The organism is Streptomyces sp. NPDC052396 (assembly GCF_044593195.1).
Lineage (GTDB): Bacteria > Actinomycetota > Actinomycetes > Streptomycetales > Streptomycetaceae > Streptomyces.
Genome location: NZ_JBIUAW010000009.1, coordinates 173,015 through 273,105, shown reverse-complemented (window position 1 = coordinate 273,105; position 100,091 = coordinate 173,015). Strand labels below are relative to the sequence as shown.

The window sequence follows — 100,091 nt, the reverse complement described above, 5'->3', positions numbered from 1 at the left end:
CCGCCCGGCCCGGGCTCCGGGCGGGGGGGGGGGCCGGCCCCCGCCGGGCGGGGGGGGCCCCCCCCGGGGGGGGGGCCCCCCCGGGGGGGGGGGGGGGGGGGCCCCCCCCCCCCGGGGGGCCCCCCCCCCCCGCCGCGCCACCGGGGACGTTAGTCATTCGCGCGAGCACATGGCAACTTGCCGCACAGGGGTTGCGGAAGCATTGGAGGGGGCAACCGAGGGCGCTGAAAGCCGAGTTGGCGGCCGTCAGGTCACCTCGGCGATCAGGACCGCCACATCGTCCTCGGCATTGCCCTCCCGTAGCGAGGACAGCAGCAGATCGCAGGTGTCCTCCAGCGGCAGCCGCCCGGTGTCCAGCACTTCGGTGAGGGCCTGCAGCCGTTCGTCGATACCGGCGTCCCTGGTCTCCACCAGGCCGTCGGTGTAGAGGACCAGCCGGTCACCGGGCGCCAGCTCCAGCGCCACGCTCTCGAAGGGGACGCCGCCCACGCCCAGCGGCGCTCCGCTGGGCAGTTCCAGCAGGCGGGCGCGCCGGCCGGGGCGGAGCAGCACGGGGGGCAGATGGCCGGCGTTGGCGGCGCGGCAGCTGCAGTCGCGGGGGTCGTAGACGGCATAGAAGCAGGTGGCGATCATCTGGCCCAGGCCGATGGCGGCGCGGTCCAGGTGGCGCAGCACCTGCTCCGGGTCGAGGTCCAGGCCGGAGAGAGTGCGGCCGGCGGTGCGCAGCTGGCCCATGGCCGCGGCGGCGGTGATGCCGCTGCCCATGACATCGCCGACGACCAGGGCGCTGCGTGCCTCGTCCAGCGGGATGACATCGAACCAGTCGCCGCCGACCTGGCCGGCCGCTCCGGCGGGCTGGTAGCGGTAGGCGACCTCCAGCCCCGCCCGTTTGTCGGGGCGTTCGGGCAGCAGGCTGCGCTGGAGGGTCAGCGCGGTGGCCCGTTCGCGCTGGTACCAGCGGGCGTTGTCGATGCAGACGGCGGCCCGGGCGGCGAGTTCCCCGGCCAGCACCACATCGTCCTCGGTGAAAGGGCGGTGGTGGTCGGTGCGCTTGAGGTCGAGCACGCCCAGCACCTCGCCCCGGGCGATCAGCGGCACGGCGGCGTAGGAGTGCAGCCCGGCCTTGGCCAGCATGGCGGCGGAGAGTTCATCGCGGGCGATGCACAGCAGATCGCGGGTGCCGACGCGGGGCAGCAGCACGGGGCGGGCGGTGCTGACGCACTGGGTGACCAGGCGGTCGGCGTCGTATTTGGCGATCTGTCCGGGCGGGTCGGCGGCCCGGGCGGCCTCGCGGGCGCCGATGTCATCGGCGGAGGCCACCGCCAGGGCGCGGAAGACGGCCGGGTGCCCGGCGGGCGGGGAGGGTGAGCGGGCGCCGTCCAGCACGGTGTCCAGGATGTCGACGGCGGCGACGTCGGCGAGTTCGGGCACCACCACCTCGGCCAGTTCCCGGGCGGTCTGGTCCAGGTCGAGGGTGGTGCCCACGGCCACCGAGGCGTCGGCGATCAGTTTGAGCCTGCGGCGGGCTTCGGCGGCGGCCAGCCCGGCCCGGTGCCGGTCGGTGACGTCCACCACGGAGGCGGCCAGGCCCAGGATGTGCCCGGCCGCGTCCTCCAGCCGGTAGTACGAGACCAGCCGGGCCCGCTCGTCCTCCTCGCCGGCCAGGCGGCCGACCACGAACTGGTCCAGCAGCGGAGTGCCGGTCTCCAGTACGCCGCGCATGGCGGCCTCCACCGCGTCGGCGTCCACCAGGGGCAGCACCTCGCGCACCTTCCGGCCGAGGTGCTGCTGGGCGGGCAGCCCATGGATGCGCTCCAGGGCCGGGTTGACCATCACATAGCGCAGGTCGAGGTCGAACACCGCGACGCCGATCGGGGCCTGGGCCACCAGCCGCAGGGAGAGCGCCAGGTCCCGTTCGATGTCGCGCAGCACCTCGCGGTCGGTGGCGATGCCCAGCGCGAAGTACCTGCCCTCGCGGTCCTGCAGCCGGACGTTGCGCAGTTCCACCGGGCGGGGGTGGCCGTCCTTGTGCTGGACGGGGAAGACACCGGCCCAGCTCTCGCCTTCGCCCATCACGGTGGCGAACAGGTCGAGGACCAGCTCCAGGTCGCTCTCGGCCACCAGCAGCCGGGCGGCGTACTGGCCCAGGGCCTCCTCCGCGGTCCAGCCGAAGAGGGTCTCCGCCTGGGGGCTCCAGAGCACGATGCGGCCGTCCTGGTCGAGCAGCACGGCGGCCACGCTGAGGACGTCCAGCAGCCCGCCGGGGGCGTAGGACCCGCCCTCGGCCGGGTCCGGGCCCGGCCGGGCGGCGTCGGTGGTACCCATGCCAGGTCCTCCTCGCACCGGCTCATCGCGCCACGGCGGCCTGGGTCCCCTTTCCGCGCTTCAGGCCGCGGCGCCTTCCATCGTCTCTCCGAATCCGGGCGGCGCGCAGCCCCGGGCCGGTCAGCGGGGGCGGCCGGAGGGCAGCGGGAGGGTGAACCAGACCGTCTTCCCGGCGGGTGAGAGGTGGTGTCCCCACTCCTCGGCGATCTGCTCGACCAGCCACATGCCCCGGCCGTTCTCGCTGTCCATGCCGGCCTGGCCGCAGCGCGGCAGGCTGCCGCCGGCGTCGGTGACCTGGGCGATCAGCCGGGCGGGGGTGCGGGAGAAGGCCAGCTCGACGTCCCCGGCGCCCTCCGGGACATGCACGATGGCGTTGGTGACCAGTTCGGAGAGCAGCAGCAGGGCGTCCCCGGCCAGATCGTCCAGCCCCCATTCGGCCAGCAGGCGGTCGCAGAACCGGCGGGCGGCGGCCACCGAGCGCGGGGAGGCGGGCAGCGAGATGGCCCTGGACGGTCCGCGGGCGGGGCGGTTCGCGGCGCTCCACCGGGTGGGCGGGCTGTGCATGCACACCGGTGCCCCCTGGTTCCACTGGCTGAGCAGCCGCCGGGGTGCCGCCGGCCGGCCGGCGACCGGATCCCCGGCGCCGTGGAAGTCCCCGGCGCCGTGCAAGGCGTCGGCCGTATGCGAAGGACTCAGGGTGGTGCGACTGAATGCAGGCATCGGGCTCTGTGCGTTCCGGGACGCGGAGCACATCGGACGAGGAATCGTCACCGGGCTCCGCTGTGGTTTTCCCAACAGTCGCTCGATTTCCGCCAAAGGTCTATACCCTCTGCGTCACTGGCTGGCCGCGAAGAGTGAAAGGCCCAGGTGAAAGGCGGTGGAACGAAGAGTTGAACGGACAATAAAGACTGGGTCAACAGTGACCGGGTGCCCTGGCGGGCGGCCGTCCCGCCAGGACGGGTGGCGCTGTCGGCCCTACTTGGACGGGCATTCCTTCCAGGCGAAGTGGTAGGTGGTCTTGATGCTGCCGTCCGTGGAGTCCATGGTCATAAAGCTGGTGGTCTTCGTCGGGTCGGAGGTACCCGCATCCACCCGCAGCTCGGTGTTGATGTTGAAGTTGCGCAGCTCACCACAGGGCGCCCAGACCAGCGCGCCCACCGGCACCGAGTCGGTCTGCTGCCAGTTGTCGTCCATCTGGCCGCGGAAGGAGTGGCTGCTGGGCACCGTCTGGGGTTCGCCCTGGAAGTAGTACGAGGCCTTCTCCAGGCCCTTGGCGCCGGGCTCCAGGTGGGCGTAGCCGCGATAGTCGGCCGAGGCGATCGCGTAGGTGAAGCCCTGCGGGACGTGCACGATCAGGTTGAGCTGGCAGTTCTTGCGGAAGTCCGTCGGGGACGCGCCGACGCCGACCTGGGCGAGGTAGGCGCTGTAGGTGACGGTGAAGGCGGTGTTGTCGGGGGAGACGGCGACCGCGGCGGTGCCGGCCGGACATCCCGAGCCATTGACGGTGGCGACGTCGATCACGATTTTGTCGGGCGGCGGGTCGGTGACGACCGGCGATCCGCCGTTCGCGGAGAAGGCCGAGGCGAGTAACGCCGTGATCGCGCCAGCAGTGACAAGGCCACCGGGCATGATTCTCCAATCGGTTGTCTTCGGGCGGGCAGCGCCGCCCGAAGGGACAAGGAAGCTCCCCTGGCACTCGTGTGGGCCGGTCCGGTCTGCACGGGTTTCTGCACGGGTCCCCCTTGAGCGGAAGGGGTGGGACGGTGGCCTGCCGCCCATCGGGCACGGGCGGGCAGCACGAGCGAACAGCGCCTGCGAACAGCAGGCATGCTGCATGACCATGACAATGCGTGGCCCCATGGGGACGGGGAGCGTTCGGAATGATAGGGAGCGCCCAGGGGGTTGGCTAGAGCTCCGAACCGCGACCTTCGGCAATCCAAATCTGGCCGAAAACCGTCGCCGGACAGGCTTTTAGTTAAGCCTAAAGGTGGCATGCTGCTTGCAGACACACAGCTTCCGAGGAACAAGGGGGATCGGTCATGGCATGGTGCCGCGCCACCGATGCGGAGCAGGAGGCCGGAGCCCGGCTGGCCCGGCAGGCCACCGCCTCCCTCGCCGGACTGCTGGCCGAACAGGAGCTGTCCCGCAAGGAGTTGGCCGAACGCCTGGGCGTCTCTCCCGGCCGGGTGAGCCAGATCCTGTCCGGGGACGAGAATCTGACGCTGCGCACCCTGGCCTCGGTGGCCGAATCCCTGGGTGCCCGGGTGCAGATCACCTTCCATGACGTCCTGGCACCCGAGGCGGAGCGTCCCGCGCCCACCCCGGCCGAAGCCACCACCGCCTACGCGCCGCTGGCGCACTGAGCCCCGCCCGGCTCCCCCTCGGCCTGCACCAGACAGCGCCCCCTCAGCTCCAGCACCCGGCCGTGGTCACTGCGCTTGCCATGCGCGTGCTCCAGCTCCAGCAGATACCGCAGATACTGCTCGGCCTCCCCGAACGCCCGCCGGACCAGGCGCTGCTCCTCCCGGGTGGGGTAACGCCCCTGCTGCTGGCACAGCTTGTCGATCCGGGTCTCCACGGTGATCCAGCGCTGCGCCGCGGCCCGGACGTCCGAGTGCCGGTCGGCGATCTCCCGCCGCAGCTGGGTACGGGCGCGGCTGGTGCGCCCATGCACCTCCACCCGGTGCAGCAGGTGGTTCTTCAGCGCACCCGCGAAGGCGTCCAGGTCCCAGCAGTCCCGGAAGCCCTCCGCCATCCGGTCGCACCACTCGGCCCGGTCCAGCCGCAGCCTCAGCGCGAGCTGCTGGAGCAGCAGCGAGTCGCCCAGGGTCAGCACCGCCAACACGGCCCGGGCACCGGTCTGTTCGCCGCGGCCGCGCGGTATCACCCCGGATCCGGCCACCACCCCCACCGCCACCGGTGGCACGCTGGAGGCATGGGGCAGCACCAGCCCGCCGGCCACGGCGGCCATCGCCGAGGTCCACAGCACCACGGCCACCGTCAAGCCGAAGGACCGTGCCGAGCCCAGCAGCCGCCCCTCCTCCCGGAACCGGAAGACCAGGCCGACCCAGGTGACCGGCGCACAGACCACGGCGGGAAGCGCCCATTCCGCGATGAAGGACGCCTGCTCCACTGCCACTCGGGGCCCCCGTCCGGTCCGCCGCGGCACCCCACCGCGATCACCAGAGGATGCTGCCACCGGACCCGTTACCCCGTGCAATGTTCCGGCCAAGCGCATCGTCCGCCTTCGGCATTCCGGCCAACCGGCGGTCAGAACCGGACCGTTGACCCCGCGCCGCGGTCAGCCCGTGGCAGCGGCCCCCGGCACCGCCAGCCCGCCGCACAGCGCGGTGACCCGGGCGCCGGCCGTCCGGTAGCCGGTGCCGGCCGGGTGCCGGGTGAGGACGGCCACCACACATCGGTCGTCCTCCCCCACCGTCCCGGTGGTGTGCAGCACCGGCTCCCGGGGCCCGCCGAAGCCCGACCAGCCCTGCTTGACCGCCCAGGGCCGGCGGAACGCGGAGGGGATGCCGAAGCGCTGGTCGAAGCCGTCCGTGCCCAGCGGGGTGGCGGCCCGCAGCTCCCCCAGGACCAGCTCCCGCACCCACCCTGGGGCGTCCTCCAGCAGATGGCGGTAGATCCGCACCGTGTCGGCGGCGGTGAGCCCGGTGTACCCCCAGTGCCCGGGGAACTCCGGCGGCGGCGGCCGCAGGCCGCGCAGGCCCAGCCGCCCGGCCGTCCGGGTCAGTACGGCCGGGCCGCCCTCCGACTCCCAGTAGCGGCTGGCCACGCCATCGTCGCTGCTGCGCAGCATCAGGCCCAGCCGCTGCCGTTCGTCCCGCGAAATCCCCTCCGGGGTGCGGAAGTCGGCCAGCCGGTCCAGGGCGATCAGCAGCTTGACCACCGAGGCGGACCGGAACCGCAGGTCCGTGTTGAGCCGGTGGCTGAAGGTGCCCGACCGCCGGTCGAAAACGGCGATACCGGCAGTCACCCCCGTTGGCACCTCAACTCCGTTCGGACACGCGGCTCCGGCCGCGGCACCCCGCGAGGTCCCCCGTCTCCCGCGGCGGCCCGCCTTTCCTCTCCAGCCTGAACCGCCGTGAGCCGCCTGGCCAGTTGCTTAGATCCTGGTCTAAACCGTGAGGCCGGGGGCCCGCCCGCCGAGCAGGTCCACCCCCAGCGGGGTGAGGGTGTGGTGCGCCGCGCCGCCCACCCGCCGGGTGACCAGCAGCCCGGCGTCCCGGAGCACCGAGACATGGTGGCTGGCGGTGGCGGCCGTGACATCGGCGCACCGGGCCAGCTCCGTGGTGGTACCGCCCTCGGCCACCGCCTCCAGCAGCACCGCCCGGGTGCGCCCCAGCAGCGCGTGCAGCCCGTGCCCGGCCCGGCCCTGGTCCGGGGCCAGTTGCCGGGGGGTGTGCTCGATCGGATAGACCAGCACCGGCAGCAGGTCCTCGCTCTGCAGGATGGTGGGTTTGCGCCAGCAGAAGAAGGAGGGCAGCAACAGCAGCCCCCGGCCACCCAGCTGGAGATCGCCCTGCACATGCGGCCCGTGCATGATCAGCACCGGGTCCTGCCATTCCAGGGTCGGGTGCAGCGTGCGCATCAGCCGGCCGAAGGGATCACCGCCCGCGCCGCTGACGATCCGGGCCCGCAGCGCCAGGTCGGCGTCCACCTCGGCCCGGATGCGCGGCCAGTGCGGGGCCAGCGCCCGCCGGTGGTAGGCACGGACCGCGTCCCCCAGTTCCCGCAGGGCGGTGGCGTCGCCGTCGGCGAGGTCCCGGGCCGCCGGTGACAGCGGCCGGCCGGAGGACCGCGCCAGATGGGCCAGGTCCTGGTGCAGCCGGACGCGGGGCGTGCACTGCAGGGCGTTGATCCCCAGCTCCAGGCCGCCGGCCCCGGCGGCCGGGGTGAGGAAGTCGGGCGAGTAGCCGCGGGGCGGGGCGAGCGCCAGCAGCCGGCGGGTGTCGATGTCCAGCCCCGCCCGGAGCCGGTGGCGCCACTGGCCGAAGACCAGCGGTCCATCACCGGTCTGCAGCATATGCAGGCTGAGCAGCACCTCCCACAGCGGGTCGGGCGCCTGGGCCAGCCTGGTCTGGGCGAAGTCATCGCTGCTGAAGTGAATGCGCAGTGCCACGGACCCCATGGTCCCGGGTGTGCGGGGCGCCCTTCAATCACCCGGGGGGTGCCTTCCGGTCGTTCGGCCTTGCCGTGCCCGGTCCCAACAGGCCGCGCAGATCGATGACTTGGTAGCCTCGGGCGTGGATCAGTTCGAGGATCGAGGGCAGCGCCCGGGCGTCCAGCACCTCGCCGGAGCCGTCCGCCGACCCCACATGCATCTGCACAATGGCGCCGGGCGCCAGCACCTCGGCCACCCGCCGCACCGCCTCCGCCACCGTCATCCCGCCCGCCGTGCCCAGATAGCCCTTGGTGTCCGTGGTCCACTCGATGTCCGCGAAGCCCAGCGAGTTGGCCTGGGCGATGCCCTCGGCGGTGGTGTCCCCGTAGGGGAAGCGGAAGAACGGCGTGGGCTCGGTGTGCGCGGCCCGGCGCAGCGCCCGGTCGGTGGTCATCATCTCGCGTACCGCCCGGTCCGCCGGGAGCCCGATGAACGAGGGGTGGCTGTAGGAGTGGTTGCCGATGCCATGCCGCCGGGCGATGGTCCGGACCGCGCCGGGGTGCCGGTCGGCGAAGTCGCCGGTGAAGAAGAAGGTGGCCGGGGTGCGGCGGCGGGCGAGCTCGCGCAGCACCTCGGCGATGCCCGCCTCGTCCCAGGCGGCGTTGAAGGTGAGCGCCACCTCGCGCCGGCCGGTGGGGAAACGCCGCACCTCGGTCCCGTACGGCCAGGGCTCCGCCGCAACGGCCGGGCCCGGCAGTGCGCTTGGGGCCAGCAGCACGGTAAGGGCGGCGGCCAGCGTCGCGATCCGTACCAGCCTCATGGCGCCATCCTGGCTCCCGGCGGCCGTCCGGGCGCGCGCCCGGGGCCGTTCGGCCCATGGCGCACCGCCCCGCCGAAAGGGCCGTCATGGTGAATACGGTGGTCGGAGAGGGTGAACGTCCAGGACCGGGCTTGGGCCGGCCCGCGCGCTCCCGGTAGCAAGGCTGCGGGATTCACCAACCGTGAGGGTCAGGACCACAGTGAAGAGAACCAGTCGCGTGAAGATGGCGGCCGCAGGTCTGTTCGGCCTGCTTCTGGTCGGAGGCGGGGCCTCGCCCGCCATGGCCTGGGGCGAGGGGCCGTTCGAGGCCAGTGGCGACACGTTCGTCCGTTTCCATGCCGGATTCAGATGCGAGGGCGAGGCCCGGACCTGTGTCAACGGCGCCGTGAACAGCGGTAACACCAATAACTCGCAGAATGTCCGGCTGACCGGAGCTACCAGCGGCGGCAGCCCCACCAACACCAGCGGGTCCGTCAACTCCGGCTCCACCGGTACCGGCGCCTCATCGGGCAGCTCCAACCAGCAGCGCATCGGCGGAAACGGTCACCTGCGCCTGTGAGCCGACGGCAGAGCGCCGGCGAACGCCTCAGGCCCCGGTGAACCGGGGCCTGAGGCGTTTCCTTCAGTGGCCGCTGTCCACGCCCCAGCCCCGTTCCAGCAGCGCGAAGATCTCGTCCGCGGCGCGCTGCGGGTCGGGGTGGCGGTGGGCGACGAGGGGGGCGTCCAGGGCGAACCGGGCCAGGGCGGCGCAGGCGGCGTCGTCCTCGGGAGCGCCCGTCTCCTCGGCGATGGCGCGGGCCAGGGCCGTTTCGTGGCGCATCCACATCCGGTGGGCGTACTCGCGCAGGGCCGGGGTCTCCTCCACCATGCGGGCGAACTCCGCCAGTTGCGGCCCTGCGGCATGCCCGCCCGGCGGCTGGGGGATCAGGCTGTGCGGGCCCGCGGTCGTCACCAGGTGCTCGCGCAGGGCCTGCGGGACGGAGACGCCGGGTGCACGCTCGCGCACGGCGGCGACGAGGGCCGCCTCGATGTCCTGGTCGAGATCGAAGACCAGGGCCTCCTTGCAGGGGAAGTGCTTGAACAGCGTGGTCACCGACACGTCGGCGGCGTCCGCCACCTCCTTCACGCCGACCTGGTCGTAGCCGCGGTCGAGGAAGAGCTCCAGTGCGGCGTCGGCCAATGCCTTGCGGGTCTGGGCCTTCTTGCGCTCGCGGCGTCCGGTCGGTGCGTTCACCGGCCCACCATACCCCCGCGGACGGCGCCGCGGTTGAGTGGGGCAAAACGTTTAGTCGTTGCACTTTCATAGTGGGTGTGCTTTTGTGGGAGTGCCGCATCCGGCGCGCATTCCCCCCACACCACCCCACTGTCGAAGGAGCCTTTGGTGAACGCCCATTCCGCCCGCATCGCCGTCGTCGGGGCCGGCCCCGGCGGGCTGATATGCGCCCGCATCCTCCAGGTGCACGGCTGGTCCGTCACCGTCTTCGAGCGCGAGGCATCCGCTTCCGCGCGGACACAGGGCGGCACGCTCGACATCCACTCCACCACCGGCCAACAGGCGCTGCGCGAAGCCGGGGTGCTGGAGAAATTCCATGAGCTGGCCCGGCCCGAGGGAGAGGTGTGGCGCCGGCTCGACCCCTTCACGGCCGAGGTCCTGGTGGTCGACAAGCCCGCCGACGGTCAGGCCGCCAGGCCGGAGATCGACCGCGGGCAGCTGCGCGGGCTGCTGCTCGACTCCCTCGCCCCCGGAACCGTCCGCTGGGGGTGTCCGGTCAGCCGCGTCGTCCCGCTCGGCGACGGTACCCACCGGCTGCTGTTCGAGGACGGCACGTCGCAGGACTTCGACCTGGTCGTCGGCGCCGACGGTGCCTGGTCGCGCGTCCGGCCGGCGCTGTCCGACGCCGTGCCCCGCTACACCGGCGTCACCTTCGTCGGAACCGGGTTCGACGAGTCCGACACCCGCCATCCGGCGTTCGCCCGACTCGTCGGCGACGGCACCATGTCGGCCCGCTCCGGCAGCAAGGCGCTGACGGCCCAGCGCAACAGTGGTGGCTACCTCGACGCCGTCGCCATGTTCCGTGCTCCGGAGGATTGGTACGTCGCCGCCGGCCTCGACTTCGCCGACACCGCCGCCGTACGCGCCCACCTGCTGGCCACGTTCGACGGCTGGCACGACAGCCTGCTGTACCTGCTGCGGGCCGGCGACAGGGAATTCGTCAACCGCCCCCTGTACGCCCTGCCCGTACCCCCTGCCTGGGACCACGTCCCCGGACTGACGCTGGTGGGCGACGCCGCCCACCTGATGCCGCCGCTCGGCGTCGGCGCCAACCTCGCCCTCCTGGACGGCGCCGAACTCGCCCTGGCGCTCGTCGCCCACCCGCGCCTCGACGCGGCGGTCCGGGCGTACGAGGAAGTCATGCTGCCGCGCGCGGCGGATCTGGCCGCACGCACCGCGCAGGGCCTCGACCACTTTCTGCCGCCGGAGGGCGCACCCGAGCCCGTCCCGGGGGCGAGGGGCTTCGAGGGCCGGCAGGCGGGCGGGTCCTAGGGGACGATCCAACGGGACACGGAGGTGTCGTTGCTGCTGTTGGACCTCGCGCCATTGACCTCGTTGAGGCTGTTGGTGGAGCCGGCGGCGGTCTTGATGTTGCCGCTGTCCACCGGGTTTCCATGGTTGAGGAAGTTATTGCTGTTTACGCTGTTTCCGCTGTCGACCGGACCGTTGATGCAAGGATGTGGCGACTCGGACACCGGCGACTTGTAGTGGAAGTCCGCCAGGCGGTTGTTGCAGATCACGCCGGACACCATTCCGGTGACGGTCCCGAGATCGGCGCCCGCCACCGAGGACAGCAGGGATCCGCCGCCCGGATTGGTCTGAGCCTGCGCGCTTCCGGTGCCGATCAGCACCAGACCGCATACCCCGGCGAATGTCCCCGCCTGCATGAGTCTTCTCACGACGCTCCTCGCCTGGTCCGCCTGTTGATCCCAACGATCCCAGACGTATCGTGCTGTGGTTGCCCGCCCTGGTCCCGACAACCCACAGGAGGCCAAACGCTCGCGGGCCATATTCACCCGGGCGGCCCAACCGCAGGGTCAACGGGCCGTGTTTGCCGGGTCACCCCTCCCACCGCCACTGGGTCACCTCCGGCAGGTCGACGCCGTGTTCCCGGATCCAGGTGTGGTGGCGGGTGCGGATGTCGGCCATCTCCTGCCGTACTCCGGCGGCCCGTACGCCCAGGCCGGGGACGCGGTCGATGACGTCCATGACCAGCCGGTAGCGGTCCAGGTCGTTGCGCAGGACCATGTCGAAGGGTGTGGTGGTGGTGCCGATCTCCTTGTAGCCGCGGACATGGAGGTGGCGGTGGCCGGCGCGGCGGTAGGTGAGGCGGTGGATGAGCCAGGGGTAGCCGTGGTAGGCGAAGATCACTGGTTTGGTGCGGGTGAACAGTGCGTCGTATTCGCTGTCGGGCATGGAGTGCGGGTGTTCGCCGGCGGGCAGCAGCCGGGCGATGTCCACCACATTGACCACGCGCACGGCCAGGTGTGGCAGGTGGCCGCGCAGCAGTGCGGCGGCGGCCAGGACTTCCTGGGTGGGGACGTCTCCGGCGCAGGCGAGGACCACGTCCGGTTCCCGGTGGTCGTCCTCGGTGCCGGCCCATGGCCAGATGCCGGCGCCGCGGGCGCAGTGGACCCGGGCCTGGGCCAGGTCCAGCCAGTCGTAGCAGGGCTGTTTCCCGGCGACGATCACATTGACGTAGTCGCGGCTGTGCAGCACATGTTCGGCGGTGACCAGCAGGGTGTTGGCGTCCGGTGGCAGGTAGACGCGCACGACTTCGGGGCCTTTGTTCAGGACATGGTCGACAAAGCCCGGGTCCTGGTGGGAGAAGCCGTTGTGGTCCTGGCGCCAGACATGCGAGGTGAGCAGGTAGTTGAGGGAGGCGATGGGGCGGCGCCAGGGCAGGGTGCGGGAGGTGCGCAGCCATTTGATGTGCTGGTTGACCATGGAGTCCACGATGTGGACGAACGCCTCGTAGCAGGAGAACAGGCCGTGCCGGCCGGTGAGCAGATAGCCTTCCAGCCAGCCCTGGCAGGTGTGTTCGGAGAGGATCTCCATCACCCGGCCGTGCCGGCCCAGGTGTTCGTCGACCGGTTCGGTCAGCGCCTGCCATGCCTTGTCGGTGGCCCCGTACACCGCCTGCAGCCGGTTGGAGGCCGTCTCATCCGGACCCACCAGCCGGAAATCCCGGCGCTCTTCGGTCTCCCGCATCACCTCGGCCAGCAACTCGCCCAGCACGGCGGTGGGTTGGTGCAGTACGGTGCCGGGCTTGTCCACCGGTACCGCGTGCCGCTCCAGCGGGGGCACCGGCAGACTCCGCACCAGCAGGCCCCCGTTGGCGTGCGGGGAGGCACCCAGCCGGCGTTCGCCCTCCGGCACCCAGGCCAGCACGGAGGGGACGGGCCGGCCCTGGGCGTCGAACAGCACCTCGGGCCGGTAGGAGCGCAGCCACTCCTCCAACTGCCGCAGGTGCTGGGGGTTCTCGCGGATTCCGGAGAGCGGGACCTGGTGGGCGCGCCAGGTGCCGGCCACCGGCACACCGTCCACCCGGTCCGGCCCGGTCCAGCCCTTGGGGGTGCGCAGCACGATCACCGGCCAGCGGGGCCGTTCGGCCGCTCCCCCGGTGCGGGCGGCATGCTGGAGGGCGGCGATCCGGTCCAGAGCGTTGTCCATGGCCCGGGCCATTTCCAGGTGCGCCTGGAGCGGCTCGTCGCCGGTGACATGGAACGGCTCGTGGCCGTATCCGCGCAGTAGTTCGTCGAGTTCGGCCTGCGGGATGCGGGCCAGCACCGCCGGGTTGGCGATCTTGTAGCCATTGAGATGCAGAATCGGCAGCACGGCCCCGTCATGGACCGGATCGAGGAATTTGTTGGAATGCCAGGACGCGGCCAACGGCCCGGTCTCCGCCTCGCCGTCACCGATCACACAGGCCACCAGCAGGCCCGGATTGTCGAACGCCGCGCCATAGGCATGCGCGAGGCTGTAGCCGAGTTCGCCGCCCTCATGAATGGAACCGGGCGTCTCCGGCGCCACATGACTGGGCACCCCACCGGGGAAGGAGAACTGCCGGAACAACCGGGCCATCCCGGCCGCGTCCCGGGAGACATCCGGATACACCTCGGAATAGCTGCCCTCCAGCCAGGAGTTGGCCAGAACCGCCGGACCGCCATGACCCGGGCCCCAGAGACAGATCGCCTCCAGATCACGGGACTTGATCACCCGGTTGAGATGGGTATGCACCAGATTGAGCCCGGGTGAGGTGCCCCAGTGGCCCAGCAGCCGCGGTTTGATGTGCTCCGGGCGCAGCGGCTCGCGCAGCAGGGGATTGTCCAGCAGATAGATCTGCCCGACCGCCAGATAGTTCGCGGCACGCCAGTGCGCGTCCAGGGCGGCGAGTTCGGTGTCGGTCAGGTGCGGCATGCTTCCGCTCCTCCGGTCGGCGTCTCGTCCGGTCGGCGTCCCTCACCACTGTGACACCGGATGCGCCGCGCCGCGACGGCCGTTCCGGCCCCGGCGGCACTCCGGCCCGCGGTGGGCCTTGCGGGCCGCGCCCGTGTTCTCCGTGCGGCGGGGGCACCTGCCTGCGCGGTGTTGCGTTTTGGGTGCGGGGTGTCTGTGGCCGGTCGCGCCGTTCCCCGCGCCCCTGGCGGGCGCCTCCGGGAAGTGCGAGGCGAGGTCGTGGCCCAGAGGGGTTAAACGGTTGTTTCCGGGATTTCTCGCCGGTTTCGGTCGGCGGAGTTGAAGCCCCGGACCAGCCGCTGGGCGACCGACCAAGTGGGCAGAGCCCGGCCGATTTTCTCTCGATGCGGAATGGGGTGGGGCAGGCCGAGTCACGACCGCGCACCGCCCGCGGGGAAATGCCCGAACCGTCTCATCGGACGGGAAGACGGAATCCTTGATTCCGAATTCCGGCGGGTCCTCAGACGGGCGGCCCGCCCCGTGGCCCATAGACATCCAGGAGCCGGGTGCGGGCGGCGCGCAGCCGCTGGCCGATGGTGGAGACCACATAGGTGAGCAGTGCGTGGTCGAGCACCGGATCCTCCGTGCACAGCCGCAGCACCGGCTCCGCGTCGAACTCCCAGGCCCGCACCGGGCTCGTCGTCTCGGCGCCCAGGTGCCACTCACGCGGTGGACAGATCCAGGACCAGCCCAGCAGTTCACCGGGGCCCACGGTCTCGATCACCACCGGCCGGCGGCCGGGTACATGGAGGTCCAGGGCGACCGTGCCGGTGTGGACGATCCAGAAGCGGTCCGCCGCGTCACCCTCGGCGAAGATCCTGGCCCCGTCCGGGAAGGCCACCTCACGGGCGAGCGACATCAGCCGCTCACGCCGGTCCTTCGGCAGTGCGCCGAACACCCCCGCACGTGCCATGGGACGCCCCCTTTCGCGCGGCGGCTCTGCTCCCTCCAGCCTGCCCACACCGGCGCGGGTACGCATGTCGGGCGGCGGCGAACGGGGGCGGCCGTCACACCGGCCCCAACCACACCTGTCCCGGCCGCCCTGGGAGATTTTCCGGGATATGCGAAAACCCCGGGGTCATTGACACCCGGGGTTTTTCACCACGTATATTGGGAGGTTCCGTGTCGTGCACACAAATCGTCGCACGGAGAAACTCAACGAAGTCAGGTTACCGTGGCTGGAGCCGAATTGTCAAATGAGTCGTCAAACGAGTCCAACGCGGAATTGCGGTGCGAGCAGGAATTCATCGACCTGCTCCACACCCGCCTGGCCGAGCTGCGCGACGCCGCCGAGGCCGCCGTGCGGGCCGCCCTGCCGGCGGACGGCGGCGGAACCTTCCAGGCCCGGCTGGAGCGCGATGTGCTGGTGGCCCGGCAGTCGGGCCTGCTGGCCGCCTTCAACGCCGGGGAGAACGGGCTGTGTTTCGGGCGGCTGGCCTTCCGGAACGGCGCCGACCATCACATCGGGCGCATCGGCATCCGGCGGGATGACGCCGCCCGCACCCCGCTGGTGATCGACTGGCGGGCCGAGGTGGCCCGTCCCTTCTACCTCGCCACCGGGCACACCCCGATGGGGCTGCGCCGCAGGCGGCATATCTCCACCGAGGGCCGCCGGGTCACCGCCCTGCACGACGAGATCCTGGACCTCGCCGACACCGTGCGCACCGGCCATGAGGGGCCGGACGCCGATGCCGTGCTGCTGGCCGCCCTGGACACGGCGCGCACCGGCCGGATGCATGACATCGTGCAGACCATCCAGGCGGAGCAGGACCGCATCATCCGCGCCCCACACCAGGGCGTGCTGGTGGTCGAGGGCGGTCCGGGCACCGGCAAGACGGTGGTGGCGCTGCACCGCGCCGCCTATCTGCTCTACGCCCACCGGGAACAGCTGGCCCGCCGCGCGGTGCTGATCGTCGGCCCCAACCCGGCCTTTCTGGGCTATATCGGCGAGGTGCTGCCCGCCCTCGGCGAGACCGGTGTGCTGCTGGCCACGCCCGCCGAGCTGTTCCCGGGCGTACGGGCCACCGGCACCGACACTCCCGAGGCGGCGGCGGTCAAGGGCGGCGCGGTGATGGCCGAGGCGCTGGCCCGCTTTGTCCATGACCATCAGGCGCTGCCCGAGCCCGCCCTGGTGATCGGGCACGAGGACGGTGAACTGGTGCTGGACGCCCGGATCGCGGAGGCGGCCCGGCGCCGGGCCCGGGAGACGGGGCTGCCGCACAACCTGGCCCGCCCCTACTTCGCCTTCGCCGTGATCGACGCGCTCACCGCCCAACTGGCCGACCGGCTGGGCGCGGACCCCTATGGCGGTCCCAACTTCCTCGGCCCGGATGACATCGCCCAGCTGGGCAAGGCCGTCGCGGCCAGCGCCGAAGTGCACGCGGCCATCGAGGAGTTGTGGCCCGTACTGACCCCGGAGCAGCTGGTCGCCGACTTCCTGGCCGACCCGGTCCATCTGCCGGCAGCCGACGCGCGTGCCATCCGCCGCCCGGCGGGCGCCTGGACGCCCGCCGACATCCCCCTGCTCGACGAGGCCGCCGAACTCCTGGGCGAGGACGACTCGGCCGAGCGCGCCCGGGCGGAGGCCCAGCGGCAGGAGCGGATCGCCTACGCCCAGGGCGTGCTCGACCTGTCCTATGGCTCCCGCACCCAGGAGTTCGAGGACCGCGAGGACGAGGACTCCGAAGTGCTGGCCGCGCATGACCTGGTGGACGCCGAGCGGCTGGCGGACCGGCACGAGGAGGCCGATCACCGCAGCGCGGCCGAGCGGGCCGCCGCCGACCGCACCTGGGCCTTCGGCCACCTCATCGTGGACGAGGCACAGGAGTTGTCGGCGATGGCCTGGCGGCTGCTGATGCGGCGCTGCCCCACCCGGTCCATGACCCTGGTCGGTGACCCCGCGCAGACCGCCGAACCCGGTGGCTGCGGCTCCTGGCGGACCATCCTGGAACCGTATGTGGGCGACCGCTTCGAGCACATCCGGCTGGGCGTCAACTACCGCACCCCGGCGGAGATCATGGAGGTGGCGGCGGAGGTGGTGCGCCGCGTGGACGCCTCCTTCGTCCCGCCGCGTTCGGTGCGTTCCACGGGCGTACGGCCCTGGGCGCGGCGCACCGGGGACCTGCCCGGCGCCGTGGCCCGGGCGGTCGCCGAGGAGCTCCGGCCGCAGGGCCGGCTGGCGGTGATCGCCCCGCGCGAGCTGCTGCCGGCGCTGTCCGGGGCACTTCCGGAGGCGTCCGCCGGCCCGGCCCCGGACCTCACCCGCCCCGTGGTGCTGCTCGATCCCCGGCAGGCCAAGGGACTTGAGTTCGACTCGGTGATCGTGGCCGAGCCCGCCGCGCTGGCGCCCAGCGACCTCTATGTGGCACTCACCCGGGCCACCCAGCGACTGGGGGTGCTCCATGGCGGCGAGTTGCCCGGCGGTCTGGAGGGCCTCAGCGGCCCGAATGCGGGGACAGCGCGGTGAACCAGAGCAGACCCACGGTGGCGACGCCCATGATGGGGGTGAGTATCTCGGTCTCCAGCTTGTTGCCGCTGCTCTTGATCAGCACGATCTCGTAGCGGGTCTTCAGCGGCCACAGCCAGGGGGCGCCCCGCTTGGTGATGGAGTCGCCCAACAGATGGGCCAGACAGCCCAGTCCGGTGGCATAGGGCAGCCAGCCGGGCGCGGAGGGGATGAATTTGGCGATCATGGCGGTGCCGATGCCGGCCATCGCCACAATGGTGCCCCAGGCGTGGAAACCGTGGCCGGGCGGGCAGATATTCAGTGCCCGCACGGCCAGCGCCAGCAGGAAGAAGGTCATGCCCAGGGTGAACGGCCGTCCCAGATAGGTCACTCCGGCCCAGCTGCCCAGGCTCATCAGGGCCACAAAGAGCAGCGAGTGGGTGGCGTGCCGGTGCCCGCCGGAGGCCCAGGCGACAAAGCGGCACAGGCTCTTGGAGACCGGGCCGAGGAAGTTGGCTATGGTGCCGTCGTGGTGGTCCAGGTCCGGCAGCAGGGCCGCGCCCGCGCACAGCACCGTCCCCATCAGGATCTCCGGCGGCGCGAGTTGAGCGCCCATCACCTGTTGCGGCAGCCAGGTGGCGGTGCCCGCGAAGAGCAGGGCGCCGCTGACGGCGTGCGAGTGGCCCATCATTGTGTGTTCGTTCTCCCCTGTAGGCGTCACCGAGGGTGACACACCCTCAGGCGGCCGACGCTATCAGGCACAACCCTTAGGTAACTCACCGTAGTTGGCCGAATACGCCCTCTCCCCACCCGGCGCATGCCCCCACTACCGTCCCTCCGCACGGGGGTCGCCCGGTACAAGGGAGCTCACTGACTTGTTCTACTTCATGATCAAGACCGTGGTACTGGTGCCATTGCTGCGGTGGCTGTTCCGGCCTCGGGTGGAGGGACTGGCACACATTCCGCCGACGGGTGCGGGCATCATCGCGGGCAACCATCTGTCCTTCTGTGACAGCTTTCTGATGCCGGTGATGCTCCGGCGGCGCGTCACCTTCCTGTGCAAACAGGAGTACTTCACCGGGCGGGGCCTCAAGGGGCGGCTGACCGCCGCCTTCTTCCGGGGCATCGGGCAGATACCGGTGGACCGTTCCGGCCGGGAGGCCGGGCAGGCGGCGGTGGACGAGGGGCTGCGGGTGCTGGGCCGCGGCGAGCTGCTGGGCATCTACCCCGAGGGCACCCGCTCCCATGACGGCCGGCTCTACAAGGGCAAGGTCGGAGTGGCGGCCATGGCGATCCGCTCCGGGGCCCCGGTGATCCCCTGCGCGATGATCGGCACCTTCGAGGCCCAGCCGGTCGGCCGCCGGCTGCCCCGTCTGGTGCCCATCACCATCCGCTTCGGGGAGCCGCTGGACTTCTCCAAGTACGCGGGGATGGCCGACCAGCGCGAGGTGCTGCGGGCCGCCACCGACGAGATCATGTACGCCATCCTCAAGCTGTCCGAGCAGGAGTACGTCGACCGGTACGCGGCCGAGGCCAAGGCGGAGGGTCGCCCGCAGCAGCACCTGGTGGCGGGCCGGGCGGCCTGACGGCACCGGCCTGGCGGGGCGGGCGGACTCCGGGAGCGGGGCGATACGGGCGGGGCGATACGGGCGGGGTGACGCGGGCGGGGCGGTCAGCGGCCGGAAAATCGGGTACCCGGCGGTTGGCCCCGGGGCCGCACCTCGCGGCCGCCCGTACCGGCAAGGAGTCGCCATGAACGGCACCGAGGACACCTCCGGCACCCCGCTGGCGGGCTGTGCCGCCCTGGTCACCGGGGCGTCCAGCGGCATCGGCGCCGCCACCGCCCGGGGACTGGCCCGGCTGGGCGCCGCCGTCGCCCTGGTCGCCCGGCGCGCGGAGCGGCTGGAGGAGCTGGCCGCCGGGATCCGCGGCCAGGGCGGCAGTTGTCTGACGCTCACCGCCGACCTGGGTGACCCCCGCCAGGGACAGCGGGCGGTCGAGGAGGCCGCCGCCCGGTTCGGCCGGCTGGACATCCTGGTGAACAGCGCCGGCTACTCGGTCTCCGGCCCGGTGGAGGAGGCCGACCCGGAGGACTGGCGGCGGATGCTCGACCTCAATGTGGCGGCCGTGCTGCACCTGTCCCGGGCGGCCCTGCCGCATCTGCTGCGCGCGGCCGCAGACGGCGGGCGCCGGGTGGCCGACCTGGTGAACATCAGCTCGGTGGCGGGCCGGGTGGCCCGCCGTGACAACGCCGTCTACTCGGCCACCAAGCACGCGGTGGGCGCCTTCAGCGAGGCGCTGCGCCAGGAGGTGACCGGCCGGGGCGTCCGGGTCGCCCTGGTGGAGCCGGGTCTGACCAGCACCGAGATGACCGCCGGCCAGACGGGTGTGGCGGTGGCGCATGGCATGCCGCCGGAGAGCTGGCTGCGCGCGGAGGACATCGCCCGGGCCGTCGTCTTCACGGTCACCCAGCCCGCGCATGCGGCGGTCAACGAGATCACGGTCCGGCCCACGGCCCAGGAACGCTGATCCGCCGGCCGGCCTGTGGTGCGGGGGCCGGCGGCGGGCCATCCCTGACCAAAGGCCCGGGCGATGCCCGCTCAGCATCCGGAACCCGCCCAGGACTTCACCGCCGGTCGCCCAGGACGCCGACCGCCGACGGGAGTTGACGGCCGCCGGCTCCGGGCCGGCTCTCTGACGCTGCCCCAAGGGCCCGCCTACGGTGCGCGGACGCCCACAGCGCCCGGCCACCGCCGGAAAGCCCGCCGGCCCGGTGCCGGGCAAGAGGCGATGCGCGGATGGGGTCAAACCGCGCCGCAAGCGCGCAAATTCACCCGGCGGCCGTCAGCCGGAACGACACCGCACCGCACCCCACACCCCAAAACCGAATCCGGAATTCACCTTCCGGACACCGTAAAGCCTTCCCCTGCCGTCTCTCATGCCGCACGCTGTCCGCGTCCCACCTCGTCCCCATCTCCCCGAGGCCCACACCCATGTCAGAACTCAACAGACGCCGCTTCCTGCAGATCGCCGGTGCCACCGCTGGTTTCACCGCGCTGTCCGGCAGCATCGAGCGGGCCGCCGCCATCCCGGCCAGCCGCCGCACCGGCACTCTCAAGGACGTCGAGCACATTGTGGTGCTGATGCAGGAGAACCGGTCCTTCGACCACTACTTCGGCACCCTTCGCGGCGTCCGCGGCTTCGGCGACCCCCGCCCGGTGACCCTGCCCAGCGGCAAGCCGGTCTGGCACCAGTCGGACGGCACCAAGGACGTCCTGCCGTACCACCCGGACGCCAAGGACCTCGGCATGCAGTTCATCGAGGGCCTGGACCACGACTGGGCCGGCGGCCACCAGGCGTGGAACCACGGCAAGTACGACCAGTGGATACCCGCCAAGGGCCCCGGCACCATGGCCCATCTCACGCGCCAGGACATCCCGTTCCACTATGCGCTGGCCGACTCCTTCACCATCTGCGACTCCTACCACTGCTCCTTCATGGGCGCCACCGACCCCAACCGCTATTACCTGTGGACGGGGCACGTGGGCAATGACGGCAAGGGCGGCGGCCCGGTCCTGGGCAACCAGGAGGCGGGCTACGACTGGACCACCTACCCCGAGCGCCTGGAGAAGGCCGGCATCTCCTGGAAGATCTACCAGGACATCGGCGACGGGCTGGACGCCAAGAACTCCTGGGGCTGGATCAACGACGCCTACCGGGGCAACTACGGCGACAACTCCCTCCTCTACTTCGACAACTACCGCAACGCCCAGCCGGGCAGCCCGCTGTACGAGAAGGCCCGCACCGGCACCAACGCCAAGAACGGCGAGGGCTTCTTCGACATCCTCAAGGCGGATGTGAAGGCCGGGAAGCTGCCGCAGATCTCCTGGATCGCCGCACCCGAGGCATTCTCCGAGCACCCCAACTGGCCGGCCAACTACGGTGCCTGGTACGTCTCCCAGGTGCTGGACGCGCTCACCGCCAACCCGGCGGTGTGGAGCAAGACCGCGCTGTTCATCACCTATGACGAGAACGACGGCTACTTCGACCACATACTGCCGCCGTTCCCGCCGGCCGACGCGAGCCGCGGTGCCTCCACCGTGGACACCTCGCTGGATTACTTCCGGGGCAACGGCCACTACGCCGAGGGCCCCTACGGCCTGGGACAGCGGGTGCCCATGCTGGTGGTCTCGCCCTGGAGCACCGGCGGGTTCGTCTGTTCCGAGGTCTTCGACCACACCTCCGTCATCCGCTTCATGGAGCGCCGCTTCGGCGTCCACGAGCCCAATATCTCGCCCTGGCGCCGCGCCATCTGCGGCGATCTGACCTCGGCCTTCGACTTCCGGCTGCGGCGCACCGGGCACCCGAGGCTGCCCGACACCGCCGGGTATGTCCCCAAGGACCATGACCGGCACGCCAGTTATGTCCCCAAGCCGCCGGCCACGCCCGCGCTGCCCAAGCAGGAGCGCGGCTTCCGGCCCACCCGTCCGCTGCCCTACGCCCCGCTGGTGGACGCGGCCGTGGCCGCCGGCACCGGCCGCGTCACCCTGACCTTCGCCGGTGGCGAGGACGCCGGAGTGTGCTTCACCGTCACCTCCGCCAACCGCACCGACGGCCCCTGGAGCTACACCGCCTCGGCCGGCAAGAAGCTCTCCGACACCTGGAACACCGCCTATTCCAAGGGCGATTACGACCTCACGGTGCACGGCCCCAATGGATTCCTGCGCTCCTTCAAGGGCTCCGGCCAGGCCCACGGCCCCGAGGTGACGGCCCGGCACACCCGGCACGGCATCGAGCTGACCCTGACCAACCCCGGCACCACCGCCTGCCGGCTGACCGTGGTCAACGGCTACGGCGGCAAGCGGGAAACCCTCAAGCTGCGCCCCGGCGCGCACCTGGTGCACACCGTCGACCTGCGGCACACCAAGCGCTGGTACGACCTCTCGGTCACCTCCGACCATGACAGCGGCTTCCTGCGCCGCTTCGCCGGCCATGTGGAGAACGGCGAGCCCGGGGTCAGCGACCCGGCGCTCATCACCCACTGAATCACCCGGTGACCCGGGCACGGGGCGGCGCCGCGATCCCCAGGCGCCGCCCCGTGTCGTCGTCGAACTCCGCCAGGAAGGGCAGCAGTACATCCCGCAGGTGCTCCAGGGACCGCGCGGCGAACAGCACGGGCTGGTAGCCCGTCACCGGGTAGCGGGTGACGGCCATGGCTCGCAGGTCCAACTCCCTGGTCGGGCACCGGTCGAGCGCATCCAGCTCACCGTAGGAGGACAGCAGGCCCGCCCCGTACGCCTTGGTCCGGCCCGCCTCCGCCAGCACCCCGAACTCCAGGGTGAACCAGTAGACGCGGTTGAGGAGGTCCAGTGCCTCCTCGGTGCGCACCCGCCCGGCCGCCCGGCCGATGGCCCGGTAGAGCTCGGCGAAGCCATCGCAGCCAAGATGCAGTCCATGCCCGAACAGGTCGTGGATCACATCGGGTTCCGGGGTGTAGAGCGGAACGGCGGGATGCCGGACGAACTGGACGGCATGGAAGAAGCCGCCCGCCAGGGAACCCAGGAAGCTGCGGCTGGGCACCACTCCCCCGGCCAGGGTCAGCCGGAAGCCGGTGCGCCCGGCGAGGCGGGCGGAGACTTCCTGGTGCTGGGGTATGCGGTCGGCCGGAATGTCCGTCTCCGCCCCGGCCCGCAGCACCGCGCGGCAGGCGTGCTCCCGGTGGGCGGCGGCCAGTGCGGTGTGCACGGTGCGCCAGGTGGCCTGTTCCACCTCGGTATAGACCACTGACGGTGCGGGTTCGCCCATCCGGTGCCCTTCGGCCGCCGCCACAATGGCGGCGCGGCGCCGCAGATAACGCGGGTCGCTGCGGCCCGGGTGGCGGTCGGCCGGACCCAGCCGGCCGTCCGGGGTGACCGGCGTACGCTGCTCGCTCCTGGTTCTGCCCATGGCACCCAACCTGCCCAGCCGACGGCTGGGTCTCACCGCTCGCCCGCTCCGGTGTGCATCAGGTTCCGCAGGCCCTGATGGGCGACCGGCATCCGCTGGACCGCGATGATGGCGGCGTCGTCGCCCAGCCGGCCGCCCGCGTGGGCCAGCAGGTCCCGGTGCAGATGGTGCAGGAGCGACTCCGGGCTCTGGCCGGCCCAGGGGACGACCCGTTCGGTCAGCGGATAGAACTCGCCCTTGCGGTTGCGCGCCTCGGTCACACCGTCGGTGTAGAGCAGCAGGACATCTCCGGTGTCGAACCGGAAGGAGTCGACGGACTCCTCGCCCGGCCCCATGCCATGGATGCCCAACGGCGGCGCGGGATGCGGGCTCTCCAGCACGGTGGCGGTGCCGTCCCTGAGCAGCAGGGGCGGCGGATGGCCGCAGTTGGTCATCCGGACCATCGGCTCGTCGTCGGGGAGGTCCAGCAGCAGGGCGGTGGTGAAGTGCTCCTCCGGGTCGGTCGCCACATCCACGAAGTCGGTCAGGTACTGGCAGACGCTGTGGTCCAGGGCCGTGGCCAGCGAGGGCAGGGTGCGATGCTGGCCGGCGGCCTGCCGGAAGGCGCCCAGCAGCAGCGCGGACTCGCCGATGGCGGCCAGCCCCTTGCCCCGGACATCGCCGATTATCACCCGGGTGCCGGCGGACACCCGGGTGGCGGTGTAGAGGTCCCCGCCGATATGCGCCTCGTCCTCGGCGGCCAGGTAGAGCGAGGCGATCCGCAGTGGTCCTATCCGGTGCGGCAGCGGCCGCAGCAGCGCCTGCTGGGCGGCCTCGGCCACGGACTGCACCTGCGCCAGCTGCTGCCGGCGGCGCTCGCGTACCGCGCAGTAGAAGACGATCATCGCGGAGAGCACGGCCAGGGCCACCATCTGGGCGATGTGATTGGTGGTGGTCAGCCCGCCGTGCCAGACCGCTATGAGCACCTGGGCGGCCTCGGCCAGCGCTCCTATCGCGGCGACCATCCAGGGCCCGCCGAAGGAGGCGGTCAGCGCCGGGGCGATCACCAGCAGCGGGCCCAGGTGGACCTCGGTACCCGCGTGCAGGTCCACCATGGTGATCACCACGATCAGGGCAACCGGCATCGCCACCAGCGCACGGCTCGACTGCCACGGCTGTCCACGGTCCGCCAGGCGCTGCCTAAGGTCCACATCATCCACTCTGCCTCAGCAAGGCGCCGCGCACGACCGGCGAGCCGTCCATGCGGCGGTCCGCATACCCTTCCTCCGGACGCCCGGGCAGGGCAGCGCCTCCGCCACTTGGCCACCTCCGGGTTGCCGGTGCCGCACCACGGATCTTGACTTGTCAACGATCCGTCCGCCTGGCATACGAAGGAGCGGGCACACCATGGCCAGTCCCCTGACCTCGATGGCTCCAAGGTCCATGTGATCCCGCAGAAGCTGCGGGAGATCCCGCCGCTGCGCGAGGTCGCGGACGGGGAGTTGCGCGGAGTTCGCCCGCCTGCTGGCGCACGGTGGCCGCTATGTATGTGTCACCGGGTGCTACAACGACGTCACCGGCGGCCGCTGCAAGACCGTCAGCCGTATCGACGAGCACTACACCTGCAACATCCACCCGCGCAGTGCGTACTTCCGGGCCCTGGCGGACCACGGCCTGGTCCCCATCGAGGTCATCGATCTCACCGAACAGACCATTCCCTACTGGGAGTTGCGCTCCCGCCCCCCATCGCCACCGGTATCGAGCCGGCCTTTCTGACGGCCTACCGGGAGGGTGGCTTCCACTACCTGCTGATCGTCGCCGACCGGATGTGAGCCGGTAGCGTCATCGCCATGACGACCTCCGAACCCCTGAGCGCGGTGAGCCGCACCGCCATCAGCGTCGCCCGGGTCCGCGCACTGGAGAGCGAGCGGCCCGACGGTCTGTTCCACGATCCCTACGCCGCGGCCTTCGTCGCCGCCTCGGGCTACCCGACCGGCGGACAGCCCGGACCCTTCGCCCTGAAACTCGCCCACCACACCGTGCTGCGCACCCGCTTCTACGACGACAGCCTGCTGGCCGCCGTGGCCGCCGGCTGCCGCCAGGTGGTGCTGCCGGCCGCCGGTCTGGACACCCGCGCCTACCGGCTGGACTGGCCGTCCGGAGTACGTCTCTACGAACTCGACCTGCCGCCGGTGCTGGACTTCAAGAGCCGTGTACTGGACGGGCTGGACGCCCGGCCCCGCTGTATACGCACCGCCCTGCCGGTGGATCTGCTGGACGCCGACTGGCCGGACCGGCTGATCGAGGCCGGCTTCGACCCGGGCGAGCGCACCGCCTGGCTGGTGGAGGGGCTGCTGATGTACCTCTCCGCCGAGCAGGCCGCCACCCTGCTGCGAACGGTCGGCCAACTCTCCATGTCCGGCAGCTGGTTGACACTGGAGCGCGGACGCAACCCCTCCGTCGCGGCCGGTGACCCCAGCGTCGACCACATCACCTCACTCTGGCGGGGCGGCCTGGGACCGGCCCTGGGCGACTGGCTCGGCCGGCACGGCTGGCAGGTGGAAACCCACCTGATCCCCGCCCTGTCCGCCCGCTACAACCGCCCGGGCGCGGGGCCGACACAGGGCGGCTTCCACACCGCCACATACGCCGGCGCCCCATAAGGGGCGCGGGGCGGCTGCCGCATCAATGCGGCTCCGCCGCGTGGGCGCGACCAGTCACAGACGGCGCGCACCCAAAAACACCCTCAGACGGGCGGCACCAGCTCGAAGAACCGCTCGACCAGGGCCCGTTCACCCTCCACCTCCGCCAGCGCAGCGCCCGGAACCCGCTGCCAGAGGAACAGCGCCAAGTCCGATGCCCTACCGGCCAGTTCCACATCGCAGGGGCCCTGGCCGTCCTCAACCCGCTGCTCGTCGCCGTCGAAGCGGACCGCCCACACACCCGGCCCGTCAGTCCGCCGGAACCGGTAGCGCTCGCCGGATCCGGGGCGGGCCGGGGTCCGGGCGCGCCGGGCCGGAACCATCACCTCCAGGGCATGCCCCACGGCATAGGCCGCCAGCTCGCCGTCCAGCGGACCAGGCGCCCCGAGCGCCCGTTCGGCGTCCCAGCGATGGACAGCCGCCTCAATGGTCTGTATCCGCAGCCAGAACCCCACGGTCTGCTCCCGGGACCAGGACCACACCCGCTCCCCGGGATCCCGCTCGCGGAACAGGGCCTCCAGCCGGGCGGCCCCCTCGGAGAACCAGTCGGCCAGGCCCGCCGGCAGCGGCCCGGTGTGCGGCCCGTCCTCCAGCGAGGCGGGCCAGCCCGGGCGGTGCTCGGGCAGTGCCAGGTACGAGCGGTCCGCCGGGTCGGGCGGCGTGGTGAGCCGTTCCTCGATCAGGTGGGCCACCAGGCGGTGCACCGCGCCCAGGTGTGCCACCAGGTCGGTGACCGACCAGCCGGGGCAGGACGGGACCGGCGGCGCCCCGCCCGCCCCACCCGCCCGGCGGACGGCCGCCGCAAAGGCCCGGGCCTCGGCATGGAAGTGACCGGCGAAGTCCATGACCGCACTCTGCCGGGGTTTGCCCAGCCACGCCAGACCGGGCCACGCCGGAACCGGCCATGCCGGAACCGGCCACACCGGACCGGCACAGCCGCGCCGGGCGCCCGGCTCAGGACTGGATGTCGAGTTGGACCTGGCCCAGGGCCTTGCGCAGGCCCTCGGAGCTGAGGCAGTCGGTGGGCAGCTGGCCTGGCGCCAGCTCGATGGTCCGGGTCACCATGGCTCCCTTGCCGCGCCCTTCGACGACCGTGCCATACAGCCGTACGGCGTTGGCGCCCAGGACCCGGGCCGCCTGCCCCGCGTCATAGACGATCTTTGACGTCCGGTGGTCGGCGTAGCGCACCTCCTCCCGTCCGGTGGGCGAGTTCACCGACAGACAGGAGGAGGCGGGTGAGAAGCCCTCGATCCGGGCGGTCGCCGGAAGGGTGCGGCCCGGGGCCACCGTGCACTCATAGCCGGTGTCGGCATGGATGCCCACCGCCGTGGGGGTGAGCGTCAGACCGGGCGTGTAGGTGGTGCGCTCCAGCCCATGACAGAAGACCGACTCCCGCTGATGCGCCGCCGCGGCCGGGCCCCAGCCCGGGGACCCGCCGATCAGCGCCAGCGAGCACAACACCACTCCGGCCATGCGCCGCTTGCCGAACACCATGCAACTCCCTTGCGCTGAGCCTCGATTGATCACTGCCTACCCAGCGGTCCGGGTCATCCACCCCAGCCGCCCGGCCCTCCGGCAGCACTTCGGCCCCACCCGAGCCAGCGCGCGCACGCCCCGGCGTGCTCATGGTTCACGAGCGCTCTTCGGCCACCCTCGTGTTCCTCAAGACCATCACAGATGTCCGCTATTACCGTTTTCCATCACACAGTGATCAGAACACCGCATCGAACTCAATAAACGACCCGTCAAAGAGCCGGGCCCGGACGCCAAGAGCCCGTTAAGGGGTCTCGCCATGGCTCGCGCCCGGCGCTTCGCTACCCGTGGCTCAAATGAGCCGCCGGCGCCGTCCCTTCACCGCTCCTCATCAACCAACGGGGTGTTATCGCCTATGGCGGACCTGGCATTCACCGGCCTCACCATCCTGGCCTTCGTCCTGCTCAACCTGGTGGTCAAGGGGGTTGAGCGACTGTGAGCGCGGAGAACATCATCGGGCTGGTCACCGCCGCGGGCCTGCTGCTCTACCTGGTCTTCTGCCTGCTCTTCCCGGAGAGGTTCTGATGAACGACACCCTCGCGGGCTGGCTGCAGATCCTCGCCCTGGCCGGTGCCCTCGCCCTGACCCACCGTCCGCTGGGCGACTACCTCGCCCGCAGTCTGACCACCTCCCGGCATCTGCGCCCGGAGCGGCTGGTCTACCGGGCCGGCGGCGTCAACGCCGAGACCGACCAGACCTGGGCCGCCTATCTGCGCGCCATGCTGGCGTTCTCCCTGGTGTCGGTGGTGTTCCTGTACGCCTTCCTGCGGCTGCAGAACCACCTGTTGCTGTCCCTGGGGATGAAACCGCTCGCCCCCGACCTGGCGTTCAACACGGCGGCCTCCTTCGTCACCAACACCAACTGGCAGGCGTACTCGGGCGAATCGGCCCTGGGCCATCTGGTGCAGATGGCCGGTCTGGCGGTGCAGAACTTTGTCTCGGCCGCCGTGGGCATCGCCATCGCCGCCGCCCTGATCCGGGGCTTCACCCGGCAACGGACCGACCGGGTGGGCAACTTCTGGGTGGACCTCACCCGGATCACCCTGCGGGTGCTGCTGCCCCTCGCCTTTGTCTTCGCCCTTGTGCTGGTGGCGGCCGGGGTGATCCAGAACTTCCATGGCGCGCAGTCGGTGACCACCATCGCCGGGCAGCACCAGAGCATCACCGGCGGCCCGGTGGCCTCCCAGGAGGCCATCAAGGAACTGGGCACCAATGGCGGCGGGTTCTACAACGCCAACTCCGCCCACCCCTTGGAGAACCCCAGCGGCTTCACCAACCTGGTGGAGATCTATCTGCTGCTGGCGATCCCCTTCTCGCTGCCGCGCACCTTCGGCACCATGGCCGGCGACCGGCGCCAGGGCCATGCCGTGCTCGCCGTGATGGGCCTGATCTGGGCCGCCTCGGTGGCCGTGGTCACCGTCAATGAGCTGCACAGCGTGAGCAGTCCGGCCGGGCATGCGGCGGGCGGGATGATGGAGGGCAAGGAACAGCGGTTCGGGATCTGGGGTTCGGTGCTGTTCGCCGTCTCCACCACGCTCACCTCCACCGGCGCGGTCGACTCCGCGCATGATTCCTTCTCCCCGGGCGGCGGCGGCCTGCTGATCTTCAACATGATGCTGGGCGAGATCGCCCCCGGCGGCACCGGCTCCGGGCTCTACGGCATCCTCATCCTGGCCGTGGTGGCGGTGTTCGTGGCCGGGCTGATGGTCGGCCGCACCCCCGAGTACCTGGGCAAGAAGCTGGGCAGCCGGGAGATGAAGTTCGCCTCGCTCTACATCCTCACCACCCCGGCGCTGGTCCTGATCGGCTCCGGCATCGCCATGGCGCTGCCCGGCCAGCGGGCGGCCATGGCCAACCCGGGTCCGCATGGCTTCTCCGAGGTGCTCTACGCCTTCACCTCCGCGGCCAACAACAATGGCTCGGCCTTCGCCGGGCTGACGGCCAACACCGTCTGGTACAACACCGCGCTCGGCCTGGTGATGATCTTCGGCCGTTTTCTGCCCATGGTCTTCGTCCTGGCCCTGGCCGGGTCGCTGGCCCGGCAGCGCCCGGTGCCGGTGACGGCCGGCACGCTGCCCACCCACCGGCCGCAGTTCGTCGGCCTGCTGACCGGCGTGATCCTGATCGTGGTCGGCCTGACCTACTTCCCGGCCCTGGCACTGGGCCCGCTCGCGGAAGGACTGCACTGATGCCCTCCACCACCCACCGGGTCTCGGGCGGCCTGCTGGACCCCCGGCAACTGGTGACCTCCTTCCCCGACGCCCTGCGCAAGCTCGACCCCCGGCTGATGGTGCACAACCCGGTGATGTTCGTGGTCGAGGTGGGCGCGGTCCTCACCACGCTCTCGGCGATAAAGGACCCCGGGGTCTTCCCCTGGGTGATCACCGTCTGGCTCTGGCTGACCAGTGTGTTCGCCAACCTCTCCGAGGCGGTGGCCGAGGGGCGGGGCAAGGCCCAGGCGGAGACGCTGCGCCGGACCCGTACCCACACCACCGCCCGGCGGCTGACCGGCTGGCGGCCCGGCGGCGGACCCTGCGACGAGGAGGAGGTCGCGGCGGCCCAGCTGCGGCTGGGCGACCATGTGGTCGTCGAGGCGGGGCAGATCATCCCCGGCGACGGTGATGTGGTGGAGGGCCTGGCCAGCGTGGACGAGTCGGCCATCACCGGCGAGTCGGCCCCGGTGATCAGGGAGTCGGGCGGTGACCGGTCGGCGGTCACCGGCGGGACCACGGTGCTGTCCGACCGCATCGTCGTCGAGATCACCTCCAGGCCGGGCGAGACCTTTATCGACCGGATGATCGCCCTGGTGGAGGGGGCGGCCCGGCAGAAGACGCCCAATGAGATCGCGCTCAATATCCTGCTGGCCTCACTGACCATCGTCTTCCTGATCGCGGTGGTCACCCTCCAGCCCTTCGCCGTCTTCGCCGGCGCCGAGCAGAGCATCGTGATCCTGGTGGCGCTGGTGGTGGCGCTGATCCCCACCACCATCGGCGCCCTGCTCTCCGCCATCGGCATCGCGGGCATGGACCGCCTGGTGCAGCGCAATGTGCTGGCCATGTCCGGACGGGCCGTGGAGGCCGCCGGCGATGTCAACACCCTGCTGCTGGACAAGACCGGCACCATCACCCTGGGCAACCGGCAGGCCGCGGAGTTCCTTCCGGTGGACGGGGTCGGCGCGGACGAACTGGCCGACGCGGCCCAGCTCTCCTCGCTCGCCGACGAGACCCCCGAGGGCCGCTCGGTGGTGGTACTGGCCAAACAGCGCCATGCGCTGCGGGCGCGCGGCGAAGGGGAGCTGGAGCATGTGACGTTCGTGCCGTTCACCGCGCAGACCCGGATGAGCGGGGTGGACATCGACGGCCGCCGGATCCGCAAGGGCGCCGCCGGCGCCGTCATCGCCTGGGTGACCGAGGCGGGCGGGCGGCCCGGCGAGGAGGTCGGGAAGATCACCGAACGGATCTCGGCCGGCGGCGGCACTCCGCTGGTGGTGGCGGTCCAGGACCGGCGAGGGGCCCGGGTGCTGGGCGTGATCCATCTCAAGGACGTCATCAAGGAAGGCATCCGGGACCGCTTCGAGGAGCTGCGCCGGATGGGCATCCGGACCGTGATGATCACGGGTGACAACCCATTGACGGCCAGGGCCATCGCCGAGGAGGCGGGGGTGGACGACTTCCTCGCGGAGGCCACTCCCGAGGACAAGATGGCGCTGATCAAGCGGGAGCAGGCCGGCGGCAAGCTGGTCGCCATGACCGGTGACGGCACCAATGACGCCCCGGCGCTGGCCCAGGCCGATGTCGGCGTGGCCATGAACACCGGTACCTCGGCCGCCAAGGAGGCCGGGAACATGGTGGACCTGGACTCCAACCCCACCAAGCTGATCGAGATCGTCGAGATCGGCAAGCAACTCCTCATCACCCGCGGGGCGTTGACCACCTTCTCCATCGCCAACGATGTGGCCAAGTACTTCGCCATCATCCCGGCGATGTTCGCGGTGGCCTACCCGGGCCTGGACAAGCTCAACATCATGAGCCTGCACAGCCCCACCTCGGCGGTCTCCTCGGCGATCATCTTCAACGCACTGATCATCGTGGCGCTGATCCCGCTGGCCCTGCGCGGCGTCCGCTACCGGCCCTCCTCCGCGGCCGCCCTGCTCAGCCGGAACATCTGGCTGTACGGGCTGGGCGGGCTGGTGCTGCCCTTCCTCGGCATCAAACTCATCGACCTGGTGGTCCAGTTCGTCCCCGGCCTCCGCTGACGGCAGAAAGCAGGCACACCTATGCTCATCCACCTACCGCATGTGGTGCGGCGCCATCTGTCCTCGCTGCGGATGCTGTTGGTCTTCACCGTCATCACCGGCCTCGCCTATCCGCTGGCCGTCACCGGCATCGCCCAGCTGGCCTTCGCACACCGGGCCAATGGCTCGCTGATCGAGGAGCACGGCAGGCCGGTGGCCTCCGCGCTGCTGGGCCAGAACTTCGCCCTGCCCAAGCGGAATCCGGCCGACGCGGGTGAGCAACTCCGGCCGGATCCACGGTGGTTCCAGCCCCGGCCGTCGGCCGCCGACGCGGGCAAGGGCGCCGGCCCCTACGATCCGCTGGCCTCCGGCGCCTCCAACCTGGGACCCACCAACCAGGTCCTGGTCAAGGAGGTGGCCGCCCGGCGGGCCGCGGTGGCCGCCTTCGACGGGGTGACTCCGGAGTCCGTGCCCGCCGACGCCCTGACCGCCAGTGGTTCGGGGCTCGACCCGGACATCTCCCCCGCGTATGCCGAGGAGCAGGCCAACCGGGTGGCCCGGGCCCGTGGTCTGTCCCCGCGGCGGGTGCGGCGGCTGGTCGCCGCCCATGAACAGGGCCGCTCCCTGGGATTCCTGGGATCACCGCATGTCAATGTGACCGAGCTCAACCACGCGCTGGCCGCCCTTCACTGACGAGCGGTGGGCAGGGTCAGCGTCACCGAGAGGACGGCCTCGCCGCTGAGCTCCAAGGTGCCCCCCATGGCCTCCACCAGGTCACGGGAGAGCCGCAGTGGCAGGCTGTCTCCTCGCTCCCGCCCGAAGAACCCCGCCAGCCTCACGGCCAGCCGGTCCGGCAGCACCTCGGCGGTCAGGACGGGTGACCGGCCGGGCGGGCTGTGCCGCAGGGCGTCCGCGGTGAGCGTGGTGAACACCCGGGTGAGCTGGGCGGCGTCGGCGATCACCTCGGGCAGGCCGGCCGGCAGCGCCAGCTCGATGGTGCGGCCGCCCGGGCCGAGGTCGTCCAGGGCCGCCGTCAGCACCTCGCCCAGATCCACCGGCCGCAGGTAGAGGTCCAGCGCACCCGCGTGCAGCCGCCCCAAGTCGCCCAGGTCATCGACCAGTTGGCCGGCCCGTAGCACCGCTGCTCGGGCGGTCTCCGGCGCCGTCCCGCCCGCTCCGGCCAGGGCCTGCTCGGCCGTCCGGAGCGCCCCGCGCAGATCGCGGACCGCCAGGGCCAGTACGGCGGCCCGCCGGCGCTCGGCCGCGACCAGGACGTCCGTCTCGGCGACCTGCCGGATGAGCCTGCCCTGGGCGTGGGCGATGCCCAGCTGTGCGGCGCAGGCGGCCAGGATCCGCCGGTCGTCGGCCGTCAGCCCCGGGCCACGGGCGGCCAGGGTGAGTTCATCATCGACCGGGCTCTCCGCATCGGCCTCATAGGGACGTTCGGGAGGCCGGTCACCGGCGCTGGCGACCACGAACCAGCGAGGCAGGGCGCCACCGCGCGGATCACGCTGGAGCAGGCTCACCGCACGCAGCCCGAAGTTCTCCCGGATCTGCTCGATCAGTGCGGGCAGGTCCTCGCCGTGCATCATGGCGGTCGCCAGCCGGCTCAGCGCCTGGGCCTCGGAGGTGACCCGGACCGCCTGGTACATTCGCCGCGCCGCCCGGCCCGCCGCCGAACCCACCAGCACCGCCACCGCCACAAAGACCAGCAGCGCCACGATGTCGTCACCGTGCGCGATGTCCAGCGAATGGGTGGGCACGGTGAGGTAGTAGTCGGCCAGCAGCGCCGCCACCACCGCCCCCAGCAAGGCCGGCCACACCCCGCCCACCAGCGCCAGCACCACCACGACCAGCAGATAGAGCACCAGGCCGGTGCCCAGGCCCAGCCGGTCGCGCAGTGCGGTCAGCGCCAGGGTGAGCAGGGGCGGCAGGACCACCGCGCCGGCCATCGCCGCCCAGAACCGCCGGGGCCCGGTCGCCTCGCCGGGCCTGGGCAGCCGGAACAGCAGGGCCGGCCCGGCGGCCGCCTCATGGGTGACGATATGGACGTCGATGGGCCCGGACCCGTCGATGGTCCGCCGGCCCACATCCGGCCGCAGCAGGGTGGCCGGCCTGCTGTGCCGGCTGGCGCCCAGCACGATCTGGGTGACGTTCTCCTCCCGGGCGAACTCCAGCAGCGTCTGCGCCACATCGTCACCGGTGATCTGGTGGTAGCTGCCGCCCAGCGACTCCACCAGGGCCCGCTGCTCGGCCAGTGCCGCCGGGTTGCCCACGGCCAGCGCGTCCCCGGGGGCCACATACAGGGCCAGCAGCTCGCTGCCGGGGGTACGGTCGGTGATCCGCGCGGCCCGGCGGATCAGGGTCTCGCCCTCCCGGCCGCCGGTCAGGCCGACCAGGATGCGTTCCCGGGTCTCCCAGGGCGCGGCGATGCCGTGTTCCTCGCGGTAGCGCCGCAGCCCCTCCTCCACCCGGTCGGCCAGCCAGAGCAGGGCCAGCTCGCGCAGCGCGGTGAGATTGCCGACCCGGAAGTAGTGGGTCAGGGCCGCCTCGATACGGCCGGGCGGATAGATGTCGCCATGGGTCATCCGGCGGCGCAGCAACTCCGGTGTGAGGTCGACCAGTTCGATCTGGTCGGCGCGCCGGGCCACCTCGTCGGGCAGCCGTTCGCGCTGCCGGACTCCGGTGATCTGCCGCACCACGTCGTTGAGGGATTCCAGGTGCTGGATGTTGAGGGTGGTGATCACATCGATGCCGGCGTCCAGCAGTTCCTCGACGTCCTGCCAGCGCTTGGCGTTGCGGCTGCCGGGGACGTTGCTGTGCGCCAGCTCGTCCACCAGGGCGGTCTGCGGGCGGCGGGCCAGCACCGCGTCCACGTCCATCTCCTCGAACCGGGCATCGCGGTGGGTCAGGACGCGGCGGGGCACCGTCTCCAGGCCCTCGGCCATGGCGGCGGTGAGCCGGCGGCCGTGCGGCTCGGCGAGGCCGATGACCACATCGGCGCCCTCGTCCCGCAGCCTGCGGCCTTCGTGCAGCATGGCGTAGGTCTTCCCGACTCCTGGGGCGGCCCCCAGGTAGATCCGGAGTCTGCCGCGCGCTGCCATTCCTCCATGGTTGTCCGCCGGGTGGCCCGGGGCACCCGGAAAGGCCACCGCCCCGGCCCGGCGAAGGCCGGACCGGGGCGGTGACTGTGGGTGGCAGCGATCAGCCGAGGTGCGTCAGCGCCTGGTTGAAGGTCTGCGAGGGCCGCATCACGGCGGCGGCCTTGGCCGGGTCGGGCTGGTAGTAGCCGCCGATCTCGGCCGGCGTGCCCTGGACGGCGTTCAGCTCGTCGACGATCTTCTGCTCATTGGCGGAGAGCGTCTCGGCCAGCGGGGCGAAGGCCTTGGCCAGCTCGGCGTCGTCGGTCTGCTTGGCCAGCTCCTGGGCCCAGTACAGGGACAGGAAGAAGTGGCTGCCGCGGTTGTCGATGCCGCCGATGCGGCGGGTCGGGGACTTGTCCTCGTTGAGGAAGGTCGCCGTGGCGCGGTCCAGGGTGTCGGCCAGGATCTGGGCCCGGGCGTTGCCGGTGGTCTTGGCGTACTGCTCCAGGGAGGGCACCAGGGCGAAGAACTCGCCGAGGGAGTCCCAGCGCAGGTAGTTCTCCTTGACCAGCTGCTGGACGTGCTTGGGCGCGGAGCCGCCGGCGCCGGTCTCGAACAGGCCGCCGCCCGCCATCAGCGGGACGACCGACAGCATCTTGGCGCTGGTGCCCAGCTCCAGGATCGGGAACAGGTCGGTCAGGTAGTCACGCAGGACATTGCCGGTGACGGAGATGGTGTTCTCGCCGCGGCGGATGCGCTCCACGGAGAGCTTGGTGGCCTCGACCGGGGCCAGGATGCGGATGTCCAGGCCCTCGGTGTCGTGCTCCGGCAGGTACTGCTCGACCTTGGCGATCAGGTTGGCGTCGTGGGCGCGGGTGGCGTCCAGCCAGAAGACCGCCGGGTCGCCGGTGGCGCGGGCGCGGGTGACGGCCAGCTTGACCCAGTCGCGGATCGGGGCGTCCTTGGTCTGGCAGGCGCGGAAGATGTCGCCGGCCGAGACGGTCTGCTCCAGGACGGCGTTGCCGGCCTGGTCCACCAGGCGGACGGTGCCGGTGACCGGGATCTCGAAGGTCTTGTCGTGGCTGCCGTACTCCTCGGCCTTCTGCGCCATCAGGCCCACATTGGGGACGGAGCCCATGGTGGCCGGGTTGTAGGCGCCGTGGGCGCGGCAGTCGTCGATGACGGCCTGGTAGACGCCGGAGTAGCTGCTGTCGGGCAGCACCGCGAGGGTGTCGGCCTCCTGGCCGTCCGGGCCCCACATGTGGCCGGAGGTGCGGATCATGGCCGGCATGGAGGCGTCGACGATGACGTCGGACGGGACGTGCAGGTTGGTGATGCCCTTGTCCGAGTCGACCATGGCCAGGGCCGGGCCCTCGGCCAGCTCGGCGTCGAAGGACGCCTTGATCTCGGCACCGTTGGGCAGGGCCTCCAGGCCCTTGAAGATGCCGCCGAGGCCGTCGTTGGGGGTCAGGCCGGCCGCGGCCAGGTCGGCGCCGAAGGCAGCGAAGGTCTTGGGGAAGAAGGCGCGCACCACATGGCCGAAGACGATGGGGTCGGAGACCTTCATCATGGTGGCCTTCAGGTGCACCGAGAACAGCACGCCCTCGGCCTTGGCCCGGGCGATCTGGGCGCTGAGGAACTCGCGCAGGGCCGCCACCCGCATCACGGAGGCGTCCACGACCTCACCGGCGAGCACCGGCACCGACTCGCGCAGCACGGTGGTGGTGCCGTCGTCGCCCACCAGCTCAATGCGCAGGGCGCCGTCCTCAGCGATCACCGCGGACTTCTCGGTGGAACGGAAGTCGTCCGCGCCCATGGTGGCGACATTGGTCCTGGACTCGGCGGACCAGGCGCCCATGCGGTGCGGGTGGGTCTTGGCGTAGTTCTTGACCGAGGCGGGGGCGCGGCGGTCGGAGTTGCCCTCGCGCAGGACCGGGTTGACGGCGCTGCCCTTGATCTTGTCGTAGCGGGCGCGGATCTCGCGCTCCTCGTCGGTCTTGGGGTCGTCCGGGTAGTCCGGCAGCGCGTAGCCCTGCTGCTGCAGCTCGGCGACGGCGGCCTTGAGCTGCGGGATCGAGGCCGAGATGTTCGGCAGCTTGATGATGTTGGCGCCGGGGGTCTTGGCCAGCTCGCCCAGCTCGGCGAGGGCGTCATCGATGCGCTGGCCCTCTTCCAGGTGCTCGGGGAAGCTCGCGATGATGCGGCCCGCCAGGGAGATGTCGCGGGTCTCCACGGTGACCCCGGCCGTGCCGGCGTACGCCTGGACCACCGGCAGGAACGAGTACGTCGCCAGTGCGGGGGCCTCGTCAGTGTGCGTATAGATGATCGTCGAGTCAGTCACCGGGTGCTCCGCCTCACGTCTTCACGTCTGTAACATTGCTCGACATCAAGATATCTCGTGTCCGGGCCGTCCTCGACAGGGGTGCGCCTCCGGGCGGGCGGCCCCGGCCGGGGGCCGGGCGGCGCGGGCCGCGCGGGAATGTGACGTCCTGGTAAACGCCGCGCTACGGCGGCGGCCGGCCCGGCGAAGGGCCGCGCGGGCGAGTTGGCGGGATCGTTACCCGGATGCTGGCTCGCCATTACCGGATACCGGCCAAATCTTTATCCGGTGACCATACATCGTTGCCTGTTTTGCGCCACCGGCGGCGGGCAGGGGCGCTCGTTTTCCGTCCACTTCACTCCGCATCCCGCACACATTCGCTCCCTTCCATCGGCTATGCCCGTTTTCCAGGCATTGACCGGCCGCCGCCCCTTTGCGGAGCGGGCGGGAGCAGGGAGGCGGACACCGGGAGAAGTAAGGGGCGTTACGCAAAACAACAGGCGGCGGGCGGCATGGAGCGGCGGGCTCCGCCATGGCGGCCGGCATTCGTGGATCGGCCAACGGGGCCCGGACGCCGGATACTTATGCGTCATTTCCCTATGGCTTATTTATCCGCTGGCTCGCCCTCCGGCTCAACCCTACGTTCTTCAACGTTCTCGTCGGCTCCGCGGGGAGGGGGTGCGGGATGCGGGAACCTGTATACAGGTTCCGTCTCATGCCGGGGCTCAGCCGTAACGCCTGTTTCCGCATGGTTCCTTTGGAATTACCGGCCATCGGCCGGACGAAAGGCCATTGTTCCGCGTGCGGCCCATGGGGGTGCTGTGAGAGCGCCGTTCACGCCCTGCGGTGAAACGTTTCCTCAACTGCCATACGACACAGGACAGTTGACATGTTCCCCGGACGCACCACCCGCCCACGAGAACACATTTCAGACCAGCAGTCCCAACGGCACCATCTCAATCACTCCAAAGGAGCCGATGTGGTGGGAGAACCCGCCGAAATCCCGGCCGAAGGCCCTCCGCGACCCATGGCCGCGAGCGACCTCCAGCGGTTGTTCGCCGAGGTCCTGGCCGATCTCGTGAGCGCCGAACAGGTGCCTCCCGACAGCCACTTCTTCGACGATCTCGGCGCCGACTCCATGGTGATGGCCCGTTTCTGTGCCCGGGTGAGAAAACGGCCGGACCTGCCCTCGGTGTCGATGAAGGACATCTACCGGCATTCCACGGTGCAAAGCCTGGCCACGGCTCTCGCCGAGGCCCCGGCCGAAGCGCCCCGGCCGGCACCGCCGGCCGATCCGGTACCGCCCGGAAGCACCCTGCGCTACACCGTCTGCGGCACCCTGCAACTGCTGGCCTTCCTGGCTTATTCCTATCTCACCGTGCTGGCCGCCACGGGTGGCTACCAATGGGTCTCGGACAGCCCGGACGGCTTCGCCGTCTACTGGCGGTCGGTCGTCTTCGGCGGTGCCGACTTCCTTGGTCTGTGCATATTCCCGGTGCTGGCCAAATGGATTCTGGTGGGCCGCTGGCGGGCCGCCGAATTCCCCGTCTGGAGCCTGACCTACCTGCGCTTCTGGACCGTGAAGGTACTGATCCACGCCAATCCCGCGATCTTCTTCGTGGGCACTCCGCTGTATGCGGTCTATCTGCGGGCGCTGGGCGCGAGGATCGGCGGGCAGGTCACCATCCTCTCCAGGTTTGTACCGGTCTGCTCCGATCTGCTGACCATCGGTGCCGGCACCGTGATCCGCAAGGACTCCTACTTCCTCTGCTACCGGGCCGAGGCCGGACGGATCCAGACCGGCCCGGTCACCATCGGCCGCGATGTGTTCATCGGCGAGCAGACCGTGCTGGACATCCACACCGCGATGGGCGACGGGGCGCAACTGGGCCACGCCTCCGCCCTGCAGCGCGGCGAGGCGGTGCCCGGCGGCCGGCACTGGCATGGATCGCCCGCGCAGCCAACGGAGTTGGACTATCTGCGGGTGGCCCCGGCCGCCTGCGGCCCGCTGCGGCGGGCCGGATTCTCGCTGTTCATCCTGGCGCGGAGCTTCCTGCTGACCATGCCGCTGTGGATCGCCGGCACCTATCTGCTGTTCAACGAGGTGCCCAGGCTCATCGGGCGGACGGACGCGGGACTGGAACCGGTCAGCTCACCGGCGTTCTGGACCGACGCCCTGCTGGTGTCCTCGGTGCTGTTCGCCGTCCTGGTCCTGGGGGGCCTGCTCTTCCTGGCCACCGTCCCCCGGCTGATGCACCTGCCCATCAGGCCGGGCCGGGTCTATCCGCTGTACGGCTTCCGCTACGCCCTGCACCGCTCGGTCTCCCGGCTGACCAACTCCCGGTTCTTCACCTGGCTGTTCGGCGACAGCTCCTACATCGTGCCCTATCTGAGCCTGCTGGGATACGACCTGTCCCAGGCCGAGCAGACCGGCTCGAACTTCGGCATCGGCGTCAAGCACGAGAGCCCCTTTCTGAGCACCGTGGGCCGCGGCACCATGGTCGCCGACGGGCTGTCGATCATGAACGCCGACTACTCCGGCAGCTCCTTCACGGTGTCCCGGACCTCGATCGGCGCCCATAACTTCCTGGGCAACCACATCGCCTATCCGGCCCAGGGCCGCACCGGCGAGAACTGCCTGATCGCCACCAAGGCGATGGTCCCGCTGGACGGCGAACTCCGCGAGGGCGTGGGCCTGCTGGGCTCCCCCAGCTTTGAGATCCCGCGCACCGTGGAACGCGACACCCGCTTCGACCACCTGCGCTCCGGCGGCGAGCTGCGCCGCCGGCTGGCCGCCAAGAACCGCTACAACCTGCGCACCCTGGCCCTGGTCCTGCTCATCCGGTGGGTGCACTTCTCCGTGGTCACCGCGCTGGTCCTGGCGACCGCCGAACGCGGCGGGGTGGCCGGCGAGTTGCTGGACGCCGCGTTCCTGCCCGCCTTCCTGGTCTTCACCGCCGTCTACTACGCCCTGGTGGAGCGCTGCCTGACCCGGTTCCGTCCGCTGGAGCCCACCGTGTGCTCCATCTACGAGCGCTACTTCTGGCACCACGAGCGCCTGTGGAAGGTGCCCCAGGGCCACTTCAACGCGTTCAACGGCACCCCGTTCAAGAACGTGCTCTGGCGGATGCTGGGCGTGCGGATCGGCCGGCGGGTCTTCGACGACGGCTGCGATCTGTCGGAACGGACCCTGGCCACCATCGGGGACGACTGCACCCTCGCCTTCTCCAGCAAGATCCAGTGCCATTCGCAGGAGGACGGCACCTTCAAGTCCGACCGCACCGTCCTCGGAGCGGGCTGCACCATCGGCGTCAACGCCCTGGTCCACTACGGCGTGACCATGGGCGAGGGCGCGGTGCTCGCCCCCGACTCCTTCCTGATGAAGGGCGAGGAGGTCCCCGCACACGCGCGGTGGGGCGGCAATCCGGCCACCGCCGCGGTCGCCGCGGCACCCCCGGTGCCGGCCCGGCGGCGCCCGGAGCAGGAGCAGGCGCAGGAGCAGCAGCAGTCCACCGTGCCGACCATGGGAGGAACCGGCCGATGAACAGCGAGGAGTTCTGGCGGAGGGTCCTGCTGGAGGGCGGCTTCACCACCGTCCCGCGCTGGACCCGCACCCCGGTGCCGGGCACGGCCGAGCACCGCAGCCCCCTGCCCCCCGGTCCGACGCCCGGCGGCACCCAACTGCTGGCCGCACACGCCAAGGTGCTCGCCGCGCTCACCGGCGAGTCCGAGGTCACCATCGGCTACCCGGTCACCGCAGACGGCCCGGTGCTGCCCTGCCGGCTGACCGTGCCGCCCGGCCCCTGGCAGACCCTGGTGGAGACCGCCCGGCGCGCCGAGGCCGAGCTGCTGACCCACCGGGACTTCCCGGTCGGCGAACTCGGCGCCCAACTGGGCCTGGACCACCCGCCGTTCGAAACCCTCCTGGACCCCTACGGCGGCGAGCTCCCCGAGGGCGCGGTCCTCTCCGTCGGCGTCCAGGACGCCACCCTGCTCCTCCGCTACCGCACCGATGTCCTGGACGCCCGGGCCGCCGCCCGGATCGCCGGCTACCACCTCACCGCGCTCACCCTGCTCAACGCCGGTCCGCAGCACGAGCACCAGCACCAGAGTCTGCTCTCCGAGGAGGAGCGCCACTTCCAGCTGGAGGGACTCGCCGGGCCCCGGCGGCAGCTCCCCGACCGCCGGTTCCATGAGCTGTTCGAGGAGCGGGTGCGCCGCCACCCGGAGGCCGTCGCCATGGTGCGGGGCGACCGGGAGTGGACGTACCGCGAACTCAACCGCCGCGCCAACCGGCTGGCCCACGCCCTGCTGGCGAGCGGCCTGGAGCGCGAGGACGTGGTGGCGGTGGTGACCGAGCGCACCCTGGGCTGGGCGGCCGCGGTGCTGGCCGTCTTCAAGGCCGGCGGGGTCTATCTGCCCGTGGAGCCGCATTTCCCGGCCGGCCGCATCGCCACCATGCTCTCCCGGGCGCGATGCTCCCTGGTGCTCGCCGAGCCCGGCAGCACCGCCACCCTGGACGAGGCCCTGGGCTCGCTGCCCGGAGTGCGGACCCTGCTGCTGGACGCGGCCTGGCTGGAGGAGCACGCCGAGGACGACCCGGGCGTCCCCGTCGCCTCGGACCAACTCGCCTATATCTACTTCACCTCCGGCTCCACCGGTGAGCCCAAGGGCGCCATGTGCGAGCACGCCGGCTTTCTCAACCACCTCTACGCCAAGATCGGCGATCTGGGTGTGGCGGAGGGGCTGACGGTCGCCCAGACCGCTCCGCAGTGCTTTGACATCTCGCTGTGGCAGCTGGTCTCGGCACTGCTGACCGGCGGGCGGACGCTGCTGGTCGAGCAGGAGGTGATCCTGGACGTCCCCCGGTTCGTGGACCGGATCGCCGACGGCCGGGTCGCCGTCCTCCAGGTGGTGCCCTCCTATCTGGAGGCCGTGCTCTCCCAGCTGGAGCGCAGCCCCCGTCAACTGCCGGACCTGCGCTGTGTGTCGGTCACCGGGGAGGCACTCAAGAAGGAGCTGGCCCAGCGCTGGTTCGCCGCCCGGCCCGGCATCCCGCTGGTCAACGCCTATGGCCTGACCGAGACTTCGGACGACACCAACCACGAGGTCATGGACCGGGCCCCGGAGGGGGACCGGGTGCCGCTGGGCCCCTGTGTGCCCAATGTGCACGTCTATATCGTCGATGAGCACCTGTCACCGGTGCCGCTGGGCGCCCCGGGCGAGATCGTGTTCTCCGGGGTCTGTGTCGGCCGGGGCTATGTCAACGACCCCGAACGCACCCGGCGGGCCTTCCTGCCGGATCCGCACCGCCCCGGCAACCGGCTCTACCGCGGTGGCGACTTCGGGCGCTGGCTGCCCGAGGGCAAGCTGGAGTTCCTCGGCCGCCGGGACAGCCAGGTCAAGCTGCGCGGCTTCCGGATAGAGATCGGCGACATCGAGAACGCCCTGCTGCGGGCGGAGGGGGTCCGCGACGGCGCCGTGGTGATCGCCACCGGGGCCGGCGGCGGCAGGCAACTGGTGGCCTTCTACTCCGGCCCCCGGGCCCTGGACGCCGCCGGCCTGCGCGACCGGCTGGCCCGCGCCCTGCCCGCCTATATGGTGCCGGCCGCCTTCCACTGGCGCGAGGCCCTGCCCCTGACCCCCAACAGCAAGATCGACCGCACGGCCCTCACCGCGCTGGCCGGCCAACTCGACACCGCCGAGGCCGAGTACGACGCCCCGCGCACCGCCACCGAACACCGGCTGGCCACCGCCTGGGCCAAGGTGCTGGGCGTCCCCGAGGACCGCGTGGGGCGGCTGGACCACTTCTTCGACCGGGGCGGCGACTCCCTCTCCGCGGTGAAACTGGCGATCGCCCTGGACCGGGCGGTCTCTCTCAAGGACGTCACCCGCCACCCGGTCCTCGCCGATCTGGCCCGGCTGATCGACGGCGGGCCCGGGCGCCGCCCCGGGCCGCGCCAACTCGACCACGGGGCCACCTACTTCCCGCGCACCACGCCCCACCGGGCGGCGCGCGCCGAGCTGCCGGACGCGTCCGACCCGTCCTGAGCGAGCGCATCGGCTGCGTTGCGCCTGTTGCCCCCGTCGTCCCCGTCGCCCCGATGCCGAACCGGCACACCGAACCCGTTCCATGTCCGACGACGCGCCCAAAGGGCCCGTCCCCAGCCGTGAAAGGACCCACACCCCATGCCATCCCGGCCCCAACCCCACTCACTCGAACCGGAGTTGGCCCCCGGTCGCCCGCCACTCCTGCATATACCGACCCCCGGCGACCCGCGCGACTGGGCGGCCGGACACCGGGACGCCCTGCGCGCCACCGTGGCCGAGCACGGCTCCTTACTGGTCCGTGGCCTGGGCCTGACGGACCCGGCCGGCACCGGTGCCGTCTTCCGGGAGCTGGCCGACGGCCTGCTGACCGAGCTGGAGACCTTCGCCCCGCGGCAGACCCTCGCCGACGGCGTCCTCTCCGCCACCAAATGGCCGCAGAACCAGCAGATGTGCCCGCACCATGAGATGAGCTACGCCCTGCGGTTTCCGGGCCTGATGCTGTTCGCCTGCCTGACCGCCCCCGCCGAGGGCGGGGCGACCGTGGTGGCCGACTCCCCCGCCGTCCTGGACGCGCTCCCCGCCGACCTGGTCAAGCGCTTCGAGACCGAGGGCTGGCTGCTCACCCGCAACTACAACGAGGAGATCGGGGCGTCGGTCGCCGAGGCATTCGGCACCGATGACCGCGCCGTGGTCGAGGACTACTGCCGGGCCAACGCCATCGAGTTCGCCTGGCAGCCCGACGGCGGGCTGCGCACCCGCCAGCGGCGCAGCGCGGTGGTACGCCATCCGGTCAGCGGCCGGCGCTGCTGGTTCAACCAGGTCGCCTTCCTCAATGAGTGGACCATCGCCGAGGAGGTGCGCGAGTACCTGCTGGACATCTATGGCGCGGACGGGCTGCCGTTCAACACCTGCTTCGGCGATGGCGAGCCCATCGGCGAGGACGTGGTGCGGCTGCTCAATGAGGTGTACGAGGCCCATGCGCTGCGCGAGCCCTGGCAGCCGGGCGATCTGCTGCTGGTCGACAACATCCGTACCGCACATGGCAGAGAGCCCTTCGAGGGGCCCCGTGAAGTGCTGGTCGCGCTGGCCGACCAGGTCCGCCTGTCCGACTGCTCCCCCACCATCGAGGTGACCGCTCCATGACCACCGTTTCCCCCACCGAAGCCCAGTCCGCCGGCCCCCTCGCCGTGCCACCGTTCGCGGTGATCTCCGGCGCCCAGGTCCAACAGGCCCTGCGGGGACGGGAACAGCAGCTGACGGACCTGGTGGAGGCCACCTATCGGCTGCACGGCGAAGGCGCCTCGGTCAACCCCCCGTCGTACTTCCTGCGCTTCCCCGACCGCCCCTCGGCGCGGATCATCGCGCTGCCCGCCTCCATCGGCGGCGAGGCAGCGGTGGACGGCCTGAAGTGGATCTCCAGCTTCCCCGCCAATGTCGCGGCCGGCGTCCCTCGTGCCTCCGCGGTGCTGATCCTCAACGACCATGACACCGGCTACCCCTTCGCCTGCCTGGAGAGCTCCATCATCAGCGCCAGCCGGACCGCCGCCTCCGCGGCCCTGGCCGCCGACCGTCTCAGCCGCGGCCGGGAACGCCCCACCCGTATCGGCTTCTTCGGCACCGGTCTGATCGCCCGCTATATCCACACCTTCCTGGCCGGCACCGGCTGGTCCTTCGAGCAGATCGGGGTGCACGACCTGTCCGCCGAGAGCGCGGCGGGCTTCCGCACCTACCTGGAACAGTCAGAACAGTCCCAGGCCAAGGCCGGCATCACCGTGCACGACAGTCCCGAACAGCTCATTCGTTGCAGCGATCTGGTGGTCTTCGCCACCATCGCGGGCAAGCCGCATATCACCGAGGCGTCCTGGTTCGACCACCACCCGCTGGTGCTGCATATCTCGCTGCGCGATCTCGCCCCCGAGATCCTGCTCGCCTCGGCCAACTTCGTTGATGACATCGAGCACTGCCTCAAGGCCGAGACCTCGCCGCACCTGGCCGAACGGCTCACCGGCGGGCGGCGGTTCCTCAACGGCACCCTGGACGACGTGATCGCCGGACGGGTCGCCGTGCCCCCGGACCGGACGGTCGTGTTCTCCCCCTTCGGCCTCGGGGTGCTCGACCTGGCCGTCGGCAAATACGTCTACGACGAAGTGGCCCGCTCCGGCCGGCTGCACATCATCGAGGACTTCTTCCATGAACTGCGCAGGTACGGGTGAACGGCCGGAGCACCACAGCCGAGGAGGGGCGCGCCATGCGAGTCATTTCCATCCCCATGGACTTCAACGAGGACGAGCTCTACGTCGACCTTCGGGCGACCGTCGGGTTCCCGCTCTTCCTGAAATGTGAAGGCTTCAACTTCGCCGGTTCGATCAAGCTCAAAGCCGCGGCGGCGATGGTGGAGGCCGCGGAGCGCAGCGGCACCCTGACCCCGGACGCGACGCTGGTGGAGTCCTCCTCCGGCAATCTGGGGGTGGCGCTGAGCATCATCGCGGCCAGCCGGGGTTACCGCTTTCTGTGCGTCACCGACGCCCGCTGCAATCTGTCCACCCGGCGGCTGATGGAGGCCCTGGGCAGCCAGGTGCACATCATCACCGAACCGGACCCGCACGGCGGGCTGCTGGGCGCGCGGATCGCCTATATCCACAAGCTGATCGACTCCGACGACCAGTACGTCTGGCTCAACCAGTACCGCAACCCGGCCAACTGGAAGGCGCACTACCGCACCACCGCGCCGTCCATCGCCCGCCAGTTCCCGCAGCTGGATGTGCTGTTCGTGGGGGCCGGCACCACCGGGACGCTGATGGGCTGCGCCCGCTACTTCCGGGAGTCGCACCGTCCGGTACGGGTGGTGGCCGTGGACAGCGTGGGCTCGGTCACCTTCGGCGGCCCGCCGGCCCGCCGGATGATCCCCGGCCTGGGCACCAGTGTCCGTCCGGCGCTGCTGGACGAGTCCTATGTCGATGAGGTGATCCTGGTCGAGGAGGCCGACACCATCCGCACCTGCCACCGACTGGCCCGGCGCGGCTTCCTGTTCGGCGGCTCCACCGGCACCGTGGTCAGCGGCGCGGCGCAGTGGCTGGCCCGGCATGACGCACAGGACCTCACGGCGGTGGCCATCTCACCGGACCTCGGCGAGCGCTATCTGGACACCGTCTACCAGACCAACTGGGTGCAGGACCTGTACGGCGAGGGCGTGCTCGGCACCGACGGCCAACTGGCCGCGGACGCCCGGCGGATGTGAGCCCGCCGCCTGCCGCACCCCGCGACCTGGAAGGCGTCCCGGGCGCCTTCCAGCCCCGCACCGTCCTGTGAATTTTCACGCCCATTGACAGCCCCAGCACCCCTGAACTCCGCTCCTTCTCCCGGCGAGCCCTGGCCCGTTCACACCCGGCCCCGGGGCGAGTTGACCCCCGCCGGCCGCTGTCCGATCCTCTCCCCAGCGTCCGGACGCGCTCTCCTCGTTCACCCCCCACCACGGGAGAAGCGCGATGACCCATGTCCCGCTGCTCGCGGCCCTCTCGGCCGCGGCCCTGCTCACCGTCCCCACCGCCGCCCCGCAGGACCCGCCCAGTTCGGCGGAGGTCCAGCTCAACATCACCATGCAGGCCCAGCAGAAGAACAACTGGTGCTGGGCCGCCTCGGGCAACACCATCGCCCACTACTTCGGCCGCACCTACTCCCAGAACCAGTTCTGCAACGCGGCCTTCGGCCGCTCCCAGGGCTCCGACTGCCCCAACTGGCAGGCGGACCTGGGCAATGTGCAGAACGCCCTCTCCTGGGCGGGCATCGGCCCCGGCTCCTATGTGGGCCACCCGCTCCAGCACTCCACCATCAGAACCGAGATCAACAACTCCCGTCCCATCGAGACCCGCATCGGCTGGCGGTCCGGCGGCGGCCATATGCATGTCCTCTACGGCTATGACGCCACCCAGCGGACCTGGGTGTACTGGGGCGACCCCTGGCCGTCCAACTACCGCTACAACTGGGGCCGCTACAACTGGTACACCAGCAACAACAGCTTCGACTGGACCCACTCGCTCTACCGGATCGGCACCGGCTGACCGGCTTCGCACCCGCGATCGAGCGTTCCCCGCCGTATTCGCGATGGCCGCATCCGGCCCTTTGCAGCCGCCGGGAGCGCGACCAGGGTGGGGCGTGCGCTGAGGGCACCCCGCCGTCAGCGGAAGCGGACCGCGAGAGAGGGGACGTCACGCATGCCTCCCATCCCGGTAAGGCCCGGCATATACAAGATCCACGCGCACATCATCGGCCCGGCCTCCCTGGTGACGGCCACCGAGTACGCCGTCAAAAACGGCGCACCCGTGATCACCGACCGCCTGAATCCGCTCCCGATCGAGCAGGAGTGGCTCATCGAGCCCATTGAACCCGTCCCGGGTTCGCCATATGTCATCCGCCTCGCCCAGCACGAATCCGCGGGCCTGGTGATCCCCGAGGACAAGCTCTGGGTCAACAGCGTCCCGCGCGACGACTGGGCGAGGTTCACCTTCGAGCGGGTCATCGGCGGAGTCAAGATCCTCAACGACAAGGGCCTCGCCCTGCGCGCCGGGCACCGTGGCGCGCAGATCGAACTCGCCGCGCCCTCCATGGACTTCCAGGAGACCTGGACCCTGGAGTTCATGACCCCGGCCGAAGAGGGCTGACCCACAAACCATGGGGCGGACGGGCCGAAGCGGGCCCGTCCGCCCCATGAGTGATGGCGCTGCTGTTCGTCGGGATCGATCCGGAGACGAAGGGGGAACGGGCAGACCGCACGCGGTCGAGCGCAGCTCAAGTGCGGCGCGAGCGAGGTCCGAAGGCCGGTGGCCACGCTGTGGTCCCGGCCGACTGGCGGCCCCCGCCCCCTGTCCCCCCTCTCCCCGCTGATCCCCCGGAGCTCCGCCGTGCGCATCCTGTTCACCGCCAAGCGGGCACGTAGCATCTGGGGCTCCTCATCCCCCTGGCCCGGCCCCGGCCTCGCCGTGTGCGAGCGGCACGCACGGGAGCTGCCGCGTCGACCTGCCGCACCCGCGGCTCTGGCCACCCCACCAGGCGGACGGCGGCGGCCCGCCGCGGCAGGCGGTCACAAACGTGGACGAAGCGCTGGGCGCCCAGGAGCCAGGCGGTGCGCGGCTCGCACGCACCGTCGTGCTGACCGGCGGCGGCGCACTGGGGCCCATGCCCAGCTTCCTGATGCGGGAACCCCGACCCCCGTGCTCGAACTCGACGGCCGCACAGTCGAGTTGGGGCGGATTGGGGAGCTCACCATGTGCACCGGGCTGGAGTTCGACGTCCGGATCACCCCGGACGAGGCCCTGGCCACCGCGGCCGTGCGCACCGACCGGCTGCCCGCCGCGTTCGCCGACACCGTTGTGACCGCGTTCGCCGAGGCGGTGCGCCGCAGCCCGGAGCACCGGCCGGAGACCGCCGACTCCCCTTCCGACGAGCCCGACGAGGACCCCCCATGCGCGTACTGATCCTGAGCAGCCCCGAGCCCACCCACTTCTCCTGCATGGCGCCGCTGGCCTGGGCACTGCGCGGCGCCGGGCACGAGGTGTTAGTCGCCGGGCAGCCCGACATCGTTCCGATGGCCCGCGCCACGGGCCTGTCCACGGTCACCGTGGGCCGTCCGTTCTTCGGGAAGGACCTGCTGTCCCCGGCGCTGCCACCGGACAAGCGGCCCATCGAAGTGGTGGGCCCGCACACTCCGAAGATGACCCTCATCGGCTCCCGGATCTGGGTACTGCACTCCCGCTATCAGGCCCCGCGCTACCTGGAGGTGGCCCGCCAGTACCGGCCCGACCTGGTCATCTCGGAGATGCTCGACTGGGCGGCGCTGCTCGTCGGCGGCGCCCTGAAGATCCCGGTGGTGTCGCACCGCTGGGGCGTCGACCCGATGAGCCCTCTGATGCGCGGCACCGCCGAGGACCTGCTCGCGGGCGCCTGCGAAAGGCTCGGCATCGAGGGCGGACTGCCGCGGCCGGACGTGGTGCTCGACCCCGCGCCGCCCCAGCTGCTGTGCCCCGGAACCCCGGCGGCCACCCCGGTCCGGCACATCCCGTTCAACGGGACCGGCGAGGTGCCCGGCTGGCTGCGGCAGCGCGGCGAGCGGCCCCGGGTCTGCGTGTCGATGGGGCGGCAGACCATCGCGCTCGGCGGCATCCCGATGTTCCGCGGCATCATCGAGGCCTTCGGGGACATCCCGGAGGCCGAGGCGGTGATGACGGTGCAGGAGGAGTTCCTCGACCGGCTCGGCACCGTCCCGTCCAATGTGCGCCTTATCCCGCCGACGCCCCTCAACGGCTTCGTCGACCGGATGGACGCGGTCGTCACGCACGGCGGCGCCAACACCCTGCTCACTGTGGCCGGTCGCGGAGTGCCGCAGCTGATCCTGCCGCAGCTGGCGGACCAGTTCCAGTGCGGTGAGCTGCTCGCCGCCGCGGACGCCGGGCTCAGCCTCGCCACCGCCGACGAGCAGAACGACCCGGCGGCCGTCGCGGCGGCCGTGCGCACCCTGCTCACCGAGGAGCGCTTCGCCAAGGGCGCAGCGGAGCTCGCCGACACCATGGCCGCCATGCCGAGCCCCGCCGCCGTCGTCCGTGACCTGGAGAACCTGTGATGCGCGTCCTGTTCATCAGCTCCCCCGTCGCCACCCACTTCCTGCCCATGCTGCCGCTCGTCCGGGCGCTTCAGGCGGCCGGCCACGAGGTCCTCGTCACCGGCCAGCCCGATGTGACGGGGCCCGCCGAGGCCGCGGGCCTGGCGACCGTGACCTACGGGGACGCCTTCCACTACGAGGATCTGTGCGGTGGCAAGGGGCCGCGGGGCCCGCGCCCCATCGAGGCCGTGGGCCGCCCGCCCGCGCAGGAGATCGACGGCGCCGCCCAGATGTGGCGCAACCACACCCCGTACCACCTGCCCGACTACCTGGAGCTCGCCCGTGACTGGCAAGCCGAGCTGGTGGTCTCCGACCACATGGACTTCGCGGCGCCGATCGTCGGCGAGGTACTCGGCATCCCGAGCGTCGAGCACCGCTGGGGCGTGAACCCGACCAGCACGTCCATGCTCAGGATGACCCTGATGTGGCTCGGCCCCCTCTGCGGGCGCCTCGGCCTGGACTCGGTGCCGGGGCCCAGTCTGATCCTCGACCCCGCGCCGCCCGCGCTGCGCAGCACCGACGCCCCGGAGGGCCGCCCGATCCGCCCCGTCCCGCACACGGGCGGCCGCACCCCCTGGGCCTACGCCGCATCCCCGGGCCGCCGGGTCGCGGTGGCGCTCGGCGGGCACACCCTCGAACTGGGCGGCGCCCCGCTGCTGCGCCGCGTCGTCGGCGTACTGGAGCGCGCCGGCGGCGTCGAGGCGGTCGTGTCGGCCCCGCCCCGGTTCCGCGAGGCGATCGGGGCACTGCCGGAGACGATGTCGTACACCGACGAGACGGCACCCGGCGTCCTGTTCCCCGGCGCCGACCTGGTGGTCCACCACGGCGGCGCGGGCAGCACGCTCGGCGCGGCCGCGCTCGGTATACCGCAGCTGATCCTTCCGCAGGTGGGCGACCAGTTCATCGCGGGCGACAAGGTCGCCGACGCGGATGCCGGGATCAGCCTCGACTCGGCCGGGCTCCAGAACAACGACACCCATCTCACCGACGCCGTCCGCGCGTTGCTCACCGACCCGGGTTACCGGCAGGGCGCGGCATCGCTGCGGCAGCAGATCGGGGAGATGCCCGGGGCGGCCGAAGCGGTCGGCGTCCTGGAGGACCTGGTCTCCCATCGGACGGTGCGGGCGTGAGTACGACAGAGATGACAGAGCAGGCGCATGGGCGTGGTCACCACCACCTCCCGGTTCGCCCTCCTGATGAACGACGTGAACGTCGACGAGACCCAGCCCCAGACACCCCCCGAGGAGACAGAGGACCATGCGCGTACTGATGCTGAGCACCCCGTTCCCCACCCACTTCACCCCCATGGTGCCGCTGGCCTGGGCGTTGAAGGGGGCCGGACACGAGGTGACGGTCGCCGCGCAGCCTGACGTCACGGACGCGGCCCGCGGGGCGGGGATATCCGCCGTCGACATCGGAGACCGCTTCCACGGCCTGGACCTGCTGCAGCGCACCCTCCGGCCCGGGGTAAGGCCCTTGGAGCTGCTGGGGCCGACCCCGCCGGAGAAGATGGCGGGCGCCACCAAGCTGTGGGAGATCCACGCCCGCTATCTGCTCGACGCCTACCTGGAGTTCGCCCGCGACTGGCGCCCCGACCTGATCGTGTCCGAGCAGATGGAGCTCACCGGCTCGATCATCGGCAAGGTGCTCGGAGTGCCGTCGGTGCAGCACCGCTGGGGCGTCGACCCGCTCAGCGGCCCGTCCCGCGCCTCGGCCCGCGACTTCCTGTACACAGCGGCACACCGGCTCGGCCTCGACGGGCTGCCCGACCCCGATCTGCTGCTCGACCCGTGCCCACCGGCGCTGCGCCACCCGAGCGCCTCGCCGGGCGCGCCGATCCGCTACGTGCCCTTCAACGGCGTCGGCGCCGTGCCCGAGTGGCTGCGGGTACCGGCTCCGGAGGGGCTGCGCCGGGTGGCGGTCTGTCTGGGCCACCAGACACTGGTGCTCAACGGCACCGGCCTGTTCCGGACGATCATCGAGTCCTTCGCGGGACTTGAGGGCGTCGAGGCCGTGGTGACCGCGGCCCCGGAGTTCCACGAGGGCTTCGGTGAACTGCCCGACAACGTAAGGGTGGTGGAGCCGGTGCCGCTCAACATGTTCCTGCGCGACTGTGACGCGGTGGTGCACCACGGCGGTGCCAACACCACGATGACAGCCTGCGCGTTCGGGCTTCCGCAGGTCGTCCTGCCGCAGCTGTCGGACCAGTTTGCGTCGGCCGAGCTCCTTGCCGCGGCTTGGGCGGCCCGGGTGCTCCCGGAGGCGGCTCCGCAGAACGACCCGGCGCAGGTCCGTGCGGCGATCGCCGACGTCCTCGGGGACGACCGGTATCCGAAGGGTGCGCGGGAGCTGTACGACGACATGGCGGTGATGCCGAGTCCGGCCCGGGTGGTGGCGGACCTGGAGCTGCTCGCCGCCTGAGGAACCAAGTGAGGGGCCCCGAACGGATTTCGGATGCTGTCGGTCGATCCGGGGCTCGCGTGACGTCGGCCTTCAAGTCCCGATTGTGGCCTTGGAGGCCGACGTTGTCGTTTGGCGCGGGTACCGGATCACGGCGCCGACGATGGCGCGCTCTCGGCCGAAATCCCTTTTACCTGGCTTCAGGTAACAGGGTTCCAGGCGGCGGGTTCCGGGTATCCGGCCCCCCGTGACCGCCTGGATCACCACCCCCATCGAGCGCAACCTCCTGCGTGGCGCCCTGGATCTGGAACGCAGCGCACGCGGCCTGCTTCCGCACCGGCTGCCCGCCTGGGCCCGGCAGCAGTTCCCCGATCAGTTCCTGGCCCGGGCCGAGGCCGCCCCCTCGGGCGTCCGGCTGGCCTTCCGCACCCGCGCCACCGCCGTCGAGCTGGATGTGCACCCCATCAGAACCGTCTACCGCGACCTTCCGACCCCCGCCGACGGCGTCTACGACCTCCATATCGACGGCCACCTCGCCGCACAGACCAGCGTGCCCGAAGGCGACATCCGCACCGTCGACATGACCACCCTGTCCGAGACCCTCCGCCCCGGCCCGCCCGGCACCGTCCGCTTCACCGGGCTGTCCGCCGGTCCCAAGGACATCGAGATCTGGCTCCCCCAGAACGAGATCGTCCACCTGCTCGCGCTGCGCACCGACGCACCGGTGGACGCCGTACCGGACCGGGGGCGCAAAGTGTGGCTGCACCATGGCAGTTCGATCAGCCATGGCACCAGCGCGGACAGCCCGAGCACCACCTGGCCCGCACTGGCCGCCACGCTGGGCGGAGTTGAGCTGATCAACCTGGGGCTGAGCGGCAACGCCCTGCTCGACCCCTTCCTCGCCCGAGTCATCCGGGACACTCCCGCGGACCTGATTAGCGTCAAGATCGGCATCAACCTGGTCAACACCGATCTGATGCGGTTGCGGGCGTTCGCCCCGGCGGTACATGGCTTGCTCGACACCATCCGGGAGGGCCACCCGGAGACGCCGCTACTCCTGCTCTCCCCCCTCCTCTGCCCCATCCAGGAGGACACCCCGGGCCCCATCATCGTGGACCTCGACTGCCGCCCCCAGGCATGCTTCCGAGCTCTGGGCGACCCCACGGACCCCACCCGCCTGACCCTCAGGGTCATCCGGGACGAACTGTCCCGCATCGCGGAGCAACGCGCCCCCGAAGACCCCAACCTGCACTACCTCGACGGCCGTTCCCTGTACGGGGAACGGGACTTCGCGGAGCTGCCGCTGCCGGACGCCGTCCATCCGGATGGGGCCGCCCATCGCCGAATCGCCGAGCATTTCGCCGAGTTGGCCTTCGGGAACGGTGGGCCCTTCGCAGTCTGAGTGGTGGCCGGTCTGCCGGTCCGCTGCCTCAGCTGCTGGTGAACACCACCCGGTCCGCCACCACCAGGGTGGTGCCGCTGTCCCACTGCGACGGCGGCCCGCCATTGTGGTCCAGCTTCTTGATCATATGGGCGTTGTCACAGACCGAGTTCTTGTAGAGGGTGGCGAAGGAGTCGGTGCGATTGGTCGCGTTAACGGCACCGCCGGGAATGGGGCGGCATGAATCGCTGGGCGGATCGTCCAGGGTGTCCTAGACATTGTTGTCGGCCCGCAGGTACTGAAGCTGGCCGCTCGCGGCCGAGCTGCTGGCCGGAATGGTGATCAGCAGCACCATCGCACCGCCAACGGCGAGTGCTGCGCGGAAGGTTGTGAGACGGGAGGACGTAAAGGGCTCCTCTCCTGAAGGGGGGAAGGCATCGCTCCCCTTCAGTCGAGGCTGCACCGCGGTGGTGTCCTGGCGGAAGGGACGGGGGCCGTTCTCACTCCAATGGAGTAGCGGCATCCGCGCGTAAACGCTTGCCGGCCCTCTGTTCAGGGCGATGAGCCTCCGTCGGCGACGGCATTACGCGGCAGCGCAACTCGGGCCGGGAAACCGTCGTTTCAGCCGCCCTCGGGGGAGGGATTCCGGCCCGCTGCTTCCATGCCGGCCGGCATATCCAGTGCGTTGAAGGTGATCGGCCCACCCACTACGTATACCCGTGTAGGCGATTACCGGTAATTCGCTGAACCCAGCGGTAGTTGAGGTGTACGCCAAGGGCCGTCAGGCGCGGCCCAGCGGTGGCCGACGCTACCGTGTACGCACCAGTGGTGTCCGTGATACCGGGAGGTCGCGTTGACTGCTGTGCTGCGCATGTCCGAGCTGGTGGTCGGAGTCGAGCGAGGGCAGTTCGCCCTGTGTGACGCGGAGGCGCCGTTCGGCGAGCAGCCATGGCGGCTCCCGGCGCTCGAAGGGCGGCAGGTCGCGGTCAACGGCAGCGGGCTGATGGTCGCCAGCACCGTCGCCATGCATGACGCCGCGGTGCGGCTGGAGTTGTGGGACGGGCCGCCGCCGGAGCGGCCGGCCGGGTCGCCGGTGGGTGAGTGTGTGCTCGAGGTGCCGTCCGGGGCGGTGACGGCCTGGGCGGTGCCGCATGGGCCGGTGGGCGAGCCGTTGGAACTGGGCGGGCCCGGACCATACGCCGTGCGCCTGTACCGGCATGGCGGAGGGCCGCAGGCGCGGGCACGGCAAGAGGCCGCGGACCCGCCGCTGTTCAACGGTCTGGAGGGCTATGTCATCCAGCTATGGCACCGGGTCAGTGGATGCTGACGTAGAAGGCGTCCTTGTGCAGGATGCGGTCGGCGACATACCAGTTGTTCAAGTCGGTTCCGGCGTTGCCGTTCTGGGTGCCGTCGACATACTTCACCGAGAAGTTGCCGTCCCCCTTGCCCGCGCCCTCCCAGGACGAGGCGAAGGGGTACTCGTCGCACTCCTCGCCCGCCTTGTGCGGCAGAGGGGCACAGGTGCTCGCGACCTTGCTGCGGTTCTTCTTGTACGCGGCGTCGGCCGTCGCGTCCCAGTTGGACACCAGCCGGTGCAGCGGCTTGCCGGAAGCGATGCTGCCGGGAATGGACTTGGTGTGTCCGGCGGGCGCGGGCGGATAGGTGGCCGCGGGGTTGGTCTGCGCGAGCTTGATGTGGCGGGCGACCGCCCCGTTGCGCGTACTGGTGACGCTGTACTGGCCCATCACCGGCATGACCCGGTCGAATATCCCCGCGCCATTGGAGCCCAGATAGGTGGCGGAGTCGAACCGAACGCCGTTGTCCAGCACCGTGCCGGTGCCACCGGTGTTGGTCACGGTCGAACGGATGGCGCAGCGGGCCACATGGTCGCGGCCGTAGCCGTCGTTCTTCGCCGAGGAGAGGGTGTGGATGTCGGTCCCGCCGGCCTGCCATTCGCTCAGCAGCTTGGGCCCGGAGCCAATGGCATCGCATGCCTTGTTGCTGCCGTCAGGGCCGCGGTAGCCGCTGGTGGACCAGCCGATGGAGAGGAGTCCGTCGGTGGTCACCCCCACTCGCCGGAACTGGTCCATGCCGGTCGTCATGCGAACGATCCGGGCGCCCTTGGTGCCGTCCCCGGCCGTGGTGTTGCGCCAGGAGACGGTGCCGATCACCTTGCCGCCGCTCACCACGGAGTATCCGAACGGGGTGACGCGGCAGTATTCGTAGTGGTTGAGGATCCGTTCGCCGGAGGTCGGCAGCAGGCGCCGGCAGGCGGCCAGGTCCACGCCGGCCGCGAGCGCCGAGGTGTCCCGGGCCGTGGAGGTGTAGGTGGTGCCCAGCCGTTGTGCTGTCACCTCGCCGTGCTCGTGCAGAGTGGCCGGGAGTCGCGGTATGGATTCCCGCCACTGGGCGGACTGGTGCTGCGCCTTGGCATCCCATCTGCTGCCCACGGCGGGCAGCGGATGCGCGGCGTCGACGACCTGGATGGGCGTGGTGATGACATCGGTCTTCGCGGCTGTGCCCGGTTGGGCCACCGCGGAGGTGGCGGGGAGAACCGCGCAGGCGGCGCCGACCAGGGCGGCGGTCAGCGCGCGGCGTGTTGGCCAGTACATGGGCGCTCCTAGAGTCGCTCCTCGTGACCTTTTGGCCATGATTGAGCGACGGTAGGCACGCCGTACTCATGAACCAAGGGTTCCGGCCGAACCGCCGCTGGGCACAGGGCGGTTTTCGGCCAGCGAGCGAGGGGCGGCTGCCAGTGCTTGGAACGTTTCCTTTGGCTCCCCTGGGCGAAGCTGAGTCGGCGGATGGCCGGAACTCGCCCGCCGTGCTGTCCACACTGGGCGCGGTGCTCACCCGGCTGGCGCCGGCGCCCACCGGGCCGGCCGAGGCCGCCGAGTGACCAGGCCGTTGGAGCGGCAGCGACGGCGATGGCCCGGCTCGATAGGATTTCGGGGTTCTGACGCAACCCACGTATCAGCTCTACCGCAGGAGACGTTTTATGTCTGAGGTCAACTTCAAGGGAAACCCGGTCACCATCGGCGGCACCTTCCCGCAGACCGGCAGCAAGGCACCGGCGTTCACCCTCGTCGCCAAGGACCTGGCGGATGTCTCGCTGGGTGACTTCGCCGGCAAGCGCAAGGTCCTGAATATCTTCCCGAGCGTCGACACCGGCGTCTGCGCCGCTTCCGTGCGCCAGTTCAACCAGGTCGCCAACGACCTGGAGAACACCGTGGTCCTGTGCGTCTCCGCCGACCTGCCCTTCGCGCAGTCGCGCTTCTGCGGTGCCGAGGGACTGTCCAATGTGGTCACCCTGTCCGCGATGCGCGGCCGTGAGTTCCTCACCGACTACGGTGTGGCGATGGAGTCCGGCCCGCTGAGCGGCCTGGCCGCCCGCGCCGTGGTCGTGCTCGACGCCGAGGACAAGGTCATCCACGCGCAGCTGGTGCAGGAGATCACCGAGGAGCCCGACTACAACGCGGCCGTGGCTGTTCTGCGCTGACCACCGCGAACCGCAGAGCGCTGCCCGGGCCTCCCGCCCGGGCAGCGCCCGCTGCGACACTGCCGCTTCAGCCGCTCAATCCGCCTAGTTGCGGCGGATGTCAATGGTGATGTGGGCGTCTCCGCCGCCGGGGTCACCCCAGAACAGCTGATAGCGGGGCGGCGCCTGGGCGTTGAAGCTGTTGCCGCCCTCGGCCGGGTTGTCCCAGAACATATGGAAGTTGCCGTCACCGTTGTCGGCGTTGTAGTCGCAGTTGCCCTCGACGCCGGTGTTGAGTCCATCGGATTCGCTCTTGAAGAACGCGGTGCCGGGCCGGGCATCGCCGGTCACGGGGTCGAGGAAGACCCTGGGAATGTGTTCCGGAGGAACCTGGTCCCCCGACCACTCCCCGTGATCCAGGCTGAATGTGTGCCGGGTCCAGGGCACACCCGTCCAGTTCTGCACCGTGATACTGAAAGACCGGAAGGCCATTCCGGGCACCCCCTCGGGGATTGCCGGCTTGGGCTCTTGCGTGGGTAGCCCCTCGATTCGCCGGCGGTATTCCCTGGATACTCCTCCGGGAGATCCATCGAAAGAAATCCGAACGCCATTCACCCATATGGCGGCGGACCCGGCACCCCGGAACGGCGCCCTCGCGGCCTACCCCCCGCCCCTCCCCCGCTCCTACCATGAACCCATAGCGGGGGAGGGTCGGTTGTGACGGTCTCAGACAGAACCGCGTTGGCCGGGCGCCGGATCGAGAGTGCTGTCGCCTGGACCATCAGGAATCTGGACGCGGTCATCGCGATGGGCGCGGCCCTGGTCATCGGGCTGCTGGAGATTTTCGACAACCACCTTCCGGCGGGCTTCGGTTCGGGTGCCACCCTGCTGGTGCTCGGTGCGCTGGTCTACGGGAACCTGTCCGAACGGCGGCGCCGGATGGCCGATATGCGCGAGGCGACGGACGGCGCCCGGCGGGCGATCGAGGATCTGGTCATGGTGCGGTCGCTGTCCGGGGACGATCTCGAACGGGAGCTGGACCGGGCCCGGCAGACCACCCAGCGCTGGGTGTTCAAGGGTGGCACCGGGACCTATCTGCGGGCCGTGACACTGCCGGTGTGTGTGCGGCTGGCGAGGATCCACCGGCGGCCCCTCGATATGAAGATCGATATCGTCAACCCGGCCGACGAGCGGGCCTGCGCGGCCTACGCCCGGTTCCGGCAGACCTTCGCCCACCAGTTGGGCCTGCTGCCGCCGGATCCATGGAGCGTTGAACGGGCACGCAAGGAAGCCTTCGCCACCGTGCTGGCCGTGTGCTGGCACCGGCAGCGGCTGGACACCCTGGAGGCCGATGTGTATTTGTCCTCGGGCGTGCCCACCCTGCGGTTCGATCTGTCGGACACCTGCCTGATCATCACCCAGGACGACGCACGGCGGGTGAATCTGCTGGTGGAGCGGGACCGGCCGCTGTACGACTACTACGTCACCGAGCTCCACCAGAGCCGGGAGCAGGCCACGCCCGTCGATCTGCGCCATGCCGAGACGCTGAGCGAGGAACCGACCGTGGACGAGGCGCGCCGGCTTTTCGAGAGCGTCAATCTGCCCCTGCCAACGGCCTTTTCGGATCAGGATGTCGGCGAGATCGTGGACAAGGCACTGCATGCGGAGGACCCCTACCGGAGGTGAACCGGCGGCGGCATGGGGAGGGGTTTCGTGGACGAGCGGGGAGTGGGCGAACGGGGAGTGGACGGGCGGGGAGTGGGCTGTCCACGGGTGGATTACGGGTTGTTCGAGCAGGCGGCCGGCGGGCGGTGCGGAACCGAGGCGCTGGTACGGGCCGGTACGGCCGCGCTGGAGGAAATCGCCGCGGGCAGGCGGGAGTTGTGTGCCGTCCGGCATCCGCTGGGGTTCCTGTGCCTTCCGGTGGAGCGGGACGAGGACCAGGGAGTGTGCGTCCATGTCTTCGGGGGACCGCAGTCCGGCGAGGCGGCGGCTCCGCTGACCACCTCGCCGGTGCATGCGCACAGTTGGGATCTGGTCAGCTGTGTACTGTACGGGCGGGTGGTCAACGTCCAGATGAGCGTGGCGGACCGGCGGGACGCGCCTACGCACCGCGTCTTCGAGGTGGTCAGCCATCCCTCGGGGGTGGACGAACTGCGGCCGACGCGACGCCTGGTGACCTGCCGGCCGGGTGCCGCGCGCACCAGTGGGGCCGGTGAGATCTACACCCACCCCGCGGGCGAGTTCCACACCACCGTGCTGCCCGATGACGGTGCCGCGACCCTGCTGCTGGGCCGCACCCGGCCGGGCGGCCGGGACCTCTCGCTCGGACCGCTGGATGGGACGGGGCACCGGGTGGTACGACAGCACTGCGACTTCGCGCAGTCCGCCCGTACCGCGGGCGCCGTTCTCAGGAGGCTCCATGCTCCTCAGCGTCGATGACCCGGACGGCGCCCCGCCGCCCACGGAGCGGTTCTCCGCCGAGTACCGGCTCGCGGTGAGCGCCGCGCGCGAGGCGGGTGCGCTGCTGCGGGCCCGTCTTCAGGGCGAGTACGCGGTGCGGCAGAAGGGGGGCCTGGGAGATGTGGTCACCGAACTGGACACCCTCGCCGAGGGCCTTATCGTGCGGCGGATCGGTGAGAGCTTCCCGCAGGACCGGATCCTGGCGGAGGAGGCGGGCGAGTCCGGGGGCGGTGGCACGCCCAACGGCCGTACCTGGCTGGTGGATCCGCTGGACGGCAGCAACAATGTGGCGATCGGGCTGACCGCCTGTGTGGTGGGCATCGCCCTGTGCGCCGGGGAGGTGCCGGTGGTCGGTGTGGTGCATGACCCGGTCACCGACCGGACCTGGAGCGCGCTGAGCGGTTGCGGGGCCCGGGGCCCGCAGGGGAGGTTGCGGGTCACCGCCCGCCCGCCGTCCCCGGCCGGTCCCCTGATCGGCTGGACCCAGGGGTACCGGGTGACCAGGGACGATCCCCGGGCGCGGGCCCTGCGGGCGGGGCTGGAGCGCCACTCCCGGCGACTGCTCCAGCTGTGGGCGCCGCTGCTGACCTGGTCCATGCTCGCCCGTGGGGACATCGACGGCTTTGTCGGCTACCGTCCGGAGACCATCGATCTGCCGGCCGGGGCGCTGCTTGCCCTGGAGGCGGGGGCGGAGATCCGTGCTCTGGACGGCGGGCCCTTCTCCGGCGGGGGCGCCGGCGCGGAGGCCGACCGCAGCTTTGTCGCCGGACGGCCGGAGCATCTTCCGCGCCTGCTGGAGGTGGTCAACGGCGGGGCCCGCTGAGCGGCGTGGGCCGGCCGCGGTCCTGCGGCTTGGCCGTGCGGGCGCGGCCGGCCGCCGGCGGCCCGTCCCCGGAAGGCGCCCGTCCCCGGAAGGTCAGCCGACCAGGACCAGGGCAAGGCAGGCCCCCAGCACCGCGGTCACCGCGAGCAGCACGCCGGTACCCATGAACCGTCCCAGCGGCACCCGTACCCCCTGCGCCCGGCAGCGCTCGAACCACAGCAGGGTGGCCAGCGAGGCCCACGGGGTTATCACCGGGCCCGCGTTGGTGCCCACCAGCAGGGCCAGCAGCTGGTCGTGGTTGGCCACCGGTACCGCGGACTCACCGGCCAGATAGACCGGGAGGTTGTTGAGCGCGTTGGACATGCTCCCGCCGACCGCCCCGGCGCGGAGCACCCCCAGCGCCCCGCCGTCGGAACCCACCGCCGAGGACAGCAGGTGGTGCAGGCCATGCGCATCGACCGTCTCCACCACCAGGAACAGTCCCGGCACCAGCACCAGCAGCCGCCAGGGCACCAGGGAGGCGCGCAGGGTGGCCGGTTCCCGCACCGCGTACACCGCCACCACGACCACCGCGGCCGCCGCGGACGCGGCCCACAGCGGGATGGCGTCGGCCAGCAGCACCAGGACAAAGCCGGCACAGGCCAGGCCGCACACCCAGAACAGCACCGGATCCGCGGGCCGGTACAGCCCGGGCGGCTCATAGCGCTGGGCGCCGCGCCGGCCGGAGCGCCAGTAGAACAGCCACAGGCACCCCATGGTCACCAGAATCGCGGCGAGTTGGGGGGCCCACATCCGCGCGGCCAGCCCCGCGGGCGAGAGCGCCACCCGGTCGGCGGCCAGCAGATTGGTCAGGTTGGACACCGGCAGCAGCAGGCTGGCCGTGTTGGCCAGCCACACCGTGGTCATGGCCAGCGGAACCGCGGCGATCCCCACCCGGGCGGCCAGCGCCAGCATCACCGGGGTCAGCAGCACCGCCGTGGTGTCCAGGTTGAGGGTCATGGTGGTGAGCGAGGCGAAGGCCACACACAGCACGAACAGGGCGGCGTAGCTGCCCCGGCCCGCGCGGGCCACCGCCGAGGCCACCACATCGAACACCCCGGCCCGGGTGGCCAGTTCGGCCAGCACGATGACCGTGCCCAGAAAGGCCAGCAGGGGCGCGATCCTGGTCATCGCGGACCGTGCGTGATCCGCCGGCAGCGCCCCGGTGGCCAGGCACAGCAGGCCGCAGATCAGGATTCCCCCCGCCAGCCAGTCCAGCGGGTGCAGCCGTTTCACAAAAGACATGGCCAGAGGATCGCATGACCCCCGGAGGATGCGGTGACCCGTGCGATGCCGATCCGTACCATGGAGTCATGGCCGATCGCGGTGAACTCCCCGATGATCAAGGGGCGTTGGACTTCTTCGTCAGCTACTCGCCGGCCGACGAACCCTGGGCGGCGTGGATAGCCTGGACCCTGGAGGAGGCCGGGTACCGCACCGTCATCCAGGCCTGGGACTTCGTCCCCGGCACCAACTTCGTCGACTTCATGGACCGCGGCGTCAGCCGGTCCGCGGCCGTCATCGCCGTCCTCTCCCACCACTACGAGCGCTCCCGCTACGGCCGCATGGAATGGCAGGCGGCCCTGCGCGCCGACCCCGACACCCCGGACCGCAAGCTGATCACCGTCCGGGTCGAGGACATCCCGGTGGAGGGCCTGCTGGCCACCCTCACCTATGTGGACCTGGTGGGTGTCCAGGAGAGCACGGCCGCCCGCGATCTGCTGCTGACCCGGGTGGGCCAGGCGCTCGCCGGACGGGCCCGTCCCGACCGGCATCCCGGCTTCCCGGGCGGCTCCCCCGCCGTCCCGCCGCCGCCCGCCACCTCGCACACGCCGTCCGGTCCGGCGCCCGGCGGCCTGGGCTGGTCCGGGCGGCGCCGGCCCGCCGCACCGCCCGACTACCCGTCGGCGGCCGAGGGCGTGCACGCCCGCCAGGCCGTGTCCGTCCTGCATCTGGCCGGGCCCGGCTTCGGCCGGGGCGCCGATCCCGCCGGACTCCAGGCGGCGCTGTGGGGCCATCTCGTGGAACTCACCGACGCCGGGGCGCCCGCCCCCGACCTGCTGGTGGTCACCGGGGACCTGACCGCATCCGGCGGCCCCCGCGAGTGCGACCAGGCGCTGACCTTCCTGACCGGGCTGCGCGCCCGCCTCAACCTGGGCGCCGACCGCCTGGTGGTGGTGCCCGGCGGCCAGGATGTCAACCTGGCCGCCTGCCGGGCCCACTTCAGCACCTGCGAGGCCGACGAACTCCAGCCCAGACCGCCCTACTGGCCCAAGTGGCGCCACTACACCCGGCTGTTCCAGGAGCTCTACCAGGGGCTCGGCGCCGTCTTCGACGCCGACCAGCCCTGGACCCTGTTCCCGGTGCCGGCCCTGCGCACCGTGGTCGCCGGGCTCAACTCCTCGATGGCCTACAGCCACCGGCCGGACGACCGGTACGGCTGGCTGGGCCCCGAACAGGCGGCCTGGTTCGCGCAGGCCCTGCGCCCTTATGAACAGCGGGGCTGGCTGCGCCTGGGGGCGGTGCGCCACCCGCCGGAGACCGGCCGGCGGCTCGACGGCGGCCGGGCGGCCGAGTCCGCGCGTCGGCCGGACGCCGCCGTGCTGCGCGACGCGGACGCCCTCACCCGTCTGATCGGACCCCGGCTGCACCTGCTGCTCCACGGTCCGCTCGGCGCCTCCCGGCCCGCCCCGGACGCGCCCACCGCCGCCGGACTCCCGCTGGCGGCCGGGGAGTTGCCGGTGCTCGGCACCACCGCCCCGGGCCGCTACCAGCTGCTGCGCATCACCGTCGAGGGCCTCACCCGCTGGCCCGGCCGGCCGCCCTGGCAGTGGGAGAACTCCTGGCGCGGGGCCGGACATGTCTTCGGGCCGCCGCGCCCGTCGCCCGGATCCGCCGCCGGGGAGCCGGACCCGTCCGCCGGTCCGGGACAGGACCTGCCGGGGGCGGAGCGGATGGACGGGACGGACGGGGCGCTGGAGCCGGAGGCCGAGCCCCGCGCGGCGGCCGGCCCGCTGGACGGCCTGATCGCACGCGTCGCCGAGGTCTGCCGGGTCCGCTACGAGGGCGTCCAGCTGCGCCGGGTGTCCGGGGAACTGCCCGGACTGCTGGCCACCTGGACCGAGTCGGGCTTCGTCCGCCAGCAGCGGATCGTGGTGCACACCGGCACCCTGGGCACCGAGGAGGCCCGCGAACTCCTCGACCGGCTCCGGGCGTCCAGCATCGACACCGACGCGGTGCTGGTCCACGAGGGCCCGCCGCCACCGTCCGAGGCACGGGAGGCGGCGCGCCGCCGGGGCGTCCTCATCCGCAGCTTCACCGAGTTCCAGGGGCTGCTGGACCTCCGGGTCCATGTCGCGGCACAGACCGAGCGGCTCGGCAATGACCCCCAGTACCCGCCGGGCCTCTATCTGCCGCAGCGCTACCGGGAGATCGAGCGGCCGGGGGCGGTGGAGCGGGACGCGGTGGTGGACGACCTGGTGCGGCTGCTGGACGCCGAGCACGGACGGTTCATCCTGCTGCTCGGCGAGTTCGGCCATGGCAAGACCTTCGCGCTGCGGGAGCTGGCCCGTCGGCTGCCCGCCGAACTGCCGCATCTGTCACCGCTGTTGATCGAGCTCAACACCCTGGACAAGGCGCACACCCTGGACGGGCTGGTCGCCGCCCACCTGGCCACCCATGGCGTGGACAGCATCGATCTGCGGGCCTTTCGCTACATGCTCCGGCAGGGCCGGATCGTGCTGCTCTTCGACGGCTTCGACGAGCTGGTCCGTCATGTCAGCTATGACCGGGCCGCCGACCACCTCCAGGTGCTGCTGGACGCCGCGGTGGACAACGCCAAGATCGTGGTGACCAGCCGCACCCAGCACTTCAGGTCCCAGGCACAGGTGCTCACCGCGCTCGGCGAGCGCGTCGGACTGCTGCCGCAGCGCCGGCTGCTGGCACTCCAGGAGTTCAGCCCGCGGCAGATCCGCGCCTATCTGGTGGCCCGCTATGGCGACCAGGAGGCCGCCGACCGGCGGCTGCGGCTGCTGGAGGCCGTTCCTGACCTGCTCACCCTGTGCCGCAATCCCCGGCTGCTGAGCTTTGTCGCCGGCCTGGACCATGAGCGGCTGCGGACGGTGACCGGGGCCGGGCGCGCGCTGAGCCCGGCCGGGCTCTATGAGGAAGTCTTCACCGCCTGGCTGGAGTTCGAGGTGCGGCGCGGGCAGGGCGGCCGCGGCGGGCTGCCCGGGCTCAGCCTGCACCAGCTGTGGCGTGCGGTGACCACACTGGCCCTGCGGCTGTGGGAGAGCGGCGAAAGCGCCCTGCGGCTGGATGAGCTGACCGATGTCGCCGAGGCCCTCACCGAACTCGCCGACAGCCGGCTCTCGGTGCCCCAGGCGGCGCATGCGGTCGGCTCCGGCAGCCTGCTGGTGCGCACCGATGACGGCCTGTTCCGCTTTATCCATGGCTCGGTGGTGGAGTGGCTGGTGGCGCGCGAGATGGCCGCCGCGCTGGGCCAGGCCGACGAGGACGCCCTGGCGCTGCTGGCCCGGCGGGCGCTGAGCCAGCTGGCGGTGGAGTTCCTCTGCGATATCGCCGACCACCGCCTCTGCCGGGAGTGGGCCGAACGAACTCTGGCCGAGGGGTCGGGAGATGGCGCCGACCGGCCGGAGGACGGTGCCGAAACGGAGGCCGCCGCCAGGGCGAACGCCCTCAAGGTCCTCAGCCGGCTCAGGGTCCCGGCCCACGCCGATCTGCGCGGCGCCCTGCTGGCCGGGGAGGACCTCTCCTACCGCGACTTCTCCGGTGTGGACCTCACCGGTGCCGATCTGACCGGTGCCAGCCTGGCCGGGGCCGGCCTGGCCGGGGCGGTGCTCCGGGGTGCCCGGCTGGCCGGCGCCCGCCTCGCCGACGCCGATCTGACGGGGGCGGACCTGCGGGACGCCGATCTGCGCGGCGCCCGGCTGATCCGCACCACACTGCACCGGGCGCGGGTGGCCGACAGCCGCTGGTACCAGGCGGCGCTGATCAACGCCTCGGCCGAACCCGCCCTGCTGGACACCCCGGAGCTGCGGTTCGCCTCCATCGCGCCCGGGCTGCCCGCGGAACCGGGCCTGCGCCCCTCGGCGGTCGGGGTGCCGTACGGCTATGGCATGCGCACCGGCCGGCTGCCCGAGCCGGTCGCCTTCAGCCCCGGCGGCGAACTCCTCGCCCTGGGCAGCGATGACGGCGGGGTCCTGGTGTGCGACGCGGCCACCGGCACGGCCCTGCGCACCCTCCAGGGCCACACCGGCCGGGTCTATGCCGTGAAGTTCCGCGGCCAGGTGCTCGCCACCGGCGGGGCGGACGGCGTGGTGCGGCTGTGGGACCCGGTCGCCGGGACCTGCCGCCATGAACTGGAGGTCCACCGCGACGGGGTGTGGCCGGTCTCCCTGGACGCCTCCGGCACCCGCCTGGCCACCGGGGACCCCGAGGGCACGGTCACCCTCTGGGACACCGCCACCGGAACCGTCGCCCACCGGCTGCCGGGCCACCGGCCTCCCGTCTATACCGCCGTCTTCAGCCCCGACGGCAGCGTGCTGGTCACCGGTGACGCCGAGGCGGCCGTACGCCTGTGGGACACCGCCACCGGCAGTCTGCTTGGTGAGCTCCCGGGCCACCAAGGGGCCGTCTACCGTGCCTCGTTCAGCCCGGACGGCTCGCTGCTGGCCACCGGTGACCGGGGCGCGGACGGACCCGGCACCGTCCGCGTCTGGCAGGTCGCCGAACGGCGGCTGCTCCACCGTCTGACCGGCCACACCGGCCGGGTGTACACCCTCGCCTTCCATCCCGGCGGCCGGCTGCTCGCCAGCGGTGACACCGAGGGGCAGATCAGGCTGTGGGACCCGGTCGCCGGCACCCCCGCCATGGCACCGGTGCGCACCCGGGGCGGCGCGGTGTACCAGGTGGTGTTCGACGCCGGCGGGACCCTGCTGGCCGCGGGCGACAGCGACGGCGAGGTCCGGCTCTGGCAGCTCGGCCGGGAGTCCGGGGACTGGTCCGCCGCCCCGCTGCGCCGGCAGCCCGACGACCACCAGGGGTCGGTCTGGGCCTGCCAGTTCCGCCCCGGCGGCGGCTCGGACGGGGGCCCGCTGCTGGTGTCCGTGGGCAACGAGGGAGTGGTCCGGCTGTGGGACGCCTCCACCGGGCAGGGCCGGCGCATTCTGCGCGGGCACGGACGCAAGGTGACGGGGCTGGCGTTCAGCGCGGACGGCGGCCACCTGGCCGCCTGCGGCAACGACGGCGTGGTACGGCTGTGGGACCCGGCCACCGGCTCCCGGGTACGTGAACTCACCGGTCGTGGGGGCCACTTGGTGTCGGCCGTGTTCCATCCCCGCACCACGGTGCTCGCCACCGTCAGCAGCGACGGCGACGTCTACCTCTGGAACACCGTCACCGGTGAGTACGAGCGCGAACTCGACGCCGAGACCGACCATGTGTGGGCCGAGGCCTTCAGCGCCGACGGCGAACTCCTGGCCACCGCCAATGACGACGACACGGTCCGGCTGTGGTACCGCAGCACCGGCACCCAGGTGACCACCCTGGCCCAGCACCGGGGCCGGGTCCGCTCGATCGCCTTCCGGGCCGACGGCTCCGCGCTGGCCACCGGCTGCGATGACCGCTATGTACGGCTGTGGGACCACGACGGCAGCCGGCTGCTGGCCGAACTCGGCGGCCATACCGACCGGGTGTACGCGGTGGTCTACGGCCCCGGTGACGCCTGGCTGGCCAGCGCCTCCTGGGACGGCCAGGCCATCGTCTGGCGGGACGGCGCCCTCGTCCACCGCCTGCGCGGCCACACCGGCCGGCTGTGGGCCGCCGCCGCCCACCCGTCCCGCCCCCTGCTGGCCACCGGCGGCGACGACCGGACCGTCCGGCTCTGGAACCCCGAGACCGGCACCGACACCTGCCAACTTCCCGGCCACACCGGCCGGATCCTCGCCCTGGCCTTCAGCCCCGACGGCTCCCTCCTGGCCAGCGGCGGTGCGGACGGCACGGTCCGCCTGTGGACCGTCCCGGAGGACGGGGCACCCCCCGCACTCCGGGCCACCCTGGTCGGCGTACCGGGCGGCTGGGCGGCCCTCACCCCGTCCGGCGGCTACAAGTACGACGGTGACATGGCGGGCGAGTTCTGGCATGTGGTGGGGATGTGCCGGTTCGAACCGGGGGAGCTGGATGAGCATGTGCCGGGGGTGCGGAGGCTGGCCTCGGATGAGGGGATCGCCTAGCGGCGGGCTTCGGTTGCCGCCCGTCCAACCGGACGCCATCCGGCGGGGGTTCGCGTGACGTGCTTCCCGTGCCGGGCCGCTGTGTCGCGTGGTGAGTGCGGGCCGTTTGTGGCTGGTCGCGCCCACGCGGCGGAGCCGCATGGCACCGCCGCCCCGCGCCCCTTACGGGGCGCCCCTCAGTCCTTCCCGAGCACGGCGCGAATCACATGACGCGCATTGGACGCCATCCCCGAATTCGTCTCGCGATAGTACGGCAGCGCGATCAGCGCCTGGGACAGGGCGCGTGCCCGCCCTCGAACCCAGGTCGCGTCGTCCACGTCCAACGCCTCGCGGAAGACCGCCCGTGCGTCGGCCGGCAGCAGATTCCACGCCGGGAACAGATCGCAGGCCGGATCGCCGGCCCCCATGCACCCGAAGTCGATGACCGAGGCCAGTCTGCCGCCCTCGTCCACCAGCAGATTGCCCGGCATCAGATCGGCGTGCAGCCACACCGGCGGCCCGTCCCAGACAGGGGCCCGCAGCGCGTCCTCCCATACGGCGGCCACGGCATCGCAGTCGACGCCCTCCTCCGGGATCCGGCGCAGTTCCCCGATCGCCGTCCGGGTCGCCGCGTCCAGTGCGGCCAGCGGCCCGCCACGGTGCGCCCGCGGCGCTCCCGGCAGGGTGATGCTCCGCATCGCCACCACGAACTCGGCCAGATCCCCGGCCAGTTGCGAGGGCCGGGCCAGTTTCCCCGCCTCGGGGTTCGCCCCCGTCAGCCACCGGTACACCGACCATGGCCAGGGATATCCCTCGGCCGGCTCCCCGGCCCCGAGCACCTCCGGGATGCTCATGGGTATCCGGGACGCCAGACGGGGCAGCCACTCCTGTTCCAGCGACACATCCCCGGCCCCGCCTGCCACCAGCGGCAGCCGTACCACCATCTCGTCGCCCAGCCGGTACATGGCATTGACCGTGCCTCCGGAGGGGAACCGCTCCACCGCCGAACCCGCCCACTGCGGGAACTGCCCGGCGATCAGCCGCATGACGAGATCGTCGTCGATGGGATGCGTGCCGGGGTGCATCTGCCCTGTGCTCATGGGGCGCCATCCGACCGCCGGCCGCCACCGGCCGTCAATCGCTGTTCGGCCGCGGACGGACAACTCGCTTTGCCGCCACAGGTTTTGGGCATCGGCCGGCCTTGAGAACACGCCACCGAGGCCGCCGAGGCCCGCACGGACAGGAACCTCCCCCATGGCACTCCCCGACCAGAAGGTGGCCCGGCGCTATCTGGCCGGGCACACCTCCTACGCCCACCAGCAGATCGTGCTGCCGGCCGTGCTGTGCGTCACCCGGCGGGACCCCGCTGCCGCTGGGCTGCCGTCGCCCGCCGCACTGACCGATCCCGGCGACGAGGAACTGCTCGCCTCCATGGCCGCGTTCGGTGCCGCCCTGCACCGGGCCACTGAGGGCGGTACCCCGAGCTCCGCCGAGCAGGCGCTGGAGAAGATCCGGGCCACCGAGGCCGAGCCGAATTTCGTCACCCCCGGCGATCTGGGGCACAGCCCCTCGCTCACCGAGCGAGTCCGGCTGGCCGCCGGTGGCAAGAAGGGGGGTTCGCCGATCTCGGGGCTGCTGAACCGCGGTTGACGGGCACGGGCGGTGGTGCGGGCGGGCAGCGGTCCGGCGTCAGGGCGTCAGGGCGTCAGGCAGGAGTGGAAGAGGTTGTCCGGGTCCCATCGCGCCTTGAGCTCCCGCAGACGGTCCCAGTCGGCGGGGACGTAGCAGCGCCGTGCGGCGTCGGGGCCGGCTTCCAGGTCGGCCTCGGCGATGTAGTGGCCGCCACGCCCCGGGGGGTCCGCGCCGTTCATCATGGCCCGTAGCCATGGGAGGTTGGCCTCGTCCGCGGCCGGGTCGTCCCAGATGGCGTAGCAGGCGAGGTAGGACTGGCCCAGTGGCGCGAAGGCCATGTTCCGCAGGAGCGCCGGGTCTTCGGATACCGGCTGTACGGGGGCGAGTACCAGGGAGTGGCCGGAGGGGGCGCGGGCGATCGCCTCGGCGGTCCGGGTCAGCTGGGTTTCATAGGTCTCCGCCGACCACAAGGTGTCGGCCGCGTAACGGTGTTGCGGCGGCCATACGGCGGCGGCGCCCGCGTGCAGGGCGGCGAACGACGTGGGCTCGGGCGGTTGCCGAGAAAGGGCGCCGGCGGCGAAGGGGCAGGCGGCCACGGGGGCGAGTGAGGCGAGGGCTTCCTCGCGCGTCCCGGCGAAACAGGTGGCACCGACCTCGATCCGGGGCCCCGCGGGGGCCGTCGCGGTGGGCTTGCCCAAGGCCCTCAGCACCAGGGCCACTTCGACGTTCGGCGGGAGTTGGCGTGTGGTCCGTTCCGCCCAGCCCGCCACTGGGCCGGCTTCGGACAGTGCGAAGGTCAGACTCGTCGTCATGATGGACGCCGGGCGGGGGTGCAGGCGGAGCCGGAAGCGGGTGACGACGGCGAAGAAGCCGGGCCCCGCGCCCCGGGCGGCCCAGAAGAGATCACTGTGGTCCGTCTCGGAGCACACCACCGTCCGGCCGTCGGCCGTGACGACCTGGATCTCCTGGACGTCGGCGCAAGCGGGGCCCCACGCACGGGAGTTCCAGCCGAGGCCGCCGCTGAGCAGATAACCACCCACCGCGACGGTGGGGCAGTGCCCCACGGGGAAGGCCAGTTGATGCGGGGTGAGGGCCGCGACCAGTTCCTGACCGGTTGCGGCGGGCCCCACCGTCGCGGTGGCCGATCCGGGGTCGACGTGGCACTGGGCGAGCCGTGACAGGTCCATCAGCAGCCCGCCGTCGCGGAGTTGGCTGCCGGACCAGTTATGGCCGCCGGAGAGCACCGACACCCGCAGCCCTTGGGTACGGGCGTAGCGCAGGGCCTGCCGGACGTCCTGTTCGGATCCGGGCCGCGCGATGGCCGCGGGGAACCGCTCGGGTTTGCGGCCGTTCCACACCGCGCCGGCTCGGGCGCTCTCATAACCGCGGTCGCCGCGCCGGATCAGCGCCGCCTCGATTTCCGCTTCAGACATCGCGCTCTCCTCCGGGTAGCCGGCATGGGAGCGGTCAGTGCGTGATCAGTCCGAAGACGGCGATGCACAGCAGATAGCCGAGCACCACCACTGCCGCTCCCGCCACATGGACGCGACGGCCACGTGCGCGCCCGGGCACCAGCCAGAAGGCCAACGCCCTGTTCACCAGGGGCATCAGCAGCCAGGTCAGTGCACTGACGCTCAGTACGTTGCCGATAAACAGTCCGAGATAGCCGGGAACACCGAGCCGCGTCAGCTCGGCTCCCTCGGTCAGGGTGAGCACCATCACGGTGGGATAGAGGGCCAGCAGCACGCACATGGCCTGTTTCCAGTTGGGCGGAGCGGCGCCCTGCGCCCCCTCCCCGAAACGGAACCAACCGCTGAACGACGAGCCGACCTTGCGCACGTCATAGGAGTAGAAGTAATTGCGCCCCTCTTCCAGCAGTGCCTTTCGGACATCGGAGGCGAGCCATTCGTCGAGATGTTCGCGGGAATCGAAGCGGAAGGCCACCACCCAGCGCTCCTGGACTCCCGCGACCGGCTTGAACAGCTCGGATCCCATAAAGCCGGGCGCCTTCTCCTGCGCCTTGAGGGTCTTGTCCTGCCAGCGCAGAAAGCGCTGTTCCTGGCCGGGCTTGACCACATGGGAGACAACGGCCGTGACGGCCTCCGGAGGCCGCTGGGGAAGGGCGCCGCCATGGAGCACTTCCTGGGTCGGGGGCTCCTCGAACAACTCCTCTGCCTCGGCGAGCAGTTCCTGTCGCTGCCGTGAGTTCAGCCAGGCGGTCAGGGGGCCGATGCCGGAGAAGCGGAAGACGGCCACCCACTCGTTCTCGTCACCGGCTTCCGGGGAGTACACCTCGGCGGCCTCGAAACCGTCGAATGCGCGGGCCGCATCGTTCGCCCTGTCCTGCCAGCGCCGATAGTCGTCGACGCGCCCGGCACGCACCTTCTGCGTGGTCACCACGGTCGCACTGTCAGCCCCGGAGTCACGGCTTGCACGCGAACTCACCTTGATTACCCTAGACGTATAGGATTTATACGGCAAATCGGACGCCGATCGGAGATGCGTGATGGAACACAGAGAGCTCATCACCGAAGCGGTACGGCTCGCCACCGAGTCGGTGGAAAAGGGCTGGGGCGGGCCGTTCGGCGCAGTGATCAGCCGTAATGGCGATATTGTCGCGCGCGGCCAGAACCGGGTCCTGCTGACCGGCGACCCCACGGCTCACGCGGAGATCGAGAGCATTCACAAGGCAGTGCAGTTTCTCAATCCCGAAGCGCCGTCGATCTCGGAAGAGCACCAGAACGAAAGCACCCTGGAATATGTGCCCCGCCCCGAAGGGTCACCGGACCCGGTTCCCCAGCGGGCACGGATGCTCCAGGGCTGCTCCATCTACATCAGCGGCGCCCCGTGCCCGATGTGTATGAGTGCGATCTACTGGTCGCGGATGGACGCCGTTTACTTCAGCTGCAGCCTGGATGACACACGCCGTATCGGCTTCGACGACGCCTACCAGTACGAGGACTTCCAGAAGCCGCTGGACCAGCGGCGGATCAAGATCGAGCAGATCCACCCCGAAATCGGCGCCCTGGCCTACGACACCTGGACCAACAAGCCGGACCGGCACGCGTACTGACCGTCCGCCCGGCGCGGGCTGGTGCGCGTCCGGCCCGCCAAGTTCCCTATCCGGCGGGGTCCTGCCTGCGGAAGAGCTCAGGACGGAGGGAGGGGCTCAGTAAACGGGCCGGTCAGCCGGCTCCGCGGCCTACTTGCCCTGCTTCTCCTTCTCGTCCTTCTTCTCCTTGATCCGGGCCGCTTCCTTGCGCACCTCGGCCTGGGTGGCGCGCTCCTTCTGCAGCCACTCGGGAGACTCCTGCTTCAGCGCCTCGATCTGCTCGGTGGTCAGCGCCTCGGTGATGCCGCCGCGCGCCAGGCCGGAGATGGAGACGCCCAGCTTGGCGGCGACCACCGGCCGGGGGTGCGGACCGTTGCGGCGCAGCTCACTCAGCCACTCGGGCGGGTCGCTCTGCAGGGCGTTGAGTTCGTCGCGCGAGACGGCACCCTCCCGGAACTCGGCGGGGGTGGCCTCGAGGTACACACCCAGCTTCTTGGCCGCGGTCGCGGGCTTCATGGTCTGGGTGCTCTGGTGCGACTTCATGACGTCAAGGATATCGAGCATGTGCGCCGGCTCCGACCACGCCGGTAACCTGGCCGGGTGACAGGCACGGAAGCACCCTCTTCGTTTCGGCTCGCCTACGTTCCGGGCGTGACACCCGCCAAGTGGGTGCGGATCTGGCAGGAGCGGCTGCCGGAGATCCCCCTTGACCTGGTGCAGGTACCGGCCGCCGAGGCGACCGGCGTCCTGCGGCGCGGCGAGGCCGACGCGGGCTTCCTCCGGCTGCCGGTGGACGGGACGGACCTGTGCGCCATCCCGCTGTACACCGAGACCACCGTGGTGGTGGCTCCCAAGGACCACCTCGTGGCGGCGGTGGACGAGGTGTCCGCCGCCGACCTGGCCGACGAGGTCGTCTTCCATCCGCTGGACGACACCCTGGACTGGGAGCACCCGCCGGGACGGCCCGCCATCGAGCGTCCGGCCACCACCGAGGACGCCATCGAGCTGGTGGCGGCCGGGGTGGGCCTGCTGGTGGTCCCGCAGTCGCTGGCGCGGCTGTACCACCGCCGTGACCTCACCTACCGGCCGCTGCTGGACGCGCCCCAGTCGCGGGTCGCCCTGTCCTGGCCGGAGGAGGCGACCACCGACCTGGTGGAGGACTTCATCGGCATCGTCCGCGGCCGGACGGTCAACAGCTCGCGCGGCCGCCGCTCCGCCGACCGGGCCGCGGCTCCGGCCGAGCCGAAGCGTGAGCCGAAGAAGAAGCGCCCGGAGACCGGTGGTGCGCGGCGCAAGCCCGCGGCCGCCAAGGGTGCGCGCGGCGGTTCCGGCACCGCCGGGTCCGGCCGGCGGGGCAAGCCCCGCCGCCGGTCGTAGCCGCTCACAGCCGCTCCCGGGGCCGTTGTCAGTGGCGGGTGGGATGGTGATCCCACGACGGACTCGCAGCCGTCGCGGATCTTCGGCCCAGGGAACAGGAGCAGTCCCATGCGCATCGTGGTCAGTGAGTTTATGAGCCTGGACGGTGTGGTGCAGGCGCCGGGCGGCCCCCAGGAGGACACCGATGGCGGCTTCGCCCACGGCGGCTGGTCCCACCCCTTCTTCGATCCCGAGGTGATGGGCGGCGCCATCAGCGAGGCGGCGGCCACCACCGAGGCCCTGCTGTTCGGGCGCCGCACCTGGCAGACGATGGCCGCGGCCTGGCCCGAGCGGGCCGGGGACCCCTTCGCCGACCATATGAACTCCGTCCCCAAGTACGTGGTCACCAGCACGCTCAAGGATGACGAGCTGACCTGGGAGAACACCCGGCGTATCCCCGGCGGCCAGGCCATCGCCCGGATCCGGGAGCTGCGGGCCGCCGAGGGCGGCGACCTGTGTGTGATGGGCAGCCCCACCCTGGTGCGCGCCCTGCTGAGCGAGGGGCTGGTCGACGAGCTGCTGCTCATGATCATTCCGGTGTTCCTGGGCGGCGGGAAGCGGCTCTTCCCCGAGGACGGCGAGCTGCGCACCCTGGAGCTGGTGTCGACCGTGACCAGCGGCACGGGTGTGCAGGTGAGCCGGTACCGGCCGGTGCGGGGGTGAGCTGACCGTCCCGCTCCCCCGGCGAGCGGCCGGGGCGGGTGCCCAACCCCCTGGGCTGGGCACCGAGTTGGGGCGCGACCCCCGTTTGTGTTGCACATGAGGGCGGTCGCCCGCAGCCGCGCGGGCCCGGTCAGGCGAGGGACACCAGCGCGCGGTACTCCTCGCTCCACACATCCTCGTCCGCGTCCGGCAGCAGCAGCACACGGTCCGGGCGCAGGGCGTCGATGGCGCCCTCGTCATGGGTGACCATCACGATCGCGCCGGGGTAGGAGCCGACGGCCGCCAGGACCTCGCCCCGGGAGGCCGGGTCGAGGTTGTTGGTCGGCTCGTCCAGCAGCAGGACATTCGCTCCGGAGTGGACCAGTCCGGCCAGGGCCAGGCGGGTCTTCTCGCCGCCGGAGAGCACTCCGGCGGGTTTGCCGGCGTCGTCCCCGCCGAACAGGAACGCCCCCAGCACGCGCCGTACTTCGCCGTCCGTCAAGTGCGGGGCGGCGGCGGCGAGGTTCTCCCGGACCGTGCGGCCGGCGTCCAGCGTGTCGTGTTCCTGGGCGAAGTAGCCCAGCCGCAGGCCGTGTCCATGCACCACCCGCCCCGTATCGGGCCGCTCCTGGCCGGCCAGGATGCGCAACAGGGTGGTTTTCCCGGCGCCGTTGAGGCCCAGGATCACCAGCCGGCTGCCCCGGTCCACGGCCAGGTCCACCCCGTCGAGGACCTGGTGGCCGCCATAGGACTTGGCCAGGCTGATCGCGCCCAGCGGCATCCGGCCGCAGGGGGCCGGCTCGGGCAGCCGGATCCTGGCGACCTTCTCGGTGCGCCGGGCCGGTTCCAGCTCGGCGAGCATGCGGTCGGCCCGGCGCGCCATGCTCTTGGCCATCACGGCGGTGGCCGAGCGCGCCTTCATCTTGTCCGCCTGGGCGTGCAGGGCGGCGGCCTTGCGTTCGGCGCTCGCTCGCTCCCGGGTGCGCCGCCGCTCGTCCGCCTCCCGCTGAGCCAGGTAGGCGGCCCAGCCGGTGTTGTGCACATCGATGGCCGCGCGGGTGGCGTCCAGGTGGAAGACCCGGTTGACCACCTGCGCCAGCAGGTCCACATCGTGGCTGATCACCATCAGGCCGCCCTGGTGGCCATGGAGGAAGGTGCGCAGCCAGCCGAGGGAGTCGGCGTCCAGGTGGTTGGTCGGCTCATCCAGCAGGAGGGTGCCGCGCTGCCCGGCGCACAGGATGCGGGCGAGTTCCACCCGGCGCCGCTGGCCGCCGGAGAGGGCGCCCACCGGCTCGGTCAGCACCCGGTCGGGCAGGCCCAGTCCGGCCGCCACCCTGGCCGCCTCGGCCTCGGCCGCATATCCGCCGCCGGCCTGGAAGGCGGCCTCGGCGCGGGCGTAGTCGTCCATCGCCCGCCGCAGCGCCGCCGGCCCGGCCGCCGCGGCCATCGCGGACTCGGCGGCGCGCAGCCGGTGCAGGGCACGGTCCAGCCCGCGGGCGGACAGGATCCGGTCGGTGACGGTCATGGCGGGGTCGGCCGCCCGGGAGTCCTGGGCCAGGTAGCCCACCGGCCCGGTGTGGGTGACGGTCCCGGCGGCGGGCCTGGTCCGCCCGGCGAGGGCGTTCATCAAGGTGGTCTTGCCGGCCCCGTTCCGGCCGACCAGGCCGATGCGGTCGCCGGGAGAGATGGTGAAGGAGAGGCCGGACAGCAGCAGGCGCGCGCCCGCGCGCAGCTCTGCACCACGAACGGTGATCATGGGATGACGCTCCGAAATAGCGAAGGGACACACTTCTGGTGCGGAAGCGGGTCCCTGGCTAGGAAATTCGGGGCGTAGACATGGGGCCACGGTAGGCGAGGGGCGGGATGCGGCGCATCCGGTTTTCGGGGTGCGCGCGGCCGCCGGTGTCTCTCGTCGCGTTCATGGGCGCCCCGCACAGCGTGCGAACCGTCACTCCATAGCGCTGACCTGGGCCGGAAGGGTGGACATCCCGTGGCGTTGTCATGCAACGTTCACCTTGCAGTCACCTGCGCGCCCACCCCGCTCCCACCTCCGCGCGGTTCGGCGTAGCAGAGTTCGGCCGGCAGCGGGAAGTGCACATCCTCCCGCCGGAAGAGACGGAGACATCGACATGTCAGGTTCCCCACGCCGCCGTTGGCCGGCAGCCGGGATGTTCAGAGCGTCAGCCGCGGTCGCAGCCGGGGCGGCGCTGGTGTTCACCGGCCTGGGAGCGCCTCCGGCGTCTGCGCAGGCCGCCCATGGCAACGCGCCCAAGAAGCCGGGCCATGTGTGGACGATCATCCTGGAGAACAAGTCCTACGAGGCCACCTTCACCGGGCTGAACCAGAACAGCTACCTGTGGAAGACGCTGCCGCGCTACGGGGAGCTGATGCGGCAGTACTACGGCACCGGGCACTACAGCCTGGACAACTACATCAGCCTGGTCTCCGGCCAGGCACCCGCGCCGGACAACCAGGACGACTGCGGGCAGTACAAGGACGTCAAGCCCGGCACCCCGGCCGCCGACGGCCAGACGCTGGCCTCCTCCGGCTGTGTGTACCCGTCGCGGGTGAAGACGCTGTTCAACCAGCTCGACGCCAAGCATGTCCCGTGGAAGGTCTACGCCCAGGACATGGGCAACGACGACAAGCGGGAGAACGTCTACCAGTGCGGCATACCCGGCAGCCCGTCCGGTGACGGCGTGCCGGACCCGGGCGGCGCCACGGCCAAGGACCAGTACGTCGCCAAGCACAACCCGGCCGCCTGGTTCCACTCCGTCATCGACAATCCCAAGGACTGCGCCCGGGTCGTCCCGCTGAACGGCCGGCCGAAGCAGGCCGGGCACAAGGCGCTGTCCGGGCTGGCCCAGGACCTGAAGAAGGAGTCGACGACTCCGCGCTTCAACTGGATCACTCCGAACAACTGCTCCGACGCGCACGACGCGACCTGCAAGGGCGACAACCTCTCCGGCGACCCCAAGGACCACCAGGGCGGCCTGTACGCCTCGGACAAGTTCCTGGAGAAGGTCGTCCCGCAGATCATGTCCTCGCCCGCGTTCCAGCACGACGGCATGATCCAGATCCTGTTCGACGAGGCCTTCCCGCCGTACAAGATGTACGGCAACTCGATCGCCGACTACACCGGCAACAAGGACAAGAGCCTCAACACCCCGACCGACACCGCCCAGTCGGTGGTGGCCTGCTGCAATGAGCTGCCCGGGCCCAACACCACCCAGCCCGGCTTCCAGGCGTTCGGCCAGGACACCACGCCCGGCGGCGGCATCACCGGCTCGGTGGTCATCTCCCGCTTCATCAAGCCGGGTTCCATCAGCGACCAGCCGTACAACCACTACAGCTGGCTGCGCAGCATGGAGGACCTGTTCGGCATCAACCACGGCGGCACCGACGGGCATGGGCACCTCGGGTACGCCGCGGCCGACGGGCTGCGCCCCTTCGGTGCCGACGTCTACAACAACCCCTCCGGCCGGGCCCTGCCGCCCGCCGACTCGGGCAGCGTCGTCTACCCCGCCACCGCGCGGGCCGACGAGCCGCAGCACCCCGTCGTCGGGGGCACGCGGAACCGATGAACTCCCCGCGCCACACGGCGCCGAGCCGGGCGGGCTTCGGCCTGCCCGGCCTCCGCCGCCGCTCGCTGACCGCCTGCTCGCTCGCCCTGGCGGCCGCCGTCCTCACCACCGTCACCGGCTGCGGCGGCACCCATAAGCCGTCCGACCGGTCCACCGATGACGCGGCCCGGACCGTCCAGAGCCTGGGCTCCGTGCCGATCCCCTCGGCCCCGGCCGGCCAGGCCACCCCCACCGCCGACGAGAAGCACCTGCAACTGGTCGCCGTGGGCTCGGCGGTACGCGCCCAGCTCCCCGAGGGAACCGCCCTGATCCGGGCGTCCGGCCCCACCGAGAACCTGCCCGCCCCCACGGCCGGCGGCAAGCCCCCGGAGCAGACCGCGGGCACCTTCACCATCACGCTCGACCAGGCCACCGCGCCGCTCACGGTACGCGCCGAGGACTTCAGCTCCCGCGATGAGGAGGGCAAGGACATCGCCCTGGCGCCGGCCGGGGACGCGTCGGTGACCGCCGGTCCGGGGCACCCGGCCACCCTCACCCTGACCGGCACCTTCCACGCCGGTGCCGCCCAGCTCACCTGGCGTCACGATCAAAAGGCCGTGGCCGTCTGGGACTTCAACATCGAACTGGACTGATCCGGGCCGCCGCCCCACCGGACGCCCCCGGAGGGGCGGCGCCGCAGGCCTTCCGCAGGAGAGGTCACCTCTCACTCCCCTGCGGTGCCGGCGAGGCGAACACTTCGGGGTCCGGGGCGACTTCAGGATTCCGCGTGGGTCCTGATGCCGTCGAGGGTCGAGCGGATGCCCTTTTCCAGCATGCCCAGCCGCATACCCACGAGCTCCTCCTCGCGTTCGGGCCGGGCCGCGATCGCCTGGACCAGATACGAGGCGCCCGCCCCGATGGCGACCGACTGGCGCAGCCGGGTGCCGCCCTCCTCGGGCTCCAGCTCGAACCGCCAGCGGGCGACGGGGCGTTCATAGCCGCCGTCGCTGCTGCGGACCTCCCAGCCGAAGGCGTGCCCCGGCCGGTAGTCGAAGACTCGGGAGACGGTCTCCCAAGTACCCAGGAGCTCATTGCGGTTGCGGCCGACGAAGGTCGCACCGACGGCCGGCCCGGTGGCGCCGTCCAGCCACTCGGCCTCGTACAGTTCCCCGCCGAACCTGGTCGGCGTGGTGATGTCGCTGACCAGGTCCCAGACCCGGTCCGGGGACGCGGCCACATGCACATCCGCCTCGAACTCAGGGCCGTCCGCCAACCGCACCATCGCCATCCTCCCCACAGTACCGTCGCATTGACGCCGGACACGCTAGCGGTCCGGAGGGGGGCTCCGCTACTCCTCGACGGACCTGGCGGGGACGCCCGTCCGCCGGCCGAGGCGGGCCCGGGCGTCCTGGTCGTAGCGGCATCGGGGGCGCAGGTTGGCCCGTTCGCTCAGCAGGGTGCGGGCGAGATCATGGTGTCCGGCGTGCAACGCGGCCTCCACCAGGGTCCGTTGCAGGGCGTCCCGCTGGGCGTGGCTGCCGCCGAAGTCCTGGAAGCGGTGGCGCAGCGGCAGCAACAGCTCGGCCGCCTCGGCGTACCGCCGCTGCCCATAGGCCACCAGCGCCCGGCACACCGGCAGGCCGATCTCGGCGGTCATCGGGATATTGGACCGTTCCGGATGTGTGACACAAGCGTCCCGCAGCCACAACCGCCGCTCCCGGATGAGCTCTTCGGCCTCGGCGAAGCGGTCGGCCCCGACATAGGCCATCACCGCGTGGACATCGTTGAAGGCGTAGTAGGCGCCGTCCTGCCGCCGCGCCCAGGCGTCGGCCAGGGCGGGCCAGCGGCCGCCGGTGTCGGTGCCCTCCAGATACAGCCGCCAGAGCAGCGAGGCGGCGTCCAGGAGCTCCATGGCCACCCCGGCCGAGCCGTCATGGTGCACGGCGGCGTCATAGACGGCCAGTACCTCGGGCGTCCGGCCCGTCTCCAGCAGATACAGGGCGTAGTGCCACCAGTTGTGCACATTGAGGTAGTTACCGGCCGACCAGTCCTCGGTGCGGGCGTCCAGGTAGCGGATGCCGTCCTCGGGGCGGCCCTGCATCTCAAAGGCATGGATGACGGCGTGGATGCCCCAGACATCGCGCGCGTTGCGCTCCACGGCCGCCAGGCCCACCCCTTCGGCCAGGTCGTAGTGCCCGGCCTCTTCCAGGCCGAAGGCGTACATGCCCTGAAGCAGCCCATAGTGCGGATCGTCCGTGTCCCAGGCGGAGAGCGCACCGCCGATGCGGTCGCGCAGCAGCGGGGCATTGCCGGTGAAGAAGTCGATCTGGTGGCCGACTGCGAGGGCCAGGGCGTCCCTGGGGCAGGCCACGGCCAGCTCGGCGAGCAGCCGGCCGGCCTGGTGCAGGTCGCCCTCCAGCCAGTGGGAGACGGCCGCCAGGTGCATACGCTCGCGCGGGGCCAGGGCGGCCACCGGCGCCTCCCGGCGGTAGGCCGCGAAGGCGGTGGCCGCCTCGGCCGCGTCCTTCTCCTCGGTGCCCAGCAGGCCGAGGTACGCCCGGAAGACATGCCCCATGGCGGACCGCGGCGAGGCGTCGAGCAGCGCGCCGACCTCCGCGACCACCTCTTCGCGGAAGAAGAGCAGGTGGTCCAGGGCCTGCTCATAGTGCCGCACGGCCTGGGCGTCGGTGTACGTCATGGGGTGCGCGTGCCGGTCCGTAACCACTGTGCGTGCCCTCCCGCCGGGTTGCCTGGTGCGCAGGGATTCCTGCCCCGGCGGGTGGCCCGCAACCTTGCCCCCGGACGGGGCGCGCCCACGCGGTGGAGCCGCATGGTGCGGCCGCCCGGTGCCTCAACCGCTCAGGTCGCGGCCGGAATCGACGGCTCGTCCGCGCGCCGGGGAACCGGCGGCCGGGACGGGGCCATGGGGCTGCGTACCAGGGCCAGCGCCACCAGCCCGCCGAGTACTCCCAGCACCCCGGAGACCCAGAAGACATCCCGCAGCCCGTCGGCGAAGGCGGTGTGCACCAGGTGCTCGACCGTGCCGCGCCGCGCGGGCGCCGTGTGGGCGATCAGCGGGGCGGCCTGCCCGCCGGCCAGGGCGTCGGCGGAGAGGCCGCCGCCATGGTGGCGCAGGGATGCGGTCAGTCCGGCGTGGAAGACCACGCCCAGGACCGCGATGCCCAGGGCGTTGCCGAGCTGACGGGCGGTGTTCACCGCACCGCTGGCCATGCCGGCGCGCTCCGGCGGCACCGCCGCCATGGCGGTGGAGGCCAGTACCGGCATGCTCACACCGACCCCGATGCCGGTCACCAGGAACCCGGCCACCAGCACCGTCCAGGTGGACCCGGCGCCGATGACGGTCATCAGCAGGGCGCCGCCGCCGATCAGCAGCATGCCCACGCCCAGGGTCAGCCGGGGCGAGACCCCGTGGAGGTAGCGCCCGCCGAGCGTGGCGAGGGCAAAGGACGCGGTGCTCATCGGCAGGCAGGCCAGTCCGGCCGCCACCGGGCCCATGCCCCGTACCGACTGGAGCCAGAGCGAGGTGTAGGCGAGGTAGGAGAACGCGGCCACCGACAGCAGCACCGCGACGATCATGAGGCCGGTGAACGAGCCCCGGCGGAACAGGGCCAGGTCCAGCATGGGCTGGGCCCGGCGCGGCTCCAGCACCAGGAAGACCAGCAGCGCCACGGCCGCCAGGCCGAACAGTCCCAGGGTGGCGCCGGAGGCCCAGCCGTAGTCGGCGCCCTTGATCAGGGCGTAGGTCAGCGCACCGGCCGCCATCGTGAAGGTGAGCATGCCCGGCAGGTCCATCCCCCGGCCCCGGGGGCCGCCGCCCGTGGCCGGCACAAAGCGTGCGGTCATGGCGATGGCGAGCACGCTGATGGGCAGGTTGACAAAGAAGATCCAGCGCCAGTCCAGGTACTCGGTCAGCAGTCCGCCCAGGATCGGTCCGGCCGCCGACGCGGCCCCGCTGACCGCGCCCCAGGCGCCGAAGGCCACCCCGCGGTCCCGGCCCTGGTAGAGACGGGCCACCAGGGCGGTGGTGGTGGCCAGCATGGCCGCGCCGCCGATGCCCTGGACGCCCCGGAAGGCGATCAGTACCGCCGGGTCGGTGGCCAGGCCACAGGCCAGCGAGGCCAGGGCGAAGAGCGCCACCCCGGCCATATAGACCTGCCGGTGGCCCACCCGGTCGGCCAGCGACCCCAGCCCCAGCAGCAGCGCGGCCAGCGCCAGGGCGTAGATGTCCATCACCCACTGCAGGTCGGCGAACGAGGTGTGCAGGCTTCCGGCCATGTCGGGCAGCGCCACAACCACGATGGTCACGTCCACCAGCAGCATGAAGGTCCCCAGGCACACCGCGGTGAGCGGCAGCCACTTACGCATCAGAGCACTCCTGTCCGAAATCTTTTGGCCAAGGGTTGGCAACACCGACCAAGCTCGCATGCCACGGCTGGATCCCGAACCTAGCAGCCCGCCCCTGGTGGATTTCCATGACAGCCCGCCCTGTCATGGTGGAAAGATGGAAAGGTGAACATCGAGCAACTGGACACCCTGGACCGCCGGCTGGTCCACGCCCTCTCCCTGGACGGCCGGGCCTCCTTCAGCCGCCTGGCGGCCGTGCTGGGCGTCACCGACCAGACGGTGGTCCGCCGCTACCGCCGGCTGCACGGCGAACGGCTGCTGCGGGTCATCGGGCTGCCGGTCACCGACCGGCTGGGCATGTCCGAGAACTGGCTGCGCATCCAGTGCGCCCCGGGCTCCGCCGTGCCGATCGCCGAAGCCCTGGCCCGCCGCCCGGACACCGGCTGGGTGAAGATCCACTCCGGCGGGTCCGAGGTGGCCTGTGTGGTCCGCTCGCACAGTTCGGACGAACGCGACGCGCTCCTGCTCCAGAAGCTGCCCCGCACCCAGCACGTCACCGGCGTCACCGCGCAGAGCCTGCTGCACATCTACACCACCGAATTCGGCCAGTGGCTGGACGGCCTGGACGGCAGGGGTCTGAGCGAGGAGCAGGTACGGGAGCTGGCCCGCCCGCGCACCACCGGGGACGAGGAAACCCGGCTGGACGCCGCCGACCACGCCATGCTGGCCGTCCTCGCCCGGGACGGCCGCACCGGCTACCCGGAGCTGGCCCGGGCGACCGGCCGCTCGGAGTCCACGGTGCGCCGCCGGCTGGAGCACCTCCGGGAGATCGGCGCCCTCTACTTCGACATCGAGATCCTCCCCGTGCACTTCGGCCTGACCGTCCAGGCCGCCCTGTTCGCCACGGTGGCCCCGCACAACCTGGCCGAGGCCGGCCGCGCCCTCGCCCGCCACCCCGAGATCCCCTGGCTGGCGGCGGCCACCGGCACCACCAACCTGGTGGGCACGGTGGTCTGCCGCGACCGCGGCGCGCTCTACACCTATGTGACCGAGCGCATCGGCGCCCTGAAGACCGTTCAGCAACTGGAGGTCGTCCCGGTGCTCCGCCATGTCAAGCGGGGTGGTCTGCTCACCGATGGCGTCCGGCTCTTCGAACCGCCGGCCGGCTGAGCGGGCGGTGGCACCGGACCTGCCGCACCAGGCGGTCCGGTCAGTGACCCGCGGCCTTGGCCAGGGCGACGGCCGTGCCGATGGCGGCGTCGGCCAGCCCGGTCACCAGGGCGAGAACCCTGCCGCCTCCCATGCGCAGCCCGCCGTACCAGCCCCACGCGAACAGCACCCACACACTCACCCCGGCGGCGATCAGAAGCGCCGTGTGCAGCCGCAGCACCCCCAGGGCGGACAGCGTGATCAGGATCAGCGGTCCGACGGCCGACAGCAGCAGCGGGCTGGAGACATGGAGCGTCGCCCGCAGCTGCTGCCTGCTGAAGCCGATCCCGTGGACGACCCGGTGCGCCTGCCCGTCCGCGACCAGGGACGTCAGCCACAGCCCCACCGCCGTGCCGGCGACCGACGAGGCGGCCCCCACCGGTCCGACCTCCCCGGCGGAGGCCAGGCCCACCACCACCGCGATCATGGTGATCGTCGCGTACAGACGCTCCTTCAGCCGGGACACAAACAGGACCGTGGGATCCGGAGTGTGTCCGGTCGGTGCGGGTGCCGGGGCGGTGCCGTCCATGCCGTTCACCGTAAGGCGGGCCGCCGACGCGGCGGGTCAGCCCTTCCCGGCGCGTCCCCCGCCCAGACCAGTGCCGTACCGGAGGCAACTCCACTGGCGGTGGCCGGGGTTGACCGGCCCGGCATTCACCCGCACCCAGCCCGCCCATTCATACCGGATCTGCCGCGCCGGGGCGAGGAGAGCGGTCAGGCGTAGAGGTACTCCGCCTGCCACTGCTCCTGGGGGCGCCGGTGCAGCTCAAGGTAGGCCGCGGCGATGGCCTCCGGGTCGAACCGCTCATCGCCCGGCGTGATCATCCCGCGGATGGTGACGGTGGTGACATGCACCCCGGCATCCAGCTGCTCGGCGTGCAGCGCCTGCGCATAGGCGCGGAGCGCCGCCTTGCCCACCGAGAGGCTGGCGAAGTCGGGGGACGGGGCCAGGGCGAAGCCGCCGCCGGTGAACAGGACGGTGCCATGGCCGTCCCGGAACGCCGGAATCACGCGGCCGGCGGCCACGGTGGCACCGATGACATTGACCGCGAGGCTGTCCGCCCACTCCTGGGCACTGACCGCGCTGGGGCTGTCGGGCCGGAGGTACGCGGCGTTGTAGACAAGCGCCTCGGGGGCGCCCAGGCCGGCGACGGCCGCGTCCAGGGCGGAGGTCAGCTCGGCGGGGCTCGCGGCGTCCGCCGGGTAGACCTGGGCGGTGTGGCCCTCGTCGAGCAACCGGGCCGCCAGCTCCTTGAGCTTGGCAGCGTTACGGCCGATCAGCGCGACCGGATGACCGGCCTCGGCGAAGGTGCGAGCAATCGCCACGCCCAGACCCGGGCCGACACCGATGACCAGGACAGCGCCTTTTTCACTCATAAACAGAACTCGCCTTTCGGCTAAGGAAATTCAATTGATCCACACGGTACCGGCATCCAGACACTCGGCCACCCGCCGGAGGCGCCCCGTCGGGGGCGCGGCCTACTTGAGGCCATACGCCCGCCAGTTGGCCGGCACATGCCGCTGGAGTTCCGGCGGCCAGTTGTGACTCCGACCGATAGTTGGCGGGCCAAGGACGGATCATCGCAGCTGCGAAGCGCCGGGTGCCTGTTGGCGGCTTTTCCGGACGGTAAATGGCGGCGCCGGCCGACCTGTCCGCGCGCGTCGCGCCAACCGAGAGGCCGGACGAGGTCGCCACCCTGCCTGACGGCTAGTCACATACGCCTCGGAGCAAGCCTGGTTGGCGGCACAGTGCCGACTCCCTCGCACGGAGGCCATCGGCCCTCCGGACTACCTCACCCCTCCCCAACTGTCAGACACACCGATCATCTTCCCTCGATCGCGTGGATCACCGTGGCCTCTCTCGCGGAGGTGCGTTCACCAGTAGGTGTGCGCGATCGATCGAGACAGCAGAGGTGAAGGGTGTCCCCTGGCACGGCGGAAAGCGTCCTGCGGGAGTTGGAACCATCTGTCGAGCGGTTGCTGAACCAGCATCTGGCGGTTGCCCGTGACTGGTTGCCCCACCAGTACGTGCCGTGGAGTGCGGCGAGGGACTTCGACGGGCCGCTGGAAGGCTCGGGCTGGGATCCGGGGCAGTCGGCGCTGCCGCATGCGGTCCAGGACGCCCTGGTCATCAATCTGCTGACCGAGGACAACCTGCCCAGCTACCACTTCGAGATCGCCTCACGGCTCGGCCGTGACGGTGCCTGGGGCACATGGGTCCACCGGTGGACGGCGGAAGAGGACAGGCACTCGTCCGTCCTGCGCGCCTACCTCCACGCCCGGCGGGGCGTGGACCCGGTCGCCCTCGAGGACCTGCGGATGCGGCACGTGGGCAACGGATACCGCAACGACCTGCCGACTCCGCTGCATCTCCTGGCCTACGTCACGGTGCAGGAGCTGGCGACCCGGCAGGCGCACCGCAACACCGGCGCGGCGTGCGGGGACCACGTCGGTGAGGTGCTCATGTGCAGGATCTCGGCCGACGAGAACCTGCACATGCTCTTCTACCGGGGCCTGTACGAGGACGCGATCCGGGCGTTCCCCGACGACGCCCTCGTCGCCCTCGCCGACGTGATCCGCGGCTTCCGGATGCCCGGCACCGAGATCCCCGGCTTCCGGGCGCGCGCCGCGCGCGTGGCCGCGGCGGGCATCTTCAACCTGGACGTCCATCTCGAGTACGTGCTCCAGCCGCTGGTGCGGGCGCTCGGCGTGATGACCACGACCGGGCTGGGGCCGACCGGGCGGGAGGCGCAGGAGCACATCGGCCGGCAGATGCAACAGCTCAAGGCACAGGCATCCCGCGCGCGTGACATCTACGTCCGCCTCAACGCATGCATGGCGTCCGGCCCGGCAACGGAAGAACAGGAGATCCCGGCATGACACAGTCACCGGACCAGGCGGAGCAGTCGGCGCTCCCCGAGAACCTGCTGGCCTTGCTGACCGACCACCTGGGCGTGCATGCACGCCCCGAGAACCTCTCCGCCGGGATGACGTTCGAAAGCCTCGGCATGGATTCGCTGTCGCTGATGGAACTCGTGGTCGCCGCGGAGGAGAAGTTCGCCGTCGTCCTGCCCGAGGACGCACTGGACCTCGCTCCCTCCTCGACCCTCGCCGAGGCGGCTCACGCCTTCCGGAACGCGCGTGCGGTCTGAGGTAGCCGTCACCGGCCTCGGCCTGGTGACCCCTGCGGGTCACACGGCGTCGGCGAACTGGGAGGCCCTGTGCCGGGGCCGTTCGCTCGCCGCGACCGACCCCGAACTGGCGGGCCTTCCCGTCGACTTCTCCTGTCAGGTCCGCGACCTGGACGTCGACGGGGAGCTCGGCCGGCCCCGTGCCCGCCGAACGGACCGTTTCATCCAGTTCGCCCTGATCGCCGCACGCCGGGCCGTCGCCGACGCCGGGCTCGCTCCGTCGTCCTGGCGGGGAGAGCGGATCGGAGTGATTCTCGGCGTCGGGTCGAACAGCCTGAGTTCCTACGTCGGCGAGTTCTGCCGTCTCGGCGCCGGAAAGCCGGAGCGCGTCTCGCCGCTCGCCCTGCCGCGCAGTGTGCCCAACATGGCCGCGAGCGAGGTCGCGATCGATCTCGGTGTCCGCGGCCCCAACTTCACCACCTCCAGTGCCTGTGCCTCGGGCGCGACCGCCATCGGGGTCGCACGCGACCTGCTGCGCTCGGGGACCTGCGACATCGTCCTCGCGGGCGGCAGTGAGTCGGCCCGCTCCCGGATGGCGACGACGTGCTTCACCCGGATGCGGGCCCTCTCCCAGCGGCGCGAGCAGCCGGCTCTCGCCTGTCGTCCGTTCGACGCCGAACGGGACGGAATGGTCCTGGGCGAGGGCGCCGCCGTTCTCGTCCTGGAGCGGCCCGCCACCGCGCGCGCCCGTCGGGCACGGGTCCTCGCCCTGCTGCGCGGCTACGGCGCCGGATCCGACGCGTACCATCCCGTGGCTCCCCACCCGGGAGGGGAAGGGGCGGCCCGGGCCATCTCCGCCGCCTTGGCGGACGCGGGGTGCGGCCCCCGGGACATCGGGCTGGTCAACGCGCATGGCACCGCCACCGTCCTCAGTGACGCCTCCGAGGCGGCGGCCCTCACGCGTGTCTTCGGAGCCGACGCACCACCGGTGACCGCGTCCAAAGGCGTCATCGGCCACACCCTCGGGGCGGCCGGGGCGGTCCAGGCGGCCTATACAGTCCTCGCGCTGCGGCACGGAGCCGTCCCGCCGGTGGCGAACTTCGCGCACCAGGAAGGGGACCACAAGCTCGACATTGTGGCCGGGCACCCTCGCGCGACGGCCGCGGAGGCCGGAATCAGCTGCTCCTTCGGATTCGGCGGCCAGAACGCGGTCCTGCTCTTCACGGCTCCCTGAGCGGATCCGACGACGGCACGGGCCCAGCGGGCGGGAGGGATACACGAGTGGATGCGGTACGGCGGCGGGCGTGGCTCGTGGTGGTGTGCGCCGTGCTCGCCGCGGTGTGCGCCTGGGCACTGGCCCCGGTCGCGCTTTCGGCGCTGGGCACAGGCGGCGCGGTCGCCACGGGAACCGAGGCCGGGCGAGCCGGGCGGCAGGCCGAGCGGCTGGGCGTGCCCTCGCCCGATCTGCTGCTCACCGTGGACCGGCCCGGCGAGGGAGGCGGGACGGGGACGGTCCGGGCAGACGCCGGGGCCGTGGTGAAGACCCTCTCCCGGCATCCGGCCGTACGGGCGGTGTGGTCCGCCCAGACGACCGGCAACACCTGGCTGCGGTCGAAGGACGGCCGGTCCCTGCTCATCGGCGTGCGGCTGAGAGGGACGGACAAGGAACGCAAGACCGCGGCCCCCGATGTCGTGGCCGCCGCACGGTCCGCCGCTTCGGGGGCCCGCGTGGAGCCGAGCGGTGAGGTCTGGACCAACCGGGAGATCGACGAGACGATCGAACACGATCTGCGCCGGGCCGAGTTGATCGCGGCGCCGGTGCTCTTCCTCCTCCTGGTCCTCGCCTATGGATCGGTCGTTGCCGCCTTGCTGCCGGTCCTCGTGGCCGTGACGGCCGTCGGCTGCACGCTTCCGGTCCTGGGTGTACTGGCCCAGTGGACCAATGTGTCACGGGTCGCGGTGAGCGCCGCCTCCGCCGTCGGGCTCGGCATGGCCGTCGACTACAGCCTCTTCCTGCTGGCCCGGGTACGCGAGGAGATGGCACGGGGCGTGGACCGGGAAACGGCGCTGACCGCCGCTCTGCGCTCCAGCGGCCGTTCGGTCGCCTTCTCCGCGGCCGCCGTCACCACCTGTCTGGCCACCGCGATGGTGGTTCCCGTTCCTCTGCTGCGCGGACTCTCCCTGGCAGGGATGGTCGTCACCGTGCTGTCCGCGCTCGTCGCCCTGCTGGTGCTGCCGTCTTGTCTTCGGCTGCTCGGCCCGCGCGTCCAGGCGTGGGATCCGCTGGCACGGTGGCGGCGTACGGACACCGGGGACGACAGCCGCTTCTGGCGGAGGACGACACGCACGGTCACCGCGCGGCCTCTCCTCGCCGGCGGCCTCGCGGTCCTCGCCCTGGGCCTGATGGCGGTCCCGTTCACCCACGCCAGGCTGGGCCTTGTGGACGAGCGCACCCTGCCCCCGTCCGCGTCGGCGGCCTCCGCCGCCGCCCGTGTGGGCCACGAGTTCGCCGTCCCTCCCGAGCGCGTCCTGTCCGTGGTGGTGAGCGGCCCCGGGGCGCGGGACGCCGCGCCGGCCTACGCCGCACGCCTCAACGGTCTTCCGGGCGTGGCGGGCGTACGCGTGGTACGCACCGTCCGGTCCGCCGCGGCAGGGAGGGGGGAGGCCGCCGTGCTGTTGGTCGCCTCTGCCGCGCCACCCGGCACATCCGAGGCGGAGACGCTGGTGCGGAGGGTGCGGGAGGAACCCGCGCCGGGAGCCGTGGCGGTCGCCGGGCGGGCCGCGGAGATCGCGGACAGCTCGACCGCGGTGTGCGGCGCCCTGCCGACGTGCGGGCTGCTCCTGGCGGTGGGACTCATGGTGCTCCTCGGGCTGTTCACCCGCTCCCCCGTCGCCCCCCTCAAGGCCGTGGCCGTGGCGGCCGTCAGCCTCGGGGCCGGTCTGGGGGCGATGGTCCTCCTCTTCCAGGACGGCCACGGCCGTGCCGTGCTCGGCGATTTCACCGCACCGGGTGCGCTGGACGCCTCCACGTTGCTGTTCGTCCTCTTCATCACGCTCGCCCTGTCGGTGGACTACGAGGTCTTCCTGCTCGGCCGCATCCGCGAGGAGTACGAACGCAGCCATGACAACCGCGGCTCGATCGTCGACGGCATCGCGCGCACGGGCCGGCTGATGACCTCGGCAGCCGCGGCCGTGGCGGTCTCGACCGCCGCCATGGGCATGTCCCATGTCGCGCTCCTCAAGCTCATCGGCATCGGTATCGCTCTCGGTGCCCTCGTGGACGCCGTACTGGTACGCGGTGTCCTGGTCCCCGCTGTCATGGCGGCCCTGGGACCGGCCAACTGGTGGACACCACACGGCAGTCGGATCGCACGGCGGACGGCCGTACGCGGGATGACCGCACACGCGAAGGAAGGAGAAGGCTGAGTCAATGAGTCGGTTCACGGAGGGCTTCGCCTGGGGGCCGGACGAACCCTTGCCCCGGGTGACCGTGATCGAGACGGCCGTACCACCCCATCGGTATCGCCAGGAGGACATCATGGCCGCCCTGGCGCGCACCACACTGATGGAATCCCACACGGGGATCCTGATGCTGCGCAAGATCCAGGCCAACGCCGGGGTGGCCACACGGCACTTCGCCCTGCCGCTGGAGCGGCTCATCGAGCTCGACGACTTCACCGAGAACAACCGTTTGTGGCACGACGCCGCCCTGGAACTCGGGGAACGCGCGCTCACCGGGGCCCTGCGAGCGGCGGGGGTGGAGCCGGGCGAGGTCGACGCGGTGATCAGCACCACCGTGACGGGCCTCGCCGTGCCTTCGCTGGAGGCCCGCCTGGCCCACCGGGTGGGCCTGCGGCCGGACGTCACGCGCATTCCCCTGTTCGGGTACGGCTGCGCGGGAGGAGCCGCCGGACTCGCCCGGCTGAACGACTACCTCCGGGCCCACCCGGACCATGTGGCCGTCCTCCTGGCGGTGGAACTGTGCTCGCTGGCGTATCAGATGCAGGACACCTCGATGGCGAACATCGTCGCCGGCAGCCTCTTCGGGGACGGTGCGGCCGCGGTCGTGGCCGTCGGCGGACACCGGGGCGCCGAAGCCGCAGCGGCGGGCCCTCAGCTCGTGGATTCCCGCAGCCGGCTGGTCCCCGACAGCGAGGAAGTACTCGGCTGGGACATCGGATCCCACGGCTTCAGGATCCTGCTCGCCCCCGAGGTGCCCACGCTCACCGAGGAGCATCTGCCCAAGGCCGTCCATGACTTACTCGGTACGTACGATCTGCTGCCGGGCCAGGTCGGAAGCTGGATCGTCCACGGTGGCGGCCCTAAGGTCCTCACCGCCGTGGAGAGGTCCTTCGATCTGCCGCCCGCGGCTCTGGAGGCCACGCGCCGGTCCCTGTCGGAACGGGGCAACCTCTCGTCCGTCTCCGTCCTGGACGTCCTGCACACGACGATGCGGACACCTCCACGGCCCGGTACGCCGGGGCTCGTCGCGGCCATGGGTCCGGGGTTCGCCATCGAACTCGCCCTGGTCCGCTGGTGAACCGCGACTGCCCCGCCCCCTCCCGACGTAAGGAATCGAAAGGAATGGCATCGTGACGGTCCTGGGATCGGGCCAGCTCCCCGCCGGGTTGCCGGCACTCATCGCCTTGATCACCGTGGAGCGCGGCTTCGAACTCCTCGTGGCACAGCGGCACGCGCGCTGGGCCGCCGCCAACGGCGGGGTGGAGTACGGCCGCCGGCTCTATCCGGCCATGGTCGTCCTCCACGTCGGCCTGCTCGTCGGCATCCTGGTCGAGGTCGCGGTGGCCCACCGGCAGTTCGTACCGGCGGTCGGCTGGCCGGCCCTGGCCGCCACCTCCCTGGTCCAGGTGGCCCGGTGGTGGTGCGTGCGGTCGCTCGGCCCACGCTGGAACATGCGCGTGATCGTCGTCCCGGGCATGCCCCTGGAGACCCGCGGCCCCTACCGCTGGCTCCGGCACCCGAACTACGTCATCGTCGTGACCGAGGGCTTGGCCCTGCCCCTGGTCTACAACGCCTGGCTGACCGCCCTCCTCTTCACCACCGCCAACGCAGTGCTGCTGGCCGTACGGCTGCAGGTGGAGAACAGGGCGCTGAGGCTCGCGTCCTAGGTGTACTGACCTTGCCGTTGTCTGCGGCCGGTAGGCGCGGGTGAGCTTGCCGGCCACGCCGAAGTCGGCAAGGACGGCCTTCCAGGCGAGGCCCTTGCGGTAGGCCCGGGCGTTGTCCGTCAGGACCCGCTCGATGCGGTGAATGCCCTGGCCGTGGAAGAACGCGGCCGCGCGGGTAAGGAAGCGCGCAGGTCGCGACCTTCTCATCGGGATGGCTCTCGCTGTAGGCCAGGCGGGAGTGATCGTCGACGGCGGAGTGGACGTAGTCGAAGCCCATGGCGGCGCGGGTGGCCCGGCCGGCCTGACGGCCCAGGGCCTTGTGGCCGCCGCCGTCGGGGGTCCGGCCGCGTTTCTTCACGTCGACATGGACCAGCTTGCCGGGGCGGGCGCGCTCGTAGCGGCGGATCACGGTGCCGGTCGGGCGGTCGAGCCAGGAAAGCCGGTTCATCCGGTGGCGGGTGAGGATCCGGTGCACGGTGGATGCCGGAATTCTGCGGCTGCCGGGGGAAGTGTGCCTCGCCATGCTCCGGAGGCCGGTCCGGCGGGGCGGTCAGGCGACGTTGTCCCCGCCGTAGCCGTTGTCCCCGCCGAACAGCGCGCCCATCGCGGTGTCCTTGCCCGCCGGGCCAGGTCAGGAGCTGGTGAGGATGACGAGTTGCCGGGTCGCCCGGGTCATCGCCACATAGCGGTCGACCGCCCCTTCGATGCCCTCGCCGAACTCCTCCGGGTCGACCAGGACGACCAGGTCGAACTCGAGCCCCTTGGACAGCTCCGGGGTCAGCGAGCGGACCCGGGAGGTCGAGCGGAAGGCGGGGTCGCCGATGACGCAGGCGGTTCCGTCGGCATGTGCGGCGAGCCAGGTGTCGAGGACCGAGGCCAGGTCCGCGGTGGATCCATGGACGACGGGGATGTTGCCGCTGCGGATGGAGGTCGGCACATTGGCGTCCGGGAGCACGGCCCGGATGACCGGCTCGGCTTCCGTCATGATCTCTTCCGGTGTCCGGTAGTTGACGCTCAGGGAGGCCAGGGTGATCCGGTCGAACCCGATCCGCTCCAGCCGTCCCTGCCAGGACTCGGTGAACCCGTGCCTGGCCTGGGCGCGGTCCCCGACGATGGTGAAGCTGCGGGACGGGCAGCGGAGCAGCAGCATCTGCCATTCCGCGTCGGTGAGTTCCTGTGCTTCGTCCACGACGATATGCGCGAACGGGCCGGTGAGCCGGTCCGGTTCGGGGCCGGTCAGTGCGGTGTCGTCGACCAGGCTGTTGCGCAGGTCCTGTCCGCGCAGCATCGTCATCACGCCCTCACCGTCGTCATCGGCCTCCACCAGGGCGTCGACGACCTTGCTCATGCGCTCGCGTTCGGCGGCGATGGAGGCGCGGTGCCGGCGGTTGCGCCGCGCGGTCTCCGGGTCGCCGAGCCGCTGCCGTGCCGCGTCCAGCAGTGGCAGGTCGGAGACCGTCCAGGCATGGGCGTCCGCGCGCTGCAGCCGCCGGACCTCGTCGGGGGCGAGCCAGGGAGCGCACAACCGCAGGTAGGCGGGTACCGTCCAGAGGTCTCCGACCAGGTCGGCCGCTTCCAGCAGCGGCCAGGCGCTGTTGAAGGCCGTGAGCAGTTCCCGGTTCCGCTGCAATGACCTGCGCAGCAGCTCGTCCGGGGCGTCACCGTCGTGCTTGTCCATCAGGATGGTGAGCAGTTCCTCCCAGACCTGGTCGCGGCCCTCGTTGTGCGGGGTGCCCGGTTCCGCCGCTTCGAAGGCCGCGGCCCAGTCGTCGGCGGTCAGCCGGATGTCGGACCAGTGGGTGGTGACGGTCATGCCCTTGGCGGGCGGCTCCTCGTAGAACCTGACGGCGGTCTCGATCGCCTTTACCAGGTCCGCGGACGACTTCAGACGGGCCACCTCCGGGTCGGTCTCGGCCGTCGCCGTGGCTCCCTCGGCGACCAGGTCCCGCAGGGTGCAGGTCTGTACGCCCTCCTCGCCGAGGCTGGGCAGGACGTCGGCGACATAGCCCAGGTAGGGCTGGTGCGGACCGACGAACAGCACGCCGCCCCGGCGGTGCCCGAGGCGGGGGTCGGAGTGCAGGAGGTAGGCGGAACGGTGCAGGGCGACAACGGTCTTGCCGGTGCCCGGGCCGCCGTCGACGACCAGCGCGCCACGGGATCCCGCACGGATGATGGCGTCCTGGTCGGCCTGGATGGTGCCGAGCACATCACGCATCCGTGGCGACCGGCTGCTGCCCAGGCTGGCGATGAAGGCGGACTGGTCGTCGAGCGCGGCGTGCCCGGCGAACCCGTCCGGCGTGAACACCTCGTCCCAGTAGTCGCTGACCCGGCCGCCGCTCCAGCGGTACCGGCGGCGGCTGGCCAGGCCCATCGGGTTGGCGTGGGTGGCGCCGAAGAACGGCTCGGCCGCCGGGGAGCGCCAGTCGACCAGCAGCCGGCGGCCGGTGCTGTCCGTCAGGCCGAGGCGTCCGACGTACACCGGCTCGGAGTGGTCCGCGCCGACCATGCGCCCCAGGCACAGGTCCAGGCCGAAGCGGCGCAGGGTGCGCAGGCGAGTGGTCAGCCGGTGGATCTCCAGATCCCGGTCCATCGCCTGCCGGCCTATCCCGCCGGGCGCCTTGCGCTCGGCGTCGAGACGGTCGGACACCTCGGCGATCGACTGCTCAAGGCACTCCGCGACAGCCGCGAAGTGCTGCTCGTCGCCGGCGATCAGCGTGGGGTCGGCCTTGGGGAGGAGGCGGTCGGAGAGGTTGAAGGCGCTGGTGGTGACGGGGTTCATGGATCAGCTCCGATGTGCGGCCGCGCGGTTGGTCGCCGGGTTCGCGGGTTTGGGTGTTCTGGGTGGTGCTCGACGGTCCGGTGTGGTTCAGGCAGGCAGCGGCGGCCTTCCCCGGCGGGTCATGTCCAGCAGCCACCGCGCGGCGAACTCCTCATACACCGACAACAACAGACGCACGTCGCGAGTCCCCCAATTCCACACATTCCGGCCCAAGTTCCGGCCTAGGTCGATGATTGTGCGGCATCACCGGGGCCTTGCCGCAAGGCCCCCCGTGCGCTATACGTTGAGAGTGGCGAGGAGTGGGAACTCTCCTCGCCTTTGCCGTTCTCAGATCGGGCTGGGTTCTCGTCTCCCCCGGCGGGATGGTAGCCGGACGGCCTGGCGGCACGATCCTGACGATGTCCTCGTCCCCGTCCTCGACCTCTGCCTCGTCCTCGACCTCTGCCTCGCGACCGGCCACGGCCGAGACCAGCCGGTCGTAGCAGCCCTCCGCATAGGTGGCCGCTGCCGGCCGGGACCACGCTGTCGTCGAGCGGCGGCGACCCCGGCCGCCTGATCGGGCTGTGGGAGCACACCCAGCCGGCCGTGGTCGTGGGACCAGAACGGGGCCGCCCGGCCCTGGCGTCGGACCCGGGTTAGTGGTGTGCTGGAAGTGACGGGAAGAGCCTCTTGGACGCGGAGAAGCGGTGAAAGACCGTGCACCGCGCAATCTGGATCCGCGAGAAGCGGATGGGCCCTTCCCGTCCGGAGTCCCGGGGGCCGCCGGCCATCAAAGGGCGGCCCGCGCTGTCGGCGCCTGGCATAGCCCGGGCGCCCGCGCACACCGTCCATGGTCCGGGAGGGCCTGGAGCGCGATGCGGTGCCGTGCGCCGACGCCATTCCTCACCCACTCCTCGGGAGGTGATCTGGATGGTGCGACCCGTATCCGTCGGATTCGACGGGTCGGCGGAGAGCCTGGCCGCCGCCGTCTGGGCCGGTCGGGAGGCGGTGCTCCGCAAGGTGCCGCTGCGCGTGGTGTACGCGCTGGAGTGGCGGGCGGGCAACCTGCAGTTCTCCCCCGGCGCCTCGGCCCAGCGGGAGTGGGTCGAGGGCAGGCTGGAGGTGGCGCAGGAGGAACTCAGCCAGACCCATCCGGACCTGGCCATCGAGCTGGAGCGGGTGCCGGAGCCGCCGGTGAAGGTCCTCATCGACGCCGCCCACGCCTCGGCAGTGCTGGCCCTGGGGTCACGCGGGCTCGGTGTCGTCCAAGGCTTCCTGCTGGGCTCCGTGAGCCTGCCGGTGGTCGCCCATGCGTCCCGGCCCATTGTGGTGGTGCGGGCACCGGAGGTTCCGGCCGCCTTGGCGGGAGACGGCCCGGTCGTGGTCAGCCTGGGGCTCGACGGACCGTACGGCCCACTGCTCGGCTTCGCCTTCGAGGCGGCCGCGCTGCGGGGCGCGCCCCTCAACGTCGTCCAGGTCAGGGAGCAGGCCGGGGACGGCACAGCCGTCGCGGCCGAGCGCGATAACAACGATTTGGCCGAGGCGCTGCGCCCCTGCCGGGAGAAGTGGCCGGCCGTGGAGGTGAGCGAACGGCCGTCGGCCGGCCCCGTGGCACCGCATCTGACGGAAGCCGCCGCGCACGCCGCTCTGCTGGTCGTCGGCCGACGTAAGCGCCGTCATAAGCTCGGTCCCGTTCCGGGGGTGCGGATCGGGCCCGTGGCGCACGCCGTACTGCATCATGCGACATGCCCGGTGGCCGTGGTCCCGTACGGTACGGCCGGCCCTCCGTGACCAGGACGTCCCGCCCGGGCCGGCGTGGCACACGGGGGCCCTTGGGGCGGTAACCGAGGCGCAGCACCATCTGGACGTGGCCGGTGCCGGCGGCCGGGTCGCGCAGCGGCCGGCGCAGGTGGGCCACTCCAGGGCCTGGGTGGAGAAGGAGCTGGCCGGCTCCTCCAGGGCGGCCAGGAGCAGGACGCGTTCCATGGCCCGGCCCGAGCACAGCCGGTCCCGCTCCGCCGGACGGCCGATCAGCGCTGGCACCGGGCCGCTCCGTCTGCTCGCCTGGAAGGCGGATGACCGAGCCGCCCGAGGACGCGGCTCGCGGGTCACCGATGAGCGAGGGTTCAAAGGAGCGGCCGTGCACGGCGAAGCAATGCCATCCGGCGGTCCGGCGGACGCCTCGTCCCGCGGCGACAGTATGGCCACCCGCGCCGCCCTGCGACGCGAGCAGCTCGGGATGACCCAGACAGAGCTGGCCCACCGCGCCGGTATGTCCGTCGCCTACCTGCGCCAACTGGAGAAGTTCAGCGGCGACTTCGACCCCGCCGCCCTGATGCGGCTCGCCGCCGCACTGGAGATGTCCTACGAGGAGCTGGTCCGGGGCCGCGACGACGCCCCGCCGGGCCAGCCGGCGGCGGCAGCCCACCCCAGGCTGATGCGGCTGTCGGAAGGCGAGTGCTGGGCGAGACTCGGCACCCATGGCATCGGCCGCCTGAGCCTGTCGGTCGACACCGGCCCCGTTGTCCTCCCGGTGAACTTCGTGGTCGATGCACGGACCATCGTCTACCGCACGGATCCGGCAGGCGCGGCGGCGGCGCCCGCCGGAGCCCAACTGGCCTTCGAGACCGACCGCATCGACGATCAGCTGCGCAATGGCTGGAGCGTGCTGGTGGTCGGGACCGCGGACCATGTCACCGACCCCGCCGTGGTGCGCGCCCTGGCGGAACGGCCGGGGTCGGCGCCCTGGGCGGGCGGCGTACGGAACCTGTGGGTCCGGATCGTGCCGGGCCGGATCAGCGGACGCACCATTCACACGGCCTGAGCACCGGACGGCATCCGACGCCTCCGGCGGCCGCGCCGGACGGCGGGTGTCAGGCCGCCGGGCGAACGTTCTTGGCCTGCGGGCCGGTAGGGCCCGACCCCACATCGAAGGCGACCCGCTGGTTCTCCTCCAGGGTCTGCGGCTCCGCCTCGATCTCGCTGTAGTGCACCCCGAGGTCGTCGCCCCCGCCGTCCGGACTGATCCAGCCGGAGCCCTTCTCCGCATCGAAGCTCTTGACCGTGCCAAGGGGCATCGTCCGCCTCCAGATTTCCTCGACTCCCCCTCAGTCTCGCCGTACGCCGCCGAGCCGCCACGCCTGCGGTCCGAACGAGGGGCGCCGGCTCGGGGGCGAGGCCCACGGTCCCGGGGCTCGGCCGTGCCGGTGAGGAGTACGCTCCATCCCTCGCCGAGCGCGTCGTCGATCCGGTCGGCCTCGAAGGCGACCGGGTCGACGATGGCCCGGGCGGGAACCGTGCCGGGGGCGGTGCGATAGACCACCGCGCACCCGCCGGGGCCCGCCGGGCGGCCGGTGTCGCATAGGAGAGGGCCAACCCGGTCGGGCCATTCCCGGCCATGTCTTCGCATCGGCTTCAGAACTGTTCGGTGTCCGATGTAATCTCGTGGGTGAGGGCACTCCCGCCCACCGCTGCGACGCCGATGTCTGGAGGCGAGATGGCCGGCCCCGCCGCCGTACGTTCAGCCGAACGTTCAGCCGTACCTTCACCAGGCCGTCGCTGGACGGCGCTCCTGGTGACCGAGCGGCAGCGCCCCGAGTGCATACGCATCCGTCCCGGCGGCTGGTGGCTGGCGGTGGCGACGGTGTGCTTCGGGGCGTTCATGGGTCAACTGGACGCCAGCATCGTGACGTTGACGTACGACAGCCTGCGCGCACAGTTCGGGGCCCCGCTGGCGGCCGTGGAGTGGGTGTCCCTGGCGTATCTGCTGGCGCTGGTGGCCCTGCTGATTCCGGCGGGCCGGCTGTCGGACGCCCACGGCCGGAAACTGTTCTATCTCTATGGCTTCGTGGTCTTCACCGCCGCATCGGCGGCTTGTGGGCTGGCGCCTTCACTGGCTGCACTGGTGGTCTTCCGGGTGGTGCAGGCGTGCGGAGCGGCGATGATGCAGGCCAACAGCGTCGCCCTGGTGACCACCAGTGCTCCGCGGGAGAAGATGCGGGCCGCGCTGGGGGTGCAGGCTGCCGCACAGGCGCTGGGGCTCGCACTCGGGCCCACGGTGGGAGGTGCTCTGGTGTCCACGCTCGGCTGGCGCTGGGTGTTCGGCATCAATGTGCCCATCGGGGCCGTCGCCCTGCTGGCCGGCCACTATCTGCTGCCGCGTACCCGCCACCGGTGTCCGGCCCGGCGGTTCGACTGGGCGGGCCTGGTGCTGCTGGCGGCGGCCACCACCAGTCTGCTGCTGGCCGTCTCCGCCGCCTCCGGCCTGCCTGTGGCGGGCTGGGTGGTCGCCGTGCTCCTGACCGTGGCCGCCGGAGCCACCTGGGCCTTCGCCGACCGGCAGCGCCGGATCCGGCATCCGCTGCTGGACCTGCGCATGCTGCGGATACGCGCCGTCTCGACCGGGCTGTTCGCGGCGCTGTGCGGGTACCTGGTGCTGTTCGGTCCGCTGGTGCTGGTGCCCATCATCGTGATGCTGCACGGGCACACCACGCTGACTGCCGGATCGGTGCTCACCGCACTGCCCGCGGGCTTCGCGCTGGCGGCCGTCGGCGCCGACCGCATCATGCCCAGCGGGATGTCCGACCGGGCCAGATGTGTGACCGGGGCAGTCCTGTGCAGCGGGGCACTGGCCGCCCTGCTGGCCTCCTCGCTGTCCATACCCTGGCTGACGCCGCTGCTGGCGCTGCTCGGCCTGGGCCTCGGGCTGTTCACCCCGGCCAACAACGCCCTGATCATGGGCGCCATCCCGGCGGATTCCTCCGGCACCGGGGGCGGTCTGGTCAATATGGCCCGCGGCCTGGGCACGGCCCTGGGCGTGGCGCTGGCCGCCCTGACCCTCTACCTCGGCGGCCCCTACGGCCACCGCTGGGCCCTGTTCACCCTCCTGCTGATATCGCTCCTGGCCGCCGTGGCCGCCTGGCTCGGGCCCGGCGGCCGGCCCCCGGCCATGGACAGCGGCCCCGCGCCGCGCGGACCGGTCCGGGCGGCGGCCGAGGCCGACGGCGACCGCTGACGCCCGCCTCCGGCCGGGTGCCCTCACGGACCGGCGTCCGCCGACAACCCGCATGCCATTACCTCGGCCACCGAACCTTTCGGATACCGCATCGCCCATGGCCTCCCGGGTAGACTTCTCCCATGCCGCCGCCGACCCGCCCCGGGCCTTCGAGCGCCGCTCCCCAGCGGTCCACCGACGCGCACCTGCTCACCGCGGCCGTCACCCGCCTGCGCCGGGCCCTGCGCGCCTCGATACGCACGGACTATCCATGGGAGCAGCTGCCCATGGCCCAGGTCGAGCTGCTGCAGGTCCTCGCCGAGCACTCCCCGGCCCGGGTCAGCGAACTCGCCGCCGGCCAGCGGCTGGCCCCCAGTACCGTCAGCGGACTCATCGGCCAGATGATGAACAGCGGCCTTGTCGCCCGCACCGTCGACCCAGCCGACCGCCGCGCCTCCGTGGTCACCCTCACCGACACCGGCCGCGGCCAGCTCGAAGCGTGGACCCAGGCCCATGAACGCCGCCTGGCAGCCGCGCTGGCCTCTCTCGACCAGGACGAACAGGCCGCCATAGGCAAGGCTGTGCCCGCCCTGTTCCGCCTTGCCGAGCATCTCGACGAGACCGCGGGCTGACCGACGGGACAGCCCTGTGTGACGACGCCGCA

At 71.6% G+C, this 100,091-nt stretch carries 80 protein-coding genes and 2 pseudogenes; 48 read left to right on the top strand and 34 right to left on the bottom strand.

Annotated elements, in window-relative coordinates:
• Positions 1-246: 246 nt before the first annotated feature.
• The 3 genes from ACIHFE_RS24625 to ACIHFE_RS24615 all read right to left on the bottom strand — a co-directional run bounded on the left by ACIHFE_RS24625 (position 247) and on the right by ACIHFE_RS24615 (position 3,954).
• Positions 247-2,325 carry a SpoIIE family protein phosphatase gene (locus ACIHFE_RS24625; RefSeq protein WP_400109654.1) on the bottom strand — a complete coding sequence of 693 codons (2,079 nt, stop codon included), beginning with the start codon at positions 2,323-2,325 and terminating at the stop codon, positions 247-249.
• 120 nt (positions 2,326-2,445) lie between these two features.
• Complete coding sequence (locus tag ACIHFE_RS24620) at positions 2,446-3,045, bottom strand: ATP-binding protein (RefSeq protein ID WP_400109653.1); 600 nt, start codon at positions 3,043-3,045, stop codon at positions 2,446-2,448.
• Positions 3,046-3,300: 255 nt separating this feature from the next.
• Complete coding sequence (locus ACIHFE_RS24615) at positions 3,301-3,954, bottom strand: DUF4360 domain-containing protein (protein WP_400109651.1); 654 nt, start codon at positions 3,952-3,954, stop codon at positions 3,301-3,303.
• 410 nt (positions 3,955-4,364) lie between these two features.
• Between ACIHFE_RS24615 and ACIHFE_RS24610 the strand changes: the two genes are divergently transcribed.
• Positions 4,365-4,688 (top strand): helix-turn-helix domain-containing protein, encoded by a 324-nt coding sequence (locus ACIHFE_RS24610; RefSeq protein WP_400109649.1) that lies wholly within the window; start codon positions 4,365-4,367, stop codon positions 4,686-4,688.
• Here the strand turns inward: ACIHFE_RS24610 and ACIHFE_RS24605 are convergent.
• The 4 genes from ACIHFE_RS24605 to ACIHFE_RS24590 form a co-directional block, all read right to left on the bottom strand.
• Entirely contained in the window at positions 4,667-5,464 is a 798-nt protein-coding gene (locus ACIHFE_RS24605; protein ID WP_400109647.1) for a hypothetical protein, read from the bottom strand. The two genes, ACIHFE_RS24610 and ACIHFE_RS24605, sit on opposite strands and share 22 nt — an antisense overlap.
• 162 nt (positions 5,465-5,626) lie before the next feature.
• On the bottom strand, positions 5,627-6,316 hold the full coding sequence (locus ACIHFE_RS24600) for a hypothetical protein (RefSeq protein ID WP_400109646.1): 690 nt from the start codon (positions 6,314-6,316) through the stop codon (positions 5,627-5,629).
• Between the two features lie 141 nt (positions 6,317-6,457).
• Positions 6,458-7,462 carry an ArsR/SmtB family transcription factor gene (locus ACIHFE_RS24595; RefSeq protein ID WP_400109644.1) on the bottom strand — a complete coding sequence of 335 codons (1,005 nt, stop codon included), beginning with the start codon at positions 7,460-7,462 and terminating at the stop codon, positions 6,458-6,460.
• Between the two features lie 37 nt (positions 7,463-7,499).
• The gene (locus ACIHFE_RS24590) at positions 7,500-8,264 is read right to left on the bottom strand and encodes a polysaccharide deacetylase family protein (protein ID WP_400109642.1); all 765 of its coding nucleotides are present in this window, start codon (positions 8,262-8,264) and stop codon (positions 7,500-7,502) included.
• Positions 8,265-8,487: 223 nt separating this feature from the next.
• Between ACIHFE_RS24590 and ACIHFE_RS24585 the strand changes: the two genes are divergently transcribed.
• Positions 8,488-8,823 (top strand): hypothetical protein, encoded by a 336-nt coding sequence (locus ACIHFE_RS24585; protein ID WP_400109745.1) that lies wholly within the window; start codon positions 8,488-8,490, stop codon positions 8,821-8,823.
• A 63-nt stretch (positions 8,824-8,886) separates the two neighbouring features.
• On the opposite strand, the gene ACIHFE_RS24580 is transcribed toward ACIHFE_RS24585, so the two are convergent.
• Entirely contained in the window at positions 8,887-9,498 is a 612-nt protein-coding gene (locus ACIHFE_RS24580; protein ID WP_400109641.1) for a TetR/AcrR family transcriptional regulator, read from the bottom strand.
• A 147-nt stretch (positions 9,499-9,645) separates the two neighbouring features.
• Between ACIHFE_RS24580 and ACIHFE_RS24575 the strand changes: the two genes are divergently transcribed.
• Positions 9,646-10,809, top strand: coding sequence for an FAD-dependent oxidoreductase (locus tag ACIHFE_RS24575; RefSeq protein ID WP_400109639.1), 1,164 nt, complete (start codon positions 9,646-9,648; stop codon positions 10,807-10,809).
• Here ACIHFE_RS24575 and ACIHFE_RS24570 read toward each other — a convergent pair.
• The 3 genes from ACIHFE_RS24570 to ACIHFE_RS24560 form a co-directional block, all read right to left on the bottom strand.
• Positions 10,806-11,204, bottom strand: coding sequence for a hypothetical protein (locus ACIHFE_RS24570; RefSeq protein ID WP_400109743.1), 399 nt, complete (start codon positions 11,202-11,204; stop codon positions 10,806-10,808). The two genes, ACIHFE_RS24575 and ACIHFE_RS24570, sit on opposite strands and share 4 nt — an antisense overlap.
• Before the next feature lie 172 nt (positions 11,205-11,376).
• Positions 11,377-13,737 (bottom strand): phosphoketolase, encoded by a 2,361-nt coding sequence (locus tag ACIHFE_RS24565; RefSeq protein ID WP_400109638.1) that lies wholly within the window; start codon positions 13,735-13,737, stop codon positions 11,377-11,379.
• A 499-nt stretch (positions 13,738-14,236) separates the two neighbouring features.
• Entirely contained in the window at positions 14,237-14,689 is a 453-nt protein-coding gene (locus tag ACIHFE_RS24560; RefSeq protein ID WP_400109637.1) for a cyclic nucleotide-binding domain-containing protein, read from the bottom strand.
• Positions 14,690-15,001: 312 nt separating this feature from the next.
• Between ACIHFE_RS24560 and ACIHFE_RS24555 the strand changes: the two genes are divergently transcribed.
• Positions 15,002-17,242 carry a HelD family protein gene (locus tag ACIHFE_RS24555; protein ID WP_400109741.1) on the top strand — a complete coding sequence of 747 codons (2,241 nt, stop codon included), beginning with the start codon at positions 15,002-15,004 and terminating at the stop codon, positions 17,240-17,242.
• Here ACIHFE_RS24555 and ACIHFE_RS24550 read toward each other — a convergent pair.
• Positions 17,211-17,909: a metal-dependent hydrolase gene (locus ACIHFE_RS24550; protein WP_400109635.1), complete on the bottom strand. Its 699-nt coding sequence runs from the start codon at positions 17,907-17,909 to the stop codon at positions 17,211-17,213. The genes ACIHFE_RS24555 and ACIHFE_RS24550 overlap by 32 nt on opposite strands.
• 187 nt (positions 17,910-18,096) lie before the next feature.
• Here ACIHFE_RS24550 and ACIHFE_RS24545 point away from each other — a divergent pair, with 187 nt between their 5' ends.
• The 3 genes from ACIHFE_RS24545 to ACIHFE_RS24535 all read left to right on the top strand — a co-directional run bounded on the left by ACIHFE_RS24545 (position 18,097) and on the right by ACIHFE_RS24535 (position 22,266).
• Positions 18,097-18,807, top strand: coding sequence for a lysophospholipid acyltransferase family protein (locus ACIHFE_RS24545; protein WP_400109634.1), 711 nt, complete (start codon positions 18,097-18,099; stop codon positions 18,805-18,807).
• A 166-nt stretch (positions 18,808-18,973) separates the two neighbouring features.
• Complete coding sequence (locus ACIHFE_RS24540) at positions 18,974-19,750, top strand: SDR family NAD(P)-dependent oxidoreductase (protein WP_400109632.1); 777 nt, start codon at positions 18,974-18,976, stop codon at positions 19,748-19,750.
• 464 nt (positions 19,751-20,214) lie between these two features.
• Positions 20,215-22,266, top strand: coding sequence for a phosphocholine-specific phospholipase C (locus tag ACIHFE_RS24535; protein WP_400109630.1), 2,052 nt, complete (start codon positions 20,215-20,217; stop codon positions 22,264-22,266).
• Between the two features lies 1 nt (position 22,267).
• Here ACIHFE_RS24535 and ACIHFE_RS24530 read toward each other — a convergent pair whose 3' ends face one another.
• Complete coding sequence (locus ACIHFE_RS24530; protein WP_400109629.1) at positions 22,268-23,167, bottom strand: phenylalanine 4-monooxygenase; 900 nt, start codon at positions 23,165-23,167, stop codon at positions 22,268-22,270.
• Between the two features lie 32 nt (positions 23,168-23,199).
• A complete protein-coding gene (locus tag ACIHFE_RS24525) occupies positions 23,200-24,291 on the bottom strand; it encodes a PP2C family protein-serine/threonine phosphatase (RefSeq protein WP_400109628.1) in 1,092 nt (363 codons plus the stop codon).
• A 361-nt stretch (positions 24,292-24,652) separates the two neighbouring features.
• On the opposite strand from ACIHFE_RS24525, the pseudogene ACIHFE_RS24520 reads away from it, so the two are divergent.
• Positions 24,653-24,978 (top strand): annotated as a pseudogene (locus tag ACIHFE_RS24520) (SAM-dependent methyltransferase); the annotation flags it as partial.
• 18 nt (positions 24,979-24,996) lie between these two features.
• Positions 24,997-25,809, top strand: a complete 813-nt coding sequence (locus tag ACIHFE_RS24515; RefSeq protein WP_400109626.1) for an SAM-dependent methyltransferase — start codon at positions 24,997-24,999, stop codon at positions 25,807-25,809.
• 83 nt (positions 25,810-25,892) lie between these two features.
• On the opposite strand, the gene ACIHFE_RS24510 is transcribed toward ACIHFE_RS24515, so the two are convergent.
• Together ACIHFE_RS24510 and ACIHFE_RS24505 are read right to left on the bottom strand one after the other, a co-directional pair.
• Positions 25,893-26,693, bottom strand: coding sequence for a maleylpyruvate isomerase family mycothiol-dependent enzyme (locus tag ACIHFE_RS24510; protein ID WP_400109625.1), 801 nt, complete (start codon positions 26,691-26,693; stop codon positions 25,893-25,895).
• Between the two features lie 109 nt (positions 26,694-26,802).
• A complete protein-coding gene (locus ACIHFE_RS24505) occupies positions 26,803-27,342 on the bottom strand; it encodes a hypothetical protein (protein ID WP_400109623.1) in 540 nt (179 codons plus the stop codon).
• A gap of 474 nt (positions 27,343-27,816) precedes the next feature.
• On the opposite strand from ACIHFE_RS24505, the gene kdpF reads away from it, so the two are divergent.
• The 4 genes from kdpF to kdpC are packed head-to-tail and all read left to right on the top strand — an operon-like array spanning position 27,817 to position 32,308.
• Positions 27,817-27,906, top strand: coding sequence for a K(+)-transporting ATPase subunit F (kdpF, locus tag ACIHFE_RS24500; protein WP_400109621.1), 90 nt, complete (start codon positions 27,817-27,819; stop codon positions 27,904-27,906).
• Positions 27,906-29,570, top strand: coding sequence for a potassium-transporting ATPase subunit KdpA (gene kdpA, locus ACIHFE_RS24495; protein WP_400109620.1), 1,665 nt, complete (start codon positions 27,906-27,908; stop codon positions 29,568-29,570). The genes kdpF and kdpA overlap by 1 nt, the downstream gene beginning before the upstream one ends.
• Positions 29,570-31,636: a potassium-transporting ATPase subunit KdpB gene (gene kdpB / locus ACIHFE_RS24490; protein WP_400109618.1), complete on the top strand. Its 2,067-nt coding sequence runs from the start codon at positions 29,570-29,572 to the stop codon at positions 31,634-31,636. The genes kdpA and kdpB overlap by 1 nt, the downstream gene beginning before the upstream one ends.
• Before the next feature lie 21 nt (positions 31,637-31,657).
• Positions 31,658-32,308: a potassium-transporting ATPase subunit KdpC gene (gene kdpC, locus ACIHFE_RS24485; protein WP_400109616.1), complete on the top strand. Its 651-nt coding sequence runs from the start codon at positions 31,658-31,660 to the stop codon at positions 32,306-32,308.
• Here kdpC and ACIHFE_RS24480 read toward each other — a convergent pair.
• Positions 32,302-34,719 carry a DUF4118 domain-containing protein gene (locus tag ACIHFE_RS24480; protein ID WP_400109614.1) on the bottom strand — a complete coding sequence of 806 codons (2,418 nt, stop codon included), beginning with the start codon at positions 34,717-34,719 and terminating at the stop codon, positions 32,302-32,304. The genes kdpC and ACIHFE_RS24480 overlap by 7 nt on opposite strands.
• 100 nt (positions 34,720-34,819) lie before the next feature.
• On the bottom strand, positions 34,820-37,039 hold the full coding sequence (locus ACIHFE_RS24475; RefSeq protein ID WP_400109612.1) for an NADP-dependent isocitrate dehydrogenase: 2,220 nt from the start codon (positions 37,037-37,039) through the stop codon (positions 34,820-34,822).
• Positions 37,040-38,045: 1,006 nt separating this feature from the next.
• Here ACIHFE_RS24475 and ACIHFE_RS24470 point away from each other — a divergent pair.
• The 13 genes from ACIHFE_RS24470 (at position 38,046) to ACIHFE_RS24410 (ending at position 54,829) form a co-directional block, all read left to right on the top strand.
• The gene (locus ACIHFE_RS24470; RefSeq protein WP_400109610.1) at positions 38,046-40,562 is read left to right on the top strand and encodes a Pls/PosA family non-ribosomal peptide synthetase; all 2,517 of its coding nucleotides are present in this window, start codon (positions 38,046-38,048) and stop codon (positions 40,560-40,562) included.
• A complete protein-coding gene (locus ACIHFE_RS24465; protein ID WP_400109608.1) occupies positions 40,559-43,069 on the top strand; it encodes an amino acid adenylation domain-containing protein in 2,511 nt (836 codons plus the stop codon). Before ACIHFE_RS24470 ends, ACIHFE_RS24465 begins: the two co-directional genes overlap by 4 nt.
• Positions 43,070-43,207: 138 nt before the next feature.
• Complete coding sequence (locus tag ACIHFE_RS24460) at positions 43,208-44,212, top strand: TauD/TfdA family dioxygenase (RefSeq protein ID WP_400109606.1); 1,005 nt, start codon at positions 43,208-43,210, stop codon at positions 44,210-44,212.
• Positions 44,209-45,282, top strand: coding sequence for a 2,3-diaminopropionate biosynthesis protein SbnB (gene sbnB, locus ACIHFE_RS24455; protein ID WP_400109604.1), 1,074 nt, complete (start codon positions 44,209-44,211; stop codon positions 45,280-45,282). Before ACIHFE_RS24460 ends, sbnB begins: the two co-directional genes overlap by 4 nt.
• A 35-nt stretch (positions 45,283-45,317) precedes the next feature.
• Positions 45,318-46,307 (top strand): 2,3-diaminopropionate biosynthesis protein SbnA, encoded by a 990-nt coding sequence (gene sbnA, locus ACIHFE_RS24450; RefSeq protein ID WP_400109602.1) that lies wholly within the window; start codon positions 45,318-45,320, stop codon positions 46,305-46,307.
• A gap of 247 nt (positions 46,308-46,554) precedes the next feature.
• Positions 46,555-47,127, top strand: a complete 573-nt coding sequence (locus ACIHFE_RS24445; protein ID WP_400109601.1) for a papain-like cysteine protease family protein — start codon at positions 46,555-46,557, stop codon at positions 47,125-47,127.
• Positions 47,128-47,280: 153 nt separating this feature from the next.
• Complete coding sequence (locus tag ACIHFE_RS24440) at positions 47,281-47,727, top strand: hypothetical protein (RefSeq protein WP_400109600.1); 447 nt, start codon at positions 47,281-47,283, stop codon at positions 47,725-47,727.
• A gap of 603 nt (positions 47,728-48,330) precedes the next feature.
• The gene (locus ACIHFE_RS24435; protein WP_400109598.1) at positions 48,331-48,540 is read left to right on the top strand and encodes a hypothetical protein; all 210 of its coding nucleotides are present in this window, start codon (positions 48,331-48,333) and stop codon (positions 48,538-48,540) included.
• Complete coding sequence (locus tag ACIHFE_RS24430; RefSeq protein ID WP_400109596.1) at positions 48,528-49,682, top strand: nucleotide disphospho-sugar-binding domain-containing protein; 1,155 nt, start codon at positions 48,528-48,530, stop codon at positions 49,680-49,682. The genes ACIHFE_RS24435 and ACIHFE_RS24430 overlap by 13 nt, the downstream gene beginning before the upstream one ends.
• Positions 49,682-50,851: a nucleotide disphospho-sugar-binding domain-containing protein gene (locus ACIHFE_RS24425; protein ID WP_400109594.1), complete on the top strand. Its 1,170-nt coding sequence runs from the start codon at positions 49,682-49,684 to the stop codon at positions 50,849-50,851. The genes ACIHFE_RS24430 and ACIHFE_RS24425 overlap by 1 nt, the downstream gene beginning before the upstream one ends.
• Positions 50,852-50,978: 127 nt before the next feature.
• On the top strand, positions 50,979-52,142 hold the full coding sequence (locus tag ACIHFE_RS24420; RefSeq protein WP_400109593.1) for a nucleotide disphospho-sugar-binding domain-containing protein: 1,164 nt from the start codon (positions 50,979-50,981) through the stop codon (positions 52,140-52,142).
• A 226-nt stretch (positions 52,143-52,368) separates the two neighbouring features.
• Positions 52,369-53,523: a GDSL-type esterase/lipase family protein gene (locus ACIHFE_RS24415; RefSeq protein WP_400109592.1), complete on the top strand. Its 1,155-nt coding sequence runs from the start codon at positions 52,369-52,371 to the stop codon at positions 53,521-53,523.
• 832 nt (positions 53,524-54,355) lie between these two features.
• A complete protein-coding gene (locus ACIHFE_RS24410; protein WP_400109590.1) occupies positions 54,356-54,829 on the top strand; it encodes a hypothetical protein in 474 nt (157 codons plus the stop codon).
• On the opposite strand, the gene ACIHFE_RS24405 is transcribed toward ACIHFE_RS24410, so the two are convergent.
• Positions 54,816-56,114 carry a NucA/NucB deoxyribonuclease domain-containing protein gene (locus ACIHFE_RS24405; protein WP_400109588.1) on the bottom strand — a complete coding sequence of 433 codons (1,299 nt, stop codon included), beginning with the start codon at positions 56,112-56,114 and terminating at the stop codon, positions 54,816-54,818. The two genes, ACIHFE_RS24410 and ACIHFE_RS24405, sit on opposite strands and share 14 nt — an antisense overlap.
• Before the next feature lie 386 nt (positions 56,115-56,500).
• Here ACIHFE_RS24405 and tpx point away from each other — a divergent pair, with 386 nt between their 5' ends.
• Complete coding sequence (gene tpx, locus ACIHFE_RS24400; RefSeq protein WP_400109586.1) at positions 56,501-57,001, top strand: thiol peroxidase; 501 nt, start codon at positions 56,501-56,503, stop codon at positions 56,999-57,001.
• Between the two features lie 84 nt (positions 57,002-57,085).
• Here tpx and ACIHFE_RS24395 read toward each other — a convergent pair whose 3' ends face one another.
• Positions 57,086-57,445 (bottom strand): hypothetical protein, encoded by a 360-nt coding sequence (locus tag ACIHFE_RS24395; RefSeq protein WP_400109585.1) that lies wholly within the window; start codon positions 57,443-57,445, stop codon positions 57,086-57,088.
• Positions 57,446-57,697: 252 nt separating this feature from the next.
• On the opposite strand from ACIHFE_RS24395, the gene ACIHFE_RS24390 reads away from it, so the two are divergent.
• Genes ACIHFE_RS24390 through ACIHFE_RS24380 form a run of 3 tightly spaced genes read left to right on the top strand, consistent with a single transcriptional unit; the run spans position 57,698 to position 60,266 of the window.
• Entirely contained in the window at positions 57,698-58,666 is a 969-nt protein-coding gene (locus ACIHFE_RS24390) for a hypothetical protein (protein WP_400109583.1), read from the top strand.
• 27 nt (positions 58,667-58,693) lie between these two features.
• On the top strand, positions 58,694-59,422 hold the full coding sequence (locus ACIHFE_RS24385; RefSeq protein WP_400109581.1) for a hypothetical protein: 729 nt from the start codon (positions 58,694-58,696) through the stop codon (positions 59,420-59,422).
• Positions 59,403-60,266 (top strand): inositol monophosphatase family protein, encoded by an 864-nt coding sequence (locus ACIHFE_RS24380; RefSeq protein ID WP_400109580.1) that lies wholly within the window; start codon positions 59,403-59,405, stop codon positions 60,264-60,266. The genes ACIHFE_RS24385 and ACIHFE_RS24380 overlap by 20 nt, the downstream gene beginning before the upstream one ends.
• A gap of 93 nt (positions 60,267-60,359) precedes the next feature.
• Here the strand turns inward: ACIHFE_RS24380 and ACIHFE_RS24375 are convergent, their stop codons facing one another.
• Complete coding sequence (locus tag ACIHFE_RS24375) at positions 60,360-61,550, bottom strand: SLC13 family permease (RefSeq protein WP_400109578.1); 1,191 nt, start codon at positions 61,548-61,550, stop codon at positions 60,360-60,362.
• 68 nt (positions 61,551-61,618) lie between these two features.
• On the opposite strand from ACIHFE_RS24375, the gene ACIHFE_RS24370 reads away from it, so the two are divergent.
• Positions 61,619-67,558, top strand: a complete 5,940-nt coding sequence (locus ACIHFE_RS24370; protein WP_400109577.1) for a TIR domain-containing protein — start codon at positions 61,619-61,621, stop codon at positions 67,556-67,558.
• Between the two features lie 176 nt (positions 67,559-67,734).
• On the opposite strand, the gene ACIHFE_RS24365 is transcribed toward ACIHFE_RS24370, so the two are convergent.
• The gene (locus ACIHFE_RS24365; RefSeq protein ID WP_400109575.1) at positions 67,735-68,637 is read right to left on the bottom strand and encodes an aminoglycoside phosphotransferase family protein; all 903 of its coding nucleotides are present in this window, start codon (positions 68,635-68,637) and stop codon (positions 67,735-67,737) included.
• Positions 68,638-68,791: 154 nt separating this feature from the next.
• Here ACIHFE_RS24365 and ACIHFE_RS24360 point away from each other — a divergent pair, with 154 nt between their 5' ends.
• Positions 68,792-69,187, top strand: coding sequence for a hypothetical protein (locus ACIHFE_RS24360; protein WP_400109573.1), 396 nt, complete (start codon positions 68,792-68,794; stop codon positions 69,185-69,187).
• A gap of 47 nt (positions 69,188-69,234) precedes the next feature.
• Here ACIHFE_RS24360 and ACIHFE_RS24355 read toward each other — a convergent pair whose 3' ends face one another.
• A complete protein-coding gene (locus tag ACIHFE_RS24355; RefSeq protein WP_400109571.1) occupies positions 69,235-70,602 on the bottom strand; it encodes an FAD-binding oxidoreductase in 1,368 nt (455 codons plus the stop codon).
• A 34-nt stretch (positions 70,603-70,636) separates the two neighbouring features.
• Positions 70,637-71,569: an antibiotic biosynthesis monooxygenase gene (locus ACIHFE_RS24350; RefSeq protein WP_400109570.1), complete on the bottom strand. Its 933-nt coding sequence runs from the start codon at positions 71,567-71,569 to the stop codon at positions 70,637-70,639.
• Between the two features lie 106 nt (positions 71,570-71,675).
• Here ACIHFE_RS24350 and ACIHFE_RS24345 point away from each other — a divergent pair, with 106 nt between their 5' ends.
• Positions 71,676-72,242 (top strand): nucleoside deaminase, encoded by a 567-nt coding sequence (locus ACIHFE_RS24345; RefSeq protein WP_400109568.1) that lies wholly within the window; start codon positions 71,676-71,678, stop codon positions 72,240-72,242.
• Between the two features lie 129 nt (positions 72,243-72,371).
• Here ACIHFE_RS24345 and ACIHFE_RS24340 read toward each other — a convergent pair whose 3' ends face one another.
• Positions 72,372-72,764: a DUF5997 family protein gene (locus tag ACIHFE_RS24340; protein WP_400109566.1), complete on the bottom strand. Its 393-nt coding sequence runs from the start codon at positions 72,762-72,764 to the stop codon at positions 72,372-72,374.
• A gap of 57 nt (positions 72,765-72,821) precedes the next feature.
• On the opposite strand from ACIHFE_RS24340, the gene ACIHFE_RS24335 reads away from it, so the two are divergent.
• Positions 72,822-73,598 (top strand): LysR family substrate-binding domain-containing protein, encoded by a 777-nt coding sequence (locus ACIHFE_RS24335; protein ID WP_400109564.1) that lies wholly within the window; start codon positions 72,822-72,824, stop codon positions 73,596-73,598.
• Between the two features lie 108 nt (positions 73,599-73,706).
• A complete protein-coding gene (locus ACIHFE_RS24330) occupies positions 73,707-74,300 on the top strand; it encodes a dihydrofolate reductase family protein (protein ID WP_400109562.1) in 594 nt (197 codons plus the stop codon).
• A 130-nt stretch (positions 74,301-74,430) separates the two neighbouring features.
• Here the strand turns inward: ACIHFE_RS24330 and ACIHFE_RS24325 are convergent, their stop codons facing one another.
• Entirely contained in the window at positions 74,431-76,035 is a 1,605-nt protein-coding gene (locus ACIHFE_RS24325; RefSeq protein WP_400109560.1) for an ABC-F family ATP-binding cassette domain-containing protein, read from the bottom strand.
• Positions 76,036-76,447: 412 nt separating this feature from the next.
• On the opposite strand from ACIHFE_RS24325, the gene ACIHFE_RS24320 reads away from it, so the two are divergent.
• Together ACIHFE_RS24320 and ACIHFE_RS24315 are read left to right on the top strand one after the other, a co-directional pair.
• Entirely contained in the window at positions 76,448-77,863 is a 1,416-nt protein-coding gene (locus ACIHFE_RS24320) for an alkaline phosphatase family protein (protein ID WP_400109558.1), read from the top strand.
• Positions 77,860-78,495, top strand: a complete 636-nt coding sequence (locus ACIHFE_RS24315) for a hypothetical protein (RefSeq protein ID WP_400109556.1) — start codon at positions 77,860-77,862, stop codon at positions 78,493-78,495. The genes ACIHFE_RS24320 and ACIHFE_RS24315 overlap by 4 nt, the downstream gene beginning before the upstream one ends.
• A gap of 122 nt (positions 78,496-78,617) precedes the next feature.
• Here the strand turns inward: ACIHFE_RS24315 and ACIHFE_RS24310 are convergent, their stop codons facing one another.
• The 3 genes from ACIHFE_RS24310 to ACIHFE_RS24300 form a co-directional block, all read right to left on the bottom strand.
• The gene (locus ACIHFE_RS24310) at positions 78,618-79,130 is read right to left on the bottom strand and encodes an SRPBCC family protein (RefSeq protein WP_400109555.1); all 513 of its coding nucleotides are present in this window, start codon (positions 79,128-79,130) and stop codon (positions 78,618-78,620) included.
• A 60-nt stretch (positions 79,131-79,190) separates the two neighbouring features.
• Positions 79,191-80,540 carry a tetratricopeptide repeat protein gene (locus ACIHFE_RS24305; protein ID WP_400109553.1) on the bottom strand — a complete coding sequence of 450 codons (1,350 nt, stop codon included), beginning with the start codon at positions 80,538-80,540 and terminating at the stop codon, positions 79,191-79,193.
• Positions 80,541-80,701: 161 nt separating this feature from the next.
• On the bottom strand, positions 80,702-82,228 hold the full coding sequence (locus tag ACIHFE_RS24300) for an MFS transporter (protein WP_400109551.1): 1,527 nt from the start codon (positions 82,226-82,228) through the stop codon (positions 80,702-80,704).
• A gap of 144 nt (positions 82,229-82,372) precedes the next feature.
• On the opposite strand from ACIHFE_RS24300, the gene ACIHFE_RS24295 reads away from it, so the two are divergent.
• Positions 82,373-83,377: an Lrp/AsnC family transcriptional regulator gene (locus ACIHFE_RS24295; RefSeq protein WP_400109549.1), complete on the top strand. Its 1,005-nt coding sequence runs from the start codon at positions 82,373-82,375 to the stop codon at positions 83,375-83,377.
• Positions 83,378-83,417: 40 nt separating this feature from the next.
• Here the strand turns inward: ACIHFE_RS24295 and ACIHFE_RS24290 are convergent, their stop codons facing one another.
• Together ACIHFE_RS24290 and ACIHFE_RS24285 are read right to left on the bottom strand one after the other, a co-directional pair.
• Positions 83,418-83,945: a hypothetical protein gene (locus ACIHFE_RS24290; protein ID WP_400109547.1), complete on the bottom strand. Its 528-nt coding sequence runs from the start codon at positions 83,943-83,945 to the stop codon at positions 83,418-83,420.
• Positions 83,946-84,130: 185 nt separating this feature from the next.
• Positions 84,131-84,793, bottom strand: coding sequence for an SDR family oxidoreductase (locus ACIHFE_RS24285; protein ID WP_400109545.1), 663 nt, complete (start codon positions 84,791-84,793; stop codon positions 84,131-84,133).
• A gap of 543 nt (positions 84,794-85,336) precedes the next feature.
• On the opposite strand from ACIHFE_RS24285, the gene ACIHFE_RS24280 reads away from it, so the two are divergent.
• The 6 genes from ACIHFE_RS24280 (at position 85,337) to ACIHFE_RS24255 (ending at position 91,676) form a co-directional block, all read left to right on the top strand.
• Positions 85,337-86,296: an acyl-ACP desaturase gene (locus ACIHFE_RS24280; protein WP_400109544.1), complete on the top strand. Its 960-nt coding sequence runs from the start codon at positions 85,337-85,339 to the stop codon at positions 86,294-86,296.
• Positions 86,293-86,568: an acyl carrier protein gene (locus ACIHFE_RS24275; RefSeq protein ID WP_400109543.1), complete on the top strand. Its 276-nt coding sequence runs from the start codon at positions 86,293-86,295 to the stop codon at positions 86,566-86,568. Before ACIHFE_RS24280 ends, ACIHFE_RS24275 begins: the two co-directional genes overlap by 4 nt.
• Positions 86,558-87,781, top strand: a complete 1,224-nt coding sequence (locus ACIHFE_RS24270) for a beta-ketoacyl-[acyl-carrier-protein] synthase family protein (protein WP_400109541.1) — start codon at positions 86,558-86,560, stop codon at positions 87,779-87,781. Before ACIHFE_RS24275 ends, ACIHFE_RS24270 begins: the two co-directional genes overlap by 11 nt.
• 47 nt (positions 87,782-87,828) lie before the next feature.
• Complete coding sequence (locus ACIHFE_RS24265; protein WP_400109540.1) at positions 87,829-89,973, top strand: MMPL family transporter; 2,145 nt, start codon at positions 87,829-87,831, stop codon at positions 89,971-89,973.
• 49 nt (positions 89,974-90,022) lie between these two features.
• Positions 90,023-91,087: a type III polyketide synthase gene (locus tag ACIHFE_RS24260; protein WP_400109739.1), complete on the top strand. Its 1,065-nt coding sequence runs from the start codon at positions 90,023-90,025 to the stop codon at positions 91,085-91,087.
• A gap of 61 nt (positions 91,088-91,148) precedes the next feature.
• On the top strand, positions 91,149-91,676 hold the full coding sequence (locus tag ACIHFE_RS24255) for an isoprenylcysteine carboxyl methyltransferase family protein (RefSeq protein WP_400109738.1): 528 nt from the start codon (positions 91,149-91,151) through the stop codon (positions 91,674-91,676).
• Here ACIHFE_RS24255 and ACIHFE_RS24250 read toward each other — a convergent pair.
• Both ACIHFE_RS24250 and helR read right to left on the bottom strand, forming a co-directional pair.
• Positions 91,632-92,166: pseudogene (locus ACIHFE_RS24250) on the bottom strand (DDE-type integrase/transposase/recombinase); the annotation flags it as partial. The gene ACIHFE_RS24255 and the pseudogene ACIHFE_RS24250 sit on opposite strands and share 45 nt — an antisense overlap.
• 141 nt (positions 92,167-92,307) lie before the next feature.
• Entirely contained in the window at positions 92,308-94,455 is a 2,148-nt protein-coding gene (gene helR, locus ACIHFE_RS24245) for an RNA polymerase recycling motor ATPase HelR (RefSeq protein WP_400109538.1), read from the bottom strand.
• 909 nt (positions 94,456-95,364) lie between these two features.
• On the opposite strand from helR, the gene ACIHFE_RS24240 reads away from it, so the two are divergent.
• On the top strand, positions 95,365-96,225 hold the full coding sequence (locus tag ACIHFE_RS24240) for a universal stress protein (RefSeq protein WP_400109536.1): 861 nt from the start codon (positions 95,365-95,367) through the stop codon (positions 96,223-96,225).
• Between the two features lie 76 nt (positions 96,226-96,301).
• The gene (locus ACIHFE_RS24235; protein ID WP_400109535.1) at positions 96,302-97,258 is read left to right on the top strand and encodes a pyridoxamine 5'-phosphate oxidase family protein; all 957 of its coding nucleotides are present in this window, start codon (positions 96,302-96,304) and stop codon (positions 97,256-97,258) included.
• Positions 97,259-97,307: 49 nt separating this feature from the next.
• Here ACIHFE_RS24235 and ACIHFE_RS24230 read toward each other — a convergent pair whose 3' ends face one another.
• Positions 97,308-97,511, bottom strand: coding sequence for a cold-shock protein (locus tag ACIHFE_RS24230; protein ID WP_400109533.1), 204 nt, complete (start codon positions 97,509-97,511; stop codon positions 97,308-97,310).
• Between the two features lie 419 nt (positions 97,512-97,930).
• On the opposite strand from ACIHFE_RS24230, the gene ACIHFE_RS24225 reads away from it, so the two are divergent.
• Complete coding sequence (locus ACIHFE_RS24225; protein WP_400109531.1) at positions 97,931-99,448, top strand: MFS transporter; 1,518 nt, start codon at positions 97,931-97,933, stop codon at positions 99,446-99,448.
• A 122-nt stretch (positions 99,449-99,570) separates the two neighbouring features.
• Entirely contained in the window at positions 99,571-100,059 is a 489-nt protein-coding gene (locus ACIHFE_RS24220; protein ID WP_400109529.1) for a MarR family winged helix-turn-helix transcriptional regulator, read from the top strand.
• Positions 100,060-100,091: the final 32 nt, after the last annotated feature.

Coding starts and splice junctions, on each gene's coding strand:
- ACIHFE_RS24625 (WP_400109654.1), bottom strand. CDS start 2,325: ATGGGTACCACCGACGCCGCCCGGCCGGGCCCGGACCCGGCCGAGGGC.
- ACIHFE_RS24620 (WP_400109653.1), bottom strand. CDS start 3,045: ATGCCTGCATTCAGTCGCACCACCCTGAGTCCTTCGCATACGGCCGAC.
- ACIHFE_RS24615 (WP_400109651.1), bottom strand. CDS start 3,954: ATGCCCGGTGGCCTTGTCACTGCTGGCGCGATCACGGCGTTACTCGCC.
- ACIHFE_RS24610 (WP_400109649.1), top strand. CDS start 4,365: ATGGCATGGTGCCGCGCCACCGATGCGGAGCAGGAGGCCGGAGCCCGG.
- ACIHFE_RS24590 (WP_400109642.1), bottom strand. CDS start 8,264: ATGAGGCTGGTACGGATCGCGACGCTGGCCGCCGCCCTTACCGTGCTG.
- ACIHFE_RS24585 (WP_400109745.1), top strand. CDS start 8,488: ATGGCGGCCGCAGGTCTGTTCGGCCTGCTTCTGGTCGGAGGCGGGGCC.
- ACIHFE_RS24570 (WP_400109743.1), bottom strand. CDS start 11,204: ATGCAGGCGGGGACATTCGCCGGGGTATGCGGTCTGGTGCTGATCGGC.
- ACIHFE_RS24565 (WP_400109638.1), bottom strand. CDS start 13,737: ATGCCGCACCTGACCGACACCGAACTCGCCGCCCTGGACGCGCACTGG.
- ACIHFE_RS24560 (WP_400109637.1), bottom strand. CDS start 14,689: ATGGCACGTGCGGGGGTGTTCGGCGCACTGCCGAAGGACCGGCGTGAG.
- ACIHFE_RS24550 (WP_400109635.1), bottom strand. CDS start 17,909: ATGGGCCACTCGCACGCCGTCAGCGGCGCCCTGCTCTTCGCGGGCACC.
- ACIHFE_RS24540 (WP_400109632.1), top strand. CDS start 18,974: ATGAACGGCACCGAGGACACCTCCGGCACCCCGCTGGCGGGCTGTGCC.
- ACIHFE_RS24535 (WP_400109630.1), top strand. CDS start 20,215: ATGTCAGAACTCAACAGACGCCGCTTCCTGCAGATCGCCGGTGCCACC.
- ACIHFE_RS24530 (WP_400109629.1), bottom strand. CDS start 23,167: ATGGGCAGAACCAGGAGCGAGCAGCGTACGCCGGTCACCCCGGACGGC.
- ACIHFE_RS24525 (WP_400109628.1), bottom strand. CDS start 24,291: ATGCCGGTTGCCCTGATCGTGGTGATCACCATGGTGGACCTGCACGCG.
- ACIHFE_RS24515 (WP_400109626.1), top strand. CDS start 24,997: ATGACGACCTCCGAACCCCTGAGCGCGGTGAGCCGCACCGCCATCAGC.
- ACIHFE_RS24510 (WP_400109625.1), bottom strand. CDS start 26,693: ATGGACTTCGCCGGTCACTTCCATGCCGAGGCCCGGGCCTTTGCGGCG.
- ACIHFE_RS24505 (WP_400109623.1), bottom strand. CDS start 27,342: ATGGTGTTCGGCAAGCGGCGCATGGCCGGAGTGGTGTTGTGCTCGCTG.
- kdpA (WP_400109620.1), top strand. CDS start 27,906: ATGAACGACACCCTCGCGGGCTGGCTGCAGATCCTCGCCCTGGCCGGT.
- kdpB (WP_400109618.1), top strand. CDS start 29,570: ATGCCCTCCACCACCCACCGGGTCTCGGGCGGCCTGCTGGACCCCCGG.
- kdpC (WP_400109616.1), top strand. CDS start 31,658: ATGCTCATCCACCTACCGCATGTGGTGCGGCGCCATCTGTCCTCGCTG.
- ACIHFE_RS24480 (WP_400109614.1), bottom strand. CDS start 34,719: ATGGCAGCGCGCGGCAGACTCCGGATCTACCTGGGGGCCGCCCCAGGA.
- ACIHFE_RS24470 (WP_400109610.1), top strand. CDS start 38,046: ATGGCCGCGAGCGACCTCCAGCGGTTGTTCGCCGAGGTCCTGGCCGAT.
- ACIHFE_RS24465 (WP_400109608.1), top strand. CDS start 40,559: ATGAACAGCGAGGAGTTCTGGCGGAGGGTCCTGCTGGAGGGCGGCTTC.
- ACIHFE_RS24460 (WP_400109606.1), top strand. CDS start 43,208: ATGCCATCCCGGCCCCAACCCCACTCACTCGAACCGGAGTTGGCCCCC.
- sbnB (WP_400109604.1), top strand. CDS start 44,209: ATGACCACCGTTTCCCCCACCGAAGCCCAGTCCGCCGGCCCCCTCGCC.
- sbnA (WP_400109602.1), top strand. CDS start 45,318: ATGCGAGTCATTTCCATCCCCATGGACTTCAACGAGGACGAGCTCTAC.
- ACIHFE_RS24445 (WP_400109601.1), top strand. CDS start 46,555: ATGACCCATGTCCCGCTGCTCGCGGCCCTCTCGGCCGCGGCCCTGCTC.
- ACIHFE_RS24440 (WP_400109600.1), top strand. CDS start 47,281: ATGCCTCCCATCCCGGTAAGGCCCGGCATATACAAGATCCACGCGCAC.
- ACIHFE_RS24435 (WP_400109598.1), top strand. CDS start 48,331: ATGTGCACCGGGCTGGAGTTCGACGTCCGGATCACCCCGGACGAGGCC.
- ACIHFE_RS24430 (WP_400109596.1), top strand. CDS start 48,528: ATGCGCGTACTGATCCTGAGCAGCCCCGAGCCCACCCACTTCTCCTGC.
- ACIHFE_RS24425 (WP_400109594.1), top strand. CDS start 49,682: ATGCGCGTCCTGTTCATCAGCTCCCCCGTCGCCACCCACTTCCTGCCC.
- ACIHFE_RS24420 (WP_400109593.1), top strand. CDS start 50,979: ATGCGCGTACTGATGCTGAGCACCCCGTTCCCCACCCACTTCACCCCC.
- ACIHFE_RS24405 (WP_400109588.1), bottom strand. CDS start 56,114: ATGTACTGGCCAACACGCCGCGCGCTGACCGCCGCCCTGGTCGGCGCC.
- tpx (WP_400109586.1), top strand. CDS start 56,501: ATGTCTGAGGTCAACTTCAAGGGAAACCCGGTCACCATCGGCGGCACC.
- ACIHFE_RS24380 (WP_400109580.1), top strand. CDS start 59,403: ATGCTCCTCAGCGTCGATGACCCGGACGGCGCCCCGCCGCCCACGGAG.
- ACIHFE_RS24375 (WP_400109578.1), bottom strand. CDS start 61,550: ATGTCTTTTGTGAAACGGCTGCACCCGCTGGACTGGCTGGCGGGGGGA.
- ACIHFE_RS24370 (WP_400109577.1), top strand. CDS start 61,619: ATGGCCGATCGCGGTGAACTCCCCGATGATCAAGGGGCGTTGGACTTC.
- ACIHFE_RS24365 (WP_400109575.1), bottom strand. CDS start 68,637: ATGAGCACAGGGCAGATGCACCCCGGCACGCATCCCATCGACGACGAT.
- ACIHFE_RS24360 (WP_400109573.1), top strand. CDS start 68,792: ATGGCACTCCCCGACCAGAAGGTGGCCCGGCGCTATCTGGCCGGGCAC.
- ACIHFE_RS24355 (WP_400109571.1), bottom strand. CDS start 70,602: ATGTCTGAAGCGGAAATCGAGGCGGCGCTGATCCGGCGCGGCGACCGC.
- ACIHFE_RS24345 (WP_400109568.1), top strand. CDS start 71,676: ATGGAACACAGAGAGCTCATCACCGAAGCGGTACGGCTCGCCACCGAG.
- ACIHFE_RS24340 (WP_400109566.1), bottom strand. CDS start 72,764: ATGAAGTCGCACCAGAGCACCCAGACCATGAAGCCCGCGACCGCGGCC.
- ACIHFE_RS24330 (WP_400109562.1), top strand. CDS start 73,707: ATGCGCATCGTGGTCAGTGAGTTTATGAGCCTGGACGGTGTGGTGCAG.
- ACIHFE_RS24325 (WP_400109560.1), bottom strand. CDS start 76,035: ATGATCACCGTTCGTGGTGCAGAGCTGCGCGCGGGCGCGCGCCTGCTG.
- ACIHFE_RS24320 (WP_400109558.1), top strand. CDS start 76,448: ATGTTCAGAGCGTCAGCCGCGGTCGCAGCCGGGGCGGCGCTGGTGTTC.
- ACIHFE_RS24315 (WP_400109556.1), top strand. CDS start 77,860: ATGAACTCCCCGCGCCACACGGCGCCGAGCCGGGCGGGCTTCGGCCTG.
- ACIHFE_RS24310 (WP_400109555.1), bottom strand. CDS start 79,130: ATGGCGATGGTGCGGTTGGCGGACGGCCCTGAGTTCGAGGCGGATGTG.
- ACIHFE_RS24305 (WP_400109553.1), bottom strand. CDS start 80,540: ATGACGTACACCGACGCCCAGGCCGTGCGGCACTATGAGCAGGCCCTG.
- ACIHFE_RS24300 (WP_400109551.1), bottom strand. CDS start 82,228: ATGCGTAAGTGGCTGCCGCTCACCGCGGTGTGCCTGGGGACCTTCATG.
- ACIHFE_RS24290 (WP_400109547.1), bottom strand. CDS start 83,945: ATGGACGGCACCGCCCCGGCACCCGCACCGACCGGACACACTCCGGAT.
- ACIHFE_RS24285 (WP_400109545.1), bottom strand. CDS start 84,793: ATGAGTGAAAAAGGCGCTGTCCTGGTCATCGGTGTCGGCCCGGGTCTG.
- ACIHFE_RS24275 (WP_400109543.1), top strand. CDS start 86,293: ATGACACAGTCACCGGACCAGGCGGAGCAGTCGGCGCTCCCCGAGAAC.
- helR (WP_400109538.1), bottom strand. CDS start 94,455: ATGAACCCCGTCACCACCAGCGCCTTCAACCTCTCCGACCGCCTCCTC.
- ACIHFE_RS24240 (WP_400109536.1), top strand. CDS start 95,365: ATGGTGCGACCCGTATCCGTCGGATTCGACGGGTCGGCGGAGAGCCTG.
- ACIHFE_RS24230 (WP_400109533.1), bottom strand. CDS start 97,511: ATGCCCCTTGGCACGGTCAAGAGCTTCGATGCGGAGAAGGGCTCCGGC.
- ACIHFE_RS24225 (WP_400109531.1), top strand. CDS start 97,931: ATGGCCGGCCCCGCCGCCGTACGTTCAGCCGAACGTTCAGCCGTACCT.
- ACIHFE_RS24220 (WP_400109529.1), top strand. CDS start 99,571: ATGCCGCCGCCGACCCGCCCCGGGCCTTCGAGCGCCGCTCCCCAGCGG.